At 67.5% G+C, this 113,189-nt stretch carries 101 protein-coding genes, 2 pseudogenes and 1 riboswitch; of the genes and pseudogenes, 63 read left to right on the forward strand and 40 right to left on the reverse strand.

Annotated features, from left to right (window positions below):
* A pseudogene (locus VG561_RS05105) lies at positions 1-110 on the forward strand (IS110 family transposase); the annotation flags it as partial.
* A gap of 51 nt (positions 111-161) precedes the next feature.
* Here the strand turns inward: VG561_RS05105 and VG561_RS05110 are convergent.
* On the reverse strand, positions 162-578 hold the full coding sequence (locus VG561_RS05110; RefSeq protein ID WP_075076834.1) for a hypothetical protein: 417 nt from the start codon (positions 576-578) through the stop codon (positions 162-164).
* A gap of 90 nt (positions 579-668) precedes the next feature.
* Here VG561_RS05110 and VG561_RS05115 point away from each other — a divergent pair, with 90 nt between their 5' ends.
* Positions 669-953, forward strand: coding sequence for a hypothetical protein (locus VG561_RS05115; protein ID WP_032961769.1), 285 nt, complete (start codon positions 669-671; stop codon positions 951-953).
* Positions 954-1,041: 88 nt separating this feature from the next.
* Here the strand turns inward: VG561_RS05115 and dmeF are convergent, their stop codons facing one another.
* A complete protein-coding gene (gene dmeF / locus VG561_RS05120; RefSeq protein WP_046428557.1) occupies positions 1,042-2,004 on the reverse strand; it encodes a CDF family Co(II)/Ni(II) efflux transporter DmeF in 963 nt (320 codons plus the stop codon).
* 48 nt (positions 2,005-2,052) lie between these two features.
* On the opposite strand from dmeF, the gene VG561_RS05125 reads away from it, so the two are divergent.
* The gene (locus tag VG561_RS05125; protein WP_041863029.1) at positions 2,053-2,337 is read left to right on the forward strand and encodes a metal-sensing transcriptional repressor; all 285 of its coding nucleotides are present in this window, start codon (positions 2,053-2,055) and stop codon (positions 2,335-2,337) included.
* 76 nt (positions 2,338-2,413) lie between these two features.
* Here the strand turns inward: VG561_RS05125 and VG561_RS05130 are convergent, their stop codons facing one another.
* Positions 2,414-2,785: a MerC domain-containing protein gene (locus VG561_RS05130; protein WP_423179426.1), complete on the reverse strand. Its 372-nt coding sequence runs from the start codon at positions 2,783-2,785 to the stop codon at positions 2,414-2,416.
* Positions 2,786-2,854: 69 nt separating this feature from the next.
* Here VG561_RS05130 and VG561_RS05135 point away from each other — a divergent pair, with 69 nt between their 5' ends.
* A complete protein-coding gene (locus VG561_RS05135) occupies positions 2,855-4,180 on the forward strand; it encodes a GTP-binding protein (RefSeq protein WP_423179427.1) in 1,326 nt (441 codons plus the stop codon).
* Positions 4,181-4,366: 186 nt separating this feature from the next.
* On the opposite strand, the gene VG561_RS05140 is transcribed toward VG561_RS05135, so the two are convergent.
* Together VG561_RS05140 and VG561_RS05145 are read right to left on the reverse strand one after the other, a co-directional pair.
* Entirely contained in the window at positions 4,367-5,974 is a 1,608-nt protein-coding gene (locus VG561_RS05140) for an ATP-binding cassette domain-containing protein (protein ID WP_423179428.1), read from the reverse strand.
* A gap of 211 nt (positions 5,975-6,185) precedes the next feature.
* On the reverse strand, positions 6,186-7,085 hold the full coding sequence (locus tag VG561_RS05145; protein WP_049406919.1) for a LysR family transcriptional regulator: 900 nt from the start codon (positions 7,083-7,085) through the stop codon (positions 6,186-6,188).
* 230 nt (positions 7,086-7,315) lie between these two features.
* Here VG561_RS05145 and VG561_RS05150 point away from each other — a divergent pair, with 230 nt between their 5' ends.
* On the forward strand, positions 7,316-8,494 hold the full coding sequence (locus VG561_RS05150; RefSeq protein WP_423179429.1) for a serine hydrolase domain-containing protein: 1,179 nt from the start codon (positions 7,316-7,318) through the stop codon (positions 8,492-8,494).
* On the forward strand, positions 8,491-9,675 hold the full coding sequence (locus VG561_RS05155) for an MFS transporter (RefSeq protein WP_014645765.1): 1,185 nt from the start codon (positions 8,491-8,493) through the stop codon (positions 9,673-9,675). The genes VG561_RS05150 and VG561_RS05155 overlap by 4 nt, the downstream gene beginning before the upstream one ends.
* A 218-nt stretch (positions 9,676-9,893) precedes the next feature.
* On the opposite strand, the gene VG561_RS05160 is transcribed toward VG561_RS05155, so the two are convergent.
* Complete coding sequence (locus VG561_RS05160) at positions 9,894-11,510, reverse strand: EAL domain-containing protein (RefSeq protein ID WP_049441460.1); 1,617 nt, start codon at positions 11,508-11,510, stop codon at positions 9,894-9,896.
* Positions 11,511-11,740: 230 nt separating this feature from the next.
* Between VG561_RS05160 and cycA the strand changes: the two genes are divergently transcribed.
* Together cycA and VG561_RS05170 are read left to right on the forward strand one after the other, a co-directional pair.
* A complete protein-coding gene (gene cycA, locus VG561_RS05165; protein WP_142235382.1) occupies positions 11,741-13,114 on the forward strand; it encodes a D-serine/D-alanine/glycine transporter in 1,374 nt (457 codons plus the stop codon).
* 162 nt (positions 13,115-13,276) lie between these two features.
* Entirely contained in the window at positions 13,277-14,053 is a 777-nt protein-coding gene (locus VG561_RS05170) for a lytic transglycosylase domain-containing protein (RefSeq protein WP_032962246.1), read from the forward strand.
* Positions 14,054-14,150: 97 nt separating this feature from the next.
* On the opposite strand, the gene VG561_RS05175 is transcribed toward VG561_RS05170, so the two are convergent.
* A complete protein-coding gene (locus VG561_RS05175; RefSeq protein ID WP_423179430.1) occupies positions 14,151-15,671 on the reverse strand; it encodes a hypothetical protein in 1,521 nt (506 codons plus the stop codon).
* Positions 15,672-15,836: 165 nt separating this feature from the next.
* On the opposite strand from VG561_RS05175, the gene VG561_RS05180 reads away from it, so the two are divergent.
* Positions 15,837-17,918 carry an NHL repeat-containing protein gene (locus tag VG561_RS05180; RefSeq protein ID WP_049441465.1) on the forward strand — a complete coding sequence of 694 codons (2,082 nt, stop codon included), beginning with the start codon at positions 15,837-15,839 and terminating at the stop codon, positions 17,916-17,918.
* Here VG561_RS05180 and VG561_RS05185 read toward each other — a convergent pair.
* Complete coding sequence (locus tag VG561_RS05185) at positions 17,896-18,303, reverse strand: YciI family protein (RefSeq protein ID WP_012479004.1); 408 nt, start codon at positions 18,301-18,303, stop codon at positions 17,896-17,898. The two genes, VG561_RS05180 and VG561_RS05185, sit on opposite strands and share 23 nt — an antisense overlap.
* 208 nt (positions 18,304-18,511) lie before the next feature.
* Between VG561_RS05185 and VG561_RS05190 the strand changes: the two genes are divergently transcribed.
* The 13 genes from VG561_RS05190 (at position 18,512) to VG561_RS05250 (ending at position 30,847) form a co-directional block, all read left to right on the forward strand.
* On the forward strand, positions 18,512-18,925 hold the full coding sequence (locus tag VG561_RS05190; protein ID WP_014645771.1) for a YciI family protein: 414 nt from the start codon (positions 18,512-18,514) through the stop codon (positions 18,923-18,925).
* A 67-nt stretch (positions 18,926-18,992) separates the two neighbouring features.
* On the forward strand, positions 18,993-19,415 hold the full coding sequence (locus VG561_RS05195; protein ID WP_014645772.1) for a VOC family protein: 423 nt from the start codon (positions 18,993-18,995) through the stop codon (positions 19,413-19,415).
* A gap of 36 nt (positions 19,416-19,451) precedes the next feature.
* On the forward strand, positions 19,452-19,862 hold the full coding sequence (locus tag VG561_RS05200) for a VOC family protein (RefSeq protein ID WP_014645773.1): 411 nt from the start codon (positions 19,452-19,454) through the stop codon (positions 19,860-19,862).
* A gap of 23 nt (positions 19,863-19,885) precedes the next feature.
* Positions 19,886-20,242 carry a DUF1428 domain-containing protein gene (locus tag VG561_RS05205; RefSeq protein WP_014645774.1) on the forward strand — a complete coding sequence of 119 codons (357 nt, stop codon included), beginning with the start codon at positions 19,886-19,888 and terminating at the stop codon, positions 20,240-20,242.
* Between the two features lie 45 nt (positions 20,243-20,287).
* On the forward strand, positions 20,288-21,550 hold the full coding sequence (locus tag VG561_RS05210) for an RNA polymerase sigma factor (RefSeq protein ID WP_414612185.1): 1,263 nt from the start codon (positions 20,288-20,290) through the stop codon (positions 21,548-21,550).
* A gap of 106 nt (positions 21,551-21,656) precedes the next feature.
* Complete coding sequence (locus VG561_RS05215) at positions 21,657-22,853, forward strand: hypothetical protein (protein ID WP_414612184.1); 1,197 nt, start codon at positions 21,657-21,659, stop codon at positions 22,851-22,853.
* On the forward strand, positions 22,844-23,944 hold the full coding sequence (locus VG561_RS05220) for a hypothetical protein (RefSeq protein ID WP_014645777.1): 1,101 nt from the start codon (positions 22,844-22,846) through the stop codon (positions 23,942-23,944). The genes VG561_RS05215 and VG561_RS05220 overlap by 10 nt, the downstream gene beginning before the upstream one ends.
* 98 nt (positions 23,945-24,042) lie before the next feature.
* On the forward strand, positions 24,043-24,729 hold the full coding sequence (locus VG561_RS05225) for a hypothetical protein (protein ID WP_014645778.1): 687 nt from the start codon (positions 24,043-24,045) through the stop codon (positions 24,727-24,729).
* Positions 24,730-24,745: 16 nt separating this feature from the next.
* Positions 24,746-26,395: a CsgG/HfaB family protein gene (locus VG561_RS05230; protein WP_423179431.1), complete on the forward strand. Its 1,650-nt coding sequence runs from the start codon at positions 24,746-24,748 to the stop codon at positions 26,393-26,395.
* A 230-nt stretch (positions 26,396-26,625) separates the two neighbouring features.
* Entirely contained in the window at positions 26,626-28,275 is a 1,650-nt protein-coding gene (locus VG561_RS05235; RefSeq protein WP_032959265.1) for a M28 family metallopeptidase, read from the forward strand.
* Between the two features lie 174 nt (positions 28,276-28,449).
* Positions 28,450-29,709 (forward strand): sensor histidine kinase, encoded by a 1,260-nt coding sequence (locus tag VG561_RS05240; protein WP_049441365.1) that lies wholly within the window; start codon positions 28,450-28,452, stop codon positions 29,707-29,709.
* Positions 29,699-30,469, forward strand: a complete 771-nt coding sequence (locus VG561_RS05245; protein ID WP_049441363.1) for a LytR/AlgR family response regulator transcription factor — start codon at positions 29,699-29,701, stop codon at positions 30,467-30,469. The genes VG561_RS05240 and VG561_RS05245 overlap by 11 nt, the downstream gene beginning before the upstream one ends.
* A 33-nt stretch (positions 30,470-30,502) precedes the next feature.
* On the forward strand, positions 30,503-30,847 hold the full coding sequence (locus VG561_RS05250) for a hypothetical protein (RefSeq protein ID WP_014645783.1): 345 nt from the start codon (positions 30,503-30,505) through the stop codon (positions 30,845-30,847).
* Between the two features lie 39 nt (positions 30,848-30,886).
* Here VG561_RS05250 and VG561_RS05255 read toward each other — a convergent pair whose 3' ends face one another.
* Complete coding sequence (locus VG561_RS05255; RefSeq protein WP_014645784.1) at positions 30,887-31,501, reverse strand: hypothetical protein; 615 nt, start codon at positions 31,499-31,501, stop codon at positions 30,887-30,889.
* A 309-nt stretch (positions 31,502-31,810) separates the two neighbouring features.
* Between VG561_RS05255 and VG561_RS05260 the strand changes: the two genes are divergently transcribed.
* Positions 31,811-32,740, forward strand: coding sequence for an oxygenase MpaB family protein (locus VG561_RS05260; RefSeq protein WP_046428605.1), 930 nt, complete (start codon positions 31,811-31,813; stop codon positions 32,738-32,740).
* A 77-nt stretch (positions 32,741-32,817) separates the two neighbouring features.
* On the opposite strand, the gene VG561_RS05265 is transcribed toward VG561_RS05260, so the two are convergent.
* Complete coding sequence (locus VG561_RS05265; protein ID WP_111205902.1) at positions 32,818-33,405, reverse strand: TetR/AcrR family transcriptional regulator; 588 nt, start codon at positions 33,403-33,405, stop codon at positions 32,818-32,820.
* 133 nt (positions 33,406-33,538) lie between these two features.
* Between VG561_RS05265 and VG561_RS05270 the strand changes: the two genes are divergently transcribed.
* Positions 33,539-34,753, forward strand: coding sequence for an MFS transporter (locus tag VG561_RS05270; protein ID WP_134808466.1), 1,215 nt, complete (start codon positions 33,539-33,541; stop codon positions 34,751-34,753).
* Positions 34,750-35,922, forward strand: a complete 1,173-nt coding sequence (locus VG561_RS05275; RefSeq protein ID WP_423179432.1) for an MFS transporter — start codon at positions 34,750-34,752, stop codon at positions 35,920-35,922. The genes VG561_RS05270 and VG561_RS05275 overlap by 4 nt, the downstream gene beginning before the upstream one ends.
* Before the next feature lie 169 nt (positions 35,923-36,091).
* Here the strand turns inward: VG561_RS05275 and VG561_RS05280 are convergent, their stop codons facing one another.
* Complete coding sequence (locus VG561_RS05280; RefSeq protein ID WP_032959257.1) at positions 36,092-38,203, reverse strand: M13 family metallopeptidase; 2,112 nt, start codon at positions 38,201-38,203, stop codon at positions 36,092-36,094.
* A 176-nt stretch (positions 38,204-38,379) separates the two neighbouring features.
* On the opposite strand from VG561_RS05280, the gene VG561_RS05285 reads away from it, so the two are divergent.
* On the forward strand, positions 38,380-41,442 hold the full coding sequence (locus VG561_RS05285) for a bifunctional diguanylate cyclase/phosphodiesterase (protein WP_423179433.1): 3,063 nt from the start codon (positions 38,380-38,382) through the stop codon (positions 41,440-41,442).
* A 509-nt stretch (positions 41,443-41,951) separates the two neighbouring features.
* Here VG561_RS05285 and VG561_RS05290 read toward each other — a convergent pair.
* Complete coding sequence (locus VG561_RS05290) at positions 41,952-42,833, reverse strand: LysR family transcriptional regulator (RefSeq protein WP_049408296.1); 882 nt, start codon at positions 42,831-42,833, stop codon at positions 41,952-41,954.
* A gap of 96 nt (positions 42,834-42,929) precedes the next feature.
* On the opposite strand from VG561_RS05290, the gene VG561_RS05295 reads away from it, so the two are divergent.
* From VG561_RS05295 to VG561_RS05305, 3 genes are all read left to right on the forward strand, one after another.
* Complete coding sequence (locus tag VG561_RS05295; RefSeq protein WP_423179434.1) at positions 42,930-43,340, forward strand: DoxX family protein; 411 nt, start codon at positions 42,930-42,932, stop codon at positions 43,338-43,340.
* 31 nt (positions 43,341-43,371) lie between these two features.
* Entirely contained in the window at positions 43,372-44,160 is a 789-nt protein-coding gene (locus VG561_RS05300; RefSeq protein ID WP_197603019.1) for a class III extradiol ring-cleavage dioxygenase, read from the forward strand.
* A gap of 117 nt (positions 44,161-44,277) precedes the next feature.
* Complete coding sequence (locus VG561_RS05305) at positions 44,278-45,927, forward strand: Na+/H+ antiporter (protein ID WP_014645794.1); 1,650 nt, start codon at positions 44,278-44,280, stop codon at positions 45,925-45,927.
* 79 nt (positions 45,928-46,006) lie between these two features.
* On the opposite strand, the gene VG561_RS05310 is transcribed toward VG561_RS05305, so the two are convergent.
* Positions 46,007-46,255 (reverse strand): DUF3297 family protein, encoded by a 249-nt coding sequence (locus VG561_RS05310; RefSeq protein ID WP_005415112.1) that lies wholly within the window; start codon positions 46,253-46,255, stop codon positions 46,007-46,009.
* Positions 46,256-46,345: 90 nt separating this feature from the next.
* Between VG561_RS05310 and VG561_RS05315 the strand changes: the two genes are divergently transcribed.
* On the forward strand, positions 46,346-46,888 hold the full coding sequence (locus tag VG561_RS05315; RefSeq protein ID WP_262224555.1) for a DUF6630 family protein: 543 nt from the start codon (positions 46,346-46,348) through the stop codon (positions 46,886-46,888).
* A 55-nt stretch (positions 46,889-46,943) separates the two neighbouring features.
* Here the strand turns inward: VG561_RS05315 and VG561_RS05320 are convergent, their stop codons facing one another.
* From VG561_RS05320 to msrB (VG561_RS05340), 5 genes are all read right to left on the reverse strand, one after another.
* Positions 46,944-47,219: a DUF4031 domain-containing protein gene (locus VG561_RS05320; protein WP_032959248.1), complete on the reverse strand. Its 276-nt coding sequence runs from the start codon at positions 47,217-47,219 to the stop codon at positions 46,944-46,946.
* A 13-nt stretch (positions 47,220-47,232) separates the two neighbouring features.
* Positions 47,233-47,748 carry a hypothetical protein gene (locus tag VG561_RS05325; RefSeq protein WP_075076151.1) on the reverse strand — a complete coding sequence of 172 codons (516 nt, stop codon included), beginning with the start codon at positions 47,746-47,748 and terminating at the stop codon, positions 47,233-47,235.
* A gap of 97 nt (positions 47,749-47,845) precedes the next feature.
* Positions 47,846-48,796, reverse strand: coding sequence for a flagellar motor protein MotB (gene motB, locus VG561_RS05330; RefSeq protein WP_014645798.1), 951 nt, complete (start codon positions 48,794-48,796; stop codon positions 47,846-47,848).
* A 3-nt stretch (positions 48,797-48,799) separates the two neighbouring features.
* Positions 48,800-49,654: a flagellar motor stator protein MotA gene (gene motA, locus VG561_RS05335; protein WP_014645799.1), complete on the reverse strand. Its 855-nt coding sequence runs from the start codon at positions 49,652-49,654 to the stop codon at positions 48,800-48,802.
* A 91-nt stretch (positions 49,655-49,745) separates the two neighbouring features.
* On the reverse strand, positions 49,746-50,213 hold the full coding sequence (gene msrB / locus VG561_RS05340) for a peptide-methionine (R)-S-oxide reductase MsrB (protein ID WP_005415117.1): 468 nt from the start codon (positions 50,211-50,213) through the stop codon (positions 49,746-49,748).
* Positions 50,214-50,353: 140 nt separating this feature from the next.
* Between msrB (VG561_RS05340) and VG561_RS05345 the strand changes: the two genes are divergently transcribed.
* On the forward strand, positions 50,354-50,728 hold the full coding sequence (locus VG561_RS05345; protein ID WP_014645801.1) for a hypothetical protein: 375 nt from the start codon (positions 50,354-50,356) through the stop codon (positions 50,726-50,728).
* Between the two features lie 144 nt (positions 50,729-50,872).
* Positions 50,873-51,052 (forward strand): hypothetical protein, encoded by a 180-nt coding sequence (locus tag VG561_RS05350; protein ID WP_014645802.1) that lies wholly within the window; start codon positions 50,873-50,875, stop codon positions 51,050-51,052.
* Positions 51,053-51,162: 110 nt separating this feature from the next.
* Here VG561_RS05350 and VG561_RS05355 read toward each other — a convergent pair whose 3' ends face one another.
* Positions 51,163-51,642: an Lrp/AsnC ligand binding domain-containing protein gene (locus VG561_RS05355; RefSeq protein WP_004140558.1), complete on the reverse strand. Its 480-nt coding sequence runs from the start codon at positions 51,640-51,642 to the stop codon at positions 51,163-51,165.
* 149 nt (positions 51,643-51,791) lie between these two features.
* Between VG561_RS05355 and VG561_RS05360 the strand changes: the two genes are divergently transcribed.
* Complete coding sequence (locus tag VG561_RS05360) at positions 51,792-53,096, forward strand: D-amino acid dehydrogenase (RefSeq protein ID WP_014645803.1); 1,305 nt, start codon at positions 51,792-51,794, stop codon at positions 53,094-53,096.
* Entirely contained in the window at positions 53,075-54,142 is a 1,068-nt protein-coding gene (alr, locus tag VG561_RS05365) for an alanine racemase (RefSeq protein ID WP_046428645.1), read from the forward strand. The genes VG561_RS05360 and alr overlap by 22 nt, the downstream gene beginning before the upstream one ends.
* Before the next feature lie 103 nt (positions 54,143-54,245).
* On the opposite strand, the gene VG561_RS05370 is transcribed toward alr, so the two are convergent.
* Complete coding sequence (locus VG561_RS05370; RefSeq protein ID WP_197575060.1) at positions 54,246-54,812, reverse strand: DUF3016 domain-containing protein; 567 nt, start codon at positions 54,810-54,812, stop codon at positions 54,246-54,248.
* Between the two features lie 244 nt (positions 54,813-55,056).
* On the opposite strand from VG561_RS05370, the gene VG561_RS05375 reads away from it, so the two are divergent.
* Both VG561_RS05375 and VG561_RS05380 read left to right on the forward strand, forming a co-directional pair.
* On the forward strand, positions 55,057-57,045 hold the full coding sequence (locus VG561_RS05375; protein ID WP_423179435.1) for a PAS domain-containing hybrid sensor histidine kinase/response regulator: 1,989 nt from the start codon (positions 55,057-55,059) through the stop codon (positions 57,043-57,045).
* Between the two features lie 43 nt (positions 57,046-57,088).
* On the forward strand, positions 57,089-57,382 hold the full coding sequence (locus VG561_RS05380; protein ID WP_032959238.1) for a DUF3247 family protein: 294 nt from the start codon (positions 57,089-57,091) through the stop codon (positions 57,380-57,382).
* Positions 57,383-57,452: 70 nt separating this feature from the next.
* Here VG561_RS05380 and VG561_RS05385 read toward each other — a convergent pair whose 3' ends face one another.
* Positions 57,453-57,716, reverse strand: a complete 264-nt coding sequence (locus VG561_RS05385) for a hypothetical protein (protein WP_005407925.1) — start codon at positions 57,714-57,716, stop codon at positions 57,453-57,455.
* A gap of 157 nt (positions 57,717-57,873) precedes the next feature.
* On the opposite strand from VG561_RS05385, the gene VG561_RS05390 reads away from it, so the two are divergent.
* The 3 genes from VG561_RS05390 to VG561_RS05400 are packed head-to-tail and all read left to right on the forward strand — an operon-like array spanning position 57,874 to position 60,316.
* On the forward strand, positions 57,874-58,938 hold the full coding sequence (locus VG561_RS05390; RefSeq protein ID WP_423179436.1) for a class I SAM-dependent methyltransferase: 1,065 nt from the start codon (positions 57,874-57,876) through the stop codon (positions 58,936-58,938).
* Positions 58,935-59,636: a pseudouridine synthase gene (locus VG561_RS05395; RefSeq protein WP_014645809.1), complete on the forward strand. Its 702-nt coding sequence runs from the start codon at positions 58,935-58,937 to the stop codon at positions 59,634-59,636. Before VG561_RS05390 ends, VG561_RS05395 begins: the two co-directional genes overlap by 4 nt.
* Positions 59,633-60,316 carry an HAD family hydrolase gene (locus VG561_RS05400; protein WP_046428651.1) on the forward strand — a complete coding sequence of 228 codons (684 nt, stop codon included), beginning with the start codon at positions 59,633-59,635 and terminating at the stop codon, positions 60,314-60,316. Before VG561_RS05395 ends, VG561_RS05400 begins: the two co-directional genes overlap by 4 nt.
* A 95-nt stretch (positions 60,317-60,411) precedes the next feature.
* On the opposite strand, the gene fabB is transcribed toward VG561_RS05400, so the two are convergent.
* Positions 60,412-61,620, reverse strand: coding sequence for a beta-ketoacyl-ACP synthase I (fabB, locus tag VG561_RS05405; RefSeq protein ID WP_014645811.1), 1,209 nt, complete (start codon positions 61,618-61,620; stop codon positions 60,412-60,414).
* A complete protein-coding gene (fabA, locus tag VG561_RS05410) occupies positions 61,620-62,135 on the reverse strand; it encodes a 3-hydroxyacyl-[acyl-carrier-protein] dehydratase FabA (protein WP_014035851.1) in 516 nt (171 codons plus the stop codon). Before fabA ends, fabB begins: the two co-directional genes overlap by 1 nt.
* Positions 62,136-62,326: 191 nt before the next feature.
* Here fabA and dinB point away from each other — a divergent pair, with 191 nt between their 5' ends.
* Positions 62,327-63,421 (forward strand): DNA polymerase IV, encoded by a 1,095-nt coding sequence (dinB, locus tag VG561_RS05415; RefSeq protein ID WP_197575056.1) that lies wholly within the window; start codon positions 62,327-62,329, stop codon positions 63,419-63,421.
* A 250-nt stretch (positions 63,422-63,671) separates the two neighbouring features.
* On the opposite strand, the gene VG561_RS05420 is transcribed toward dinB, so the two are convergent.
* Together VG561_RS05420 and VG561_RS05425 are read right to left on the reverse strand one after the other, a co-directional pair.
* Complete coding sequence (locus tag VG561_RS05420; protein ID WP_423179437.1) at positions 63,672-64,583, reverse strand: MBL fold metallo-hydrolase; 912 nt, start codon at positions 64,581-64,583, stop codon at positions 63,672-63,674.
* Positions 64,584-64,674: 91 nt separating this feature from the next.
* Positions 64,675-65,313 carry an NAD(P)-dependent oxidoreductase gene (locus VG561_RS05425; protein WP_032959230.1) on the reverse strand — a complete coding sequence of 213 codons (639 nt, stop codon included), beginning with the start codon at positions 65,311-65,313 and terminating at the stop codon, positions 64,675-64,677.
* Between the two features lie 108 nt (positions 65,314-65,421).
* On the opposite strand from VG561_RS05425, the gene VG561_RS05430 reads away from it, so the two are divergent.
* The 3 genes from VG561_RS05430 to gph all read left to right on the forward strand — a co-directional run bounded on the left by VG561_RS05430 (position 65,422) and on the right by gph (position 67,872).
* Entirely contained in the window at positions 65,422-66,351 is a 930-nt protein-coding gene (locus VG561_RS05430) for a LysR family transcriptional regulator (RefSeq protein ID WP_014645815.1), read from the forward strand.
* Positions 66,348-67,139, forward strand: coding sequence for a class I SAM-dependent methyltransferase (locus VG561_RS05435; protein ID WP_014645816.1), 792 nt, complete (start codon positions 66,348-66,350; stop codon positions 67,137-67,139). Before VG561_RS05430 ends, VG561_RS05435 begins: the two co-directional genes overlap by 4 nt.
* 64 nt (positions 67,140-67,203) lie before the next feature.
* Positions 67,204-67,872, forward strand: coding sequence for a phosphoglycolate phosphatase (gene gph / locus VG561_RS05440; protein WP_049441337.1), 669 nt, complete (start codon positions 67,204-67,206; stop codon positions 67,870-67,872).
* A gap of 93 nt (positions 67,873-67,965) precedes the next feature.
* Here the strand turns inward: gph and btuB are convergent, their stop codons facing one another.
* Positions 67,966-69,807: a TonB-dependent vitamin B12 receptor gene (gene btuB / locus VG561_RS05445; protein WP_046428665.1), complete on the reverse strand. Its 1,842-nt coding sequence runs from the start codon at positions 69,805-69,807 to the stop codon at positions 67,966-67,968.
* A 115-nt stretch (positions 69,808-69,922) separates the two neighbouring features.
* Positions 69,923-70,145: riboswitch (cobalamin riboswitch) on the reverse strand.
* A 142-nt stretch (positions 70,146-70,287) separates the two neighbouring features.
* Between btuB and VG561_RS05450 the strand changes: the two genes are divergently transcribed.
* Positions 70,288-70,866: a histidine phosphatase family protein gene (locus tag VG561_RS05450; protein ID WP_049408270.1), complete on the forward strand. Its 579-nt coding sequence runs from the start codon at positions 70,288-70,290 to the stop codon at positions 70,864-70,866.
* Positions 70,867-70,957: 91 nt separating this feature from the next.
* Here VG561_RS05450 and VG561_RS05455 read toward each other — a convergent pair whose 3' ends face one another.
* Together VG561_RS05455 and VG561_RS05460 are read right to left on the reverse strand one after the other, a co-directional pair.
* Complete coding sequence (locus VG561_RS05455) at positions 70,958-71,320, reverse strand: TfoX/Sxy family protein (RefSeq protein ID WP_014645820.1); 363 nt, start codon at positions 71,318-71,320, stop codon at positions 70,958-70,960.
* Positions 71,317-71,799 (reverse strand): GAF domain-containing protein, encoded by a 483-nt coding sequence (locus VG561_RS05460; RefSeq protein ID WP_014645821.1) that lies wholly within the window; start codon positions 71,797-71,799, stop codon positions 71,317-71,319. The genes VG561_RS05455 and VG561_RS05460 overlap by 4 nt, the downstream gene beginning before the upstream one ends.
* Before the next feature lie 68 nt (positions 71,800-71,867).
* On the opposite strand from VG561_RS05460, the gene bioD reads away from it, so the two are divergent.
* A complete protein-coding gene (bioD, locus tag VG561_RS05465) occupies positions 71,868-72,551 on the forward strand; it encodes a dethiobiotin synthase (RefSeq protein WP_041864050.1) in 684 nt (227 codons plus the stop codon).
* 14 nt (positions 72,552-72,565) lie between these two features.
* Here the strand turns inward: bioD and VG561_RS05470 are convergent.
* From VG561_RS05470 to msrB (VG561_RS05485), 4 genes and pseudogenes are all read right to left on the reverse strand, one after another.
* A pseudogene (locus tag VG561_RS05470) lies at positions 72,566-74,002 on the reverse strand (PLP-dependent aminotransferase family protein); the annotation flags it as partial.
* A gap of 242 nt (positions 74,003-74,244) precedes the next feature.
* A complete protein-coding gene (msrA, locus tag VG561_RS05475; RefSeq protein ID WP_032959274.1) occupies positions 74,245-74,982 on the reverse strand; it encodes a peptide-methionine (S)-S-oxide reductase MsrA in 738 nt (245 codons plus the stop codon).
* A 14-nt stretch (positions 74,983-74,996) separates the two neighbouring features.
* The gene (locus tag VG561_RS05480) at positions 74,997-76,763 is read right to left on the reverse strand and encodes a cytochrome c biogenesis protein CcdA (protein WP_197603059.1); all 1,767 of its coding nucleotides are present in this window, start codon (positions 76,761-76,763) and stop codon (positions 74,997-74,999) included.
* Between the two features lie 2 nt (positions 76,764-76,765).
* A complete protein-coding gene (gene msrB / locus VG561_RS05485; protein WP_032959218.1) occupies positions 76,766-77,338 on the reverse strand; it encodes a peptide-methionine (R)-S-oxide reductase MsrB in 573 nt (190 codons plus the stop codon).
* Between the two features lie 144 nt (positions 77,339-77,482).
* Here msrB (VG561_RS05485) and VG561_RS05490 point away from each other — a divergent pair, with 144 nt between their 5' ends.
* Together VG561_RS05490 and VG561_RS05495 are read left to right on the forward strand one after the other, a co-directional pair.
* On the forward strand, positions 77,483-78,202 hold the full coding sequence (locus VG561_RS05490; protein WP_014645826.1) for a response regulator transcription factor: 720 nt from the start codon (positions 77,483-77,485) through the stop codon (positions 78,200-78,202).
* A complete protein-coding gene (locus VG561_RS05495) occupies positions 78,199-79,668 on the forward strand; it encodes a sensor histidine kinase (RefSeq protein WP_032959213.1) in 1,470 nt (489 codons plus the stop codon). The genes VG561_RS05490 and VG561_RS05495 overlap by 4 nt, the downstream gene beginning before the upstream one ends.
* On the opposite strand, the gene VG561_RS05500 is transcribed toward VG561_RS05495, so the two are convergent.
* Positions 79,665-81,011 carry an ATP-binding protein gene (locus tag VG561_RS05500; RefSeq protein WP_197575085.1) on the reverse strand — a complete coding sequence of 449 codons (1,347 nt, stop codon included), beginning with the start codon at positions 81,009-81,011 and terminating at the stop codon, positions 79,665-79,667. The genes VG561_RS05495 and VG561_RS05500 overlap by 4 nt on opposite strands.
* Entirely contained in the window at positions 81,008-81,697 is a 690-nt protein-coding gene (locus VG561_RS05505) for a winged helix-turn-helix domain-containing protein (protein WP_014645829.1), read from the reverse strand. Before VG561_RS05505 ends, VG561_RS05500 begins: the two co-directional genes overlap by 4 nt.
* 349 nt (positions 81,698-82,046) lie before the next feature.
* On the opposite strand from VG561_RS05505, the gene asnB reads away from it, so the two are divergent.
* Positions 82,047-83,948: an asparagine synthase (glutamine-hydrolyzing) gene (asnB, locus tag VG561_RS05510; RefSeq protein ID WP_423179438.1), complete on the forward strand. Its 1,902-nt coding sequence runs from the start codon at positions 82,047-82,049 to the stop codon at positions 83,946-83,948.
* A gap of 692 nt (positions 83,949-84,640) precedes the next feature.
* On the opposite strand, the gene VG561_RS05515 is transcribed toward asnB, so the two are convergent.
* Both VG561_RS05515 and queD read right to left on the reverse strand, forming a co-directional pair.
* Complete coding sequence (locus VG561_RS05515) at positions 84,641-84,988, reverse strand: phasin family protein (RefSeq protein ID WP_014035870.1); 348 nt, start codon at positions 84,986-84,988, stop codon at positions 84,641-84,643.
* 118 nt (positions 84,989-85,106) lie between these two features.
* Positions 85,107-85,469, reverse strand: a complete 363-nt coding sequence (gene queD, locus VG561_RS05520) for a 6-carboxytetrahydropterin synthase QueD (RefSeq protein WP_014645831.1) — start codon at positions 85,467-85,469, stop codon at positions 85,107-85,109.
* A 192-nt stretch (positions 85,470-85,661) separates the two neighbouring features.
* Between queD and VG561_RS05525 the strand changes: the two genes are divergently transcribed.
* Positions 85,662-88,301 (forward strand): TonB-dependent receptor, encoded by a 2,640-nt coding sequence (locus VG561_RS05525; protein WP_423179439.1) that lies wholly within the window; start codon positions 85,662-85,664, stop codon positions 88,299-88,301.
* A 74-nt stretch (positions 88,302-88,375) separates the two neighbouring features.
* Positions 88,376-90,970, forward strand: a complete 2,595-nt coding sequence (locus VG561_RS05530) for a M14 family zinc carboxypeptidase (protein WP_423179440.1) — start codon at positions 88,376-88,378, stop codon at positions 90,968-90,970.
* A 557-nt stretch (positions 90,971-91,527) separates the two neighbouring features.
* Here the strand turns inward: VG561_RS05530 and VG561_RS05535 are convergent.
* A complete protein-coding gene (locus VG561_RS05535) occupies positions 91,528-92,943 on the reverse strand; it encodes a DEAD/DEAH box helicase (protein WP_046428694.1) in 1,416 nt (471 codons plus the stop codon).
* Between the two features lie 865 nt (positions 92,944-93,808).
* Here VG561_RS05535 and VG561_RS05540 point away from each other — a divergent pair.
* Positions 93,809-94,798, forward strand: a complete 990-nt coding sequence (locus tag VG561_RS05540) for a fumarylacetoacetate hydrolase family protein (RefSeq protein ID WP_014645836.1) — start codon at positions 93,809-93,811, stop codon at positions 94,796-94,798.
* A 14-nt stretch (positions 94,799-94,812) separates the two neighbouring features.
* On the forward strand, positions 94,813-95,481 hold the full coding sequence (maiA, locus tag VG561_RS05545; protein ID WP_423179441.1) for a maleylacetoacetate isomerase: 669 nt from the start codon (positions 94,813-94,815) through the stop codon (positions 95,479-95,481).
* 44 nt (positions 95,482-95,525) lie between these two features.
* Here the strand turns inward: maiA and VG561_RS05550 are convergent, their stop codons facing one another.
* The 3 genes from VG561_RS05550 to VG561_RS05560 all read right to left on the reverse strand — a co-directional run bounded on the left by VG561_RS05550 (position 95,526) and on the right by VG561_RS05560 (position 99,509).
* Positions 95,526-96,986, reverse strand: coding sequence for a UdgX family uracil-DNA binding protein (locus VG561_RS05550; RefSeq protein ID WP_262092970.1), 1,461 nt, complete (start codon positions 96,984-96,986; stop codon positions 95,526-95,528).
* The gene (locus VG561_RS05555; RefSeq protein WP_423179442.1) at positions 96,967-98,250 is read right to left on the reverse strand and encodes a putative DNA modification/repair radical SAM protein; all 1,284 of its coding nucleotides are present in this window, start codon (positions 98,248-98,250) and stop codon (positions 96,967-96,969) included. The genes VG561_RS05550 and VG561_RS05555 overlap by 20 nt, the downstream gene beginning before the upstream one ends.
* A gap of 131 nt (positions 98,251-98,381) precedes the next feature.
* Positions 98,382-99,509, reverse strand: a complete 1,128-nt coding sequence (locus VG561_RS05560) for a PilT/PilU family type 4a pilus ATPase (protein ID WP_014645840.1) — start codon at positions 99,507-99,509, stop codon at positions 98,382-98,384.
* 121 nt (positions 99,510-99,630) lie between these two features.
* Here VG561_RS05560 and VG561_RS05565 point away from each other — a divergent pair, with 121 nt between their 5' ends.
* The 11 genes from VG561_RS05565 (at position 99,631) to VG561_RS05615 (ending at position 113,177) form a co-directional block, all read left to right on the forward strand.
* Positions 99,631-99,996 carry a DUF4398 domain-containing protein gene (locus tag VG561_RS05565; RefSeq protein ID WP_019660954.1) on the forward strand — a complete coding sequence of 122 codons (366 nt, stop codon included), beginning with the start codon at positions 99,631-99,633 and terminating at the stop codon, positions 99,994-99,996.
* On the forward strand, positions 99,993-100,877 hold the full coding sequence (locus tag VG561_RS05570) for an OmpA family protein (RefSeq protein ID WP_049466189.1): 885 nt from the start codon (positions 99,993-99,995) through the stop codon (positions 100,875-100,877). Before VG561_RS05565 ends, VG561_RS05570 begins: the two co-directional genes overlap by 4 nt.
* A 324-nt stretch (positions 100,878-101,201) precedes the next feature.
* Positions 101,202-101,438, forward strand: a complete 237-nt coding sequence (locus tag VG561_RS05575; protein ID WP_005407964.1) for a YdcH family protein — start codon at positions 101,202-101,204, stop codon at positions 101,436-101,438.
* A gap of 301 nt (positions 101,439-101,739) precedes the next feature.
* Positions 101,740-103,110, forward strand: a complete 1,371-nt coding sequence (locus VG561_RS05580; RefSeq protein WP_014645842.1) for a pyridoxal-phosphate dependent enzyme — start codon at positions 101,740-101,742, stop codon at positions 103,108-103,110.
* A gap of 123 nt (positions 103,111-103,233) precedes the next feature.
* Positions 103,234-104,406 carry a cystathionine gamma-synthase gene (locus VG561_RS05585; RefSeq protein WP_053494788.1) on the forward strand — a complete coding sequence of 391 codons (1,173 nt, stop codon included), beginning with the start codon at positions 103,234-103,236 and terminating at the stop codon, positions 104,404-104,406.
* Positions 104,407-104,434: 28 nt separating this feature from the next.
* Positions 104,435-105,217: an ABC transporter permease gene (locus tag VG561_RS05590; protein ID WP_053494789.1), complete on the forward strand. Its 783-nt coding sequence runs from the start codon at positions 104,435-104,437 to the stop codon at positions 105,215-105,217.
* A 15-nt stretch (positions 105,218-105,232) separates the two neighbouring features.
* Entirely contained in the window at positions 105,233-105,838 is a 606-nt protein-coding gene (locus VG561_RS05595) for an acyltransferase (RefSeq protein WP_069118025.1), read from the forward strand.
* Positions 105,822-107,069, forward strand: coding sequence for a glycosyltransferase (locus VG561_RS05600; protein WP_142235406.1), 1,248 nt, complete (start codon positions 105,822-105,824; stop codon positions 107,067-107,069). Before VG561_RS05595 ends, VG561_RS05600 begins: the two co-directional genes overlap by 17 nt.
* Positions 107,069-108,361 carry an ABC transporter ATP-binding protein gene (locus tag VG561_RS05605; RefSeq protein ID WP_142235407.1) on the forward strand — a complete coding sequence of 431 codons (1,293 nt, stop codon included), beginning with the start codon at positions 107,069-107,071 and terminating at the stop codon, positions 108,359-108,361. Before VG561_RS05600 ends, VG561_RS05605 begins: the two co-directional genes overlap by 1 nt.
* Positions 108,361-111,915 carry a polysaccharide pyruvyl transferase family protein gene (locus VG561_RS05610; protein ID WP_423179443.1) on the forward strand — a complete coding sequence of 1,185 codons (3,555 nt, stop codon included), beginning with the start codon at positions 108,361-108,363 and terminating at the stop codon, positions 111,913-111,915. Before VG561_RS05605 ends, VG561_RS05610 begins: the two co-directional genes overlap by 1 nt.
* The gene (locus tag VG561_RS05615) at positions 111,912-113,177 is read left to right on the forward strand and encodes a glycosyltransferase (protein WP_126411698.1); all 1,266 of its coding nucleotides are present in this window, start codon (positions 111,912-111,914) and stop codon (positions 113,175-113,177) included. Before VG561_RS05610 ends, VG561_RS05615 begins: the two co-directional genes overlap by 4 nt.
* Positions 113,178-113,189: the final 12 nt, after the last annotated feature.

Below are 113,189 nucleotides of genomic sequence, written 5' to 3' on the forward strand. Positions count from 1 at the left end.
AGGCCAAGGGCAAAGCGAGCAAGGTGGCGCTCGTGGCGGTCATGCGCAAAATGCTGGTGATCCTCAACGCCCGTAAGCGGGACGCCGAGGTGGCCCTCGGCTGCCCCTGACAAGACAGTTGCTACTGCAAACGTAGCCGAGCGTGGGCTCGGCTCTACAGTTCAATCGCACTTCACCGCATACACCGGCCCAGCCCCGATCAGCATCAGCGCCATGTAGTCGCTGTCGCTGGCCTTGCCCTTCAGCGTCGCGCCCTTGTTGAAGTGGAAGATGCCGAAGCCGCCGGACATGCGGATCAGGGCATTGTCGATCTGGTCGGCGTCGTCGCGGAAGTAGCGGCTGATCTCGCTGGACGTGGCCTTGTGCAGGGCGTTCGGTTCGCGCTGCCACTGCTCGCCACGGCTGAAGGAAACGAAGTACTGGCCGCCTTCCTTGTCGATGCGGAAGTCGGCGGGCTTGCGCGCGCCGGTGGCGAAGCAGCCCTGCAATGGGTCGGCGGAGAAGGGAAGCCGCGCATCGTCGCCGCAGGCAGTGAGCAGCAGGAGGGCACCGGGCAGCAGCAGGCGGAGCGTGCGCATGGGATGTCCCTACAGGGCAGGTGCGGCTAGTGTAGGCAGCACGCGGGCGCGGCCCGTACAGAAATTCGGCAAGGACACAGGGGTTTTCGGATGGCGCAGGGCAAGGCACCGTGGTGCGGCGTGGCCAGTTGGCTGGGGATTGCTGTGGGGTGGGGGGCAGGCACCGTGGCGGCGCAGGCGGCAGTCGCTGCCGGTGGCAATGGCATGGCCGCTGGGCTGGGCGTGGGCGTGCTGGGCGCGGCCTTGGTGGGCGGCGGCCTGGCAGTGGCCGCGCGCGTGCGTGGCGAGCGCTGGCCATGGATCGGCATCAGCGGTGCGGTGCTGAGCGCGCTGCCGCTGCTGATGTACCTGCTGCGGATGATGCTGAAGCTCTAGCGGTAGTGCCGGCCGCTGGCCGGCAACTGCAGGTGGCGTGCGGTGTTCATGGGGTTGCCGGCCAGCGGCCGGCACTACCTGGCGTGCATCACTCGCTGCGGTGGATCTCCACCGTTACATGCACCAGTTCTTCGTGGATGGCCAGGGCGTTGCGCACGGTATCGGCATCCAGCGTGGCGTCACTGGTGACCACGCTGGCGCTGACCGCGTACTTGCCGCGACCGACCTGCCAGACGTGCAGGTCGGCCAGGCGTGCCGGCCACGGGCCCTGTTCGATCACCTCGCGTACTTCGGCCACCACCGGCGCGTCCATCTGCGCGTCGAGCAGGATGCGGCCGCTGTCGCGCAGCAGGCCGACCGCCCACACCGTGACCAGTACGGCGCCGACCAGGCCCATCACCGGGTCCAGCCAGGTGAGGCCGAGCAGCTTGCCGCCGAGCAGGGCGACGATGGCCAGCACCGAGGTGGCGGCGTCGGCCAGCACGTGCACGTAGGCCGAGCGCAGGTTGAGGTCGTGACCGTGCGCATGGCCGTGGTCGTGGTGTTCGTGGCCATGCCCGTGGTCATGGCCATGGTGATGATGCGCGTGGCCCGGGCTGTCGTGCAGCCACCAGGCACACAGCAGGTTCACGCCCAGCCCGACCGCCGCGATGGCGATGGCTTCGTTGTAGTGGATCGGTGCTGGTACCCACAGCCGCTCCAGCGACTGCACGGCCATCAGCGCGGCCACGCCGAGCAGGGCGATGGCGCTGGTATAGCCGGCCAGGATCTCGATCTTCCAGGTGCCGAAGGCGAAGCGCGGGTCGTGCGCGTAGCGGCGTGCGCAGCGGTACGCAAACACCGAGAGCCCGAGCGCCAGCGCATGCGAACTCATGTGCCAGCCGTCGGCGAGCACGGCCATGGAGTTGAACCACCAGCCGCCGACGATCTCCACGACCATCATGCTGACGGTGAGCCACAGGGCGCGGCGGGTATTGCGTTCGGCCAGCGGGTTGCCGTCGTCGAAGCGGTGTTCGTGGCGACGGGCGGCGGCAAGGGCGTCCAGGTGCATGGGGGCCAGCGGTGGAGTGGATACCCCCATAGGGTATATGATTCCGGCATGGCTCATGTACACAAGCATCGAAAGCAGTTGCTGACCCGGGTGCGCCGCATCGGCGGACAGGTGGCGGCGTTGGAGCAGGCGCTGGACAGGCCGGAGGGTGAGGCCGGCGACTGTGCGGACGTGCTGGTGCAGGTTGCCGCCGTGCGCGGTGCCGCCCACAGCCTGCTGATGGAGCTGCTGCACGAGCACCTGCAGGAACACGTGGTGGGCGCCGAAGACCCGCAGCAGCGGGCGGCCGAGGCCCAGGTGCTGGTCGAGCTGCTGCGCCGCTACGGCAAATGACCAGGTAGTGCCGGCCGCTGGCCGGCGACTGCAGGTTGTCTTCCCCGTTCATGAGGTTGCCGGCCAGCGGCCGGCACTACCCGTGGCGGTGTCGCGCGTTCCAGATATGCGTGGCGGCCAGCAGCAGGCTGCCGGTGACCGTCATCGGTGTTTCCCAGTCGTGCGAGGGCAGCGTCAACGCGCCGGCCAGCAGCAGGCCGAGCCCGGCGCCGGCGGTGGCCCAGGCCAGCACGGGCAGCGGGTGACGGCGTTCTGCCCGCCACAGCGCGTAGCCGGTCAGCGGCAAGGCGATGGCCACGAACAGCAGATGCACCCATTCCGCTTCGGCCCACGTGCCGAACAGCGGCAGCGCGGCGGCAAGCAGGGGCAGCGCCAGGCAGTGCAGCAGGCACAGGCTGGACAGGGCGACCGCGCTGGCATCAAGCAGGGCGGCAGAAGGCGACTTCATGGGGGGAGGTTCCTTGCGCAGCAATTGTTATAGAGTAACATTTCCGTTCCGCAGCCAACCCGCTCCGACATGAACACTGTTTCCCGCGCCGACCGTCGCCTTCCGGTCACCGTGCTGTCCGGCTTCCTCGGGGCCGGCAAGACCACCCTGCTCAACCAGATCCTGCGCAACCGCGAGGGCCTGCGTGTGGCGGTCATCGTCAACGACATGAGCGAGGTCAACATCGATGCGCAGCTGGTACGCGAGGGCGGCGCCGAACTGCGCCGCACCGAAGAGACGCTGTTGGAGTTCAGCAATGGCTGCATCTGCTGCACGCTGCGCGATGACCTGCTGCAGGAAGTGCGGCGCCTGGCCGATGCGGGGCGCTATGACTATCTGCTGATCGAGTCGACGGGCATCGGTGAGCCGATGCCGGTGGCGGCCACCTTCGCGGTACGCGACGAGCAGGGCTTCAGCCTGAGTGACATCGCGCGCCTGGACACGATGGTGACGGTGGTGGATGGCAGCGCGTTCCTCGCCGACTTCGGCTCGACGCTGCGCCTGGCCGAGCGTGGCCAGCAGGCTGGGCCGGATGACGATCGCGGCGTGGTCGACCTGCTGTGCGAACAGGTCGAGTTCGCCGACGTGATCGTGGTCAGCAAGGTCGATCAGACCGATGACGAAGTGCTGCAGGACACGCTGGCCGTGCTGCGTGGCCTGAACCGCGACGCGAAACTGCTGCTGTCCAGCTTCGGTGACGTGCCGCTGGCCGAGCTGCTGGACACCGGTCGCTTCGACTTCGAGCGTGCGCAACGTGCGCCGGGCTGGGTAAAGGAGCTGCGTGGCGAGCACACGCCGGAAACCGAGGAGTACGGCATCGCCAGTTTCGTCTACCGCTCGCGGCGACCGTTCCATCCCGCGCGTTTCGCCCGCGCGTTGCAGTCGGGCATGCCGGGCGTGATCCGCAGCAAGGGCTGGTTCTGGCTGGCCAACCGCATGGACTGGGTGGGCGAGCTGAACACCGTAGGTGCCGCGACGCGGACGCAGGCGGCGGGGTTCTGGTACGCCGCTCGCGATCGCGTGCGTGCCGGGCTGGAGGACACGCCGCCGTTGCTGCCGCCCACGCCGCTGCCGTACAGCGACCTGGGCTGGGCGCGGCAGCAGGCCGATTGCTGGAGCGCACCGTTGCCGGGGCCGGAAGACTTCCCGGATGCGGCCGCGCACTCGGCGATGCAACGCCTGTGGCACCCGTTGTGGGGGGATCGCCGCCAGGAGCTGGTGGTGATCGGCGTGCACATGGATGAGCGTGCGGTACGTGCGGAACTGGATGCCTGCCTGCTCAACGACCAGGAGCTGCGTGCGGGCCCGCTGCTGTGGCATCAGTTGCCGCAGGCGTTCCCGGTGTGGAAGCGGTGACGGTGCACTGAGGATCGATGGGTTGCCGGCCAGCGGCCGGCACTACCCCTGGTCGATATGCCATGCGTGGATGGATGCATGGCGGAGTCGAGCATGGCTCGACTCTACAATGTGATCCGTCGCGGCCAATCCTGTAGAGCCGAGCCCATGCTCGGCTGCTGCAGTAGATCCAGGCATGGCGTGGATCTACAAGGCGTCACACCACTGCCAACCCTCGGCGCTCACCTGCAACACCTGCGTCGGCTGCAACGCCTGCAGCAGGTGCCGGTCGTGGCTGACCATCACCAGCGCTCCCGGCCATGCCACCAGCAGTTCTTCAAGTGCCTGCAACGCGCTCAGGTCCAGTGCGTTGCCGGGCTCGTCCAGCAGCAGCATCTGCGGTGCGGGATCGGCATACAGCACGCTGGCCAGCGCGCCTTTCACCCGTTCGCCATCGCTGAGGTGATGGGCTGCACGCTGGATGCGCTGCGCGTCCAGCCCGAGCAGGGCCAGCCGTGTGCGCAGTTCACCGGTATCGGCCGCCGGGTTGGCAGCCTGCACGGTGTCGAGAATGCTGCGTTCGCCGGAGAGCCCCAGCAGCTGCTGGTCGAGCAGCGCCAGTGGTGCATGCCGTTGTACGTTGCCACTGCGTGCAGGCAACTGGCCGGCCAACACGCGCAACAGCGTGGACTTGCCACTGCCGTTGTCACCAACCACTGCGATGCGCTGGCCGCGGCGGATGTCCAGCTGCAACGGCGCGCGGCAGCCATGCGGCAGCACCAGCGACTCGGCCTGCAGCAGGCGTGCGCTGCCGCGTTCCCCCTCGCCGGCAAACAGTGCGAGCTCCGGTGTGGCGTGAACCGCCGAGGCCGCAGCGCGCAGCTGGTCTGCGCTGGCCTGCAGGCGCTCGGCCTGTACCTGCTGTGCGCGGCCGTGGCTGCCCTCTGCACGTTGTTTCTGTCGGCCGAGCAGGATCGGCGCCTGGTTGGCCTGCTTTGCATCGCGATTGCCACGTGCCTGGCGTTGCTGCTGGCGTTCGTGCTGTTCGCGCGCACTGCGCTGCTGCTGCCGGTGCTGGGCGCGGGCGTGGTCGAGCTGTGCCGCGGCCGCTTCGCGTTCGGCGGCACGCGCGTCGGCGTAGTGCTGCCACGGCCCGCCATAGCGATGCAGCCCGCGCGCGTCGAGCTCGACGATCTGCTGCATGTGCGCCAGCAGTTCGCGATCATGGCTGATCACCAGCAGGCCGCCGCGCCACTGCTGCAACCGTTCGTGCAACTGCTGGCGATGGCGGGCATCGAGGTGGTTGCTGGGTTCGTCCAGGATCAGCCAATCAGCGCCGCTGGCCCAGGCGCCGGACAGCGCCACCTGCATGGCCTGGCCACCGCTGAGGCGCGCGGCGGGTTGGGCGGGATCGAGGTCGTCGGGCAGCCGTAGCGCCTGCCATTGCTGCTGCAGGCGCTCGCGCAGGTCCCAACGGTCGCCGACGCAGGCGAAGTCGGCCTCGTCCACGCTGCCGGCTTCGATGCGTTGCAGTGCGGCCAGTTCAGCGCCAACGCCGGCCAGTTCACCGACCGTGCCAGCGGGTGGATAGCCGGGCGTCGGCAACAGGAACACGCGGCCGCTGCCGCGTACCTGCCCGTTCTCTGGCTGCACCCGGCCGGCGAGCAGGCGTGCGAGCACGCTCTTGCCAGCGCCATTCGCACCGACCAGGCCGGTGGCGACCGGATCGAAGGAAAACGTCAGATCGGAAAACAGCGGGCGGCCGTCGGCCAGTCGATACGACACGCGATCGAGCGTGAGGGAATGCGGGGTCATGCGACCTCCATGGATGCCGGGTTCTCCCCTGCGCGCAGGGGCGGGAAGAGTCAGGCCGTCTGATGGGAAGACGGCGGCATCAATGGCGCATTGGTCGCGAGCCTCTTGGAGGAATGAGGGGCCAGTATAGCGGGACTGGCTGAATGGCTGCGTGCAGCGGTAGAGCCGAGCCATGCTCGGCTGACCTTAAGCATCCACGCATGGCGTGGATCTACGGCACGGTGTCCAGGCGGGCGCCGACGAAGTCGATGAACACCCGCAGCTTCGGCAGCACGTGTCGGCCCGAAGGCCACAGTAGGTGGAAGGTGCCGCAGGAGTGCACATGATCCTCCAGCACGGTGACCAGGCGGCCGTCGGCCAGCGCATCGCGCACCGAGTGCACCGGCACGAAGGCAAGGCCGACATCACGCAGTGCCAGCGCCACCCGCGCTTCGATGGTGTTGGCCACCATGTGCACCGGAAGTTCCTGCGGTGCTTCGTCATCGGGCCAGTGGATCGGCCACGGCTCCAGCTTGCCGGTGCTGGGGAAGCGATAGTGCAGCAGCGTGTGCTGCATCAGTTCCGCCGGCGTGCGCGGAACCCCGCGGCGCTGCAGGTAGCCCGGCGAGGCGATTACACGGCGCGGGAACACCCCCAGCCGGCGTGCGTTCATCCGCGAGTCGCTGGGTTCACCGACGCGCAGCACCGCATCGAAGCCTTCCTCGATGACATCGACCAGGCGGTCGCTGAAATCCAGGTCGAGGCGGATGTCCGGATACGCCGCCATGAACTCGGCCATCAACGGCAGGGTGAGATCGCCGACCAGCGGCAGGCTGATGCGCAGCGTGCCGCTGGGCGTGGCGTGCGGTTGTGCCAGCTCGGTGCGTGCGGCATCGCGCTCGTCGAGGATGCGCCGGCAGCGCGCCAGGAACAGCTGGCCCTCGGCGGTGAGCGTGATGCTGCGCGTGCTGCGGTGGAACAGGCGCACGCCCAGTGCATGCTCCAGCCGGGCAACGCACTTGCCGGCGGCCGATGCGGAGATGCCCTGCAGGCGCCCGGTCTCGACGAAGCTGCGCGTGTCGGCGGCGTGCACGAAGGTCTGCAGGTTGGCGAGATTGTCCAGGACTGACATCGGCGTAGGGGCAATGAAAGCGGCAGGGTAGGGGCGGCGTGATCACGGCGGGCGGCGCCGCCACCGCAACACTGTGGTGCAGGGTGGGGGCGCCTGCTGTTGCGGCCTTGCAGTTCCGGCCATCATGCCGATTGCGGACTCCACGGTCCATGATGCCCGGAGCGGCGACCGGCTTTTTGCGCTGCGCCGTGCTGCCTAACGTGGCGGGCCTCTCCCCACGGATCACCGCGATGAATGCCGCTCTTTCCCTCGAACCTGCACCGATGCTGCCTTCGGTGCAGCGGCTGCTGCAGCAGGTCCACCCGACGCGCCTGGTCGGTGCGGTGGTGCTGGTGTGCGAGCACGGCGTGCTGCGCCATGCCAGCGCGACCGGGCAGGCCGATCGCGAGTCGGCCCTGCCGATGCAGCGCGATCAGCTGTTCCGGCTGGCATCGGTCAGCAAGCCGCTGTTGAGCACGGTGATCCTGCGCCTGGTGGCCGAGGGCGTGCTCGACCTCGATGCGCCGGTGCAGCGCTGGCTGCCGGACTTCCGGCCGGCGCTGGCCGATGGCCGCAGGCCGCCGATCAGCCTGCGCCAGCTGCTCAGCCACAGCAGCGGGCTGGGCTACCGTTTCCTGGAAGCCGATGCGCACGGACCGTACGCCCGGGTCGGCGTCAGCGATGGCATGGACGCCAACCCGGTGTCCCTGGCCGAGAACGTGCGCCGTATCGCACAGGCGCCGCTGCTGTTCGAACCGGGCAGCCAATGGCTGTACTCGTTGGGCGTGGACGTGGCCGGTGCAGTGGCCGAAGCGGCGACCGGTGAAACGCTGCAGGTGCTGTTCAAGCGTTTGCTGGCTGCCCCCCTGGGCCTGCGCGATACCGCGTTCGCCACGCGCGCTGCCGCACGGCTGGCCACGCCGTATGTGAGCGACACGCCCCAGCCGCATCGCCTGCAGGAAGGGGAGGTGGTCGCGCCGTTCGAGGGAACGGTGGGCATCGAGTACAGCCTTGCGCGTGCCCTCGATGCCCGCCGTTTCGCTTCGGCCGGCGCCGGCCTGGTGGGTACTGCCGATGACGTGATGTCGGTGCTGGAGGCGCTGCGTGACGTGCAGCGCTCCGGCCTGCTGCCGCCCGCGCTGGCGGCAGAGATGGCCAGCCCGCAGGTGGGCGAATTTGGGCCGCCGGAACCGGCCGGCTGGGGCTTCGGGCTGGGCTTTGCAGTACTGCGCGAGGCCGCTGCCAGCGGCACGCCGCAGCGCGAAGGCACCTGGCGCTGGGGCGGTGCTTATGGGCACAGCTGGTTTGTTGATCCGGCGCGTGGGCTGAGCGTGGTGGCGCTGACCAACACCCTGTACGAAGGCATGGATGGTGCCTTCGTCGATGACCTGCGCGATGCGGTCTATGCAGACCTGGAGGCTGCGCGATGAGCGGCCACGCCATCGATGCGGCCAGCCCGGCCGGTGAGGCCACACGCTTGCCGTGGGCGGGCCTGCTGGCGCTGGCCGGCGGCGGCTTCATCACCCTGTTGACCGAGACCCTGCCGGCCGGCGTGCTGCGACCGATGGGCGACAGCCTGGGCGTGAGTGATGCGGCGGTGGGCCAGCTGGTGAGCGTGTATGCGCTGGGCTCGGTGATGGCGGCACTGCCGATGACAGCGTTGACCCAGCGCCTGCCGCGGCGTCCGCTGTTGCTGGCGGCCATCGCCGGCTTCGTGGTGGTCAACACGTTGACGGCGCTGAGCAGCAGCTATGCGCTGATCCTTGCTGCGCGTTTCCTGGCCGGCGTGAGCGGTGGCCTGCTGTGGTCACTGGTGGCTGGCTATGCCGCACGCATGGTGGTGCCGTCGCTGCAGGGGCGCGCGATCGCGGTGGCGATGGTGGGGTCGCCGTTGGCGCTGTCACTGGGCGTGCCGGCCGGTACGTTGCTGGGCCAGCAGGTCGGCTGGCGCTGGGCGTTCGCGCTGATGAGCGTGCTGGGCGTGGGCCTGCTGGCGTACGCGCGCTGGGCACTGCCGGCGCTGCCTGCGGCCGGTGCCGGTCAACGTGCGTCGCTGGCCAAGGTCTGGCGCATGCCGGGCGTGCGCAGCGCGCTGCTGGTGATGGTGCTGTACGTGCTGGCGCACAACGTGCTCTACACCTACATCGAACCGTTGGCGGTGGAGGCGGGTGCCGGCCCGTGGCTGGACCGGCTGCTGCTCGCCTTCGGCGTGGCGGCGATTGCCGGCATCGGGATTGCTGGTTGGGGCGTGGATCGCCACCTGCGTGCGCTGGTGTGGGCGGCGGTGATCGGCTTCATCGTACCGGTGCTGGCCTTGCTGGTATGGCCCGGCGTGGCCAGCGCGCTGCTGCTGGCGACGATCCTGTGGGGCGTGGCGTTCGGTGCGGTGCCGACCCTGTTCCAGACCGCCTTGGCACGACGCGCCGGCGCCGCTGCGGACCTGGCGCAGTCGATGCTGGTGACCGGCTGGAACCTGGCCATTGCGGCCGGCGGCGTGGCGGGCGGCGTGCTGCTGCAGGCCAGCGGCCCGAGCCAGCTGGGATGGTTGCCGCTGCTGTTGCTGGCGGTGACCGTCGCGTGGTTGCTGGCACGGCCGAAGGCGTGGGCGTAGGCGGCGCTCAACGATGATGCGGTGCCGGCCAGCGGCCGGCACTACCGTGGGCCGCGCCATCCACGCATGGCGTGGATCTACCGAGTGCAGCGACCCGCGTTTGCTTTCTTCTGTTGATTCCGTGGTAGGGCCGCCGCCAGAACCTGTCAGAGACCGTCCCGGCCAACGCCGGGATAGCTGTACGCGACCCACCACCAGGGGCTCTGCCGTTGGCCGTCCTACTCGATCCCTTCACGCTCGATCGGCACGCTGCGCGGGTTTTGCATGTGCTCGCGTGCAGCGCCGTACTGCTGCTGCCGCTTGTGGTGGAAGGCGACGAACTCATCACGCGGCAGCGGCCGCGAGAACAGCCAGCCCTGGCCGAATTCCACATGCCGGCTGTGCAGGTAGGCCAGCTGCGCTTCGGTTTCCACGCCCTCGGCCACCACCCACAGGCCCAGCTCCTTGGCCATGTCGATGATGTGCGGCGTGACCGGGCTGGTGGCGCTTTCGGTGCCGATCGCATCGATGAACGACTTGTCGATCTTCAGCGCATCCAGTGGCAGCTGCTGCAGGTACTGCAGGCTGGAGAAGCCGACGCCGAAATCGTCGATCGCCACGCTGTGGCCGGCGCGGCGGGCGGCGGCAAGCATGGTGCGCGCGCGGTCCAGGTCGAGGAAGCCACGTTCGGTGGCCTCCATCCAGATCTGCTGCGGCAGGATGCCGCTGCCGGCCATGTGCCGGGAAATCATCTTCAGGGCGCGGCCGCTGCTGATGTCTTCGGCGGCGAGGTTGATCGCGATGTGCGCGCTGCGGTCGGCCACCAGCAGCTCGCGCATGTCGCGCACCACGTTCTCGATCACCAGGTCGGTGACGTCGGCGATCATGCCGGCCTCTTCGGCCAGCGGAATGAACAGGTCCGGCCGCACCTGGGTGCCATCCGGGCGTTGCCAGCGCACCAGCGCCTCGGCGCCGACGCAGATGCCGGTGTCCAGTTCGATGATCGGCTGGTAATGCAGGTACAGCTCGCGGCGGCGGATGGCGGTGGCCAGCTCACCGCGCAGCGACAGGCGGCGCCGCGACAGCCAGATCACCAGGCCGGCCCCGGCGGCGGCCAGCAGCAGGCCGACCGGCACGTACAGCCATGCCTGCTGGCGGAAGGCGGCGGCCAGCGCGGTGCGCGGCGTGGTGGCGATGGCCAGCCATTCCTCGTTGCGCGCGCTGGCGAACAGCGTGGCGTGATCCAGGCCTTCGCCGGGGTCGCGCAGCAGTGCCTGCAGCAGGTCCGGATCCAGGCCGGGCTGTTTGGCCAGCAGGCGTCCATCGGGGCTGGCCAGCGCCAGCCGCACGTTCGGGTCGGCAATGACATCGACGAAGCGGCGCGGGTCCACCAGTGCGTCGTAGGACCCATACAGGACCGCCAGCACCTGGCGGCGGCCGCTGATTTCCGGGCGCACATCCACTGCAATGCCTGCGCCATCGCTGGTGACGTGGTCCGGCGTGGGTTGATCCACATCGGACAGGAACGGACCCCACGAGGTGCAGCGCAGCTTGCCACCTTCGAAGTAGCCCATCTGGTCGATCGATGGGGTGGTCATCACCAGGGTCTGCATGCGCCGGATGTGTTCGGGGCTGCAGGGTACATAGGCGCCGGCCTCGGCCGATTTCAGTGCCGCCAGCGCTTCCTGGTAGGACAGGTCGGAGCGGCGCAGGGTGCGATCGGCGATGTCGCGCAGGCGCTGCTGTTCGACGCTGATCGCGCGGTCCCAGGTGGCGTAGGCCATGACCGCGATCGGCAGCGCAGCGGCCAGCAGGGCCAGTGCGGTGCCGCCGATGATGACGCGCAGCCGGCTCATGGCCGGGGCTCCAGCGGGGCGGGCGGGGCAGGGCGCATGGTGGGCCGGTCCTTGGGCAGGTGCGGCTATCTGAGCATGGCGCCGGGCCGGGCGGAATGGGATCAATACGGTATTCGGTCACATTGTGGTGAAAGCGGCCCGCTTTGACGCAATGGGTCCGTCTGGCGCTGGCGCTCGGCGCCGCGGAGGACTACCGTCGAATGCTTCGCCCGCCCCTTTTGCCCGCGCCCATGACCGAGCCCGCAACGCCCCCCGAGCACCTGCGCCGCAGCCTGTCCAACCGCCACCTGCAACTGATCGCCATCGGCGGTGCCATCGGCACCGGCCTGTTCATGGGATCGGGCAAGACCATCAGCTTGGCCGGCCCCTCCATCGTCTTCGTCTACCTGATCATCGGCGCGATGCTGTTCTTCGTGATGCGCGCGATGGGCGAACTGCTGCTGTCCAACCTGCAGTACAAATCCTTCATCGATTTCTCCACCGACCTGCTCGGCCCGTGGGCCGGGTTCTTCTGTGGATGGACCTACTGGTTCTGCTGGATCGTCACCGCCATCGCCGATGTGATCGCCATTGCCGCCTACGCGCAGTTCTGGTTCCCCGGGCTTGAAGCCTGGAAACCGGCGCTGGCCTGCGTGATGCTGCTGCTGGCATTGAACCTGGTGACGGTGAAGCTGTTCGGCGAAATGGAATTCTGGTTCGCGCTGATCAAGATCGTGGCGATCTGCGCGCTGATCATCACTGGCGCCGGGCTGGTGGCGTGGGGCTTCACCTCACCCAGCGGCCACACCGCGTCGCTGTCGAACCTGTGGAATGACGGTGGCATGTTCCCGATGGGGCTGGTCGGCTTCTTCGCCGGCTTCCAGATTGCGGTGTTCGCCTTCGTCGGCATCGAGCTGGTCGGCACCACCGCCGCCGAAGCCGCCGACCCCGAGCGCAACCTGCCCAAGGCGATCAACTCGATCCCGGTGCGCATCATCATCTTCTACGTGCTGGCGCTGATCGCGATCATGGCGGTCACCCCGTGGCGCCAGGTGGTGCCGGACAAGAGCCCGTTCGTGCAGCTGTTCGTGCTGGCCGGCATTCCCGCCGCCGCCAGCCTGATCAACTTCGTGGTGCTGACTTCGGCCACGTCCTCGGCCAACAGCGGCATCTTCTCCACCAGCCGCATGCTGTACGGCCTGGCCGAAGAGGGCCACGCCCCGCGCGGGCTGTCGAAACTGTCGCGCGCCGCAGTGCCGGCCCGTGGCCTGCTGTTCTCGTGCCTGTGCCTGCTGGGCGGCACGCTGCTGATCTACCTGATTCCCAACCTGGTGACCGCCTTCACCCTGGTGACGACGCTGGCGACGGTGCTGTTCATCTTCGTCTGGTCGCTGATCCTGGTGGCCTACATGGCCTATCGCCGTCGCTATCCGGAGCGCCATGCTGCATCGATCTTCAAGATGCCCGGCGGCGTCGCGATGTGCTGGGCGTGCCTGGTGTTCTTCGCCGCCGTGCTGGTGCTGCTGAGCCTGCAGGGCGACACCCGCCAGGCGCTGATCGCCAGCCCGGCGTGGTTCGTGCTGCTGGGCGTGGGCTATTGGGTGCGTCGGAGGACCGCGAAGTGATCCGAAGTGGGGTCAGATCCCCTTGCTCAGCAACGGGATCTTACCCCGGCAGGTCGCGGGAGGTTGCCGGCCAGCGGCCGGCACTACCACGGGTGCAGGACGCCGCCCTGCCGGCCCCCATTCACCCAACATTAGCGGGCACGGCCGGATCATCCGGCCGCCATGTCCCCTCGCCCCGTCCTGCTCGCGCTGTTGCTGCTGCCCAGCCTGTGGCCCGGGCTGGCCGCCGCGCGCACCGTCTACCGCTGCGTGCAGGGCAACACCGTCAGCCTGGCCACCGCGCCGGAGCCGGGATCGCGGTGCACGCCGAAGGAGATCGACGACAACGCCGTCCAGACCCCGAACCTGTGGGGCAACATGGGCGTGTTCAGCGGCGTGCTGTACGAGCGCGAACAGGACGGGGCGCTGGTCTACTCCACGCGCAACCTGCCCGGCTCACGGGTGTTCCTGAAGTTCACCGTGGCCACGCCGCCAGGCGAGCCGGCGCACGAAGGCCTGGGCAAGGTCGGCACGCCGCAGCTGGCGCAGCACGCCAGGCAGTTCAAGGCCGCGTCCAAGGCCACCGGCGTCGATGATGCCTGGCTGCGTGCCATCGCCCACGCCGAAAGCAATTTCGACGCGCTGGCGGTATCCAGCAAGGGCGCACAGGGCGTGATGCAGCTGATGCCCGAAACCGCGCAGGAATACGGGGTGAGCGATCCGTTCTCGCCGCAGCAGTCGATCGAGGGTGGCGCGCGCTACATGCGCGCGCTGCTGCGCCGCTACAACGGCGACCGCCCGTTGGCGGCGGCTGCCTACAACGCGGGCATCGGTGCGGTCACCCGCTACAAGGGCGTGCCGCCCTACGCCGAAACCTTGGCCTACGTGGACAAGGTGATGGCGCTGTACGCACGCTACCGCGAAGCGATGGGCATCCGCACCGAGGTGCCGGCGCGCTAGCGGACGGTGCCGCCTGCACGTGGCGTTGTAGAGCCGAGCCGATGCTCGGCTGCGCCAGTTGCAGCCGAGCATCGGCTCGGCTCTACACAAAAGCTGCTCAGCGCGAGGTGGAGCTGCTGACCAGGTCGTAGCGTTCAATGCGGCCGACGCGGGCGACCTCGGCCTGCACGTCGGCACGCTGCTTGAGTGCACGCCACGCGGCATCGATGCGCACATCACCCGGCAATGACGGATACGTGCGCATGTCCTGCAGGCTGGCCAGGGTTTCACCGCGTTCGATGGGCGAGCGCAGCTGTTCGATCAGCACGGCGGCGGCACCGTCCAGGTTGCCTTCCTCCAGCAGCATTTCGCGATGGAACAGGCGGGCATCCTCGCGCTGGGCCAGGATCACCGCGCGTGCCGCTTCGCGCGCCTTGGCATCACCACGCTCGCGGGCGGCGGCGAACTGCAGCAGCGCCTGCGCGGCCTTGCCGTAGCCGGCGAGGCCCGGCATGTCATTCACTGCCTGCGCAGCGTCCTGCATGCGCCCCAGCGAACTGAAGACGAAGCCGACATTCATCTGGTGCTCGACACCATCCGGGCCGAGTGCGCCGATGCGTTGGGCCTGTTGCGCCGTGGCCAGTGCCTCATCGGTGCGGCCCAGCCGGCGCAGTGCGGTGAGCCGGCTGTTGAGCAGCCAGGCCACCCATTCCGCTTCGGCGGCGGCAGGTGATTCGCCGTTGCTCGCGGCACCGGCCATGCCCTCGGTCAACGACAGCACTTCCTCGTTGCGGTCCAGCATGAGCAGGGTGGTGCTGAACTCGGCCATGCGCGCGTCCAGTGCACGGTCGAGCAGGCCGGAGACGCGCAGTTCATCGAGGTGGCGCTGCGCCGCCTGCACCGGATCGAAACGCGCATCGCCGCGATCGACATAACGGTCGAAGCGCTTGTCGCTGCGCAGGCGGATGATCTCGGCCGGGCTGTCGATGCGGGCCAGCGTGGCTGGAATGCCGTCGCCACGGCCATTGTCGGCCTGCAGCGTGGCCAGCGTCAGCCACAGCCCGGTGGGTTCCAGGCCGGCACTTTTCCAGCCGTTGTCAAACAGCGCCTGCAGCAGGTCCATGCGCTTCATCGGCTGGTCACGCAGGCGGTACTGCAGGCAGTTGATGGCGTGGTGATCGACCGGCAGCGGCGCGTCGGCATGCTGCAGTGCCTTCACCAGGAAGGTGGTGGCTGCGGCCGGCTGGTTGTCCGACAGTTCCACCGACACCTGGGTAAGCAGGATCTGTGCATCCTCCGGCAGGGCCTCCTGCGCCCGCTGCAGGTAGCGGCGGGCCAGGGCCGGCTTCTTCTGCATCAGTGCGGTCCAGCCAGCGACCTGCGAGGCGCGGCCACGATGCTCGGCATCGAAGTCGTCCAGCAGGGGATCCTCCATCAGCCGTTCCATGCTGATCAGCGCGCCCAGCGTGTTGCCACTGCGTGACTGCTGGATGGCCTCATCCCAGCGCGTGGCATAGGCCTGGTGCATCGCATCGGCGGTGATTGACGGCTTCTGCGGCGCCACCGTGATCGAAGCAGTGGCGGATGTGCTGGCCAATGCGGCCAGCAGCAGGGCGGTGAGCGGGAGAACGCGGGGCATGGAGAATCTCCATCCGTGGGAACCGCATTGAACCTGCTGCAGCCAGCGAGGACAAGCACGACGAAGCGAATTCTGGCGTTCAGCCGCACAATCGGCCGTGGCGGATCGCACGCGCAGCGTCTATTGTCGGTGCCTCTTCAGACAGCAGGCAGGCAGCGCAGCACGATGGCACGGTGGCAATGGATGGCGGCAGGCGTGGCGTTGGCGACGGTAGTGGCATTGGCTGCGACCTGGTGGGAGACACCGCTGCATACGCTGGCTGAACCGGCGGGTCCGGCTCCGACGCCGTTGGCGTGGACCGCGCAGATCGAACCGCTGGCCGGCGATGGCCACCCGGGTGACCGTGATGGCGCGTCCGCGCAGGCACGCTTCGCCGATCCGTACGCGTTGCTGCGCAGTGCCGATGGCAGCGTCTATTTCACCGATGCCGGCGACAACAACCGGATCCGTCGCCGCCTTCCCGATGGCCGCGTTGAAACGGTGGCCGGGCAGGGCGAGGGACGTGTCGATGGCCCTGCACTGCAGGCCAGTTTCAACACGCCTTCGGGCATTGCCGCCGACGCGCAGGGCAACCTGTATGTGGCCGACACCGGCAACCATGCGATCCGCCGCATCAGCACCGATGGCCAGGTGACCACGCTGGCCGGTGGCGAACAGGGCCACGCCGACGGCCCTGCCGCGCAGGCCCGCTTCGATGCGCCGATGGGCATCGCCGTGGATGCGCAGGGCCAGGTTTACGTGGCCGATACGTTCAACGATCGCATCCGGGTGATCGGTACGGATGGCAGCGTGCGCACCCTGGCCGGTGGTGATCGGCCGGGCCTTGCCGATGGCGTGGGCGCCGCTGCGCGCTTCGATACGCCGGTGGCGCTGGCCTTCGACGCGCAGGGCGCGTTGCTGGTGGCCGACCTGTTCAACAACGCCGTGCGCCGGGTGGGTGCCGATGGTACGGTCAGCACCGTGGTCGCCGCCGGTGGCGTGATCAATGGGCCGCTGTCGTTGGCCACCACCCATGACGGCGTGCTGTACGTGGGTGATCTCGATGGCCGCATCGTGCAGGTGACGCCGCAGGGCCATCAGATCGCGCTGGTCGGCAATGGCCGCCTGCCGCGCCTGGCCCGCCCCAGCGGATTGGCGCTGGATGCCGATGGCAGCGTGCTGGTGGCCGACGCCGCCAGCTACCGCCTGCATCGCCTGCGCCCGCTGCCGGTGGGCGACCTGCCGGCACCGGCACTGGTCGGCCCGGCTGCCGATGCCGCGCTGCCGAAGACCGGGGGCCGTTGGCCGCTGGCACCGCAGGACGGCTGGCACGAAGTGGTCGGCACCCTGGGCGAGGTGCGCGGCAACTTCACCGGTGAGAGCCGCCACCACCTGCATGGCGGCTTCGACGTGCGCGGTGATGTGGGCCAGACCGTGCTGGCGATCGCCGAAGGCAAGATCAGCAGCCCGGTGGCCGCCTGGAACCTGGGTGAGCAGGCCGAGGGCCTGGTCGTGGATCGCCTCAAGTACATCCACATGCGGGTCGGCCGCACCCCGCGCGACGAACCCTACGATGCGCGCTGGCAGGCGCTGTACGACGAGCAGGGCAGGCTGGAGCGGATGCGCGTGCGCCGCGGCATGCGCATCCACGTCGGTGACCGCCTGGGTAGCATCAACAACCAGGCGCACGTGCACCTGGCGGTGGGTACCGGCGGCTTCGAGACCAACGCGGTGGCGCTGGGCTTCCAGGGCTACGCCGACCACTTCGCGCCGCGCATCACCGATGTGGCCCTGCTGGACGACAACGACCAGCCGATGGCGCCGGGCGGCGATGGCGTGGTGATGGTGGCGCGCCAGGGCCGCGGCGTGCAGATCGTGGTCGAGGCCTGGGACCAGGTCGACAACAACCTGCCGCGCCGCCGCCTGGGCATGTACCAGGTGGGCTACCAGATCCTCGACGCCGATGGCCGAGCGCTGCAGGGTTACGAGCAGCCGCGCTGGAACATCGTGTTCAACCGCATGCCGCCGCAGAAGGAAGCTGTGCGCGTGGCCTACGCACCGGACAGCGGCATCACCGTGCATGGCAGCGCGGTCACCCGTTTCCGCTACCTGGCCACCAACACCGTGCGCGATGGCCTGATGGAAACCGGGCGCTGGCAGCCGGCGGCGCTGCCGCCGGGCGAGTACATCGTGCGCGCCAGCGTGCGCGACTACAGCGGCAACGAAGGCGTCGGCCCGCGCGAGATCAGGGTACGGCTGCTGCCATAGCCGCAGCCGGGGCGCCGCAGCGTTCGCGCTCGGCGTCCATGTCTTCCAGCGGCCGCACTTCAATGCTGCCGAAGCGCGCCCACGGGAAGTCGCGGGCGATGCGCATGGCTTCGTCGCGGTCGCGGGCGACGATCAGGTTGAAGCCGGCCAGCAGTTCGCGGGTTTCGGCGAACGGGCCATCGAGAACACGGCTGTTGCCATCACGCACGCGCAGGGTCTGTGCAGTGTCGACCGGCTGCAGTTTCTGCGCGGCCAGCAGCGTGCCTTCGGCCTGCAGCTTGTCGGCGTGGGCCAGGCAGTCGCGCATCAGCGCGTTGAATTCTTCGATGGGCAGGGCCTGCAGCAGGGCAGGCTCGATATAGATCAGAAGCAGGTACTGCTGCATGGGACGGTCCTGGCGGGGGCGGGGTGTCCATGATGGCGCAGGATGTCGCGTGGGCATGTTGCAGCGCAGAAGCTCGCCTTCGCCGACCTCCGCCGAAGGCGCGCTTTCCACGGAAGAAATAATTTTCAGAGGACGTGTCGATTCCCAGCCCCCTGGTTCGTTGTACCCAATGAAGGGCACGCACCACGCGTCCCCACGGGAGACCGCAATGAAAGTGATGGTGATCGTGAAGGCCAACGCCGACTCCGAAGCCGGCCGCATGCCCAGCGAACAGGAACTGTCCGAAATGGGCGCCTTCAACGAACAACTGGTGGCCGCCGGCATCATGCTGGCCGGTGAAGGCCTGCACGCCACCCAGCGCGGCCGTCGCATTCACTTCGGCGGCGGGGCACCCCAGGTCGAGGCCGGTCCGTTCGGTCCTGCCAGTGAACAGATCGCCGGCTTCTGGCTGTGGGAGGTGCGGTCGCTGGACGAAGCGGTTGAATGGGCCAGCCGCGCGCCGTTCGGCAGTGGCGGCACGCTCGAACTGCGTCCCTTGATCTCCGCTGAAGACTTCGGTGAAGCCTTCACCCCCGAATTACAGCAGCAGGAACAGCGTCTGCGTGCACAGCTGGAAGGTTGACCCGATTCATCTCCACGCCGGGCACGACCCGGCGCTACCGCCCTGAACCACATCACGGAGTATTGCCATGAGACTGATTCCCTTCCTCGGCTTCAGCGGCCAGGCCCACGAGGCGATGGCGTTCTACGCCAAGGCACTCGGTGGCCAGGTCACTTCGGAAATGAAATACCGCGACATGCCGCCCTCCGATGGCTCGCCGGGCTGCAACGAGATGCCGCCGGAAACCCTGGACCACGTCGCCCACAGCCAGCTGGAGATCGGCAACGCCATCGTGATGGCGGCCGACGGCCCCGGCGGCGGCGAGGGTGGCTCGACCACCATCAATGTTGATGTCGACAGCATCGAAGAAGCCGAACGCGTGTTTGCCGCGCTGGCCGAGGGGGGCCAGGTGCAGATGCCGATCGCCGAAACGTTCTGGGCGCACCGCTGGGGCATGCTGGTCGACCGCTATGGCAAGCCGTGGATGGTCAACTGCATGAAGCAGCCCTGATTCCTCTCTTTCTTTCATCCACAAGGAGCTTCACCGATGAGTGCACCGCAACCGCAGATGATCTTCGTCAACCTGCCCGTGCAGGATCTGAACGCGTCCAAGACCTTTTTCGCAGCGCTGGGCTACAGCTTCAACCCGACCTTCACCAATGACGATGCCGCCTGCATGGTGATCAGCGAGAGCATCTTCGTGATGCTGCTGACCCAGCCGTTCTTCAAGCAGTTCACCACCAAGCCGATCGCCGACGCACGCAGCCAGACCGAGGTGATCACCTGCCTGTCGGCGGACAGCCGCAAGGCGGTGGACGTGATGGTGGACAAGGCTCTGGCGGCCGGCGCCAGTGAACCGCAGCCCGCGCGCGACTACGGTTTCATGTACCAGCGTGGCTTCCAGGACCTGGACGGCCATCTCTGGGAAATCGCACACATGGACGGCGAGCCGGGCTGACGGCCGCCGCAGGGAGAACCCGCATGGCTTACGTGGACGCTTACGTGCTGCCGTGCCCGCAGGACAAGGTGGCGGCCTACCGCCGCCTTGCCCGCAAGGCCGGCGCGGTGTGGAAGGACCATGGCGCGCTGCAGTACATGGAATGCGTGGCCGACGATGTGGAACCGGGCAAGAGCACCTCGTTCCCGCGCGCCGTCAAGGCGAAACCGGGCGAGACGGTGATCGTCGCCTTCGTGGTGTTCCGCTCGCGCGCGGCACGCGACCGCATCAACGCAAAGGTGATGGCCGATCCGCGGCTGGCGTCGCTGGGCCCGAAGGACATGCCATTCGATACCCGGCGCATGTTCTGGGGCGGTTTCAAGCCGATTGTTGAAGCGTGAGCTGCGGCGCTTGTGCGGGCCGGGCGTGCGTGCTGTGATCGGCGCATGCTCGAGCCCGCACTGACGCAGCGTCTGGAAACCCTCTGGCGGATGGAGTCGCCAGCGCTGATTGCGCGCCTGGCGCGGCTGCTCGGTGGCGATGTCGGCCGTGCCGAGGAGCTGGCCCAGGACACCTGGCTGGCCGCGCTGGAGCGTTGGCCGGAGCAGGGTATCCCGGACAACCCCGGAGCCTGGCTGATGACCACCGCGCGCAACCGTGCCATCGATGTGCTGCGCCAGCACCAGCGGGTGGCGCAGCAGCATGCGCAGTGGGGCGAGGAACTGCATCCGGCGGCACTGCCGGCGCCGGATGACAGCCAGGCACTGGAGGACGACCTGGGCGATGACCTGCTGCGGCTGATGTTCGTGGCCTGCCATCCCGTGCTGCCGGCCGATGCGCGGGTGGCACTGACCCTGCGCCTGCTCGGTGGCCTGACCACCGTCGAGATTGCACGTGCGTTCCTGCAGCCGGAGCCGACCATCGCCCAGCGCATCGTGCGCGCCAAGCGCACGCTGGCGCAGAAGCAGGTGCCCTATGAAGTGCCACGCGCCGACGCGATGCCGGAGCGCCTGGCCTCGGTGCTGGAAGCGATCTATCTGGTGTTCAACGAAGGCTACGCCGCCAGCGCCGGTGATGACTGGATGCGCCCGGCGCTGTGCGAGGAAGCGCTGCGGCTGGCCCGCATCCTGGCGCATCGGTTGCCGGTGCCGCCGGTACTGGGCCTGCTGGCGCTGATGGAACTGCAGGCCTCGCGCGCAGCGGCACGGGTGGACGCGCAGGGCGCGCCGGTGCTGCTGGACCAGCAGAACCGCGCGCGCTGGGACTGGCTGCAGATCGACCGCGGGCAGCAGGTGCTGGCGCGCGCGTTGGCCATCGGTGGCGACCAGGATCCTTATGTGCTGCAGGCGCGCATCGCGGCCTGCCATGCGGTTGCGCGGCGCGCCGACGCGACCGACTGGCCGCGTATCGCCGCGCTCTATGCACAGCTGCTGCAGGTGCAACCTTCGCCGGTGGTGGCATTGAACCGGGTGGTGGCGATCCTGCGCAGCGAAGGCCCGTTCGCCGCGTGGGCGCAGCTGCAGCCCCTGCTGGTCGACGCGCGCCTGCGCGACTATGCGCCGCTGCAGGCGGTGCGCGGCGAGCTGCTGCAGGCACTGGGGCGTGAGCAGGATGCGCGTGACGCTTTTGGCCAAGCCGCTCGGCTCAGCCAGAACCAGGCCGAGCGCGGACTGCTGCGGCAACGGGCGGGCCTGCCCCCCACGGACTGAGCCGACAAAGGCAGCACTTGTCGCCGGCCGCCTGAGCGGCTATGTTTCGCGCCCAGCGGACGCATCAGCGTCCGCGATCCGTGCGTATTGACCGAGGAGCGGTTGGATGTATTCAAGGACGAAGAGCGCATCGCGCGCTTTTGCGCGCCTGCTTGCCTGTGCCCTGTGCGTGGCCGTATGGCCGATGGCGGTGCAGGCTGCGGACAAATCACAGCAGGCCTATTGGGCCGGTTTTGCCTATACCGCTGACGCCGCCGCCGTGCAGGCGACCACCCCGCATGCGCACGCGGTGCTGGAACGGCGTGGGCTGGTCCCGCTGAACCAGACGCTGGCACAGTCGCTCAAGCGCCGCGCACCGGCCCACCTGGAGCTGATCGACCAGCCGGTGGCGATGCTCGACGGCACCACCAGTGCCACCGTGCTGGCCGCTGCGCTGGATCGCGAGCTGGTCTCGGTCGAACCGATCGGCGACCAGTACAAGGTGCTGGTGGAAGTGGCGCTGCAGGCGTTGTTCTTCGACTTCCGCGAGCGCCAGGTGATCGCCTCCTATCCGCTCACCCTGCAGCGCATCGACGTGCAGGACTACCGTCCGGACAACGACGATATCGACGCGATCGTCGCCGATCTGCTGTACGGCGGTGCCGATACCAGCCTGTCGCAGGTACTGGCGGCCAGCCTGGCGCAGGCCCGGTTGCCCGATGCCGCCGTGCGTCGCCTGCAGGTGGGCGGGGTGACCCTGTCCGACGCTGCACGCGCCAAGCTGCCCGATGCGAAGTGGGAAGCACCGCTGCGTGCCACGCTTGCGCACGAACTGTCCAAGACGCTGTCGTCCAACACCGGCGTTGGCCTGCTGCCGCCGGCCTCGGGCCAGGCGATCGGCGGTGCGATGGCCGCCCGCTTTGCCGACGGCAAGGTCTACCAGTTGAAGATTCCCGAACCCGACTACGTCATCCAGCTGCAGGTCGATGCACTGAAGAACGGCGTGATCGAGGAAACCCCGGCGATGAAGACGATGCTGTTCGGCGCCTTCTTCACCGCCAAGGTGAGCGAGCCGTTCTCGGGCAAGGTCTATTTCGAACAGCCGCTGCGCAAGGGGGCCACCAAGGTGGTGCCGGTCACGCAGTGGCAGGTCGACCAGTGGTCGGCCAGCTACGAAACCCTGCTGGCCGGCTTCGACGCCTTCGCCGGCGCCGCCGCCAAGCGTGCCGATTCGCGCGCCTGGCTGGACGAACAGAAGCCGGGCGGCCGCCCGTTGCAGCAGCAGACCCAAGCCCTCCAGGAGTTGATCAAGTCATGTCGTTGATGCGTACCATCCTGCTCATCCTCATCGCGCTGGCGGTGGCCTCGCCGGTCGCTGCGCAGACCGCGAGTTCGCGCGGTACCGGCTCGGCCAGCTACGGCCTGCGCCTGAGCGCCGATACCCGTGCCCAGGCCCTGAACAAGGCCAAGGTCAATGCCCTGGAGGCGTACATCGCCGAAACCGGTGCGGCCAAGCTGCGCCTGTTCGAGGCGCGCCGCGCCGAGTTCATCGGCGAGATCGACCGCTACGTGCTCAGCGCCGTGCAGCTGTCGGACACCGAAGACAAGAAGGCCAAGACCTACAGCGTCACCGTCCGCGCCGAGATCAACACCACCCTGCTGCAGACCAAGCTGGATGCGGGTTCGGCCGTGGCCGGCGCCACCGCTGCGCAGCGCTCGCTGCTGACGTTCCTGTTCATGGCGCGCTCGCAGGACACCGTGCAGTCGTTCCAGGACAAGGAATACCGCCGCGTCGACGCCAGCAGCAGCTACAGCGAGAACACCCGTGAAGGCGACAGCTTCCGCGGCAATTCGGTCAGCACCAACGGCAGCATCAACCAGAACGGTTCGGTGTCGGTCACCAGCGGCGGCAGCACCACCGCGCGCGCCGACAACATCACCTGGAAGGTGGCCAACGCCGCCGAAGTCAACACCGCGATGACCGGTGCCTTCAGCGCCGCCGGCTACGAGGTGGTTGAAGCCGAGTACGTGGAAGGCGAGTCGCGCGGCCTGCTCAGCATCGAGCGCATCCGCAAGGACTTCAGCACCGGCAACGACCTGGCCCCGGCCACCCTGCGCGACACCGCCAATGGCATCCGTGCGGCCAACATCCCGTACATCGCCGTCGGCACCCTCGACGTCGGCATGCGTGACCGCGATCCGGCCAGCGGCAACACCCGCGTGTTCGTCACTGTCACCGGCAAGGTGCTGGACGTGACCGGTCGTTTCCCGCGCACCGTGTCGTCGGTCGGCCCGGTGCAGTTCTCCGGCACCGGCCCGAATGAAACCGTGGCCCGTACCAATGCCCTGCAGCTGGCTGCCGAAAAGGCCGCCCAGCAGATGATCAACGAACTGAACGTCAAGGCGGTCCGCTGATCCGCCGGCCCGTTGGGTGCCGAGCTCGCTCGGCATCGCCCCTGGGTTACCGATTCCCCACGTGCCGCACGCGGCCGTTTCTTCCAAAGGACTCTCACATGATCCGCAATACCGCTCTTGCGCTGGCCATCGCGGCCGCCACCCTGTCGATGCCGGCCCATGCCGGCCTGGGCAAGCTGAAGGACCTGGCCGGTGGCTCCACCGGCTCCTCCAGCAGCACCTCCAGCGCCGCTGCCCCGGACGAAGCCGCGCAGGAAGCGCTGGTGCGTCGTTTCGTCAGCTCGCAGTCGCACTCGCTGCAGGCCCAGACCTCGTTTGCCCGTGCCTTCGGCCTGGCCGAGCAGGTGCAGCTGCTGGAAGCCGAGCGCCAGGCCCTGTCGTCGGGTTCGGTCAGCGTCGATGCGATGAAGAAGTCGGTGTCGGTCAGCGAAGCCGCCCAGGCCGCGATCGACGAGCGCCAGGCCGCGCAGCCGGAGCTGAACGCTGAATCCAAGCAGCACTACGCCGAAGGCCTGGTCTCGCTGCTGGCGTCGGCCGCCGAAGCGCAGAAGCTGGGTGGCGAAGCCAGCAACTTCACCGCCGGCATGAAGAACCTGGGCGCCACCCAGATGGCTACCGTCGGCCGCAAGCTGGCCGCTGGTGCATGGGTGGCCAAGGAATCGCCGGGCTTCATCCAGGGCCTGTACGGTTCGACCAAGTCGGCTGTGACCTTCGCCAAGAAGAGCAAGGTCAAGGTGCCGTCCAACGCCGACTCGATGCTGGGCCAGCTGGACAAGATGAACTGATCCGAGGCGAATCCCCATGCGTACGACCTCCCGTTTGATCGGCCTGGGCCTGGCTGCCGCGCTGCTTGCAGCCTGTGGCAAGCAGGACACCCCGGCCGAAGCGCCCGCACCTGCCAAGGACAAGGCAACCAGTGCACTGGCCAGCAATGCGCCAGTGGAAGCAGCGCCCCTGCGTGGCACGCCGGATTTCGGCGGCACCACCCAGGTCGCGCGCGAGGCCGACGGCATCGGCAGCACCCCGGAACTGGCGGTGCTGGCGGCGTTGCAGTCGGCGGTGGCGCAGGTCAACGGCGTACGCGTGGCCAGCCAGATGCAGAGCCTGCGTGCAGGCCTGCATGTGGATGTGGATGACGAACACGTCGGCGATATCCGCGCCGACGCGTTCACCCAGCAGATGATCGCCGGCTCGCAGGGCGCGGTGCCGGGCTATGAAATCCTGTCGCAGGACGAAGTGCGGCAGCTGGATGAAGAAACCATCGCGCGCGTGCGCGCCAGCGACGAAGGCTGGAGCTTCAAGGGTTCGGCCTCTGCCAGCGCGTCCGGTGAGGCCACGGCAAAGGGCGGCGGAGCCTCGGCCAGCGTCAAGGAGAGCTACGACGAGAAGGTCAGCGTCGATGCCAAGCGTGGCGCAAGCTCGTTCGATTCGGACGTGACCCACCGCAGCATGCGCAGCTACTGGAAGGTGCGCGTGCGTGCACAGATTGCCCAGTACCGTGCACCGGACGAGCAGGGCAAGCCGAAGATCGTGGTCGCGCTGCCGCGCACCAAGGCCGGCAGCTATGCCGTGGGCGATGGCCGCGTGAGTGCCGATGAAGTGGCCGACGCGATCCGCGCGCGCCTGTCCGACACGCTGACCCAGACCCAGCGCTTCATCGTGCTGGACCGCGAGTTCGGCGACGAACTGCAGGCCGAGATCGACCATATCAACAGCGGCAACGTACGCCTGCAGGACACCGCACGCGTCGGCCAGCAGCTGGCGACCGACCTGATCCTGATCCCGACCATCGAACGCTTCGAGTACCCGCGCAGCGTGCGCAACCTGCGCATGTCCGACCGCCAGGTGACCTCGTACTCCGGTGGCGGCCGCATCACCCTGCGCCTGATCAACGCCACCACCGGCCAGGTGGTGATGTCCGACAGCTTCGACCACCAGCTGGCCTCGACCGGCCCGAGCACCCTGCCCCGCGTGGTCAACGGCCGCAACATGGCCGCGGCGATGATGGAATCGCTGTCGGGCCAGATCGGTACCACCATCGTCACCACGCTGTTCCCGGTGTCGGTGGTTTCTGTGGACGGTGACCAGGTGGTGCTGAGCCAGGGTGGCGAAACCCTGCAGGCCGGCCAGCGCTGGCAGGCCGTGCGCCTGGGCGAGGAACTGAAGGACCCGCAGACCGGCCGCTCACTGGGCCGCAGTGAACACCCGTGCTGCACCATCCGCATCGACCGCGTGGCCGCACAGACCTCGTACGGCACCATCGAAGACGGCGTCGACGCGATGCGCGGCGGTTTCCGCCCGGGCCAGATCGAACTGCGCCAGAAGCTGGGCAGCAAGCCGGCCGCCGCCGCAGGTGCGACTGCCTCGGCCGCTCCCGCCGCCGCCGCACGCCCGGCGGCCAAGCCGAAGCCCAAGCCCGCTGCCGCCCCGGCCGAAGACCCGAACTGGTAACACCCTGAGGGGGTCAGATCCCTTTCCCGGCGGGAAAGGGATCTGACCCTTTCGTGTTTCCGTGCGTGTCGACCCAGGTCGACACCCACCAACAGCAGTGGGACCCCGCCTACCCTCAGGAAACCAGCTTTTGCTGTTGCTTCGGCTGTTGCCGTTGTTTCGGCAGGTGCAGGGCGCAGCCCTGGCGAATCCCATTACACTCCAGAAGGATTTCCCTGCTGGAGAGAGCAATGAAACGAGTGGTACTGGGCGTGCTGGCCCTGTCGGTGTCGAGCGCACTGATGGCGGCCACCCCGAAATTCGATGGCGCGCGGATCTCCGCCGACGTCAAGGAACTGGCCTCCGACGCCTACGAAGGCCGCTCGCCGGCCACCGCCGGCGAAGAAAAGACCATCGCCTACCTCAGCAGGCAGTTTGCCGACGCCGGCCTGCAGCCGGGCGGCGACCTCAAGGACGGCAAGCGCCTGTGGACCCAGGCCGTGCCGCTGCGCAAGGGCGACATCGTCGGCGCACCGCAGCTGGCGCTGCACCAGGGCGGCAAGACCCTGCCGCTGGAGCAGGGCAAGCAGATCGCCGTGCGCGCCGCCATGAACGGCGCCAGCAGCGTCGACATCAGCAAGGCCCCGCTGGTGTTTCTCGGCTACGGCGTGAAGGCACCGGAGCGCAACTGGGACGACTTCAAGGGCGTGGACCTGAAGGGCAAGATCGCCGTGGTGCTGATCAACGACCCGGACTTCGAAACCGGCCAGGGTGATTTCGACGGCAAGGGCATGACCTATTACGGCCGTTGGACCTACAAGTACGAGGAAGGCGCCCGTCAGGGTGCGCTGGGCGTGCTGATCGTGCACGAGACCGCACCGGCGTCGTATGGCTGGGCCACCGTGGCCGGCTCCAACACCAACACCATGTTCGACGTGGTGCGTGACAACCCGGCAGAAAGCCACCCGCTGCTGGAAGGCTGGATCCAGCGCGACCTTGCCGTGGAGCTGTTCCGCTCGGCCGGGCAGGATTTCGAGGCACTGAAGAAGAAGGCGCAGCAGCGCGACTTCACCCCGGTGCCGCTGACCGGCGCCAGCCTGGACGCGAAGTACGCGGTGAAGACCGAAGTGATCACCTCTCACAACGTGGCCGCGCGCCTGGAAGGCAGCCGCCATCCGGACGAGACCATCATCTACAGCGCGCACTGGGACCACATCGGCGTGGGCGAGCCGGACGCGCGCGGTGACCGCATCTTCAACGGCGCGCTGGACAACGCCAGCGGCACCGCCTCGCTGGTCGAGCTGGCCCGTGGCTTCGCCAAGGAGAAGCGCCCGCAGCGCTCGCTGCTGTTCCTGGCGGTCACCGCCGAGGAAAAGGGCCTGCTGGGTTCTGAGTACTACGCCACCCATCCGCTGTATCCGCTGGAAAAGACCGTGGCCGTGATCAACATGGACGGCATGGCGCCGTTCGGCCCGTCGCGTGACTTCGGTATCTACGGTGCCGCGCGCTTCGAGCTGCTGGACCAGCTGAAGGACGTGGCCAAGGGCTGGGATATCCGCTACACGCCGGACCCGAAGCCGGAAGCGGGCCTGTTCTTCCGCTCCGACCACTTCCCGTTCGCCAAGCGTGGCGTGCCGGCGCTGTCCTGGTCGGCCGGCCAGGACTGGGTGGACGGTGGCGTGGCCGCAGGCAGGAAGGCCTCCGAGGACTACACCGCCAAGCGCTATCACCAGCAGGGCGACGAGTGGCAGCCGGACTGGGTGTTTGCCGGTGCCGCGCGCGACCTGGAAGTGCTGTACACGCTGGGCAACCAGCTGGCCAATTCCCGCGATTGGCCGAACTGGAGCAAGGACGAGGCGTTCCGCGCCGTGCGTGACGCCAGCGCCGACCAGCGCAAATAACGGCGTCCGGTAGTGCCGGCCGCTGGCCGGCATTGCCGCCCCCGGAAACGCCGGGCCGTGCCCGGCGTTTCCATAACGGCTTCCATCCCAACTTTCCCGGCCTTCGTCGCAGCCTGCTTGCTTGCCCGGCGGGCCGCCCTATGCTCGGCTCACCCCCTTCCTCAAGGCGCCGCCGTGTTCGCCAGCCTCTCTCTCCTGATCCGCCACCTGCTGGCCTGGGCTGCCGCGCTGGTTGTCGCCGGCATGGTCTGGAGCGGCATCTTCAGTGGCATGAACGATGGCCCGGGCTGGATCTTCGGGCTGCTGGCGATGTTCCTGATCATTTCCGCGCTGGGCAGTGCCATCACCCACATCCGCCGGGTCTGGCTGGTGGCCGGTCGCCTGGATGCCACCACCCTGTCCGGCCGCCAGCGCCGCCAGATCGAACTGCCGATGGACGCGGGCCACGCCTTCTCGGTGGTGGAGGCGGCGATTTCCGAACTACCGCGCGTCGAAGACGTGGAAAGCTCGGCCGGCAGCCTGCAGGTGCGCGCCTATGTGCGCCGGGTCGACCTCTGGAACGGCCGCCAGCCCTCGCGCTGGAACCTGCCGGCGCGGCTGGCGATCAAGCGCAACAGCGTGCTGGCCACGGTCACGCCGGGGCAGGGCACCAGCACCGTCACCCTGCTGTTCGAACCCGATGCCGGCTGGTGGGCCGACCTGCTGGCGCTGGACGAAGGCAGCAACTACGAGAACGCCGAAGCAGTCACCCGTGCGATCAGCCGCCGCGTCGCCGACCAGCGCCGCGACGAACAGGCTGCGGCCGAACAGACCCAGGTGGAAAAGGAACTGTCGGTGGCACGCTTGAACCTGTTGCATGCGCAGGTGGAACCGCACTTCCTCTACAACACGCTGGCCAACGCGCAGGTACTGACCCGCACCGATCCGGCGCGTGCCGAACAGATGCTCGGCCACCTCATTCAATACCTGCGCAGCTCGTTGCCGCAGGTGGACGAATCGGTATCCACGCTGGGCGTGGAGCTGGACCGCACCCGCGCGTACCTGGAAATCCTGCGCATCCGCATGGGCGCACGGCTGGCGGTGGAAATGCAGGTACCCAACGAACTGCACGGCGTGCACCTGCCGGCGATGGCACTGCAGACGCTGGTGGAGAACGCGATCAAGCACGGCCTGGAACCCAAGCCCGGCGGTGGCACGATCTGGATACTGGCGCGCGGCTTCGATGACCACGTGACCGTGACCGTGGCCGACGATGGGCTTGGCTTCGGCCAGGGCACCAGCGGTACCGGCATCGGCCTGAAGAATCTGCGCGAGCGCCTGCGCCTGACCTGCGGCGAGCAGGCCGGCGTGGCGATCGTTGCCAACTTCCCCAGCGGCGTGGCCGCGACCATGACCCTGCCGCAGTCGCACAAGGAGCGCAGCCATGCCGCTTGAAGCCCTGATCGCCGAAGACGAAGAACTGCTGCGGCAGTCACTGGTGGAACAGCTGGGCCGGCTGTGGCCGGAGCTGAAGCTGGTGGCCGAGTGCGAGGACGGTGCCAGCGCGCTGGAGCAGCTGGCCGAGACGCGGCCGGACATCGCGTTCCTCGACATCCGCATGCCCGGCATCAGCGGCATCGAGGTCGCGCGCTCGCTGTCCGAGCTGAGCCCGCGCACCCAGGTGGTATTCGTCACCGCCTACGACCAGTACGCCATCGATGCGTTCGAGCAGGGCGCGATGGACTACCTGTTGAAGCCGGTCAGCGACGAGCGCCTGCTGGCCACCCGCGAGCGCATCCTGTCGCGGCTGCCATCAACGCGACAGGACGATGCCGTGCTGGAGCGCCTGCTGCAGCGGCTGGGCCCGTCGCAGGGCGCAGCGGAGCGCCCGCCACTGGCCTGGATCACCGCCAGCAACGGCCGCGAGACGCAACTGATCATGCTGGAAGATGTGGCCTACTTCCGCGCCGACAACAAGTACACCACCGTGGTCACCGCTGCCGGCGAAAGCCTGCTGCGCACACCGTTACGTGAACTGCTTGAAGTGCTCGACCCGCAGCACTTCCGCCAGATCCACCGCTCCACCATCGTCAACATGAAGGCGGTGGCAGCGGTGAGCCGCGACGACACCGGGCGCGGCGTGCTGCGCCTGCGCGGGCGCACGGAGACGCTGGTGGTCAGCCAACCGTTCATGAGCCTGTTCCGCGGCATGTAGCCGCGACGCAGTCTCCGCCGCCAGGAGCATTGCATGCGTTTTTTCCTGCTTGTCGGCCTCGCCGCATTGGCGCTTGCCGGTTGCCGGAAGTCCACTGAAACCGCGATCACCCGCACCACTGCCAATGGCGTGGACACGCTGTACAGCAAGCGCACGGTAGTGGACGGCGTGGCGCGTTTCGAGTGCATGGCCAGCCGCAGCGGCCAGTGCCATTACCTGGTGCTGGACCCGGCCTGTCGTCCTGATGCCGCCTGTGCGAAAGCGCCGATACGGTCGTTCGCGTTGGCGGCCGGCACGACCCGGGAGTTCAGGGGCCTGCCGAAGGGCTTCGCCCAGTGCGTCAGCGAGGATCGGAAAGAACAATGCCACCGTGAGTGATCACGGTGGCATTGTGGCTCCCCCCGCTTCCCTGAAGGGTCAGTAGGCAGGCTGTAGTGTCAGGTCGTGGTGGTGCTCGTTCTCGCCCACGTGGTTGAGGCGGCCGACCAGTTCGGAGTGCTGCTTCATGCGCCCGATCTCGGTCATGATGCGGATGTCCTCGTGGCGCAGCTCGCGCTTGGCGGTGACCGCCTGCTTGTAATCGAGCACTTCCGGGTAATGCTCGGCCAGGTCCAGTGCCTCGGCCACGTGCTCGACGCTGTCGGCCTTGGAGCTGATGCGTGCGCGACTGTTGAACGCCTTCATCCAGCGCTCGAAACCGGCCTGCTGATCGAACATGTTGGCCATGAACCAGATCACGAACAGGATCGACACCCACGAGCCGAACACGACTACCACGCGGGTGAACGTGATATGGAAGTCGTCGCGCCAGAGGTAGTTGGCGATCAGGCCAAGAATCAGCAGCGAGGCTGCCTGCCAGCCGACGATCGAGGCGATCAGCCATTGGCACTTGGCCTGGGCCAGCACCGCGACTTCATCGCGGATCTGCTGCTCGCTGAGATTGCGCCAATGCGCGACCTGTTTGTCGAACGGGCTGCTGTAGAGCTCGTTGTCGCGAAGCAGAATTCCCAAACCCTTGAACAAAGCAATCATGGCTGGCTCCTTGTGGAACGTGCGTCGATCAGCATTGGACGGTGTGGCGGTTCCAGTTCTAGCACTTCCAGCGAGCCGTGCAATGGGCGCAATGCCAAGCTGCGCAAGGGCTTTGCCTGAATCGGTGAATGTTGTTGCATCGCAGCATCGAGGGCGCTGCCTGCGACAGGATGTCGCAGGGTGAAATGTGCTGCGGCCGCACATGAAACCGTGGCTGAGTACGAAGACTCGCCGCCGCGGTCGTGATCGCCGAGAATCGGAGCCAACCGCGCAAGATGCGACTGTTCTTCCGTCTTTCTTGGACCTGTGATGCCGGCTCTGCTGCAGCGACTCTCCCGCCCCGTCACCGCGCCGATCCGGCGCTGGGTGCTGGAGGCCTTCCCCCGTGGCCAGAGCGGCATCGATTACGACCAGCCGCTGGGTGACCCGGGTTGGTTTGGACCCGACAGCGTGACCTGGCGCCTGCACGCCGAGTTCCCCTCGATGCTGGCCGGTGGCCTGTGCGCGCTGATGCTGCAGACCCTGCATCCGCGCGCGCTGGCCGGGGTCTACGATCACTCCAATTTCCGCCAGGACCTGGTGGGTCGCCTGCGTCGCACCACCGCGTTCGTTGCCGGTACCAGCTATGCGCCCACCGGCGAGGTGGAGGCGCTGGTGGCCAAGGTGCGCCGCATCCATGCACGGATCCGCGGCCAGACCGCACAGGGCGAACCCTACGCCGCCGATGATCCGCAGCTGCTGACCTGGGTGCATGTGACCGAGGCGTTCGGGTTCCTTCAGGGCTTCCGCCGGTACGGACGGGAGGTGCCGGCACACATCGCCGACCGTTACTACGATGAGTACCGCTGCGTGGCCGAGGCACTGGGTGCGGTGGACGTGCCGCGCAGCGAAGCGGAAGTGGCGGCGTACTTCTGTGCGCGGCAGCCGGAGCTGCGCGTCGACGAGCGCTCGCGCGAGGTGCTGGAGGTGCTGTCCGGCGTGCGCCTGCCGGTACCGGTGCCGGGGCTGTCGCGCGAAGTGTTCCTGGGTGCAGGCGCGGCACTGCTGCCGGACTGGGCCGAAGGCATGCTTGAACGCAGTGGCCGTCAGCGCGCGCAGGCCGCCGCGTCGGCGACACTGGTGCAGGGCATGGCGCCGCTGTTTCGCCGTGCGTTGCCCGATGGCCTGGCCAGCCGCGCCTGTGCGCGCATGGGCGTGCCGGTGTCGGTGCTGCGCGAGTGGCCCACCGTTCCCCGGTAGGTGCCAACCTTGGTTGGCACGCGTTGCGCGCGGTGCCGCAGGAGCCGCAGTAGATCCACACCATGCGTGGATGGGCCTTACCCCGCCGACTTCAACCCGCGCAACAGCATCTCCAGCGCCGCCGTCGCCTGCCGCAGGCGCACGTCGCCATCCTCGCCCTCGGCGATCCAGAACGCGGCCTCGGCCAGGCTGCCATAGATCAGCGACGCCAGCGCCTGCGCATTCACCGGCGCCACCACGCCCTGGGCAACCAGATGTTCGATCAGGTGCTGCATCGAATGCACGCAGTGGCGCTGCGATTCCGGTGAGGCGCCACCGAGCACCGCGCGCGCGTCGCGCAGCACGATGCGCTGGATCTCCGGTTCCAGCGCCATCTCCAGGTACGCGCGGCAACGCTGCGCGAAGCCCTCCCAGGCATCGTCGGCGGCATCACTGATCGCCTGCAGGCGCTGGTCGGTCTCGGCATCGAGCTGGGCGACGACAGCCGCCAGCAGACCCTTCTTGTCGCCGAAGTGGTGGTACAGCGCGCCGCGGGTCAGCCCGGCCTGGGCGGTCAGGTCGTCCATCGAGGTGGCGGCATAGCCATGCTCGCTGAACACCCGGCGGGCGGTGGCCAGGAGGGTGGCGCGGGTTTCTTCCATCTCGGCGCGGGTGCGGCGAACCATTCAGAGCTCCTTACATACGCAGTGCATGATTATTTACATACGGCGCGTATGAATGTAGCCTCTTATTCATACGCCCCGTATGTATTGTCATGGCGCCCCGTGCGCCAAGCAAGTCGCTGCCTTGGAGAACCTGATGGCCACCCCCTATCGCGACCTGTTCGCGACCCCCGGCACCGCCGGCCTCGCCCTGGCCGGGCTGCTGGCACGCCTGCCGCTGCCGATGACCGGTATCGGCATCATTACCTTGCTGTCCCAGCTGCGCGGCAGCTATGCACTGGCCGGTGCGGTGTCGGCCACCTTCGTGCTGACCTATGCGTTGCTGTCGCCGCAGGTGTCGCGCTGGGTCGACCGGCGCGGGCAGGGCAGGGTATTGCCATGGGCCACTGCGGCCAGTGCGTCCGGTCTGCTGTTGCTGCTCGCGTGCACGCTGCTGGCCGCGCCGGACTGGACGCTGTTCGTTGCGGCGATGCTGGCCGGCTGCATGCCCAGCGTGTCGGCGATGGTGCGAGCGCGCTGGACCGCGACCCATCGCGGACGACCACAGCTGCAGACCGCGTATTCGCTGGAGACCGTGTTCGACGAGGTGACCTTCATCGCCGGGCCACCGTTGTCCGTCGGATTGTCGGTGGCGGTATGGCCACAGGCTGGCGTACTGGCGGCCGCCCTGCTGCTGGTGGCCGGCGTCGCCGCACTGGTGCTGCAGCGGGGCACCGAGCCGCCGATACAGCACTACGAAGGTGCAACATCCTCGCACTCGCTGCTGCGGCAACCGGAGATCCGCCTGCTGGCGTTGCTGATGCTGGCGATGGGCGTGATCGTCGGCACCGTCGACATCACCAGCGTGGCATTGGCCGAGCTGCGCGGACAGCCACTAGCTGCCAGCTGGGTGCTGTCGGCCTACGCGCTGGGCAGCTGCGCGGCGGGGCTGCTGTTTGGTGCCCTGAAGCTGCCGATGCCGCTGCCGCGCCTGTTGCTGGCCGGAGCAGCGGCCACCGCATTGACCACGTTGCCGCTGCTGTGGGTCGGCAGTCTGCCGGCACTGGCCGCTGCGGTACTGCTGGCCGGGGTGTTCTTCGCGCCGACGATGATCGTGGCGATGTCGCTGGTTGAACAACGCGTGCCCGAAGCACGCCTGACCGAAGGCATGACGTGGCTGCTGGCCGGCCTCAACATCGGCGTGGCGCTGGGCGCGGCGCTGTCTGGACAGAGCGTCGATGCGGCGGGCGTGCGCAGCGGTTTTGTGGTTGCGCTGGCGGCAGGCGGTGGCGTGCTGCTGTTCGCCTTGCTCGTGCAACGTGCGCTGCGCCCGTCTGCCGCGTCCACATCTCCTGAAGGAATCATCCCGTGAGCGCTTCATCGCCTGCGCATGCCGCGTCTGTGCCCCGCCATCCGTGGTGGGCGGTCTCCGCCGTCGGCCTCGCCACGTTCTCGGTGGTCACCACCGAAATGCTGCCGGTCGGCCTGCTGACTCCCATCGCCGAAGATCTCGGCGCGTCCACCGGCACCGCCGGCCTGATGATCTCACTGCCCGCCCTGATGGCGGCAGTGTTCGCCCCGCTTGCGGTGATCGCAGCCGGTGGCATCGATCGTCGCCGCATCCTGTGTGCGCTGTTGGGCCTGCTGCTGGTCGCCAACCTTGCGTCGGCGCTGGCACCTGGCATCGGCTGGCTGTTGGCCGCGCGTGTGCTGGTGGGGTTCTGCATGGGCGGCATCTGGACCATTGCCGGTGGGCTGGCAGCGCGCCTGGTACCTGCGCAGCGCATCGGTCTGGCCACCTCGATCATCTTCGGGGGCGTGGCCGCAGCTTCGGTGCTCGGCGTTCCGTTGGGCGCGCTGATCGGGGATGCATTGGGCTGGCGCAGCGCGTTCGTGGCGATGACGTTGTTCAGTGCGGCGGTGATGCTGCTGCATCTGCGGGTGGTTCCCGCGTTGCCGGTCAGCACATCGGTGCGGCCGCGACAGTTCGTGCAGCAGCTTGGCCAGCGCAACCTGCGGCGTGGCCTGTGGCTGACCGGGCTGCTGGTGTCCGGGCACTTCATCGCCTTCACGTACGTGCGGCCGCTGCTGACGTCCGTATCGGGCGTGGATGCATCGTGGATAGGTGCACTGCTGTTTGGGTACGGCCTGGCTGGCATCGCCGGCAACTTCATCGCCGGGCCGCTGGCTGCGCGCCATCCATGGGGCACGCTGCTGGCGATAGCCTCGGGCCTGCTGCTGACGCCTCTGCTGTTCCTGTGGGTGGGAAATGCGCCCTCCGCAGGTATTGCAGTGCTGCTGCTGTGGGGTCTGGCCTATGGCGGTGTATCGGTGGGCCTGATGAGCTGGATGATGAAGGCGGTGCCGCAGGCCGTGGAGATCGCCACCGCGTTGTATGTGGCGGTATTCAACATCGGCATCGCAATGGGTGCGTGGGGTGGTGGCCGCCTGCTGGATGGCGTGGGCCTGCATGCGAATCTGTGGGCTGCGGCGGTGTTGGCTGGGAGTGCCCTGCTGATGGCTGCCATCACCCGCAGGTAGATCCACGCCATGCGTGGATTCCTAGCCCGTGCCGACCAAGGTCGGCACCCACCAGAGCAAAGTATGTGCCGACCAAGGTCGGCACCCACCAGAGCGGAGTATGCGCCGACGAAGGTTGGCCGCTACCCGGAAATGAAACGGGCGCCTTGCGGCGCCCGTTCCGGTTACATCACCACACCTTGACCCGCTTGTCCGGGGCCAGGTACAGCTTCTGGCCTTCCTTCACTTCGAACGCCGGGTACCAGGCGTCGATGTTGCGCACGGTCAATGCGCGGAACTGGCCCGGGGCATGCACATCGGTCAGCAGCGAATTGCGCAGCGCCTGCTCGCGGCTCTTGCTGCGCCACGCCTGGGCGAAGCCGAGGAAGAAGCGCTGGTCCGGGCTGAAGCCTTCCAGGGTCTGGCCCGGCTTGCCCTGCAGCGACAGCTGGTAGGCATCGTAGGCGGTACCCAGGCCAGCCACGTCGGCGATGTTCTCGCCCAGGGTCAGCTTGCCGTTCACGTGCACGCCGGGGAACGGCTCGTAGCTGCTGAACTGCGCGGCCAGCGCATCACCGGCGGCGTTGAACTGCTTCAGGTCCTCGGCGGTCCACCAGTTGTGCAGCTTGCCGGTCTCGTCGAACAGCGCGCCGGCGTTGTCGAAGCCGTGGCTGATCTCGTGGCCGATCACCGCACCGATCGCACCGTAGTTCACCGCGTCATCGGCAGCGCCGTCGAAGAACGGCGGCTGCAGGATCGCGGCCGGGAACACCAGGCGGTTCTCCAGCGGCACGTTCATCGCATTGATGGTCTGCGGCAGCATCGCCCACTCGCTGTGGTCGACCGGCTTGCCCAGCTTGGCGATGTTGCGCTGGTACTCGAACAGCTCGGCGCGCTGTGCATTGCCCAGCGGGTCATCACGGCGGATCTCCAGGCCGGTGTAGTCGCGCCACTTCTCCGGATAGCCCATGCCCACGGTCAGGCCCGTGACCTTGGCCTTGGCATGCGCCTTGGTCTGCGGCGACATCCACGACAGCGCGTCGATGCGCTTGGCAAAAGCGGCGATGATGTTCTTCGCCATCTCGTCCGCACGCTCCTTGGTCCTGGCGTCGAAGTGCTTTTCGACGTAGCGCTTGCCGATCGCTTCGCCGACGGCATGGTTGGCATCGTCCACCGCGCGCTTCCAGCGGTCGCTCTGCTGCGGCGTGCCGCTCAGCGCGGTGCCATGGAAGGCGAAGCGGGCATCGGCGAACTTCTTCGGCAGGTAGGCGGCGGCACGGTCCAGCGCGTGGAACGCCAGGTAGTCCTTCCAGGCGTCCAGCGGCTCGGTGGCGACCAGCCTGGACAGGCCGGCCACGGCCTTGGGCTGCCACACGATGAAGTCCTGCTGGTTGCCCAGCGCCGCCGCATCGAGGAAGGCGTTCCAGTCCAGGCCCGGCGCCTTCGCATTGAAGTCGGCCTGGGTCCAGGGGTTGGCGCCCTTGGTCACGTCGTTGGTTTCTTCCTGGGTGGCATGTGCTTGCGCGATCTTCGTTTCCAGCGCGAGGATGCGCTGCGCCTTGCCGGCCGGGTCGGCGACGCCGGCCAGCTGCAGCATCTGTGCGATGTAGGCCTGGTACTGCTTGCGCAGTTCGGCCATGCGGCCATCGCCCAGGTAGAAATCGCGGTCGGGCATGCCCAGGCCGCCCTGCACCAGGTACGGCGCGGTGCGATCCGGCTGCAGCATGTCCACCGACACCCACAGGCCGAACAGGCGGTCGGTGTAGAAGTTGGTGGCGTTGAGCAGGTCGACGTCGGCGCGCAGGTCGCCGCCGAGTGCGCGGGCCAGCCCGGCCTTGTCGGCGATCGCATCGATGGCCTTCAGCTGCGGCTGCACCGGCGCCAGACCGTGCTGCTCGATGCCGGCTTCGTCCATGTAGGCGGCGTAGTAGTCGCCGATCAGCTTGTCGTCGCCGCTGGCTTGGGTGTTGCCGGCGGCCCCTTCCAGGATGGCGCGGGTGTCGGCCAGGGTCTTCTCGGCAATGACATTGAAGCTGCCGAAGCGCGAGCGGTCGGCCGGAATCTCGGTGTTCTTCACCCAGGTGCCGTTGGCGAAGCCGAAGAAGTCGTCGCCGGCGGCGATGCTGCGGTCCATGCCGCTGGCATCGAAGCCGAAACTGCCCAGCATCGGCTTGGCCGCAGCGGGGGCGGCATCGGCCGGCGCGGTGGCACCGACGGCCGGGTCGGCCGGGCGGTCACAGGCGGCCAGGGACAGGCTGGCAACAATGGCCAGCGCCAGGGTGGGACGGCGCAGCTTGGACATGGACTTCTCTTGCAGCGGAAAACCCCAAGTCTAATCCGCTCCGGCGCCACTGGCCGCCCCCCTGCGGGGCCCGCCCTGTGCAGGATCTGGCTGAACGTGCGGATGCGATCTTCACGCCGTCACCGGGGTGGTGCATGCTGGACCCTCGAGCCCTGCGCGGACACGGGGAGGTGGCCATGCAGGACGGGGTCAGGCGTCAAGAATGGCGTCCGCCGGCCGTTGAGGTCGGGGACGTGGAGGATTCGTTCGCGCATGAAGCCAGCCGACTGCACAAGGAACATCAACCGATGCCCGCGCTGAAACGGGCGTTGGCCCGGCCGCTGCGCGCCATCACCTGGGGCGGTGTGCTGCTGGGCGTACTGCTGGTGACCGGTCTGGCCCTCATGCTGGTCAACGACCACCACCGCCGCCTGGAAGCGGCGCAGCGGCAGAGCCGCGCGCTGGCGGTGGGCAGCGAGCGCCTGCTGGCGCTGGAGCTGCGCAACCTGGAGCGGGCCATGACCGGCATCGCCGCCGACGCCGCGGAACTGTTCCGCAGCGTGCCGGCACAGGCGCCGGCCTTGCTGGATGCCTCCATCGGCGGCGTGCTGGGCCGGCACGCCGAACTGCACAGCATCGTGGTGCTCGACAGCTATGGCCGCGCATTGACGGCCGGCAGGGGCGACCTGCAGTTGCCGTTGTGGACCGATCCGCAACGGCGCGGCTCGGGCAGCGCGCTGTACATCGGCCCGCCGCAGCGTGCCAGCGACGGGGGCTGGGTGGTCCCGCTGGCGCTGCCGATGGCCGATGGGCGCTGGCTGCTGGCACGGCTGCGCTGTGGCGAACTGCAGCGCATCGTCGGCGGCCTGGATGTCGGTCCCAACGGATTGGTCTCGATCAGCGATGCCCAGGGCTACATGCTGGCCCGCGTACCCGATCCGCATGGCACGGTGGGCCGCCGCTACGACCTGCCGCGCCGGGACCTGCTCGGCACGCAGGCAGTGGTCGAGCTGGGCAGCATGCCCGGCGTCGTCGACGGCGTGCCGCGCATCCTCACCATCAGCACGCTCGAACGCAGCCCGCTGGCGGTGCAGGTCGGCCTGGCCGACGAAGATGTACTCGCACCGTGGTGGCCGTACCTGAAGGCGTCGGTGGCGATCGTACTGGCCTACATCGCGGTGTTGCTGGTACTGCTGTACGCCGTGCGCCGCAGCACCCGCAGCCAGCAGGCGATGGCCGAGGAACTGAAGACGGGCCACGCCGAGCTGCGCCTGGCGCACCAGGTCGGGCGTGTCTGCACCTGGTACGTGGATGAGGACGCCGCGCTGCTGCGCTGGTCGCCGCTGGCCCGCGAGATCTTTGGGGTACAGACCGACGCCTTGCCGGTCGCGGATTTCTTCGCGCGCGTGCATCGCGATGATGCCGCGCGCCTGCAGCAGGCCTTTGACCAGGCCTTCGCCGGCAGCGCTGTGCTCGACCAGGTGTTCCGCCTGGTGCTGCCCGGGGGCGAGGTGCGCTGGGTCGGCGCGCGCGGGCAGCGGGTGGAAGTGGCCGACAGCGAACGGCGCATGATCGGTGCGCTGACCGACCTGAGCGAACGCTATCAGGCGCGCGAGCAGATGAGCGAAGTGGAACGCCGCTTCCGCCTGCTGTTCGACCGCAATCCTGCACCGTTCTGGGTGTTCGACCCGGATACGCTGCGCTTCATCGAGGTCAACGACGCTGCAGTGCGCCAGTATGGCTACAGCCGCGACGAGTTCCTGGCGATGAGCATCCTCGACATCCGCCCGCGCGAAGGCTGGGACGAAGTGCGTGGTGCCATCCAGCGGGCGCAGGTGGGCGATCCCCCCGACGCGACCGTGCGCCTGCACCGGCGCAAGGACGGCAGTGTGTTCGAGGTGCGCGCACACCTGTCCAAGCTCGACTTCGACGGACAGCCCGCGTGCCTGGTGCTGGCCGAGGATGTCAGCGAGCGGCTGGCCTACGAGCGCGACCTGGCCTATCAGGCACGGCACAACCCGGCCACCGGCCTGCTCAATGTGCGCGCCCTGACCGAACAGCTGGACGAGCAGGAGGAGGGCTACACCATCGCCTTCGTGCAGCTGCGCGGGCTGCAGCTGGTGGCCGATACGCTGGGCCGCGAGATCGGCGATGCGGTGCTGCAGTCGATGGCGACCCGGCTCGGGGGCCTGGGCGCACGCTGTGGCACGCTGGCGTTCCAGCCGGCCGAGGATTTCGTCTTCGCCATCGGTGCCGAGCACGATACCCAGCGCGTGCTGGACGACCTGCTGCAGATCGTGTCGGCGCCGATGCGCGGCAAGGACTCGCTGCACCAGTTCGAGCCGCGCATCGGCGTGGCCGTGCACATCGCTGGTGACGGGCACACGGCCGAGCAGGTGATCGGCATGGCCGCGCAGGCCGCGCATGCGGCGCGCGCCGAGGGCAACGTGGTGGTCTGGTTCGACGCGGCCGTGACCACGCGCCTGGCCGACCGCCTGCGCCTGGCCGGGCGCATCCATGCCGCCATCGACAACGAATTCCAGCTGTATTTCCAGCCGATCCGGCATGCCGGCGATGGCAGCCCGGCAGCGCTGGAGGCACTGCTGCGCTGGCCGCAGGCCGATGGCAGCTTCATCCCGCCCAACGAGTTCATCCAGCTGTGCGAGGACACCGGGTTGATCCTGGCACTGGGCCGCTGGGTGATCCGCGCGGCGGCGAAGGCGCAGCGCCGTCTGGTCGAGGCCGGGTGGGGTGAGTTGCCGATCGCGGTCAACGTGTCGGCGGTTCAGTTCTTCAACAGCGACCTGGTGGCCGAATTCACCCGTGCCCAGCAGGATTTCGGCCTGGCCCGTGGCGCGCTGCACGTGGAGCTGACCGAGAGCAGCCTGATGCGCAAGCCGGCACAGGCGATGCAGACCATGCAGCGCCTGCACGAGCAGGGCATCCGCGTGTCGCTGGATGATTTCGGCACCGGCTATTCCAGCATGTCCTACCTGCAGCACCTGCCGCTGGACATCCTGAAGATCGACCGCAGCTTCGTCGCCGACGTGGAAACCAATCCACGCAATGCCTCGATCTGCCGCGCGCTGCTGTCGCTGGGCCACAGCATGGGCCTGACCATCATCGCTGAAGGCGTGGAGACGCCGGGGCAGCTGGACTGGCTGGCTGCGCATGGCTGTGACCAGGTGCAGGGCTACCTGTTGGGGCGGCCGGCGCCGCTGGAACAGATCATCGACGCGCTGGATGAGGTTCCCGCCTGATCGGGTTTCGTATGTGCCGGCCAGCGGCCGGCACTACCCGACCGAAGCACGACGGGGCTTCGTATGTGCCGGCCAGCGGCCGGCACTACCCGACCGAAGCATGACGGGGTTTCGTATGTGCCGGCCGGCGGCCGGCACTACCCGACCGAAACATGACGGGGTTTCGTATGTGCCGGCCAGCGGCCGGCACTACCCGACCGAAACATGACGGGGTTTCGTATGTGCCGGCCAGCGGCCGGCACACCCGACCGAAGCACGACGGGGCTTCGTATGTGCCGGCCAGCGGCCGGCACTACCCGACCGAAACATGACGGGGTTTCGTATGTGCCGGCCAGCGGCCGGCACTACCCGATCGAAGCATGACGGGGCTTCGTATGTGCCGGCCAGCGGCCGGCACTACCCGACCGAAGCATGACGGTAGTGCCGGCCACTGGCCGGCATTCGCCCAGGACCGGGATGTGTCTGATTGCCGGCCAGCGGCCGGCACTACCGGCAAGCGCCAGACTCGGCTACACCCCGGTGTCCACCAGATGGTCGATGAAACTGCGCACCTTCGGTGCCAGATGGCTGCGGCTGGTATAGACCGCGAAGATGCCGATCGGCGAGGCCTCCCATTCCGGCAGTACGCGCACCAGGCGGCCATCGGCCAGCGCGTCTTCCAGCAGGAAGTCGGGCTGCAGGATGACGCCCATGCCGGCGATCGCCGCTTCACGCAGCACGTCGCCGTTGTTGGCGTGCAGCAGGCTGTTCACCGCTACTTTCACTTCGCCGCCCGGCCCCTGCAGCGGCCAGTGGTCACCGGCGGCCCAGTAGCTGTAGCCCAGGCACGCGTGCGCCTGCAGGTCCTGCGGGGTCTGCGGGGCGCCGCGTGCGGCCAGGTAGGCCGGCGCGGCGCACAGGCTCACCCGCGATTCGCCCAGGCGGCGGGCGATCAGGGTGGGGCCCGGCTCGCGGGTGATGCGGATGGCCACGTCGTAGCCTTCCTCGACCATGTCCACCAGGCGGTCGGACAGGGCCAGGTCCAGTTCCACCTGCGGAAAGCGTTCGCGGTAACTGGCCAGCAGTGGACCGAGGCGGGCGATGCCCCAACTGACCGGTGCATTGATGCGCAGCATGCCGGAGGGCTCCAGCGCCTGCGCGCCGATGCTGGCCTCCAGCGCGTCGAACTCGGCCAGCAGGCGCACGCATTGGGCGTAGTAGGCGGCGCCGGTGCTGGTGGGGCTGACCCGCCGCGTGGTGCGATGGAGCAGGCGGGTGGACAGGCGCTTTTCCAGTGCGGCGACCTGGCGGGTAACGCCGGCGGTGGACATGTCCAGGGCCTGGGCGGCGGCGCTGAAGCCGTTGCGCTCGACCACCGCCACGAACACGCGCATCGCCTCAAGGGTGTCCATTGTTGCGCCTTCTGAAATAAATACGGTCAATCGATCGTATTTATCGGCCTGTGAAGGCGCAATAACCTGAGCCCACTCCCTTCAAGGTGCTTTCCGATGCACGCCACGACCGCTCCTGTTTCGCCGCTGGCCCCGTATGGCGCCACCCTGCTGCGCCTGGCACTGGGCGTGCTGTTCCTGGTTCATGCGCTGACCAAGCTGCTGGTATTCACCCCGGCCGGCACGGCAGCATTCTTCGAGTCGCTGGGCCTGCCCGGCGTGCTCGGCTACCTCACCCTCGGCGTCGAGCTGGTGATCACTGTCGCGCTCCTGCTGGGCATCTATGCGCGCAGGGTGGGCCTGGTCGGCGTGCCGCTGCTGCTGGGCACCATCGTCACCGTGCACGGCGCCAACGGCTTCGGTTTCGCCAATGCCGGCGGCGGCTGGGAATACCCGGCGTTCTGGGCGCTGGCGCTGGTGGTGCTGTTCCTGGTCGGCGATGGCAAGTGGACCCTGCGTTCGCGCTGATCGCCGCCTGATCCTGCAACTGGAGAATTCCATGTCCCGCCTGCCTTCGCTGTACATCTCCCATGGTTCGCCGATGACCGCCCTGCATCCTGGCCAGGTCGGTGTGCGCCTGGCCGAGCTGGCGCGCGACCTGCCGCCGCCGCGCGCCATCGTGACGGCCTCGGCGCACTGGCTGGGCCGGCAGCCGCTGGTCGGCGCACATCCGCAGCCGCCGACGATCCACGACTTTGGTGGCTTCCCGCGCGCGCTGTTCGAACTGCAATACCCGGCGCCGGGTGATCCGGCACTGGCCGAAGAAGTGGCCGGCCGCATCGCCGCCGCAGGCCTGACAGTGGCCATCGACCCGCAGCGTGGCCTCGACCACGGCGCGTGGGTACCGCTGCGGCTGTTGTTCCCGCAGGCCGACATCCCGGTGGTGCCGGTGTCGATCCAGCCGCTGCTCGGCCCCGAGCATCAGTTCGCGCTGGGCCGCGCGCTGGCACCACTGCGCGAACAAGGCGTGCTGCTGGTCGGCTCGGGCAGCATCACCCACAACCTGCACGACTGGGGCGACTACCAGGACGGCAAGGAAGCGCCATACGTGCGGCCCTTCATCGAGTGGGTGGAGCAGCGGCTGGCCGCTGATGACCGCCAGGCGCTGTTCGATTACCGCCGGCAGGCCCCGTTCGCCGAGCGTGCGCACCCGACCGACGAGCACCTGCTGCCGCTGTTCTTCGCGATGGGAGCGGCCGGCGAGGGCGGTTTCGGCGCACGCCGCATCGACGCCGGCATCGATGCCGGCTTCCTGGCCATGGATCTGTACCGGTTCGACGGGGCATGAGCCGGGGCTGACGCGCGGCGGCCCCGGCCGTCGCGGTCAGGGCCGCATGTGGTAGTTTTTTCCGGGTTTCCGGCGCTGGCCCTCGTGCCTCCCCACGCGCCGCTTCCTGGAAGAAGCATGCATACCATTGAAGTCGTCCTGGCGATGCTGGTGGCCGTTGTCGCCAGCGGCTACCTGGTTCGCGTCCTCCCGTTCTCGCTGCCGTTGCCGCTGGTGCAGATCGGCCTGGGCGCGGTGATCGCCGGCGTGTTCAACCGCGGCCATGCGCTGGAGCCGGAAGTGTTCTTCCTGCTGTTCCTGCCGCCGCTGCTGTTCCTGGATGGCTGGCGCATTCCCAAGCAGGGCCTGTTCCGCGACAAGGGCGCGATCCTCGAACTGGCGTTCGGCCTGGTGGTGTTCACTGTGATCGGCGCCGGCCTGCTGATCCACTGGATGATTCCGGTGATGCCGCTGGCAGTGTGCTTCGCGCTGGCGGCCATCGTCTCGCCGACCGACCCGGTGGCGGTCGGGGCGATCGCCTCCAAGGCACCGATCCCGAAGCGCCTGATGCACATCCTGGAAGGCGAGTCGCTGCTCAACGATGCGTCCGGCCTGGTCTGCTTCCGTTTCGCGGTGGCCGCGGTGATGACCGGCTCCTTCTCGCTGGCCACGGCCTCGCTGACCTTCCTGTGGGTGGCGGTGGCCGGCCTTGCCGTGGGCGTGGCGGTCACCCTCGGCGTGTCCACCTTCCAGCGCTGGTTGTGGCGCCGCTTCGGCGAAGAGCCGGGTGCGGCGATGCTGGTCAACCTGCTGATTCCGTTCGCGGCCTACCTGCTCGCCGAAGAAATCCATGCCTCGGGCATCCTCGCTGCGGTCGCCGCCGGTATCGCGATGAGCTACGTCGAGCTGACCGGCCGTGTCTCCGGCAGCATGCGCGTGCAGCGCGCGGGCGTCTGGAACATGCTGCAGTTCAGCTTCAACGGCATCATGTTCGTGTTGCTGGGCGAGCAGCTGCCGGGCATCGTCGAGCGCGCCACCACCACCATGAACGAGTCCGGCCACCAGAGTGCATGGTGGCTGCTGGTATACGTGGTGGTGATCAACCTGGCGCTGATCCTGCTGCGCCTGCTGTGGGTATGGCTGTCGCTGCGCTGGAACCTGCTGCGCGCGCGCCGCCGTGGCCTGGAGCGGGGCGAGGCGCCGAACTGGCGCATCGTGGTGGCGACCTCGGTGGCTGGTGTGCGCGGCGCGATCACCCTGGCCGGTGTGTTGACCCTGCCGCTGTTCCTGCCCGATGGCAGTGCGTTCCCGGCGCGCGACCTGGTGATCTTTCTGGCCGCGGCGGTGATCCTGTTCTCGCTGATCGGCGCCAGCGTGGCGCTGCCGCAGCTGCTGAAGGGCCTGCAGCTGCCAGCCGATTCGGGCGAGCGCAAGGAAGAGGACCTGGCACGCAAGCTGTCCTCCAAGGCCGCGCTGGCCGGGGTCGAACGCATGCGCCAGCAGCTGGTGATGAACCAGAACACCGAGAACGTGCAGCTGTACAACGATGCTGCCTCGCGGGTGAGCCTGCTGTACCAGCGGCACCTGGAGAAAGACAACGATGGCCCCGACGTGGACCCGGAGAAGGTGCGGCGCATGGAGCTGGGCTACCGCCAGCTGCGCAGCGCGGGCCTGAATGCCGAGCGCGAGGAACTGTTCCGGTTGACCCGGCGCGGGGTGATCTCCGATGAGATCTCGCGGCGCCTGATCCGCAACCTGGACCTGCTGGAATCGCGCAAGCGCGAATGACGCGGCGGTCGTGCGCCGTCGAGCGGGGTCAGGTCCCTTTCCGCAGGAAAGGGACCTGACCCCAGGTCGGAACAGCGGGTTATTCCGGCTTCTGGTCCAGGAAATACACCTCGACCTTGCCCTTGACCTTGATGGTCATCGGGTTGCCGCGGCGGTCGCGGGCCTTGCCGGCCTGCACGCGGATCCAGCCTTCGCTGACCGAGTATTCCTCGACGTTGTCGCGCTCGACGTCGTTGAAACGCACGCCAACGCCGCGCTCCAGCGCCTGCGCATCATGGAAGGGGCTGGCCGGGTTGATCGCCAGGTGGTCGGGAGGGGTATCGCTCATCGCTTCATTCACAGTGACGGCCACCAAGGCCGGCTTCAGCGGCACAGGATAAACCGTAGAATGCGGGCCTGCCCCAGAGGACGTTCCGCCATGCCCGACAACAGCGACTATTTCGACTTCGAGGAAGACATCCACGACTTCGACGAGGAGGGCTTCGAGGCACGGGTCTGGAACCTGCTGGTGCTGATCAACCCGGGCGACGAGGAACTGGCCCTGCAGCAGTTCAACCGCTGGCGCGAACACCTGGCCGAGGACGGGCAGCCGCTGGAAGCGGACAGCGACTGGCTGCCGGCCCTGTTCACCGCCATCGCCTGGCAGTCCGGTTTCGATGTGGAGCGCGATGACCTGGAATCGCTGCAGTCGGCGGTGAACGAGCTGTCGGCGCGCTTCAACCTGCAGCTGGACTGGGGCGGCGACCTGGACGACGAGGACTTCGCCGAGGGCCTGGACGGCGTGCAGCTGATGTCCACCGCCTTCGACCGCCTGCGCGAGCACAACTACACGCTGTGGAGCGTGGATGCCGGCAGCGACGGCTTCACCGGCGTGATGGCGCTGACCCGCGACGACGACGCGATGCTGGCGCTGTGCTCGCTGCTGAACGTGGAAATCCGGCTGGGCAGCGACCCGTTCTGAGCGATGGGCCGATCCGCCGGGCACGACCCGGCGGGGACGGTCTGCTGGGCGCGGCCTACGGCCGGTACTGCGCCCTGGCGTTGGCAATCACCGCTTTGACCAGGTCACGGTCGGTGTGCCGGGAAATCGCCCGCGCACCGAGCGCTATTGCCTGTGCGCGCAGCTCGGCAGTGACGTCGTAGTGAGCACCGCTGGCCTTGTTCTGGAAGGCCCGCGGGGGAATGCCGAGCTGCGCCGCCATCGCGTGCAGCTCGGCCAGGGTGTCGGCCATCAGGTGCGCCCAGCGCTGTCCGCGCCAGGGATGCACCGCGTCATCGACGTAGACCGTCACCGCCGCGGCCGGTTCAGGCCTGCGGCTTGCTGTCGCTGTCAGCGGCCGGGGCGGCCTCGGCAGCGGCTTCTTCGGCCGCGTCGCCTTCGACGGCTTCGCCTTCTTCGCCTTCTTCGCCTTCTTCGCCTTCTTCGCCCTCAGCGGCGTCGACGCCTTCGAATTCGGCAACCAGCTTGTCCAGGTATTCGTCAGCGGTCTGCTCGGATTCGGTAGCCAGGGTGTCCAGCAGCTTCTGCAGCAGTTCGGAGTACTCCAGGTTGACCTTGCGGCCTTCCTTCTCCTGCACGTTGGCCAGGTGCTTGAGCATGGCCAGCATCGGCACCGGGTTTTCGGCGTTGCCCATGGTCTGGCCGCCGATGGCCAGCAGCCACTCACGGCCCTGCAGGCCGATGGCCGCTACCACCTGGCCGTCTTCGTTGGTCAGCACGGCATGGTTCTGCACCTGCTGCTGGGCATTCAGGCGGAGGAACGGGCGCTTGGCCTGCTGCTTCTTGCGCTTGTCGCGCTTGGCCTTGGAGTTCTGGGACATGGGGTGGGGTCACCTGGAAACGGAAAGACCGCCATTGTACCGGCCGCACACAGGCGGGGTCAGATCCCTTTCCATGGGAAAGGGATCTGACCCCGGTTCAATGTGCCACGGGCGCGGCCTCACCTTGCGCGGCCTGCACGTCCGGGTCGGCGGTCGGCGCCGACAGTCCCACCTGCGGGCCGGCACCGGCCAGGGCGGCCGCTTCGGCGGCCTGGGTCATCACCACGATGCTGATGCGGCGGTTGATCGGGTTCTGCGGGTCGGCCTTGTCGAACAGCACCGACGAAGACAGGCCGACCACGCGGGTGATCTTGCTGTCCTCCAGGCCACCGTCCACCAGCGCACGCCGTGCGGCGTTGGCACGATCGGCGCTCAGCTCCCAGTTGCCGTAGCCGCGCGCGGCCGAATAGGCGGTGATGTCGGTGTGGCCGGTCAGGCTGATCCGGTTCGGCACATGGTTCAGGTAGTTGGCCAGCTCGTGCAGGATCTGTTGCGTGTACGGCTTCAGCGTAGCGCTGCCGAGGTCGAACATCGGCCGGTTCTGCTTGTCCACGATCTGGATGCGCAGGCCTTCCGGGGTCAGGTCCAGCAGCAGCTGGTCCTTGAACGGCTCCAGTGCCTGGCTCCTGCTGATCGCTTCCTGCAGTTCCTTCATCAACGCTTCCAGCTGCTGCTTGTCGCGCTGCTGCTGGTCCACCGGCTGCGGCACCGCTTCCTTCTGGTTCTGGAAGGGATCGTTGCTGCTGCCGCGCGAGATGTCGGTGGCACCACCCAGCTTGATCATCGAGGTGCTGGCGCCGCCCGGGCCGGCCATGCCGGGCGCCGGCGTGGCGTTCTGCCCGCTCAGCGGGCTGGGGTTGCGGAAGTACTCGGAAATGGCCGCACGGTCGTTCTTGTTGGTGGTGGCCATCAGCCACAGCACCAGGAAGAACGCCATCATCGCGGTCACGAAGTCAGCATAGGCCACCTTCCACGAACCGCCATGATGGGCGGCGTGGCCGGCCTTCTTGACCCGGCGGACGATGACAGTGGGCTTGGTCTCGGCCATGGTTTACTTGACCGTCTTCAGGTGCTGCTCGAAATCGGAGAAGGCCGGGCGCACGTTCGACGGCAGCGTCTTGCGGGCGAATTCCAGCGCGATCTTCGGGTTGTAGCCGCGCAGGCAGGCCAGCAGGGCGGTCTTGACCGATTCATAGATGCGGCTGTCCTGCTCGGCGCGTGCCTCCATTGCTGCCGCCATCGGGCCGACGAAGCCGTAGCCCAGCAGGATGCCGAGGAAGGTACCGACCAGCGCGCCGGCCACGTGGCCACCGACCTCGACGATGTCACCGCCGATCGAGCCCATGGTGATGACGATGCCGAGCACCGCCGCGACGATGCCGAAACCGGGCAGTCCGTCGGCGACCTTGGTCAGCACCTGCGACGGCGCCATGGCCTCGGCGTGGTGCTTTTCCAGTTCCAGCTCCAGCAGCGGCTCCAGCTCGTGCGGCTCGATGTTGCTGCCGATCATCAGGCGCAGGCAGTCGGTGATGAAGTCGATCAGGTGGTGGTCGGCCTGCACCTTGGGGTAGTTGGCGAACAGGGCGCTCTCGGCCGGCCGCTCGACATGGTCTTCCAGGGCCATGAAGCCTTCGCGGCGGGCCTTGTTGAGCAGTTCATAGAGCAGGCTGAGGACATCGATGTAGTCCTGCTGCTTGTAGCGCGGGCCCTTGAACACGCCGACCATGGCCTGCAGGGTCTGCTTGACCGTCTTGGCCGGGGTGCCGACCAGGAACGCACCTAGTGCGGCACCGCCGATGATGACCAGCTCGTAGGGCTGCCAGAGGGCACCCAGGCGGCCGTGGGCACCGAGGTAGCCCCCGATCACGCTGATGATGACGACCAGGAATCCAACGATGATGAGCATGGGGCGACGCAAGGAGAGGGGATATCTCCTTGTCGGCCCGTCACCCGGTTTTCTGAAGAGGGAATTCTGTGAAATCGGTCAGCGGGGTGTTTCAGCCCGCCACACCGCTTTCCGCGCCGCCACGCTGCAACGGGTCGGGCCAGGGCTCGCCATTGCCGGTGAACGAAAGTGAGACGGAGTTCAGGCAGTGGCGCTCGTAGGTGGGCGGCGGACCATCCGGGAACACGTGGCCGAGGTGGCTGCCGCAGCGCGCGCAGGTGATCTCGGTGCGCACCATGCCATGGCTGGTATCGCGGATCTCGCGCACGTGCGCCGGGTCGAACGGGGCGAAGAAGCTGGGCCAGCCGGTGCCGGAATCGAACTTGGTGCTGGAGCGGAACAGCGGCAGCGCGCACAGCCGGCAGCAGTAGACGCCCTCGCGCTTGTTGTCCAGGAACACGCCGCAGAACGGCGCTTCGGTACCGTGCTGCAGCAGCACGCGGCGCTCTTCGCTGCTGAGGCCGGCGATCAGCGCCTCGGTCTGGGTGGCAGTGGGGGGCGTCAGGTCGAAGGCAGTCATGCCGGCTCTCCGTGGGGTCGATGGCCTGGGGATGCCGGAAAACGTGGGGGTGCCGGCGCGCGCTTGCAAGTGTGACGGCCGTTCATGGGCGGCACACAGGCGCAGGCGCAAGGTAAATGCGATCCACGCCGGAGCGTGCCATGAAACCGACCCTTCCCCTGCTGCTGATGGCCCTGTTGCCCACGTTGGCGCTGGCCCAGGTGCCTGCTGCCGACCCGACGGTCACCCGCAGCGCGACCACCGTGGCTCCGGCGCCGGTGGTACCGCCGCCGCAGGCCGCACGCCCGCAGCCGCAGGTGCTGCCGTCGCCGCAGCCGGCGCAGCCGATCAGGTCCACGGGTCCTGCCCGGATTGCGCCCACCCCGGCGCCGAGGCCGGCCGACAAGGTCTATGACCGCAATGGCCGCATCGTGCCTGGCGTGCGCCCGGCTGGCCCGAACCGGGTGTTCGATTCGCGTACCGGCCGCTATTACGACAGCGTGCCGGCCGGCGATGGGCAGCAGATCAAGCGCTGACCTCGGATGCCAGGCAAGGGTGGCAGCTTCCACACACTGCACGGCCTGAACGCACGAAAACAACATCCTGCCGATCACTGCTTTTTCGCCTGCGATTAACCGTGCCGGGACCACCGTGGCCCTGCGCCGGCATCCCGCCGCCGCATGTCCTTTGTCCACTGGATCGCGATCATGAAAAACCAGCAGAACCGTCATCCCGGCAAGGAACCGCAGGGCCGCAACCCGCAGCATCAGCAGCAACAGCAACAGATGGAACCGCAGCAGCCGCACAAGGGTGGCAAGCAGCAGGAACAGCGCTCGCAGAAGCATCCGCAGCAGCGCTGACTGTCGACATGACCGGGGTCAGAGCCCGCTGCGCGGGATCTGACCCCTTGCCTGACCCCGGCCGGGGCCGGATCCCGCAACGCGGGCTCTGACCCCAACCTGCGACCGCCTCAATCCGGAATCGGCAGGCTCAGCGTTTCCTTCACTTCTTCCATCACGATGTAGCTTTTGGATTCACGCACATGCGGCAGTGTCAGCAAGGTGCTGCCGAGCAGCTTGCGGTAGGAGGCCATCTCACTGATCCGCGCCTTCAGCAGGTAATCGAAGTCGCCCGAGACCAGATGGCACTCGAGCACATTGGGCAGCTTCAGGGCGGCGCGCCGGAACTCTTCGAAGATGTCACCGGACTTGTAGGCCAGGCTGATCTCCACGAATACCAGCAGGCTGGCCTTCACCGCCGCCGGGTCCAGGTGGGCGTGGTAGCCGGTGATCACCGCTTCGCGCTCGAGCCGGCGCACGCGCTCGGTGCACGGGGTGGTCGACAGGCCGACCCGCTCACCCAGTTCGGTGAAGGAAATACGGCCCTCCGCCTGCAGGATGCGCAGGATCTTGCGGTCGATCTTGTCCAGTTCGCGGGTACGGGTGGCCATGGCCGTCAACCTTGGGGAATGAATTGCAGGGGAACATCCTGCCGGTTGATTTCAAATCAGGCAAATCAACTGGGATTGGCTGTCTATACTTCCCCAATTATGGTCCCGGCACGCTCCAGTGCAGGGAATGATCGGGTTGGAGAAGTCCCATGCGAGTCCTAGTTCTCGGCAGCGGCGTGATCGGCACCACCAGTGCCTGGTACCTGCGACAGGCCGGGTTTGAAGTCACGGTCATCGACCGCCAACCCGGCCCGGCGCTGGAGACCAGCTTCGCCAATGCTGGCCAGCTGTCGTTCGGCTACACCTCGCCGTGGGCCGCCCCGGGCGTGCCGAAGAAGGCCATCGGCTGGCTGTTCGAGAAGCACGCGCCGCTGGCGATCAAGCCGGGCATGGACCTGGCCCAGTACCGCTGGCTGTGGCAGATGCTGCGCAACTGCACCCACGAGCGCTACGCGATCAACAAGGCGCGCATGGTGCGCATGTCCGAGTACAGCCGCGACTGCCTGAACGAGCTGCGCGCGCAGATCGGCATCGAGTTCGAAGGCCGCGACCTGGGCACCACGCAGCTGTTCCGCACCCAGCAGCAGCTGGATGCCTCCGCGCAGGACATCGAGATCCTGGCCCAGTACGGCGTGCCGTACGAGGTGCTGGATCGCGCCGGCATCATCCAGGCCGAACCGGCCCTGGCCCATGTCGACGGCCTGGTCGGCGCGCTGCGCCTGCCGCGTGACCAGACCGGCGACTGCCAGCTGTTCACCCGCCGCCTGGCGCAGATGTGCGTGGACGCCGGCGTCGAGTTCCGCTTCGACCAGGACATCACCGGCCTGGAGTTCGAGGGCGACCGCATCACCGGCGTGCGCATCGACGGCAAGCGGGAAACCGCCGACCGCTTCGTGGTCGCGCTGGGCAGCTATTCGCCGGCGCTGGTCGCACCGCTGGGCATGCACCTGCCGGTGTACCCGCTGAAGGGCTATTCGTTGACCCTGCCGATCACCGACCCGGCGATGGCGCCGACCTCGACCATCCTCGACGAGAGCTACAAGGTGGCGGTCACCCGCTTCGACGACCGCATCCGCGTCGGTGGCATGGCCGAAGTGGCCGGTTTCGACCTGTCGCTGTCGCAGCGTCGTCGCGAGACGCTGGAGCTGGTGGTCAGCGACCTCTACCCAAAGGGCGGCGACCTGTCGCGCGCACAGTTCTGGACAGGCCTGCGCCCGGCCACGCCGGACGGCACGCCGGTGATCGGCGCCACGCCGTTCCGCAACCTGTACCTCAACACCGGCCACGGCACCCTGGGCTGGACCATGGCCTGCGGCTCGGGCCGTTACCTGGCCGACCTGATGAGCGCGCGCCAGCCGCAGATCAGCACCGAAGGCCTGGATATTTTCCGCTACGGCCAGTACGGTCACGCCCCGCAACATGAGAACCGCACATGCGTCCTGCCCGCGCGCTGATCGATCTGGGCGCCCTGCGCAGCAATTACCGGCTTGCCCGTGAACTGGGCGGTGGCAAGGCCCTGGCGATCATCAAGGCCGATGCCTATGGCCATGGCGCGGTGCGCTGTGCACAGGCGCTGGAAGGCGAGGCTGATGGTTTCGGCGTGGCCACCATCGAAGAGGCGCTGGAACTGCGCCAGGCCGGGATCCGTGCGCCGATCCTGCTGCTGGAAGGCATCTTCGAACCCAGTGACATGGCGCTGGTGGCCGAGCACGATTTCTGGTTCGCGGTGGGCTCGCCGTGGCAGCTGGAAGCGCTGGTCGCATTCGACAGCCCGCGCCCGCTGACCGTGTGGCTGAAGCTGGACAGCGGCATGCATCGCCTCGGCCTGGACGTGGACAGCTTCCGCGCCGCGCATGCACGCCTGTCGGCGCTGCCGCAGGTCGAGCGCATCGTGCTGATGACCCACCTGGCGCGTGCCGACGAGCTGGACAGCGAACGCACCCATGAACAGGCGGCGACCTTCGCGCGCGCCATCGACGGCCTGGACGGCGAGACCAGCGTGTGCAATTCGCCGGCACTGCTGGGCTGGCCGGATGTACGCAGCGACTGGGTGCGCCCGGGCCTGATGCTGTACGGCGCCAATCCGCTGCCGGACAACACCGCGCTGACCCAGCGCCTGCGCCCGGTGATGACGATGCAGTCGAAGGTGATTGCCGAGCGCTGGATCGAGGCCGGTGAGCCGGTGGGCTATGGCGCACGCTTCGTGGCCAAGGCACGCACCCGCGTGGGCGTGGTCGCGCTTGGCTATGCCGACGGTTATCCGCAGTTCGCCCCCAACGGCACGCCGGTACTGATCGATGGCCAGCCCGGCGTACTGATCGGGCGCGTGTCGATGGACATGCTGACGGTGGACCTGACCGCGCATGCGCAGGCCGGCATCGGCAGTGTGGTGGAACTGTGGGGTTCTGCGCCGACGCTGTCGGAACTGGCGCCGCGCTGCGGCGTGAGTGCCTACCAGCTGCCGTGCGCGGTCAAGCGCGTGGCGAAAGTCTACGTGTAGAGCCGAGCCCGCGCTCGGCTCTGGTAGCAGCCGACCTTGGTCGGCACCGTGCAATGCGTGTCGACCAAGGTCGACACCTGCCGGCAGGTAGAGCTGCCCGGAATCATCGTGCAGCAGTAGCCCGCGTGCTCAGCTCGCGCTTCACCCAGTCGTCGATCAGGCGCTTCTCGTAGCGCAGCGGATCGCTGTCGCTCTTCAGCCCCAGGTTGTGCAGGTAGCCGGTGTCGCTGAGCTTGGCTTCTCCCTCATCGACGATGCGACCACTGGCGTCCTTCAGCGTGTACTGCAGGGTGATCCGCGGCGGATAGATGTCGCGCATGATCCGGATGTCGCTGCCGCGCGGGCCGTGCCAGGGCTCGTAGTCGCCGGCGCGCTTGATGTCGATCAGAGTCACGTCCAGGGTCTGCCCGGGCTGCAGCGGCTTGGCCGCCGTGGTCTGCACGTAGCTGGCCAGCTGCTGCACCCAGTTGCCGCGTTCGGCCTCGAAGCGGTTGGTGCTCTGGCGGATTTCGGTGAATCCGGCTGGATCGTCCCACTTCACGCTGACCGGGCCATTGGCCTGCAGCGCGCGGGGCGCATCCGGATCGGTGACGGCGCGCGGCGCGGCGTTCGCGCTGCCCGCCATGAGGGCGCCTGCCAGCAGCAGGGCAGTGGCCAACGAGCGGTTCATGACGGTCTCCTGCGCCCCATCGACGGGGACGATGCGATTTATAGATCGAGTGTGATCCCGCTTTCCAGCCACCGCAACGGCCGATTGCGACACCGACAAGCGCGGTTGCCGCCAATTCATCGTCGTCAACCATGACTGACGGCGCTTGACGCTGTGAATACGCGCTTTGGAAGATGCTGTGCTTCCAATCCGGCCCGTCCAGACGCCCTTGTCCACACTGCCGCCCCTCGTGGAGCGCCCACCGATGATGGTGCAGGCGCCCGAACCCGACCTGCATCATGGCGTGCTTGAGCGCATCAACGCTGGTTTCTGCGTGATCCAGGTGCTGTTCGAGGGCGATCGTGCGGTCGACTATCGTTTCCTCGAGGTCAACGATGCCTTCGAGCGCCACACCGGGCTGAAGGATGCGCGTGGACAGCGCATGACCGAGCTGGAACCCAACCATGAGCAGGACTGGTTCCGCATCTACGGCGAGGTCGCACGCAGCGGCCGTCCTGCCCAGTTCGAGATGGAAGCGCGTGCGCTGGGTCGTTCGTTCGCGGTCGATGCGGTGCGCGTGGGCCGGCCGGGCGAGGACAAGGTCGGCATCCTGTTCTTCGACATCACTGCACGCAAGCAGATGGAAGTGGAGCTGGGCGAGAGCGAAGCGCGCTTCAGCGCGCTGGCCGACGGCCTGCCGATGCCGGTGTGGGTGCTCGACGAGCGCGGCCATGCCCGTTTCGTCAACAGCGCCTTCAGCGAGTTCTTCGGTGGCGACGAGACGCGTGTGCCGGAAGATGTCTGGCGCGGCCTGGTGCATCCGGACGATGCGTCGGTATTCGAATACGAACTGCAGGAAGCGCTGAAGGCGCAGCGTTCGATGCACGCGCTGGTGCGTGCGCGGCGCGCCGATGGCCAGTGGCGTTGGCTGGAGATGAACGCACGCCCGCGTTTCTCGCGGATGGGCCGCTTCATCGGCCTGGCCGGCAGCAGCCCGGACGTGACCGAACGCCGCGAGATCGAACTGGCCCGCGAGGAACTGCTGCAGTCCGAGCGTGCCGCGCGCAGCGCTGCGGAGAACATGGCGCGGCTGAAGGACGAGTTCCTGGCCACGCTGTCGCATGAACTGCGTACGCCGCTGACCACCATCCTCGGGTGGAGTGAGCTGCTGCTGCAGCGTGTGGACAACACCAGCCCTCTGTACAAGGGCCTGAACGTGATCGCCAACAGCGCCGGCGCGCAGAAGCGGCTGATCTCGGACATGCTGGACCTCAGCAGCATGCTGCTGGGCAAGGTGCAGCTGGAGGTGGAAGTGCTGGACCTGCGCACGGTGCTGGGCGAGGCCATCGGCGCGCAGGAACTGGTGGCCGAAGGCAAGGCACTGGACGTGCACCTGCAGCTGCCCGAACAGCCGAGCCTGGTGCTGGGCGATGCCACGCGCCTGCAGCAGGTGTTCTGGAACCTGCTCTCGAACGCGATCAAGTTCACCCCGGCTGAAGGCCGCATCGACCTGCAGCTGCGGGCCGACGGCAACCACTGGGAGATCACCGTGCGCGACACCGGTGATGGCATCGCACCCGAATTCCTCAATCACCTGTTCAGCCGCTTCCGCCAGGCCGATGGCACCACCACCCGGCGCCATGGTGGACTGGGACTGGGCCTGGCGATCGTGCAGCAGCTGGTCGAGCTGCATGGCGGCACGGTCGCCGCGGCCAGCGAGGGGCACGGCCATGGCGCTACGTTCACCGTGCGCCTGCCGCAGCACCTTCCCGATGCCGAGCGGCGCCCGCTGCGCGAAGTGATCAGCGGGCCGATCCTGGAACCGGTGATCGTCGAGCCGTATCCGCTGCGCGGCATGCACGTGCTGGCGGTGGAAGACCAGCCGGAAGTGCTGGAGTACCTGCGGCGCATGCTGGAAGAGCAGGGCGCCAGCGTATCGGCGGCCAGTTCGGCCGGTGAGGCGCTGGCGTTGCTGGCCGACACCGGCCATCTGCAGTACCACGTGATGCTGACCGACATCGGCATGCCGGGCATGGATGGTTATGGCCTGGTGCGCACGCTGCGCGAGGACATGGGCGTGGATGCCACGACCCTGCCCGCCGTCGCCGTCACCGCGCTGGCGCGTGCCGATGACCGCCGCCGTGCGCTGGCGTCGGGTTTCCAGGAACACGTGGCCAAGCCGTACTCGGTGGCGCAGCTGGTGGCTGCGGTACGCAAGGTGCAGGTACCCCGCGCCGAAAGCGCGCTGCACTGAGCATTCACGGCCGATCGGCGACCCTGCATGCAGGAGGTCGCCGATGTCCCGCATAGCTCCCCGTATCCATACCGATCCGGCGCAGATCGCGCGCCTGGAAGCCCTGCTGCCGCAGCTGGAAGGCGAAACGCAGGTGGAACTGATTCTGCACGATGGCCGCCGCCTGCTCGGCACGGTGGCCGTGAGGCCAACCGTGCAGCAGTACCGCAACGTCGCTGGTGATGAAGGCAGCAACGGCCAGCTGCGCCTGGATGACTACGACACGCCGGTGCAGCAGCACCATGTGTGGCTGGACGAGATTGCCAGCATCAACCGCCTGCCACCCAAGGCGCCTTGATCGGATGTAGAGCCGAGCCCACGCTCGGCTGCGCCGTCGCCCGAGCGTGGGCTCGGGCGCTACCGGTGTGTCAATGCTCGAACAGGGTCGGCGTCGCCTCGAATCGGCGTGCGTACGCCCGCTCCTCTGCAACCCTCGCCACCTCGTCATCGGCCAGGTCCGGTGCGCCATATACCGCATAGGCCACGCTGCCATCGGCGCCATGGCCGACCTGGTGCAGCCGGTAACGCGAGTGCCCGCCGCCGGTGTCCTCGGGGTAGTGCACGGGCGGATGGCTGCCTTCCAGGTCCATTTCACTGTTGTCGACGACGCCACCGACGAACAAGGCTCGCATGCAGGTTCTCCTGGGTTTCCGGGGGAGCCTCTACCCTGAACGTTTCAATGTTTCTGGCAGATCAAGGCCCCGTTCGGGTTTCGCAAAGCGGCCTGCCGGGGCCGGCCCGGCCAAGCCGGTACAATGGACGGCCCTCACGCTTGAAGTACCCGCGCCGATGGCCTCCAGCGACGACGCCCCCCTGCAGACCCTGCTCCTGCCGTTCTCCCAAGGCGCCCTGCGCTGGCCGGAGGGCCCGGTGGCTTTCCTGCGTGCCCGCGATGGCTGGCCGCTGCGCGAAGCGGCCGGCAACCGCGAGCTGCACTGCGAACAGAGCTTTGCCCCGTTCGCGCAGCCGCTGCAGCAGGCCACCGGCTGGACCGTCAGCGGCCAGCTGGACGATGTGGCCGGCAAGGGCCGTTACCCGCTGGTGCTGGTGCTGCCACCGCGCCAGCGTGAAGAAGCCCGTGCGCTGTTCGCCCGCGCGTTGGCGCTGGTCGCCGAGGGCGGCCGCATCGTTGCCTGCCAGGCCAACAACGAAGGCGCGCGCTCCGGTGAAGGCGACCTCAAGCAGCTGGCCGGTCTCGGCGGCTGCCTGACCAAGAACCACTGCCGCGTGTACTGGACCGCCCCGCTGCAGGGCCAGCACGACCCCGACCTGGCCAAGCGCTGGTCGGCGCTGGATGCGGTGCGCCCGATCATGGGCGGACGCTTCCTCAGCCGCCCGGGCGTGTTCGCCTGGGACCGCATCGATCCGGCATCGGCGCTGCTGGCCGAGCACCTGCCGGCCGACCTGGCCGGCCGCGCCGCCGACCTTGGCGCAGGCTACGGCTATCTCTCGCGCGAGCTGCTGGAACGCTGCCCGAAGATCACCGCGCTGGACCTGTACGAGGCCGAGCAGCGTGCGCTGGCCCTGGCCGAACTGAACCTGGCGCCGCCGCCGCGCGCGCTGCCGCTGCGCTTCCTGTGGCGCGACGTCACCGCCGGCATCGAGCCGGGCTACGACGTCATCATCAGCAACCCGCCGTTCCACACGCCGTCGCGTGCCGACCGCCCGGACATCGGCCAGCGCTTCATCGCCGTGGCCGCGCAGGCGCTGCGCCCGGGCGGGCGCCTGTACGTGGTGGCCAACCGCCATCTGCCGTACGAGCACACCCTCAACGACAGCTTCGGTGCGGTGCGCGTGGTCGCCGAGCGCGACGGTTTCAAGCTGGTTGAAGCAGTGAAGGGGAAGGGCAAGTGAAGCTGGTCAAGCTCATCGCCAACCTGGGCTATGGCAGCCGCAAGCAGGTGCAGTGGATGTTCCGCGAAGGCCGCGTCACCGACGCCGACGGTGAGGTGCTGTACGCCGATGACCAGGTGCCGCACGAGGCGATCCGCGTCGATGGCGAGCCGCTGGACCCGCCGGTGGGGCTGTCGATCGCGCTGCACAAGCCCGCCGGCTACACCTGTTCGACCAAGGACACCGGCCGCCTGATCTACGACCTGCTGCCGCCGCGCTTCCGCGACCGTGATCCGGTGCTGTCCACGGTGGGCCGCCTCGACCGCGAGACCAGTGGCCTGCTGCTGCTGACCGACGATGGCGGCCTGCTGCACCGGATCATCTCGCCGAAGTCGAAGCTGCCGAAGGTCTACGAAGTCGAGTTGAGCGAGGACCTGCGCGGCGACGAAGTGGCGTTGTTCGCCAGCGGCACGCTGATGCTGGAGTCCGAGAAGACGCCCCTGCTGCCGGCTGAACTCGAAGTGCTGGAGGCGCGTCGCGCACGCCTGGTGCTGCATGAAGGCCGCTACCATCAGGTGCGCCGCATGTTCGCCGCCACCGGCAACCACGTGCAGGCCCTGCACCGCAGCCGTGTCGGCGGGCTGGACCTGCAGGGGCTGGACGAAGGGCAATGGCGGCAGCTCACTTCCACCGACCTGGATACGTTGTTCGCTCCATGACCCCCTTCGCTGCGCTGCCGTTCCTGCCCGACGCCGTCATCTTCGACATGGACGGTTTGATGATCGACAGCGAGCGGGTCTCGCTGGCCTGCTGGAGCGAGGCCGCCGACGAATTCGGGCTGGGCCTGGAGGAAGCGGTGTTCCTGCGCATGGTCGGCCTCGGCGACCACGATACGCATGCGTTGCTGCGCGCGCAGGGCATCGAAGACAGCCTGATCGACGCGGTGGCGGCACGTTGCCATGAGCTGTACGAAGCACGCACGCAGACCGGGCTGCCGCTGCGGCCGGGCATCCTGGAGCTGCTGGAGCTGCTGAAGGCGCACGCGGTACCGCGTGCGGTGGCGACCACCACGCGGCAGCCGCGCGCCAACCGCAAGTTGGCGGCCGCAGGCCTGCTGCCGTACTTCGATGCCGTGATCACCAGTGGTGATGTGGCGCGGCCGAAGCCGGCGCCGGATATCTACCTGCTGGCCGCGCAGCGGCTGGGCCAGGCGCCCGAACGTTGCCTGGCGCTGGAAGATTCACCGGCCGGCACGCGGGCCGCACTGGCCGCCGGCATGACCGTGATCCAGGTGCCGGACCTGGTGCATCCGGATGAAGAGCTGCGCGCACTGGGCCACCGCATCGTCGGCTCGCTGGTGGACGCGCACGCCCTGCTGCTGCCGCTGCTGCCGAAGTAGCGGTGGCTGCCGACCTTGGTTGGCACTGAGCCGGGCATGGGCTCGGCTTCACATCTTCTGGTGGGTGCCGACCGTTGGTCGGCACACCTGTTCAATCACACCCGCCCGAACACCAGCGCAGCGTTGGTGCCACCGAAGCCGAAGCTGTTGGACATCACCGTGTCCAGCTTCTGCTCGCGGCTTTCGCGCAGGATCGGGAAGCTCTCCACCTTCGGGTCCAGCTCGCCGATGTTGGCCGAACCGGCGACGAAGCCATCGCGCATCATCAGCAGGCAGTAGATCGCCTCGTGCACGCTGGCCGCGCCCAGTGAATGGCCGGACAGCGCCTTGGTCGAGGACAGCGGTGGTACCGCATCGCCGAACACTTCACGGATCGCGTTGAGCTCGGTGACATCGCCCAGCGGGGTCGAGGTGCCGTGGGTGTTGAGGTAGTCCAGCGGGCGATCGACGCCCTGCAGTGCCATCTTCATGCAGCGCACCGCGCCCTCGCCGGACGGCGCGACCATGTCGGCGCCATCGGAGGTCACGCCGTAGCCGATCAGCTCGGCATGGATGTGCGCGCCACGCGCAACGGCGTGGTCGTAGTCCTCCAGCACCAGCATGCCGCCGCCACCGGCGATGACGAAGCCGTCGCGGTCCTTGTCGTACGGACGCGAGGCGCTGGCCGGGGTCTCGTTGAAGCTGGTCGACAGCGCGCCCATCGCATCGAACATCACGCTCATCGACCAGTGCAGGTCTTCACCGCCACCAGCGAACATGATGTCCTGCGCACCGTGGCGGATCATGTCCGCGGCCGCGCCGATGCAGTGCGCCGAGGTCGCGCAGGCGGCCGACAGCGAGTAGCTGACGCCCTTGATCTGGTAGGCCGTGGCCAGGCAGGCCGAGACCGTCGAGCACATCGTGCGCGGCACCATGTACGGGCCGACCTTGCGCACGCCACGTTCGCGCAGCAGGTCGACCGCGCCGATCTGCCATTCGCTGGAGCCGCCGCCGGAACCGGCGATCAGGCCGGTGCGCAGGTTGCTGACCTGCTCGGGGCTGAGCCCGGCATCGGCGATGGCATCGCGCATGGACAGGTAAGCGAAGGCCGCCGCGTCGCTCATGAAGCGCTTCTGCTTGCGGTCGATCAGCGCCTCCAGATCGAGGTCGACGCGACCGCCGACCTGGCTGCGCAGGCCCGCTTCGGCATGGTCGGCCAAGGCGGTGATGCCCGAGCGCCCTTCGCGCAGCGCGGCCGAAACGGTATCCAGATCATTGCCGAGGCAGGACGTGATGCCCATGCCGGTGATGACGACGCGACGCATCAGAAGCTCCCGGTTTCAGTGAACAGGCCGACGCGCAGGTCGCGCGCGCTGTAGATTTCGCGGTCATCCACGTACATGCGGGCGTCCGACTGGGCCATCACCAGCTTGCGGTTGATGACACGGCTAATGTCGATCTCGTAGCGCACGAGCTTGGCGTCCGGCAGTACCTGGCCGGTGAACTTCACCTCGCCGCAGCCGAGTGCGCGGCCCTTGCCGGGGGCACCCAGCCATGTCAGGAAGAAGCCGGTCAGCTGCCACATGGCGTCCAGGCCCAGGCAGCCGGGCATCACCGGGTCGCCGATGAAGTGGCAGCCGAAGAACCACAGGTCCGGGCGGATATCCAGCTCGGCGCGTACCATGCCCTTGCCGTGCGGTCCGCCGTCCTCGTGGATGTCGGTGATGCGGTCGAACATCAGCATCGGATCGTTGGGCAAACGGCCGGCAGCGGTGCCGAACAGTTCACCGCGTGCGCTGGCCAGCAGCTGTTCGCGGTTGAACGCGTGGAGACGGGTCATGAAGCACAATCCTGGAAGCGGGGAAACAGGGAAACAAGCGTTCGAGGATGCCCGTGGAAACTGCGCCGATCAAACATTTCAACCGTACGCAACCGTAGTGTTTTCAATGGAATACGCGCATCCTGTTGATGTGCAACGACCATACTTCGGCGTGTGGCCCGTTCGGCACGCCCCCGCCCTTTCCGCCTGACATGACCCGACTGCGCAAGATCATCCACGTCGACATGGACGCGTTCTACGCGTCGGTGGAGCAGCGCGACGATCCGTCACTGCGCGGCAAGCCGGTGGTTGTGGCATGGCGCGGCGCGCGCTCGGTTGTGTGTGCGGCGTCCTACGAGGCACGCGTGTTCGGCGTGCGTTCGGCGATGCCGGCGCTGCGCGCCGAACGCCTGTGTCCGGACGCGATCTTCGTGCCGCCGGACTTTGCACGTTACAAGGCGGTGTCACGCCAGGTACGCGAGATCTTCCTGCGCCACACCGACCTGGTCGAGCCGTTGTCGCTGGACGAGGCCTACCTGGACGTGACCGAGCCGAAGAGCGGCATCGAACTGGCCACCGACATCGCTCGCACCATCCGTGCGCAGATCCGCGAGGAGACGAACCTGACCGCTTCAGCCGGGATCGCGCCGAACAAGTTCCTGGCCAAGATCGCTTCGGACTGGCGCAAGCCCGATGGCCAGTTCGTGATTCCACCGCAGCGGGTGGACGCGTTCCTGCTGCCGCTGCCGGTGAATCGGGTACCCGGCGTCGGCAAGGTGATGGAAGGCAAACTTGCTGCGCGTGGCATCGTCACCTGCGGCGACCTGCGGCGGTGGTCCCTGGTCGACCTGGAAGAGGCGTTCGGCAGTTTCGGCCGCAGCCTGTACAACCGTGCACGCGGCATCGACGAGCGGCCGGTGGAACCGGACCAGCAGGTGCAGTCGATCTCCTCGGAGGACACCTTTGCCGAGGACCTGTTGCTGGAAGACCTGGGCGAGGCGATCGTGCAGCTGGCGGAGAAGACCTGGAATGCCACGCGCAAGACCGAACGCGTCGGCCACACCGTGGTGCTGAAGCTGAAGACCGCGCAGTTCCGCATCCTCACCCGCAGTTTCACCCCGGAGCGCCCGCCGGAATCGATGGAAGAACTGCGCGACATCGCACTGGCCCTGCGCGCCCGCGTCGACCTGCCGGCGGAGACGCGTTACCGCCTGGTCGGCGTCGGGCTGGGTGGGTTCCGCGAAAAGGAGGCCGTGGTGCAGGGGGAATTGTTCGAGCACGGACCGAACGATTCCACATCCCTCTGATCGGCAAAGGCGGGGTCAGAGCCCGTTGCGCAGCAACGGGATCCGACCCCAGCAGATTGCCGAGATCTGTCGAAGGCGAGGTGGGTCCGGTTGCGGGGGCGTGAGCGGCATGGATGCCGCGACCAAGCCTCCATGGACGGGTTCACGGCGTCCCCTGCCATCGGATCCACCCCGCCAACCCACAGATATCCAGCTGTTGCCGTTGCATTGAGCAGGTGCAGGGCGCAGCCCTGCAAAACAACCCTTTACCTTAAGGCCACTGCATTTCGCCCTTGGCCACCTTCGCACTCAGCTCCAGCGATGCCACGCCGTCCAGCTTCGGGTAGCGCGCCTGCATCGCTTTTACCAGCGCCGTACTGTCCCTGGCCTTTGCCGTCTCGACATCGAACGCGCGGATGTAGTCCGCAGTGAAGCGCAACGCACTGGCATCCAGCGCCGCACCCGGCGCGTAATGCCCTGGCACCACCACCTTCGGCTTCAGTGCCTGCAACCGCTGCAGGGTCTGCAGCCAGTCGGTGTGCGACTTCGGCGTCTGCGTGTCGGCCATCCACACGTGCTCGCCGGCCACCACCGGAATGCCACCGACGATCGCGCGCAGCGACGGCACCCACAGCACCGTGCGGTCCGGGGTCGGGCCATCCAGGCCGATCAGCGGCAGGCGCTGGCCTTCCAGCTGCAGTGCATCGCCATCCAGCACCTGCGGCAGCACTATGCGCGCGGGCACGTCGGCACCCATCTTCGGTCCCCAGTAGGCCAGCTTGCCGGCCTGGGTCTGCTGGATGTGGGCGACGGTCTGCGCGGTGGCGACGATGCGTGCCTGCGGGAAGGCGTCCTGCAGGGTGGCCAGGCCGAAGTAGTAGTCCGGATCGCCGTGGCTGATGTAGATCGTGGTCAGCTGCTTGCCGCTGGCGCGGATCAGGTCGACCAGCTTGCGCGCATCGCTGGCACCAAACTGCGCATTGACCAGGATCGCGTCGTGGCGGCCTTCGATCAGCACCGAGGACACCGAGAACATTGCCTGCGGGCCGGGATGGAAGGTCTGCAGGTGCAACTGGGATTTCGTCGCCGCCGCCGGCGCCGTGGTGGCCGGTGCGGCCAGCAGCGGCGCACTGGTGAAGCTGGCGGCCAGGGCAAGGGGAAGCAGCAGGGCAGCGGTACGCATGGGAATTCCTTGTGTAGAGCCGGGCCAATGCCCGGCTGCATGTTCGCGTAGAGCCGAGCGCGGGCTTGGCTCTACATGGGACGTGCGTGGATCAATACGCTGCGGTGATGATCTGCTTCGGATACGCGTGCGCTTCCAGCTCGGCGACGAACGCCGCGCCATAGTCGGCGTAGCTGATGCGGCTGTGGCCGCTGGTATCGGCCAGGAACGCCTTGGGCTGCACGCGGTACTGGCCGCGCTCTTCACCCGGGCCGATTTCGGCGGCCGGCGAGAAGAAGGTCCAGTCCAGGTCGTCCACTGCCTGCAGGCGGTTGAACGCCTCGCGGTGGGCCAGCGCGTACGGCTTGTAGGCCTCCGGGAAGGTGGGGGTGTCGACCAGCTGCACGCCGGGTGCGACTTCCAGGCTGCCGGCACCGCCAACCACCACCAGGCGCGGCACGCCGGCCTTGCGCGCGGCAGCCGCCAGCTGCGCGGCGACCTCGCCGACGCGGCCGATGTCATCGCCCGGGCGCGGGCCGTAGGCACTGGCGAGCACGTCGTGGCCGGCGATGGCGGCAACCAGCGCGTCCTGGTCATCCAGCGAGGCGATCACCGGATGGGCACCGGCCAGCTCGGCCGGGAGGTCCTGCGCGCTGCGCACGATGACAGTGAGTTCGTGGCCGCGGGCCAGCGCGTGGCGGGCGATCTGGCGGCCGATGTTGCCGGTGGAACCAACGAGGGCGATCTTCATGGCAGGACTCCGTGGGGCGCTGTGGGGTGGGAATGGCGCCACTCTAGGCCGCTGCAGTCGCTCGAAAAACAGCGTATAACGTGCTTGTTTGTTGCATGGATCGAGCATATGGACCGATTGACCGCCATGACCGTGTTCGTCGAGGTGGCCGAGCGCGGCAGCCTGACCGCGGCGGCAGAGGTGCTGGACATGTCGCGGGCGATGGTCAGCCGCTACCTGGCTGAGGTCGAGGGCTGGCTGGGCGCACGCCTGCTGCACCGGACCACGCGCCGGGTCAGTCTGACCGGGCCCGGCGAGGCGGCGCTGGCGCGCTTCCGGCAGATGCTGGCGATCGGCGAGGAACTGCAGGGCGAGCTGGCCAGCGATGATCCCGAGCCGCATGGCACGCTGCGGGTGACTGCCAGCGTGTCGTTCGGGCAGAGCCACCTGGCGCGGGCGGTGGCCGGCTTTGTTGCGCGCCATCCGGCGGCACGCATCGAGCTGCTGCTGGTCGACCGCACGGTCAACCTGGTGGAGGAGCGGGTGGACCTGGCCGTGCGCATCGCGCGCCAGATCGATCCCAGCCTGATCGCGCGGCGGCTGGCCACCTGCCGCTCGGTGCTGTGCGCGACGCCGTCCTACCTGCAGGCACGCGGCACGCCGACTGCTCCCGAGCATCTGGCCGCGCACAACTGCCTGACCCACCACTACGTCGGCAAGAGCCTGTGGCAGCTGCACCGGGACGGCCGTTCGCTGTCGGTGGCGGTGGGCGGCAACATCAGCGCCAACGAGGCCTCGCTGCTGCTGGAGGCGGTGCGGGCCGGTGCCGGTATCGCCATGCTGCCGACCTACCAGGTGGCGCCGCTGCTGCGTACCGGCGAGCTGATCGAACTGCTGCCCGAATTCAGCCTGGACGAACTCGGCATTCATGCCGTGTACGCGTCACGGCGACAGCAGCCCGCTATCATGCGGCGATTCCTGGACTACCTGGCCGAGTGTTTCGCCAGCCCGGCCTTCCAGGATCTGGATTGGCGCCCACCGGGCAAGGAGAACACATGAACCATGGACAGGCCTTGATCGACCACAACCGTGCTGCCTGGGACCGCCAGGCCAGCGAAGTGCGCGAATGGTCGCGCCCGGTGGAAAGTTCAACCATTGCCGCCGCGCGCGAAGGCCGCTGGCAGGTGCATCTGACCCCACGCGCGCTGCCATTGGACTGGCTGGGCGATGTGCGTGGCCGCCGCATCCTGTGCCTGGCCTCGGGCGGGGGCCAGCAGGCACCGGTGCTGGCCGCTGCGGGCGCCGACGTCACCGTGTTCGATCTCTCCGACGGGCAGCTGGAACAGGACCGCAGCGTGGCGGCGCGCGATGGCCTGCAGCTGCGCACGGTGCAGGGCGACATGCGCGACCTGCACGTATTCGCCAACGACAGCTTCGACGTGGTGTTCCATCCGATCTCCAACCTGTACGTACCCGACGTGCGCCCGGTGTGGACCGAATGCCGCCGCGTGCTGGCGCGCGACGGCATGTTGATGGCCAGCTTCTACAACCCGGTGCTGTTCGTCGGCGCGCGCGATCCGCAGCTCGATGCGCAGGGCCTGATCCGGCCGCAGTACGCCATTCCCTATTCGGACCTGGAAGACCTGCCCGCCGCAGAACGTGAGGCGAAACTCGGCCGCGGCGATGCGCTGACCTTTGGCCACAGCCTGACCGAACTGATCGGCGGGCAGCTGGATGCGGGGTTCGTCATCGATCGCTTCATGGAAGACTGGCAGCCGCAGCCGCGCTTCCTGATCGACCGCTACCTGCCCACGTTCCTGGCCACCCGCGCACGCCGGATCGGTTGAGGCGGATCGGCGCAGAAACCAGCGGCGTACAATGGGCGGCCCCACGTCGTGCAGGTGCCGTCCCTTGTCGTATCCCTATCCGCTGGTCGTGTTCGACCTAGATGGCACGCTGGTCGACAGCGCAGCTGATATCGCCGAAGCACTGAACCGCACGCTGGAAGACATCGGCATGGCACGCGTGCCGGAAGCCACGGTTCTGGGCTGGATCGGCGACGGTGTGCGCCGCCTGGTCGAGCAGGCCGTGCACGCCGCGGGTCGTGAGGTCGACCTGGCCGAAGTGATGCCGGTGTTCATGGTGCACTACCGTGAGTGCCTGCTGCGCAGCCCGCGCCTGTTCGATGGCGTGGCCGAAGCGCTGATGCAGCTGCGTGCACGCGGTGTTCCGCTGGCGATCTGCACCAACAAGCCCGAAGCGCTGGTGCCGCCACTGCTGCAGCACCTGGGCATTGGTGATGCGTTCGCGCTGGTACTGGGCGGCGATTCGCTGCCGCAGCGCAAGCCCAGCGGTGAGCCGCTGCGGCACATCGCTGCGCACTTCGGGCTGGCGGTGGATGCCTGCCTGATGGTGGGTGATTCGTTGACCGACTACCGCGCCGCCGAAGAGGCGGGCATGCCGATCGCACTGGTGCGTTACGGTTATCCGCGTGGCCTGGACCTGGCCACCGCACAGGCGGTGGCGGTGATTGACGACCTGCGTGAGTTGCCGGGGTTGGCCGCGGGCGTTCGGGTGTAGAGCGGAGCCCACGCTCGGCTGCTTCATTGCGTGAGCCGAGCATGGGCTCGGCTCTACAGTAGATCGGCGCCGGGCGATGCCCGGCGCGCGCCTTCATTTCGGCTGGTAACGCACGCTCAGCTGGTATTCGCGGCCGGGCTGGTTGAACCACGCCACCGTCTCGTAGCGGCGGTCGAACACGTTGGCGGCACGTGCCAGCAGCGACCACGCCGGCGTCAGCGCGTACTCGGCGCGCAGGTCCAGCGTGCCGTAGCCACCGACCTTCACCGCGTTGGCGGCATCGTCATAGCGCTTGCCCGCACCCTGCACGGTCAGGCCGGCGCGGAAATCGCCGAAGCGGCGGTCGACGTCCAGGCGCGCGGTCTGCTGTGCACGGCGCGGCAGCCAGTTGTCGAACTGGGTGCTGCCATGGGTGCGGTTGCGCGGGTCGGTGTAGCTCAGCTGCGCGTTGAGGTCGAAGCCGGCCAGCAGCACGCCACCGGTCAGTTCGGCGCCACGGATGCGCGCCTTCTCCACCTGCTGCATTTTCATCGTGGACGCATCGTAGGTGATCAGGTCATCGATGCGGGTCTCGTACACGTCCAGGCCCCAATGCCAGCCCTGGCCCTGCTGCGAAACACCGAGGTTGGCGCTCTTGGACTTCTCCGGCTTCAACGTCGGCACGCCACTCCACGGGTCGTACAGGTCGCTGAAGGTCGGTGCCTTGAAGGCGGTGCCGTAGCTGGCATTGACGCGCAGGCCGTGGTCCAGCTGCATTGCCCAGCCGAGACTGCCGGTGGCGTGGTTGCCGAACTGCTGGTTGTCGTCGTTGCGTGCGCTGGCCTGCAGCTGATGGCGGCCGAAGCGGCCCTGGTACTGCACGAACACGCCGGTGTTGCGACGGCTGTCGACGAGGTAGCCCGCGCTGCTGCCATCCAGGTTGTCTTCGCTCCAGTCCACGCCGGTGCTCAGCAGCTGGCTTCCGGTCAAGGTGAAGTCACCCTGCAGCGAGGCGCTGTCGCGGTGGGTCTGCGCGCTGCCGCGTGCGCCGAAGTCGCCGAAGTTGTCCGATTCGTTGTCGCTGCGGCCGACGTTGGCGGTGAACGCCAGGCGCCCGGACGGGGTGTAGCGCACCTTGCCGGCCAGCACCTGCTGGCGGGTTTCCGAGTAGTTGTAATAGCCGTCGTAGTGGTTCTTGCCGTCGGCGCGCAGCGCACTGCCTTCCACATTCCACTGGTCGTTGAAGGTGTAGCCGCCACGCAGGCTCTTGGACAGGTTGCGGTAGCCGTCGCGGTCGGGTTCGTCAGCGAAGCAGCCGGTGAACAGCGTCGCCGAGCCACGGCAGGCATCGACGCCATCGGAATGCTGGTAGGCGATGTCGGCGCCGAACCAGCCGCGTTCGGTGCCACCTCCGATGCCGCCGCTGGCTTCGCGCAGGCCGTTGCTGCCACCACCGAGCTGGAAGTGCGGAGCAAAATCGCCCTGGTTGCGGCGGGTGAAGATCTGGATCACGCCACCGATGGCGTCGGCGCCGTACAGGCTGGACTGCGGGCCGCGCACGATTTCCACGCGTTCGATCTGCGCCAGCGGCAGGTCCTGGTACATGGCCAGGCCGAGGTCGGCACTGTTGATGCGCACGCCATCGACCAGCACCACGGTGTGGCCCGAGTTGGTGCCGCGCAGGAACAGCGAGCTCTGCTTGCCGAGCCCGCCGGCATTGGTCAGGTTGATGCCGGCGCGGCCGCGCAGCAGTTCCTGCAACGAGGTGGCCTGACTGGATTCGATCTGCGCGCGGTCGATCACCTGGGCTGGTGCGATGCTGTCCTGCAGGGCGATCGGGGTGCGGGTGGCGGTGACCAGGATCTGGTCGAGCGCGGTGGTGTCATCGGCGGCCTGGGCCAGCGCGGGCAGGGCGGCCAGCACGGCCAGGGACAGCATTCGGGACTGCAGCTTCATGGGGGACTCCAGGTGCCACGCACGCCCGCGTGGCGAAGGGGAGGAGCCGCGAAGGCAGGCATGCGCCGACGCCGCAGCGCAGGCTGCGGTCATCCAGCGCCATGCCCACCGCACCGCGACCTGAGGCTTCCGGGCCGGTCTCCGGGCTTGCCGCCGGGTGGCGCGAGGCCACCGTCCAGGCGCCTTCCCATGCCTGCGGCACAGTGGCGTTGTTGCCTGGAACTGACGTGCTTACCGTTGCGGGGGCAGCGCCGGCCTGGCGTGGATTCACGCGTCACCGGCTTCCCGTTTCAACCTGCCGGCCGTGGCCGCAGGTCACCTGGAAGTGCGCGCAGTCTACGGCATCGCAGGCGGCCCGTAGCGTCGAGCGTACCCGACTGCCTTTGCTGTGCCCTTAGAATGGTCCCTCGATCCCGTGGTGCCGTTGCCGATGTCCGCCCGTTTTCCGCTGTTCCCGCGTTGCCTGTACAGGACGCACGCATGATCCTCGACCTGGTCCGCCATGCCGGCAACGGTCGCGATGAGTTCCTCGATGGCCGCAGCGATCCACCGCAGCTGGCCCGCCTGCCGCAGGAACTGGTCGACGCCTACGCTGCGCAGCCCTGGGAACGGGTGATCAGTTCGCCGCGGCTGCGCTCGCTGCACACGGCGATGGCCCTGGCCACCCCGCGCGGGCTGGACGTGGAAGCGGAGGAGGAATGGGAAGAGCTGGATTTCGGCGATTGGGACGGGCAGTCGCTGTTCGACCTGCCGGAGGATGCACTGGCGGCCTTCCATGCCGATCCGCATGCATTCCCACCGCCCAACGGTGAAAGCTGGGGCCACTTCGAGCGGCGTATCGCGCGCGCGCTGGATCGACTGCTCGATGATGACGACCCGGTGCCAACGCTGGTGGTCAGCCATGGCGGCCCGCTGCGCATGGTGCTGTCGCAGGTCTGCGGCCTGCCGATGTCGCTGTGCTGGGCACTGCGCATCGACCACGGCACGCGCCTGCGGGTACGGCTGGAACGTGGCGAAGCCGGGCTGGCAGGCGAGCTGCTGGAACTGCAGCAGCCGTAACCCATCGGTAGTGCCGGCCGCTGGCCGGCAGTCTCAGGAACGTTGAAAAGACCACGCAATTGCCGGCCAGCGGCCGGCACTACCGGTGCAGTCAATCCTCGTCCGCATCCTCGGTCACGCTGTCTTCCGCGTCATCGTCGGCATCGAAGCGCTGCTCATGCACCGGACCCGACGCCGGGCCGGCCGCCTTCAGCGGATGCGCGGCGATGCGTGCTTCGTAATCCTGCACCAGCGCCTCACGCTGCGGCTCGCTCAGTTCCTGCCAGTGGCAGTCCAGCAGCGCGCCTTCCAGCGAGTACAGCAGGTTCAGGCTGGGCTTGAAGCCGGCGCGCTTGACCTTGACGAAGGCGCCGACTGCGCCGGTCGCAACCAGGTCCTCGCGGCTGCGCAGGCCGACCTGGCGCAGCCACGCTGCACTCTTGGGGCCGATGTTGCGCAGCTTCGGTGCGCTCATCCCAGCGCCTCGACGAACACGCGGGCGATGGCTTCCAGGCCGGCCTGGTCATCGGCATCGAAGCGGCCGATCTTCGGGCTGTCGATGTCGAACACGCCGATCAGTTCATCGCCGCGCAGCAGCGGCACCACCAGTTCCGAACGCGAGGCCGAATCGCAGGCGATATGGCCGGGGAAGGCATCGACGTCGTCCACGCGCTGGGTCACGCGCTGGCTGGCGGCGGCACCGCACACGCCCTTGTCCAGCGGGATGCGCACGCAGGCCGGCAGGCCCTGGAACGGGCCGACCACCAGCTCCGTGCCGTCGTACAGGTAGAAACCCACCCAGTTCAGGTCGGGCAGGGCGTGGTAGACCAGTGCGGAGAGGTTGGCCGCGTTGGCGATGCGGTCGGACTCGGCGTAGACCAGGCCACGGGCCTGTTCCAGCAGCTGGGCATATTGTTCCGGCTTGCTGCCGGTAAGCGAGGCATTGGCGAACATGCCCGCAGTCTAGCAAGCGCGCCGGGCCGGCGATAATGCACGCTCTGTTGCCCTGTTGGAGCCCATCGATGCCGTTGCCCGCTACGCTGCCGCCCGCCCTGTTCATTACCGGCACCGATACGGAGATCGGCAAGACCGCGGCCAGCACCGCGCTGCTGCAGGCGCTGCGCCGGCGCGGCCTGCGCGCGGTGGGCATGAAACCGGTGGCCAGCGGCAGCGAAGACCTGGGGCAGGGCCTGCGCAACGAAGACGCGCTGGCGCTGCAGGCGGCCAGCTGGCCGGTGCCGGACTATGCCGATCTGAACCCGTATGCGCTGCGGCAGCCGCTGGCACCGGAGCTGGCCGCTGCCGAGGACGGCGTGCGGGTGGAACTGGCGCCGATCGTGGCTGCGTTCGCGCGACTGCGCGCACAGGCCGACATCGTGGTGGTGGAAGGCGTCGGTGGGTGGCTGGCGCCGGTCTCGGCCACGCTGGACCAGCTGGACCTGGTGCGAGCACTGCAGTTGCCGGTGCTGCTGGTGGTGGGCATGCGGCTGGGCTGCGTCAACCATGCGCGGCTGACTGCGCAGTCGCTGCAGGCCAGCGGCGTGCAGTGCCTGGGCTGGATCGGCAACCACATCGACCCGGCGATGCAGCGCCAGGATGAGAACATCGCCACGTTGCAGCAGCGCCTGCCGATGCCGTGCTGGGGACGGCTGCCGCATCTGCCGGGTGCGGATGGCGAAGCGCTGAGCGCGCACCTGCTCGAGTGATCCTGGGTAGTGCCGGCCGCCAGCTCCCGCGCGATCGCGCCCAGTCTTTCCACCGCGCCAATGAAGCGCGCATCCAGGGTCTGGCAGCACGACAGCCGCAGGCAGTGGCGGTATCGCGCGCCACGTGAATAGACCTGGCCGGGCATGAACACGATGTCCTCCTGCAGCGCTCGCTCGAACAGCTCGCGCGTATCCACGCCCGGCAGTTCCAGCCACAGCAGGAATCCGCCCTGCGGTTCGGTGGCGCGGGTGCCGGCCGGGAAGTGCTCGGCCACCAGCTGGCGCAGCCGTCCCACCTGTTCGCGGTATAGCCGGCGCATGCGATGCAGGTGGTGCTCGTAGCTGCCCGCTTCCAGATACGCCGCGACCGCGTCACCGAGCAGCTGCGGCTCGCCGCCGGTGGACTGGAATTTCAGCAGCGCGATGCGCTCGGCGAAGCGGCCGCCATCCAGCCAGCCGATGCGGTAATCCGGCGCCAGTGTCTTGGAGAAACCTCCGACTACCATCACCCAGCCGTCGCGATCGAAGGCCTTCAGCAGGGGCGCCGGCGGTTCGCAGAACTGCAGCTCGGCGTACACCGCGTCCTCGATCAGCGGCAGCTGCCGTGCGTTGACCAGCTCGGCCAGGCGCTGCTTGGTGGCGGTCGGCATGGTGCAGCCGAGCGGGTTGTGCACGGTCGGCATCACCACCAGTGCGGCCAGCGGTGTGTGCTGCAGCAGCGCGTCCAGCGCATCCACATCCAGTCCGTGCTGCGGATGGGTGGGCAGCTCGATGGCCTGCAGGCCGAGGTTGGCCAGCAACGGATACAGGTTGAAGTAGGACGGCGCCTCGATGCCGACCGCATCACCGGGCTGGGTGACCGCGCGCAGCGCCAGCTGCAGGCCCTCCATCGCACCATGGGTCAGCAGCAGGCGTTCGCTGTGGGTGTGCAGCCCCATGCGCGGGCCACGCCGCACGATCTGCGCCAGCAGCCGTGGCGAGCCGTTGGGGCGCGCGTAGGTCTCCACCGTCTGCTGGCCGTGGCGCAGCACCTGTGCGGTATGCCGGGCCAGCTGCGCGCCCGGATAGAACTGGCGCCCGCGCGGACCGGCAAAGGCCAGGTCGATCACACCGGGGCGGCGCTGTGCTTCCAGCACGCGGGCCATCAGCACCTGCTGCAGTGGTGCGGTGGGTGCGGACGGGGTATCACGCAGCGAACGCTCTGGCACCGACAAGCGCGGCGCCACCTCGAAGCCGGCTTTGGGCCGCGGAATGACCAGGCCGGCGTCCTCCAGCTGGCGATAGGCGGCAATCACCGTGTTCAGGCTGAGCCTGCGCTGCAGGGCCATCTGCCGCAGCGAAGGCAGGCGGCTGCCAACCGGAAGGCGTCCGCCGTGGATGGCCTCGGCCAGCTCGTCGGACAGCCGTTGGTAGCGGGGTGGGATCATCGCGCTCTGGTCATCTGTATCCATCGAATTTCCCACCATCTGGTGCTGTACCCATGATGATGGCGAGCCTAGCATGTCGTTGTCGGCCGGGCCTGATCGGGGCACGGCCGATACTTCCCAAACGCACGGCTGGATGGCCGTGCGTCTTTTTCTGTGTGTAGAGCCGAGCCCATGCTCGGCTGCACTTCCGCCAACAGCAGCCGAGCGTGGGCTCGGCTCTACAGAGAGCACCGCCGAGCGTCGGTCAGCCCAAAGGGGAATGCCGGCTACCGCATCGGCACCAGCACCGCCTCGCGCCGGTACAGCGCCGGGAACTGCCTGCCCAGCGCGGCCAGCTTCGGTGCGTCGTAGTAGCGGATGTAGGCCGCCTGCGGGTAGTTGGTCATGTAGTTCTGGTGGTAGCTCTCGGCCGGGTAGAAGCGCTGGCCGCTGACCAGCTGGGTGACGATCGGCGCGCGGTAGCTGCCGGCCTGGCCGAGCTGGGCGATGTAGGCGCGGCTGGCAGCCTGCTGGCGTGCGTCGTCGCTGAAGATCGCCGAGCGGTACTGGCTGCCGTGGTCCGGCCCCTGCCGATTGAGCTGGGTCGGGTCGTGCACCACCGAGAAGAACACCTGCATCAGCTGCCCGTAGCTGACCTGGCGCGGGTCGTAGTCGATCTTCACTGCTTCGGCATGCCCGGTCTGGCCACCGCTGACGCGCTCATAACGCGCATTGGCCGCACTGCCACCGATGTAGCCGGACACGGCATTGCTCACGCCCTTGACGTGCTGGAACACGCCCTGCACACCCCAGAAGCAACCACCGGCGAACACCACGCTGGCGTGGCTGGCGTCATCGCGGAACGCCGCATCGCCGGTGGGGGCCGGCAGTGCCTGGATCTGCGCGCTGGCCTCGACCGGCGCCGCAATCGCGCCGTGGTCAACCAGCAGCACACCGGCAATCAAGGCCGTGGCCACCAAGCCGGCCACACCGGCGGCGATGCCCTGTTCAAAGGAGAGTTTCATCATGTCCTCCCGGTTCAACCGAAGGTGAAGGCATAGGCCTGCACGCCCGCATCGAGGAACTCGATCTCGAAGCGATGCGGACCGACTGCGCCGCGCTGGCGCACCAGCTGGTACAGGCGGTGCTCGTCGACCACGCCACTGCCATCGGCACCAACATCACTGCCGGCATCGGCGGCGGGCAGCGCTTTGCCGTCCAGCCAGACGCGGAAGCGCACCGGCCTGCCGTCCTCGCTCGGTGCCAGCACCAGGTGCAGGTCGCGCGCATGGAACTGGAAGGCGATGCGGCCGCCGGCCTGCTGCAGCTGTGCGGCCTCATCGGTGACGGTCCAGCGCCCGGACAGCCCCCACTGGTTCAACGCCAGGGTGGCCGGCAGCGTGTAGTCGAACGCGGCGTCGCTGCGCTGCCCGCCGGGCGAGGCGAACTGCTCGGCGCGGGCGTGTCCCAGGTAGGTTTCCGGCGAACGCAGGTTGCCCATGTCGGCCTGCACGGCCACGCCCTTCAGGCCGGCGGCAGCGGGATCGGCCGGTGGCGGCAGATTGGTCTGCCCGGCTTCGGTCAGCAGGCGACGGATCATCTGTTCCGAGCGCGCATAGTTGCCCTCGCCGAACTGGTGGCCGCGGATGTTGCCCTGCGCGTCGACGAAGTACTGCGCGGGCCAGTAGCGGTTGTTGAAGGCGCGCCAGATCGTGTACTGGTTGTCGAGCGCCACCGGGTACTCGACCTTCAGCTGCTGCACCGCTTTCATCACGTTGCGTGGGTCACGCTCGAAGGCGAACTCCGGCGTGTGCACGCCGACCACCACCAGGCCGTGGTCGCGGTAGCGTCGCTCCCATTCGTGCACGAACGGCATCGCGCGCAGGCAGTTGATGCAGGAATAGGTCCAGAAATCGACCAGAACCACCTTGCCGCGCAGCTGCTGTGCACTCAGCGGCGGGCTGTTGAGCCAGCCAGTGGCACCGTCCAGCGCGGGCAGCGTGCCCTCCACCGGCAGCGCTGCATCGGCACCGGCATTGGCGCCGGCCATCATCATCGGCGGTGCCGCCGGCTGCGCGCCGGGCACTGCATCCAGCAGGCGTTGCTCGATACGGGCGGTGCTGACCGTGGACAAGCGGGTCAGCAGGCCGGTATCCCAGCCGAGGCCGATCGCCACGACGGCCAGCAGCGCGGCCACACCCAGCACCTTGCGAAGTACATCGCCGAGGCCGAGCCGCGCCTGCATCGCGCGGAACACCCGGCCGCCGATCCACACCGCCAGCGCCAATGCGGTGATCGCACCCAGTGCGTAGGCCAGCAGCAGCGCAGTGGTACCGACGCTGGCGCCATGCAGGGCGGCGCCGGTCAGCACCAGACCGAGGATCGGCCCGGCACACGGTGCCCACAGCAGGCCAGTGGCGATGCCGATCAGCAGCGAGGTCCACGCGCCGCCGTGCCCCGCGGCATCCGCCGCATCGGCGCGCGCACTCAGGCGGGCACCCATGCGCTGGAACGGCGCCAGCAGGTGGTCGGCCAGTCGTGGCCAGAGCAGGGCGACCGCGAACAACGCCATCAGCAGCAGGGCGACCCAGCGTCCGACCTGGTTGGCCTGTGCCACCCATTGGCTGCCCACCGCGGCCAGGCTGGCGACCACGGTGAAGGTGAGCGCCATGCCCAGCAGCAGCGGCAGCGTGCTGCGCAGGAACGGGCGATCGGCACGCGCGAACACGAACGGCAGCACCGGCAGGATGCAGGGGCTGAGCAGGGTCAGCGCGCCCCCCAGATAGGCAAGCAGCAACAGCAGCATCATCAGGCTCCGGAAGCAGGGGAAGAACCGACCGGCACCCGCCAGCCGTCGGCAGTGCCATCCGTGGCGCCGGGAGCGAACACCATCGCCGCACCGTTCATGCAGTAGCGCAGCCCGGTGGGGCGTGGCCCATCGTTGAACACATGGCCGAGATGGCCGCCGCAGCGGCGGCAATGCACCTCCACCCGCAGCATCCCGAAGGTGACGTCGCGGTCTTCGCCGATGGCGTTGTGCAGCGGCGCCCAGAAGCTGGGCCAGCCGGTACCGCTCTCGAACTTGGTGGACGAGGAGAACAGCGGCAGCGCACAGCCGGCGCAGGCGAAGGTGCCCTGCCGGTGTTCCTTGTTGAGCGGGCTGCTCCAGGGGCGCTCGGTGGCCTGCTGGCGCAGCACCGCGTACTGCGCCGGCGTCAGTCGCTGGCGCCACTCGGCATCGCTGTGCATGACCTCGAACTGTCGCGACGGGCGCGCTTCGGCGGCGGCCGGGGCGGCGCGGCTGCAGGCCCCCAGGCCGAACAGGCCGGCGGCGGTGGCGACACCGCCCAGGCCCAGCAGATGGCGGCGGGAGAGGGACATGGCGGACTCCGGGAAGGGGCGACGGGGCCATGCTGCGCCCGCCCGGGTCAACGAATCCTCACGCAGGATTCAATTTTTCGTGAGGTATCGGCGGCCGTCCCGCGCCACAATGCAGCCAGCCTCCCCACTGGCCCTGAGCTGCCGATGTCGACCAAACGCGTGCTGATCGTTGAAGACGATGCCCACATCGCCGACCTGCTGCGCATGCACCTGGGTGATGAGGGCTACGACGTCGCCCATGCCGCCAGCGGCGATGCCGGCCTGCGCCTGCTCGAGCAGGACGGCCCGTGGGATGCGCTGGTGCTGGACGTGATGCTGCCCGGCGTGGACGGGCTGCAGGTGTGCCAGCGCGCACGCGCGATGGCGCGGTATGTCCCGATCATCATCATCAGCGCGCGCGGCAGTGAAACGCAGCGCATCGTCGGCCTGGAACTGGGCGCGGACGATTACCTGGCAAAACCCTTTTCGATGCCGGAACTGGTGGCACGGGTACGTGCGCTGCTGCGCCGCGCCGAGGCGATGGCGCAGAGCGCGCGCATCGATGCCGGCGCGATCGAGCTGGGTGGGCTGCAGCTCGATCCGGTCGCGCGCACCGCTTCGGTGGATGGCAACACGCTGGAACTGACCCCGCGCGAGTTCGACCTGCTGCTGTTCTTCGCCCGTCATCCGGACCAGGTGTTCGCGCGCATGGAACTGCTCAACCAGGTCTGGGGCTACCAGCACGATGGCTATGAGCACACGGTCAACACCCACATCAACCGCCTGCGCAGCAAGATCGAACCCGACCCGGCCAACCCACGGCGGTTGCTGACGGTGTGGGGCCGCGGTTACAAGCTGGTCGACCCGGCCGGGGCGGCGGCATGATCAAGCCGAACCTGTGGCAGAAGCTGGCGGTGGTGACCGCCGCGCTGATGCTGATGTGCTGCATGGCGCTGCTGGCACTGCAGATGCGTGCCAACACCCGCCACGAGCAGGAAGTCGTGCAGCGGCTGTCGCTGGGCCTGGCCGAACACATCGCCCAGCGCAGCGAGCTGATGGACACCAGCGGCATGCGCGATGCCGCGGTGCGCGCGCTGTTCGGCCAGCTGATGGCGGTCAACCCCAGCGTCGAGGTCTACCTGCTGGACGACCAGGGCCGCATCCTCGGTCACGATGCACCCAGTGGACATCTGGTGCGCAACCGGGTGGACGTGGCGCCGTTGCGTCGCCTGCTGGCCGGTGCACCGTTGCCGATCCTCGGCGATGACCCGCGCAGCGCCGATGGCCGCAAGGTGTTCAGCGCCGCACCATTGATCGTGCAGGGCCGGCCGGCCGGCTATGTGTACGTGGTGCTGGTCGGCGAGCACCGGCAGATGCTCGCCGACGATCTTGCCGCCGGCAGCCAGTGGAACACCACGCTGTGGTCGGTGGTGCTGGTCGGCAGCCTCGGCCTGTTGGCCGGGCTGGTCGCGTTCTACTGGGTGACGCGTCCGTTGCGGCGGCTGACCCGGCGGATCCAGGCCTTTGACATCGATGCGCCGACGCCGCTGCCGCCGCCGGAGCCGCTGCGCGCTGGTGAGCGCGACGAACTGGTGATCCTGGAACATGCGCACGCGCAGATGGCGCAGCGGCTGGGCGAGCAGTGGCAGCAGCTGCGCCAGCAGGATCTGCAGCGCCGTGAACTGGTCGCCAACATCTCGCACGACCTGCGCACGCCGTTGTCGTCGCTGCACGGCTACCTGGAAACGCTGGCGTTGAAGGACGCCACGCTGTCACCGGATGAGCGCCGCCGCTATCTCGGCATTGCGCTGGCACAGAGCGCCAAGGTCGGCCGGCTGGCGCGCGCGCTGTTCGAACTGGCGCGGCTGGAGCACGGCGAAGTGCGGCTGGAGTGGGAAGTGTTCGCGCTGCCGGAGCTGCTGCAGGACGTGCTGCAGAAGTTCGAACTGGCGGCACAGGCACGTGGCCAGCAGCTGCACGCGGCGTTTCCGCCCGGCCTGCCGCTGGTCCGTGCGGACCTGGGCCTGGTCGAGCGGGTGCTGACCAACCTGCTCGACAACGCGCTGCGCCATGCACCCGAGGGTGGCCAGATCGAGGTGCGCCTGCGCGCGACCGCCGACAGCGTGGAGGTCTGCGTCGCCGATGATGGCCCCGGGGTAGCCCCGGCGCTGCGTACCCAGCTGTTCCAGGCACCGGCCGCGCTCGGCGCGCGGCGTGGCGACAACGGCGGATTGGGCCTGTTGATCGTGCAGCGCATCGTGCAGTTGCATGGCCGCCGCATCGAACTGCGCGACAGCGAACGGGGCGCGCTGTTCGTGTTTGCCTTGCCGCGCGCGGAAACGGCGGTCTAGCAGGCTGCCTCGGCCTCCACGACACCGCCGGTTTCCAGCGGCAGGTGCAGGCGGATGCAGGCGCCGCCCAGCGCCGAATCGGTCACCTCGACCTGGCCGCCATGCTTGTCGGCCACCACCTGCACCAGCGCCAGCCCGAGGCCGAAGCCGGGGCTGCCCGGGTCCAGCCGCACATAGGGTTGCAGCACCTGGCCGCGCAGTTCCGGTGCAATGCCGGGGCCGTCGTCCTCCACCTGCAGGCACAGCCAGCCGTCATTGACCGTGCTGGCGATGCGGATCTGCCGACGCGCGTAACGCAGCGCATTGCCGAGCAGGTTGCGCAGCGCCAGTTCCAGCATGTGCCGGTTGACGTTGACCAGGCCCACCGGCGACAACGCCTGCTGCACCGGCATCGGCAACGGTGCGAACTGGGCCACCACGCCGCGCACCAGCGCCGCCAGCTGCAGGCGCTGGCGGGTCAGCTGATGGCAGCGGCCCAGTGCGGCGTATTCGACGCCGGCATCGGTGAGGTGCTGCAGCCGATCGACGTCGGTGCGCAGCCCGCCCAGCGCATCGCGCTGCACATCGTCGAGCGCAGTGTCTTCCAGGTCGGCCAGGCCGAAACGCATCCGTGCCAACGGCGTGCGCACCTCGTGCGCGACCGCCTGGGCCAGCACGCGCTGGCTTTCCAGCAGCTGCTGCAGCTGCTCGGCCATGTGGTTGAAGGCGTTGGCCAACGGCCGCACCAGCGCGGTGCCGGCGCGCGGCGCGCGGGTATCCAGCTGGCCGTCGCGCATCTGCCGCGCCGCCTGGGCCAACTGCGAGACGTCGCGCCACAGCCGGTACACCATCACGTACATCGGCAGTGCCACCGCCACCATCAGGATCAGCAGCAGGATCGCCACACCGGATACTTCGCTGTCCTGCCAGCCTTCGTCCGGCAGCGCCTCGTCCAACGGGCCCAGCATCACGGCGTAGTCGCTGTCGCCGATCCGCTGCAGGCTGCGCATGTGCTCCAGATCGATCTGTACGCGGCCGTTGTTGAACGGCGGGCGCTGGCTGGCCGGCAGCGCCTTCACCGCCTCGGCCAGCGGCACCATGCGCAGCGCGTAGGCGAAATCGGCGTCGAGTTCGCGCGCCAGTGCCGGCCACTGCTCGCGCGGGGTTTCGGCGAAGCGATGCTGCAGCAGCGCGTGCGTGCCGCGCATCTCGGCCTGCAGGCCGGCTTCGGTGCGGTCTTCCAGCAGGGCGTCCCAGGCCCACAGGCCCAGCACGATCAACAACAGGTGGGCGACCAGGAAACCGATGCCGTAGCGCAGGAAGTGGAAGGCGTGGCCGCGCATCGCCGACGGTGTGCGTTTCATCCCCATGCCGAGCGGCTGAACAGGTAGCCGCGGCCACGGACGGTCTTGATCCGTTCCGGCTGCTCCGGGTTGTCGCCCAGCTTGCGGCGCAGGCGCGAGATGCGGGCATCGATTGAGCGGTCCAGGCCATCGAAGGCGATGCCACGCAGGCCGCGCAGCAGCGCGTCGCGGTCCAGGATCTGGCCGGCATTGCTGGCCAGCAGGAACAGCAGGTCGAACTCGGCGGTGGTCAGCTCCAGCAGGCTGCCCTGCAGGTGCACGTTGCGGGTGGACGGGTCGATGCTCAGCTCGCCGAAGCGCAGGCTGCCGTCACGCGGTTCGACCCGGCGGTGGCGGCGCAGGTGGGCGCGCAGGCGGGCCAGCAGCACCCGCGGTTCGATGGGTTTGCCGATGTAATCGTCGGCCCCCAGTTCCAGGCCCAGCACCTGGTCGATGTTGTCGGTACGGGCGGTCAGCACGCAGATGATGCCGTCATAGTGGGGCCGGATCTGCCGACACACTTCGAAACCATCCTGGTCGGGCAGGCCCACATCAAGCAGCACCAGGGCCGGCTTCTCCGCCAGGATCCGGGCCACGGCGCGCTCGCCGCTGCGCTCGTGGGCCACCTGGTAGCCATGCCGTTGCAGGTAGTCGCTGACCATCGTTCCCAGGCGGGCATCGTCTTCGACCAGTACGATATCCAGCATTTCCAAGGCCTCCGTGGGCGCAAACGTACCGCCACGGCACGAGCGCGGCGATGCTATCCCAGCCTTCGGGCCGCCCGGGTCCCGGGGGCGGGCGCCATTCAGCCGGGGTTGCTGGCGCGCGGGCCGGGTCTCAGTCCCGGCAACAACTTGGCGGCCAGCATAGCCTGTTGCTGTTACAAAACGTTACCTTCGTGATACGGCTGGTGACGATCGCTGACAGCAAAGCGACTGACGCCGCGCGCCCCCGCGCCGAGCATGGAGTCTCCTCCGCTCCGCGTGCCGTCCCCATGTCGCCCGCCGCCCCCTGCCTGCCGAACCTGTCCCGCCGCTGCCAGTGCGGAGGCTTCCGATGAGCGGCGTGGTCGGGGCCTGGCTGCCGCCCGCCGAGGATGAGCAGCTGCTGCAGCAGCTGGCCCCGATGCTGCGCGCGCTGCAGCAGCGTGGGCGTGGCCGCATCGGCTACTGGACCGACGCCGAGGCCGGCCTCGCGCTGGGCCATTGCCGGGCGCCGACCGATACGCCGTTGCAGCCGCTGAGCTCGGACTGCGGTCGCTACGTGCTGTGCCTGGACGGCCGCCTGTACAACCGCGGCGACCTGCAGGCGCAGCTGCGCGATCTGCCCCGCAGTTGCAGCGATGCGCGGCTGCTGCTGCAGGCGATCGTCGAATGGGGCGTGCAGCGGGCGCTGTCGCGCATCGAAGGCGCCTTCGGTTTCAGCGTCTGGGACCGGGAGTCGCGCGTGCTGTGGCTGGCCCGTGATCCGGTGGGCGAGCGGCCGCTGTATTACGGCTGGTACCAGGGCCAGTTCCTGTTCGCCTCGGAGTTGAAGGCGCTGCAGGCCTTCGCCGGCTTCGCGCCGAGCATCGACCAGGATGCCCTGAGCCTGCTGCTGCGCCACGACTATGTGCCGGCGCCGCACACCATCTACCGTGGCATCCACAAACTGGTGGCGGGCGCGATGCTGCGTATCGATCTCAGCGACCATGCCGCGGGTTGCTCCAGCCAGGCCGCGCAGGGCGGCGCGCGTTACTGGTGCGCACGCGACGCGATGCAGAGTGCACTGCAGGAGCCGCTGCAGCCGGCGCCGAGCCTGGAACAGGCCACCGACCAGCTTGAAGCGGTACTGCAGAAGGCCATCGCCTCACGCATGCACTCGCCCCTGGCGTGCGGCGCGTTCCTGTCCGGCGGTACCGACTCCTCGCTGGTGACGGCGATGATGCAGGCACAATCGACCCTGCCGATCGAAGCGTGGACGGTCGGCTTCGACGATCCGGGGCATGACGAAAGCGACTGGGCGTCACAGGTCGCGCGCCATCTGGGCGTGCAACACCACCTGCATCGCATGGACGCGCGCCAGGGCCTGGACCTGCTGCAGCGCCTGCCGCAGGTCTGGTGCGAGCCCTTCGCCGACGCCTCGCAGCTGCCGACGCTGCTGGCCAGTGAACTGCTGGGGGCGCGCAAGCCGGTGGCACTGACCGGTGACGGTGGCGATGAACTGTTCTTCGGGCATCCCAGCTATGGCCGCGCGCTGCGCAATGCGCGCCTGTGTGGTGGCCTGCCGGACTGGGTACGCGACCTGGCGCGGCGCAGCGGCAACCGCATGAACGTCGAGCGCGGCCGCCTCGGTGGTTGGCGCGCCCTGGTGGCCGAGGTGGCTGCCAATGATGTGGAAGGCCACTACCTGCAGCGCGTGACCCGCTGGCGGCAGCCGGCGCAGGTGGTGCTGGGTGCGCGCGAACCGGTGACGATCTTCCAGCAGCAGGACACGGCGCTGCCGGCCGAGGCGCGCATCCAGCTGCTGGATTTCCGCATGGACCTGGCCGAGGGCATCCTGGCCAAGGTTGATCGTGCGGGCATGGCGGCGGGCGTTGAAACCCGTGCGCCGCTGCTGGACATGGAGGTGGTGCGCCTGGCCTGGCGGCTGCCGCAGCACCTGAAGTATCACGATGGGGAGCACAAGCGGATCCTCAAGCATCTGCTGGCACGCTATCTGCCGGAGCCGCTGGTGTATCGCCCCAAGCGCGGCTTTGGCCCGCCGATGGCGCGCTGGTTGGCGGGCCCGCTGCGCGACTGGGCGGAGGCGCTGCTGGATCCGCAGCTGCTGCGCAATCAGGGCTGCTTCGATGTGGCGCGCGTGCGTGGTGTCTGGGAGGCGTTCCTGCGGGGCGAGCGCAAGTGGCACACACACCTGTGGAACGTGTTGATGTTCCAGGCGTGGCACCAGCACTGGCACGGTGGTCGCGGGCGCTGAGCCGTTCCTGCATCGCGTGCGGCGGGTTCAATCTGCGCGGCGCCGGGCGGAGGCCCTTGCGTACGAATGTCCTCCGGCGCCGGCCGTTGGCCGTCACCTCCCCCTTTACTTCGTACGCAAGGGCCTCCGCCCGGCGTTCGGAGTTCGTCGGCGCCTCCTTGAAAGGCGGCCGCGAGCGCTGTGATCTCCTCGCCGGAAGCCGAGCCTCGTCGGGGCGGGCAGGGCCCATCGGTTCGCGGCGGATCAGGACGAAGACATGCGTGTGGCGGATGCATTCTGCGCGGCGCAGGGCGGAGACCCTTGCGTACGAATGTCCCCCGGCGCCGGCCGTTGGCCGTCACCTCCTCCTTTACTTCGTACGCAAGGGCCTCCGCCCTGCGTTCGGAGTTTGTCGGCGCTTCCTTGAAAGGCGGCCGCGCGTGCTGCGCTCTCCTCACCGCACGCCGAGCCTCGTCGGGGCGGGCAGGGGTCTGGGCAAAGTAAAGGAGGAGGTGACGGCCAACGGCCGGCGCCGGGGGACATTTGCCCAGACCCCTGCCCGCCCCGGCGGGGCCCTTCAGCCTGCAGAGACGTCGCACGAAGACGCGCTTCGGTATCCAAACGACAGGCAAAAAAAGACCCGGCAGAGGGAGGGATCTGCCGGGTCCGGATTGCGTGGGGGGAGGGACCCACGCAATGAGTGTTGCGTCGCGTCAGTGGTTGTTCGCGTCCGCCGTTGATTCGTTGTAGCCCTGCACCAGCTCGGACCAAGCCTTGCTGGCCTGCAGGCCGAGACCGACCACGTCCTGCTGGGCCTGGCCCAGCCGCTGCAGGTTGTCCTGCCACAGCTGCGCGCCCTTGGAGAGCGTCCCGGCCGCATCCTCGCCGCGGGCCAGTTCACCCAGCCAGCCGCCGGTCGCAGTCAGGTTGCGCTCCATCACCTTCAGCTGCACGCCGAACATGCTTTCCGCGTTCTCCAACGCCAACCGGTTCGCACGCGTTGCCGCGGCGGCGAGCTGGCGGGTGGCATCACTGAAGCGATCGCTGAAGGCGGCGGCCATGGGGGGCGTCAGGGAGTGGCTTGATGCATTGCAGCATACGCCCTTGATGCGGCAATGCAACAAAAATAACAAAGGCGCCCAAGGCGCCTTTGAAACACCTTTCAGATCAATGGGTTGATCAGGCAGTGGGGCCGCGGTAACGGCACCCCGACGTGCAGGTTTCGTGCACGGTGATCTCGCTCAGCGCCGGCAGGCCGGGCTTGAGCTCGTTCCAGATCCACACCGCCAGGTTCTCGCTGGTCGGGTTCTCCAGGCCGGGGATGTCGTTGAGGTAGTGATGGTCCAGGCGATCGTAGATCGGCTGGAAGGCCGCCTTCACGTCACCGAAATCCATGATCCAGCCGGTCTGCGCACCCGGCTCGCCCTCGACCTTCAGTTCCACCCGGAACGAGTGGCCGTGCAGGCGCGCGCACTTGTGCCCCGGCGGTACGTTGGGGAGGCGGTGCGCCGCCTCGAGCATGAAGACTTTGAAGATTTCCATGGCGCAATTGTACGCCGCAGGTGGCCGGCCATCCTGAGCGGATGCCGGGCTCTCGTGAAGTAACTCTTTCCATCCGGATGAAGAGATGATAGTTTCTCTTATATCCGTATGAAGAGATGTTATTGGCCGGACCCGGGCCAGGCATGGACTACTGCGGAACTTCATCGCCCTTACCACCTCCCCCACATCGTCATGCCCAAGCACACCCTGCTCGTGGCGGCCCTGGCCGTCGCTCTGGCCGCGCCTTTGTCCGCCGCCGCCGAAACCTCCGCCGACGCCAGTGGCGAAGCCAGCACCCTGGCCGCCGTGCGTGTCACCGGTTCCAACATCAAGCGCACCGATACCGAGGCCTCCAACCCGGTGCAGGTGATCGGCCGCCAGCAGCTGGAACAGACCGGCAAGGCCACCGTGGCCGATGTGCTGCGTTCGATCTCGGCCAACACCGGCAACGCCAGCAACGAAACCACCAACAACGGCTGGGCCTCCGGCTCGGCCGGCATCGGCCTGCGCGGCCTGTCGCAGAAGAACACGCTGGTGCTGCTCAACGGCCGCCGCCTGGCCAACTACGGCTTCCCGGCCGGTGGCCTGTCCGATACGTTCGTTGATCTCAACGCGCTGCCGCTGGTCGCGGTCGAGCGCATCGAAGTGCTCAAGGACGGCGCCTCGGCGGTGTACGGTTCCGACGCCGTGGCCGGCGTGGTCAACATCATCACCCGGCAGAACTTCGAAGGCGCCGAGATCGGCGGCAGCTTCGGCGGTGCCGACCAGGGCGGCCTGCACGAGCAGAACATGAAGTTCGTCGGCGGCCTTGGTGATCTCGACACCGATGGCTACAACATCCTCTTCAGCCTGCAGGGTTACAACCGCGAACGTCTGGACCAGGACGAACGCAACCTGACCAGGAGCGGCATCTACACCGACAAGCCCGGCGGCCGCTGGAACGGCTGGTCGGCCAAGGGCGCGCGCTACCTGGTCAACGGCGTGTCGGTGCCGATGCTCGACGCCAACGGCAACTGCCCGGTCGGTACCACCCGCGTCGCCAGCGCGCCGATCGACGGCCTGGCCGGCGACACCTGCGGCTTCAACCAGGCCCCGTTCACCACGCTGATCCCCTCGACCAAGCGCTACCAGGCCTATGCCAACGGTACCTTCCGCCTGAACGACAACGTCGAAGCCTTCGGCGAAGTGCTGTACAGCCAGATCAAGAGTGCCGCGTGGTTCGGCAGCAGCCCGTTCTTCACCCTGGAGAGCGGCCGCTTCGCATTGAACGCCAACAGTGGCCTGGCCGAACCGGTGTCGTCGCTGCTGCCGGCCAACAATCCGTACAACCCGTACGGCCGTGCGATCCCAATCGAATACACCTTCTTCGACCTCGGCGGCACGATCAAGACCAACCGTTCCACCGCCTATCGCGGCGTGTTCGGCCTGCGTGGCACCACTGCGAACTGGGACTGGGAAGTGGCTGCATTCGGCGCACGCAGCAGCGAGCGTGAGAGCGTGTCCGGCGGCTTCGCCAATCGCTGGGCGCTGGCCGATGCGCTGGCCACCGGCAGCTACAACCTGCTGAATCCGGCGGCCACGCCGCAGTCGGTACGTGATTCGATCAACATCGCCACGCTGCGCCCGGCCGAGTCCAAGCTGCAGGGCGTCGACGCGAAGATTTCCGGCAGCCTGGGCCACACCTGGGCCGGCGAGATCGGCTTCGCCGCCGGTGCCGAGTGGCGCCGCGAGAAGCTCGATTCCAACAACCCGTGGCAGATCGATGCCGGCCTGCAGGTGCGCCCGGCCATCGCCGAAGTACATGGCCAGCGCCAGGTCAGTGCCGCCTACGCCGAAGTGAACGTGCCGCTGGCCTCGACCCTGGAACTGTCCGCCGCCGCGCGTGCCGATCACTACGATGATTTCGGCGATGCGTTCTCGCCGAAGATCGGCCTGCGCTGGCAGCCGCTCGATTTCCTGCTGGTGCGTGCCTCGGCGTCGAAGGGCTTCCGTGCACCGTCGCTGTCGGAGAACTCCAACAGCACCAGCATCGCCTACGGCAGCGTGGCCGACCCGCGTGATCCGGACGTGCCGGGCTCGCGCCAGAACCCGACCTTCTTCACCGTTGGCAACAACGCACTGAAGCCCGAGCGCACCAAGAGCGTGAACTTCGGCGTGGTGCTGTCGCCATGGGCCAACACCAACCTGAGCGTGGACTACTACCGCATCCAGCTGGACAACCTGGTAGGCACCAACAACACCCAGACCCTGGTCAACGACAACGTGGCCGGCGCCGTGCAGCGCGACGAGCGCGGCAAGCTGCAGGCCGTCTACAACCGCTACCAGAACCTGAGCGAGCTGAAGACATCGGGCATCGACGTCGAGCTGCGCCAGCGCATCCCGACCGCTGCGCTCGGCGACTTCACCGTGTCCTCCGCCTACACCCACGTGCGCGACTACCGTCGCCCGACCGTGGTCGGCGGCCCGCTGGTCGACTACGCCGGCAGCAACCTCGGCGCGACCCTGCCCAAGGACAAGGCCACCACCACCCTGGACTGGAAATACGGCGACTTCAACGCCGCGGTGACCTGGTACTACACCAGCAGCTACCGCCAGGAGGCCAGCACCGCCGCCAAGGCCGTGCAGCAGCGCGTCGGCAGCTACAGCCAGTACGACCTGTACCTGGCCTACACCGGCATCGACAAGCTGACGGTGTACGCCAAGGTGCAGAACCTGGCCGACAGGACGCCGCCGTACGATGCCTCGTTCCCGGGCATCCGCGCGCCGTACGACTTCAGCCAGTACGACCTGCGCGGCCGCTACTTCACGCTGGGCTTCGACTACCGCTTCTGATCCACCCGCTGCGACCGGTCTCCCCAGGGGACCGGTCGCGCGACCGCCTGCCGTTGTGTTCCAGGGGAGTCACCGTGTCCTTGCATCGTCGTGCCGTTCTTCCGTTGCTGCTTGCCGCCGCCACCGCACTGTTCCAGCCGCAGCCGGTACAGGCACAGAGCACCTACTTCTTTCCGCAGGCTGCCGATGCAGCGGCGTTCGATACCGCCGTGCCCACGCCGGAGCAGTTCCTCGGCTATCCGATCGGCAGCCGTTACACCCGGCACGACCAGCTGGTGGCGTACTTCCAGGAACTGGCCCGGCGCTCGGACAGGATCAGCGTGCGCGAGATCGGCCGCAGCTATGAGGGCCGCCCGCTGTTGATCGCCACTGTCACTGCCGCAGGCAACCACGCGCGGTTGGAACAGATCCGCCAGCAGCACGCGACCCTGGCCGATCCGGCGCAGCCGCGCAGTGCGGCGGGCGACAGCCCGGTGGTGGTGTGGCTGGGATACAGCGTGCATGGCAACGAGACCTCCAGTGCCGAGGCGGCGATGCTGACGGCTTACTACCTGGTGGCCAACCGCAGCGCCGAAACCCAGCAGTGGCTGCAGCAGGCGGTGGTGCTGTTCGACCCGGCGCAGAATCCGGACGGTCGCGATCGTGCCGCCAACTGGCACAACGCGTGGGCCTCCGATCCGGCCTCGGCCGACCCGGCCGACAAGGAGCACGTCGAACCGTTCCCGCAAGGGCGCACCAACCACTACTTCACCGATCTCAACCGCGACTGGCTGGCCCTGACCCAGCAGGACTCGCGGCCGAAGGTGGAGGTGTTCCACCAGTGGTACCCGAACGTGCAGATCGACTTCCACGAAATGGGCAAGGACAGCACCTACTACTTCGAGCCCTCGCCGAAGAGCATGCACAGTCCGCTGATTCCCGCGGCGTCGTACGAATTCAACAAGACCCTGGCCAGGTACCACGCGCAGGCGCTGGATGCGCTGGGCTCGCTGTACTACACCGGCGAGAACTTCGACAACTTCTCGCCGGTATACGGCTCGACCTACCCGGACTTCCATGGTGCCGTCGGCGTGACCGTCGAACAGGCCAGCTCGCGCGGCCGCGTGCAGGAATCGGTGAATGGCCTGCTGACGTTCCCGTTCACCATCCGCAACCAGGTCGCCACCGGGCTGGGCACCGTGCGCGGCGCAGTGACCGAGCGCAGCGGCCTGTTCGACCTGCAGAAGCAGTTCTTCCAGAGCGCGCTGAAGCAGGCCGCACAGCAGCCGGTGAAGAGCTTCGTGTTCGGTGATGCGCATGATCCGGCACTGACCCGCCGCCTGCTGGAACTGTTGGTGCTGCATCGCATCGACGTGCGCGCGCTGGATCGTGCCGTCACTGTCGATGGCCAGCGCTTCGATGCCGGCAGCGCCTACGTTGTGCCGGTCCAACAGGCGCAGTTCCGCCTGGTGCATTCGATCTTTGCCGAGACGCCGCCGATCAAGGGTGATGTGTTCTACGGCAGCACCAGCTATGCAATCGCACCGGCCTACGGCGTGGCCTTCGCCGGTAGCCGCAGCCGTATCGAAGGCGGTGCACGCGTGACCGCGCTGCCGGCGGCGCAGGGCGCGGTGCTGGGCAGCCAGGCCGGGTTCGCCTACGCGATCGACTGGCGCGACTACAACGCCGGGCGCGCGCTGGCCGCACTGCAGGGCAAGGGCGTGAGCGCACGTGCGGCATTCCAGCCGTTCACCACCGCGACCGCGCAGGGCGAGGTCAGCTTCGCCGCCGGCAGCCTGGTGATTCCGGTGGCCGGGCAATCGCTGCAGGGCGCAGCGCTGCTTGAGGCAGTGAGGTCGGCCGCGCGCGAGGCGGGTGTGCAGGTGCACGCACTGCCCAGCGGCCGCAGCCGCGAAGGCATCGACCTCGGCAGTGACGGCGTCAAGGCGCTGCGCAAGCCCACGGTCGCGCTGGTGATGGGCGAGGGCGTGGCCGCCACCGAGATCGGTTCGGCGTGGTTCCTGCTCGACCAGCAGCTGCACCTGCCTGCCAGCAAGCTGGACCCGCAGCAGCTGGGCAAGGTGCCGCTGGACCGCTACACCACGATCGTGCTGTCCGGCGGCACCTACACCGGCATCGATGCCACGGCGGTGGCCGCACTGAAGCGCTGGGTGCAGGCCGGAGGTTCACTGGTGACCTACGGCAGCGCCTCGAAGTGGGCGATCGAACAGAAGCTGGCCGACGGCGAGAAGCTCGGCAAGGAAGAAGAGACTGCCGACGAGAGCCGCCGTGCGTTCGGCGACCAGCGCGACATCGCTGCGATCGAGCGGGTCAGCGGCAACATCCTCAGTGCCGACGTGGATACCAGCCATCCGTTGGCGTTCGGCGTGCCGCGCCGGCAACTGGCGATCAACAAGGAAAACACGGTGACGCTGCAGCCGAGTGCGAACCCGTTCTCGACGGTGGTACGCATCGACGCGCCGCCGCGGGTGAACGGTTACTTGTCCGAGCGCAACCGCACGCGGGTGGCGGGCAGCGCGTGGCTGCTGGTGTCGGCGCAGGGGCAGGGTAACGTGGTGCTGTTCGCCGATGATCCGGCGCATCGCAAGTACTGGCATGGCACGGACCGGCTGCTGATCAACGCGATCTTCTTCGGGAATCTGGTAAATCCGGCGAAAGCGCGGGGTTGAGGTGTTTGGCGCCGAGTTTCTGTTGTGCTTGGGAGGCAGGGGGCCTCAGCCAGGACACGCCGTAAACCCATCCATGGGGGCTCGATGGCGCCATCCTTGGCGCCAACGGTCCTGGCTGAGGCCCCCTGCCTCCCATGAAAGTTTCCTGCGGGCGCGGACGCATCAGACCCCAAGGCGGGAGCAAGGGCAAATACAAAAGCAAAAGCAAAAGCAAAGCCAGGAATTGCGACTTCGGCTTTTGCCTTTGAATTTGAATTTGAATTTGAATTTGATCTTTCTTCTCCCGGCTACCCGGCGGGACAAGAAGGCGCAGGCAATGCTTGAAGCGGATGGGCATGGGGGCAGCGCAGAACCGTTGGCGCCATGGATGGCGCCATCGAGCTTACATGGACGTATTTACAGCGTGTTCTGCGCTGCCCCCATGTCCATCCGCCCTCGGTACTGCCACCGCGTGCTTTGTCACCCGGTAGCCAGCAACAAAAAAGGACGGCGCGTCAGCGCCGTCCCTCGGTAAGAAGCCCCCGCGCAGCGGGAAGCACCCTCCCTGTCAGCTGGGATCAGCCGGCGCGACCGCCGCCGTTGCCACCCTGGCCGCGACCACGGCCGCCACCATTGCCGCCACCGCCACGGCGCTGGCCCTGACCCGCGCCCGCACGCTGCTGGCCGTTGCCGCCGCCCTCGCGACGGCCACCACCGGCCTTCTTCGGGCCGGCATGCGCATGGCGCGGCGCATCGCCGTGCGGACGGCGTGCGTGGCTCTTGCGCGGCGCGCGCTCACCGGTATCGTGCTCGGCCTTGCCCGGCGCACTGTTGCCCCAGCGGATCGGCGTCTGCAGCTCGAAGCCCGGCACATCGCGGATGTCCATGTCGCGGCCCAGCAGGCGCACGATCGCGCGCAGCAGCTTCACTTCATCCTGCGCCACCAGCGAAATCGCCTGGCCGGTCGCGCCGTTGCGGCCGGTGCGGCCGATGCGGTGCACGTAGTCCTCGGCCACCATCGGCAGGTCGAAGTTGATCACCTTCGGCAGCTCGTTGATGTCGATGCCGCGCGCGGCGATGTCGGTGGCCACCAGCACGGTCACGCGGCCGGCCTTGAAGTCACCCAGCGCACGCAGGCGCTGGCCCTGGCTCTTGTTGCCGTGGATCGCCGCGGTCTTGATGCCCGACTTTTCCAGGAACGTGGCCAGCTTGTCGCTGCCATGCTTGGTGCGGGCGAACACCAGGGTCTGCTCGCGGCTGTCCTGCGCCAGCAGGTGCAGCAGCAGGTCGCGCTTGCGGCCGGCGTCGACCGGATGCACGCGGTGGGTGATGGTTTCGGCCACGGTGTTCTTCGGCGTTACCTGGATCTGTTCCGGGTTGCGCATGAACTCCAGCGCCAGCTGGCGGATGTTGTCCTCGAAGGTGGCCGAGAACAGCAGGGTCTGGCGGTTCTGCTTCGGCAGCTTGGCCAGGATGCGCTTGATCGACGGCAGGAAGCCCATGTCGAGCATGCGGTCGGCTTCGTCCAGGATCAGCACTTCAATGCCGGACAGGTCGACGCTGCGACGCTCAAGGTGGTCGATCAGGCGGCCCGGGCAGGCCACCAGCAGGTCCACGCCACGGCGCAGGATGTCCAGCTGGTTGCCCATGCCGACGCCGCCGTAGATGCAGGCGCTGGGGATGCGCAGGTACTTGCTGTAGCCACGCAGGCTGTCATGCACCTGGGTGGCCAGCTCGCGGGTCGGGGCCAGGATCAGCGCGCGCGGCTTGCGCGGGCCGGCACGTACCTCCTGCGAGGCGGTGCCCAGGTGCTGCAGCAGCGGCAGGCCGAACGCGGCGGTCTTGCCGGTGCCGGTCTGTGCGCCGGCCAGCAGGTCGCGACCGGCCAGCGCCAGCGGGATCGCCTGCTGCTGGATCGGGGTCGGGTTTTCGTAGCCCTGCTCGGCGAGCGCGCGCAGCAGGAAGGGCGCCAGGCCCAGCGATTCAAAAGACATTGAGTTTGCTCCAAGTACAAGAAACGCCTGTCCGAGCGGACAGACGGGGGCAGATCAAACTGATCGGCTGACTCGGAGCGTTCCCGTGAACCGCGCTGCGAGAATTGGGTGCAGCCGGCACGAAGCGCAGGCTGGAATGCGTGACGAACGGCGTCGGAGTGGGGGCGGGCGAAGAGGGCGGACCCTGGTCGCCGGCGATCCCGGAGGGAAACGGACGGCCGCTGCAGACCCTGCAAGTCTAAACGATGTTCGAGACTTCGCGCAAAAAGGCCTGTTCAGGTAGGGCGTCTCTGCAGGGCTTGCAGCCCTGCACCCGCGGAGGCCAGAGCCACGTCAACGTCAAAAGCTGGCTTCCTGAGGGTTGGCGGGGTGGGTCCGGTTGAGGGGGGCGCCGTAAACCCATCCATGGGGGCTTGGTCGCGGCATCCATGCCGCTCACACCCCCTCAACCGGACCCACCCCGCCTTCGACAGTTTTTCGCGATCTGTCGAATCTCATTCGATTTATTTCGATATCTGACGGATTTCGACGATGAATGATGGGGATGTTAGATCCGTCATCGGGAAACTGTCGGGGGTAGGGCGGTGTGGGTGGGCAGGACCGTTGGCGCCATGGATGGCGCCATCGAGCCCCCATGGACGGGTTTACGGCGTGTCCTGCCGGCCCACACCGCCCCGCCCAACCAGCAGAAAGCCAGAGCCGCTTTTGACGTTGCCGTTGCTGTTGCATTGAGCAGGTGCAGGGCTGCAAGCCCTGCCGAACCCCCCACTACGGTAGGGTGGGCCGATGCCGCGCTGCAGCTTGGCGTCGCCGCAGATTTGATTACACTTGAAACTTGTTTGCCCACGACTCCGGACACCCACCCATGAAGCTTGGTTCTTTGAAGGAAGGCGGCCGCGACGGCACCCTGATCGTCGTCTCGCGTGACCTGCGCCACGGCGTGCGCGCCACCGGCATTGCCGCCACCCTGCAGCAGGCCCTGGAGGACTGGAGCCACATCGCACCGCGCCTGAACGCCCTGTACGAATCGCTCAATGCCGGCGATGCCGATGGCGTGTTCGACCTCGACCCGCAGGCACTGGCCGCGCCGATGCCGCGCGCCTATGAGTTCGTCGATGGCAGCGCCTACCTGCCGCACGTCGAGCGCGTGCGCCGTGCCCGTGGCGCCGAGGTGCCGGAGAGCTTCTACACCGACCCGCTGATGTACCAGGCCACCAGCGCCGGCTTCTACGGCCCGCGCGATGCGGTCAAGGTGGTCAGCGAGGACTACGGCATCGACCTGGAAGCGGAGATCGTGGTGATCACCGACGACGTGCCGATGGCGGCGACCCCGGAACAGGCAGCCGGTCATATCCAGTTGGTCGGCCTGGTCAACGATGTCTCGCTGCGCAACCTGATCCCGGGCGAGCTGGCCAAGGGTTTCGGCTTCCTGCAGTCCAAGCCGCGCTCGGCGCTGTCGCCGGTGTTCGTCACCCCTGACGAGCTGGGTGCCGCGTGGCAGGACAGCAAGGTGCACCTGCCGCTGCTGACCCACATCAACGGCCAGTGGTTCGGTGCGCCGGAAGCGGGCGTGGACATGCAGTTCAATTTCGCCCAGCTGGTTTCGCATGCGGCCAAGACCCGTCCGCTGGTCGCCGGCACCATCGTCGGCTCGGGCACCATCGCCAACGAGGACACCAGCAAGGGTGCGTCGTGCTTCGCCGAGCAGCGCGTGGTCGAAACCCTGCGCGACGGCAAGCCGAGCACGCCGTTCATGTCGTTCGGCGACGTGGTCCGCATCGAGATGCTCGATGCCGCCGGTAACAGCATCTTCGGTGCGATCGAGCAGCGCATCGAACAGGCGGCCAGGCCCTGAGCATGGAGGCGGCCATGGAGATCCCGGTCGACGACGGCATCGAGCTGTACACCTACTGGCGATCCAGCGCCGCCTACCGCGTGCGCATCGGCCTGGAGCTGAAGGGCCTGGCCTGGGAGGCCCGGCCGGTGCATCTGGTGCGCGACGGTGGCGAGCAGCACCGGGATGCCTATCGGGCGCTCAACCCGCAGCAGCAGGTGCCGACCCTGCTGCATGAGGGGCATGTGCTGACCCAGTCGCTGGCGATCCTCGAATACCTGGACGAGCGCTTTCCGCAGGTACCGCTGCTGCCGGCCGACGCCGCCGGCCGCGCGCGGGTGCGGGCGCTGGCCCAGCTGGTGGCCTGCGACATCCACCCGATCAACAACCTGCGGGTGATGCAGTACCTGGAGCGCGATCTGCAGGTGCCGGCCGATGCGCGCACGCAGTGGACCCTGCACTGGATCGCCGAGGGCTTCGCGGCGATGGAAGCCCTGCTGGTCAACAGCCGTGACACCGGCGCCTTCTGCCATGGTGACCGTCCCGGCCTGGCCGATATCTGCCTGCTGCCGCAGCTGTACAACGCCCACCGCTTCGGCCTGGACCTGGCACCGTACCCGACCCTGCGCCGCATCGAAGCGGCCTGCCAGGCAGTGGATGCCTTCGACCGCGCACGCCCGGAAAACCAGCCCGACGCCGCCTGAAAAAAAGGGGACGGAGGGGATTAAGTCGCATATGCACTTACGACTTAATCCCCTCCGTCCCCTTTCTGCCGCAAACGGGCCAGGTCATCGCGGAACACCCGGTAGGCTTCCTCGCGGCGCGCATCGTCGGCCTGCCGCAACACCCATGCCGGGTGCACCGTGGCGTAGCCGCGCGTGCCGTCCTCGAGGGTGTGCCAGCGTCCGCGGTCGCGTGCGAGGTCGAAATCACGACCGAATACCGAGGCTGCGGCTGTCGCGCCGAGGCACACGATCACCTGGGGCCGCACGCGTGCGATCTCACCCATCAGCCAGGGGCGGCAGGCCTGGATGTGGCGGCTTTCCGGCCGCTTGTGCAGCCGCACCTTGCCGCGCCGCTCATGGTGGAAGTGCTTCACCGCGTTGGTGAGGTACAGCTGGGCGCGATCGATTCCCAGTTCCGCCAGTGCGCGGTCCAGCACCTGGCCGGCAGGTCCTGCGAACGGCTGCCCGCGCAGATCCTCGGTATCACCGGGCTGCTCGCCGATCACCATCACCCGCGCATCGGCAGGCCCCTGCCCGAACACGGTCTGCGTGGCCTGCTCCCATAGCGGGCACTGGCGGCAGGCACTGGCCTGTCCGCGCAGATTGTCCAGGCTGCTGGCATCGGCTGCCGGCGCCGCAGCGTTCGCACGCGGGGGAATCCTGCGTTGCGGTGCCTGTGCCGGCCGGTCATGCATTTCCTGCACGCGGTCGGCCGCGTCGCGCACCAGGCGTGGCAGCAACTGTGCTTCAGGCAGGTGGCGCCAGTACTTGGCCGGCATCTCCTGCATCATCATCCGTGTGTTGAGTCGCGCCGGATTGAAGATGCTGGCGTAGTAGGTCTGCCACAGCGACTCCCGTGCATCCTCGGCCGGGGCATCTTCGCGCCGTGCACCGGGGCCGAAGGCAAGCGCCTGCCCATCCCAGGCGACGCTGCGCGAAGGGGTCAGGATCGCCCAGCGCATGCCGGTGAAGCGGCGCGCGAAGAACGGCGCGACCCGGTCGACGATGTGGTGTTGCGGCTCGAACCAGGCGATGAACGCATCGGGCTGGCCAGGTACCTCGCGGAAGCGCACGAATGCCTTCATCTTGTGCGTGTCACGGCGGACGGCCTGGGCGAGGGCTGTCGCGCGCAGGACATCGGCGTCGGCGGGGTTGCCCAGCACTGATCGCTCGCCATGGGCGATGCGCCACAGCAGGCGATACAGCACGGCCAGGCGCTGGGGATCGCGATGGCACAGGCAGGTGGCCGCCAGCTCCAGGAAGTCACGTGGAACGTTGGGTGCACCGGCATCGGCAAGCATCGGGGCCTGCTGCACGGCCGGCGCATCCAGCAGCGACGTGTCACTCCCTTCCAGCCAGTCCAGCTGCGGCGGGGCAACGCCGCGCAGCAACGCTTCGCGCGCAGCATCGCGCCAGGCCTGCAGCGACCACGGCGGATCCACCCGCAGCGACCAACGCTGCGCGTCAGGACGCAGACGGGGCATCGAAAAGCGAACCCTGGCGCGGCGGCGGGGCCAGCTGCGCGCGCAGCGCCGCCGGATCATCCAGTGCTTTGCGCGGGTGATGGTCGGCCAGCAGCACGAACGGCAGCAGCTTGCTCATCGGTGCCTTCAGGCGCGCGATGTCGGCCACGCGCAGCCGCCCGTGGCGGCGTGCCATCAGCACGCGCTTGACGTTGCGCACGCCAAGGCCGGGCACGCGCAGCAGCATTTCCTTCGGTGCCCGGTTCAGATCGACCGGAAAGCGCTCGGGATGGCGGATCGCCCAGGCCATCTTGGGGTCGATATCCAGGTCGAGCATGCCGTCCTGGGTGGTGTCGGTAATCTCCTCCACACCGTAACCGTAGAAGCGCAGCAGCCAGTCTGCCTGGTAAAGGCGATGTTCGCGCTGCAGCGGTGGCGGCTGCAGTGGCAGCTGCCGGCTGGCGTCCGGAATCGGGCTGAACGCGGAGTAGTAGACCCGGCGCATGCGGTAGTTGCCGTACAGACTGTCGGCGCTGGCCAGGATCTGCTGGTCGTTTGCCCCGTCCGCGCCGACGATCATCTGGGTGCTCTGCCCGGCCGGTGCGAAACGGGGAGGGCGCGGGCGAGCGCTGCGGCTGGCCGTCGGCGCCACCGCTGCGGGGGACTTGCGAGCCTCCTTGGCTTCCTCGATGCGCCAGCGCAGTTCGCCCATCGCGCCACGGATCGAGTGCACCGTCTTCTCCGGTGCCAAGGCGCTCAGGCCGGCTTCGGTCGGCAGTTCCACGTTGATGGACAGGCGGTCCGCATAGCGCCCGGCACTGGCCAGCAGTTCCGGCGAGGCCTCGGGAATGGTCTTGAGGTGGATGTAGCCGGCGTAGCGGTGTTCTTCGCGCAGCTGCCGGGCCACTTCCACCATCTGCTCCATGGTGTAGTCCGCATTGCGGATGATGCCGCTGGACAGGAACAGGCCCTCGATGTAGTTGCGCTTGTAGAAGTCCAGGGTGAGCGTGACCACCTCGTCCACGCTGAAACGCGCGCGTGCCACGTTGCTGGAGACCCGGTTCACGCAATAGGCGCAGTCGTAAATGCAGAAGTTGGTCAGCAGGATCTTCAGCAACGAAACGCAGCGGCCGTCGGGCGTGTAGCTGTGGCAGATGCCCATGCCCTCGGTACTGCCGATACGGCCACTGGCGCGCGAATCGCGTTTGCCCGAGCCGCTGGAGGCGCAGGACGCGTCGTATTTGGCGGCGTCGGCCAGAATGGCCAGCTTGCGGATGGTTTCCATTGAGGAAACCTACGGATGAGGGGTCTCATTGGATGAGACCGCCCATGAACGCTTCAGAAAAAAGGGGACGGAGGGGATTAAGTCGCAAATGCACTTACGACTTAATCCCCTCCGTCCCCTTTTTCGTGGGGTCAGAAGCCGTGGGTGATGCTGGGTGCGCCGGCCGAGAAATCGGCGTACGGGTCGTGCTCGCCGCTGCTGCCTTCGGACAAACGGAACTTCAGGGCCAGGCCATCGCGCGAGTCGGCCGCGCGCAGCGCTTCCTCCTGCTCGATGATGCCCGCCTTGGCCAGCCGGAACAGGCACTGGTCGAAGCTCTCCATGCCTTCTTCCAGCGAGCCTTCCATCGCCGCCTTGATCTCGTGCACCTGGCCGCGACGCAACAGGTCGCGGATCATCGGCGTATTGATCAGCACCTCGGTGGCCGGCAGGCGACGGCCCTCCTTGTTCTTCACCAGGCGCTGGCTGATCACCGCACGCAGGTTCAGCGCCAGGTTCATCAGCACGTTCTTGTGCGCGCTTTCCGGGAAGAAGTTGAGGATGCGCTCGATGGTCTGGTCGGCGTTGTTGGAGTGCAGGGTGGCCAGGCACAGGTGCCCGGTCTCGGCGAAGGCGATCGCCGCCTCCATCGTTTCCGCATCCAGGATTTCGCCGATCAGGATCACGTCCGGCGCTTCACGCATCGCGTTCTTCAGCGCGTTGTGGAAGGCGTGGGTGTCCAGGCCGACCTCGCGCTGGTTGACGATCGACATCTTGTGCTTGTGCAGGTACTCGATCGGATCCTCGATGGTGAGGATGTGACCGGTGGTGGTGCTGTTGCGGTGGTCGATCATCGACGCCAGCGAGGTGGACTTGCCGGAACCGGTGGACCCCACCACCAGCACCAGCCCGCGCGGGGTCATGATGACGTCCTTCAGCACCTGCGGCAGGTTCAGCTCCTCGATGCTCGGGATACGGCTGCGGATGGCGCGGATGACCATGCCGACCTCGCCCCGCTGCTTGAACACGTTGACGCGGAAGCGCCCGGCATCGGGCAGGGCGATGGCCATGTTGAGCTCCAGCTCGCGCTCGAACTGCGGCACCTGGCCTTCGTCCATCAGCGAGTAGGCGATTTTCTTGACCATGCCCGGCGGCAGGCCGGTGTTGCCCAGCGGATAGAGCTTCCCCTCGATCTTGATGTAGACCGGTGCCCCGGTGGTCAGAAACATGTCCGAAGCGTTCTTTTCGGTCATCAGCTTCAGGAAGTAGCCGATATCCATTGCGAATTTTCCCCAACGAAACGGCCGACGCCCGTTGCCAGCACGGTGTCGGCTTGACGACAATGGCCGTGAACCGACAACCGGTACGGCCTCCCCAATGAAACGACTTAGCTTCGCACGAATGCGCCATGGCCTGTATGTGATGGCGTTTGCATTCGCACTGTCTGCCCCCGCCTGGGCGCAGGACGCCGCCCTGGAACTGGCGCAGGCCCGGCAGGCGGTCGACAAGGCCACCCAGGCCGACGCCGACCAGTACGCCCCGGACCTGATCGGTCTGGCCCGGCAGGGGCTGGAGCAGGCCCAGCGCGCCGCCGGCGACCGCCGCGAACGGAAGAACGCCCCGGCGATGGCCCTGCGCGCCGCCGCCGATGCCGACCTGGCACGCGTCCGCAGCGAGGAAGCCACCGTCAGCGCGCAGCTGCAGCTGCGCCGCAACGAGGTCAACCAGCTGCAACGCCAGCTGTCGACCGGGGAGGACCGCCGGTGAAGCCGATGACCGCCGCAACCCTGGCCGCGCTGCTGGCGCTGCCGACCCTGGCCGTGGCCGCCGACAACCCGATGGTGGCGCAGCTGAGCCAGCGCCTGATGGCCATCCAGGCCAACCCGGATACCGCTGAGCTGGGCGCCTTCGAGCGCATGCAGGCGCAGCAGGCCATCGCGACCCTGGACAAGGCCAAGCGCCGTGACCAGGAGCTGGCCACCTACCTGGCCGAGCGCCGGGTGGAGATTGCCGAGACCGCGGTGCGCACTGCGCTGGCCGCCCGCGAGGTCGACCGCCTGGAGCGCACCCGCAGCGACCTGCTGATCGAGGCCAGCCGCCGCGATGCCGCCCGTGCCCGCCAGGAAGCCGAACAGCTGCGCATGCAGGCGCAGATGCAGGCCGAGGAAGCCGAACGCCTGCGCCAGGCCGCCGAGGCCGAAACCCTGGCCCGCCAGGACGCCGAAAACGCCCTGACCAGCGTGGCCGGCAAGCAGCAGCAGCGCCTCAGCGCCGCCCAGCAGAACGCCGCCAAGCTGGCCCGCGAGGAGGCCGAGCTGGTGTCGGGCCAGAAGCTGCCGGGTTCGAAGTTCGATGCGCGCGGTGAGGTCTTCACCTTCGGGGGCGACGCGTTCGCTGCAGGTGCGTCCAGCCTGTCTGGCGGCGCCCGCAACCAGGCCAAGGCGCTCGCCGAGTACCTGAACATCGGCAAGAAGGGCCGCCTGCGCATCGAGGCCTACGACAGTGCCAACGGCGTGGGCCAGAAGCGTGCCGAAGCGCTGCGCGACGCCCTGGTCGCGGGTGGTGTCGCCAGCAACCGGATCCAGGTCAGCGGCAAGAAGGCAGCCTCCACCCGGGCCCGTTCGGCCGAGGTCATCATCGCGCCGTAATGCATTGATATTGTTTGTTTTTCGTTGCAATGAGCATTCAGCCTGAACCCCGCCCCGGCGGGGTTCGGTCTTTTTGTCGCAGGGGTCTTGTACCCCGCCCTGAGCAGGCGTAGGGTCAATCGTCCGGGACGCAATGCCGCGGACCGGACGATGGGAGGGCCGGGCCGATGCAAGCAGGGCGCGAACCGCAGCAGATCGACGTGCGCAGGCCAGTGCCGCAGGTCGTTGCAGGCGTCCAGGTGGCCATCGACCGGCACTCCTCCATGAACAACGCCCCGTGCCTTGCGGCCGGGGCGTTCGTGTATCTGTCGAAGGAGGTCCATCATGTTTGAAGATCAGCCCCAGAGCGAGATCGACGCCCGTCGCGCGCGTGATCCGGAGTTCAGGGCACTCCATGACCAGCACCGCAAGTTGAACAAGAAGTGCATGGACGCGGAGTTGGGTGTACTCCCGATCGATGATGTCACCCTGGGTCGCATGAAGCGTGAGAAGCTGCTGGCCAAGCAACGCCTTCTGCGAATGTACGAAACACCGCTCCCAACGACGTCCCCCACGCTTTGACGCACCCCGTCGCGCCCGGAACGGCGTGACCCGGCCATCGATGGCCCCGCCGGGCGCTTCTGCCCCGGCATCGCGGCACCGCCGATGAGGCGGCCGCGCCAAGGCACCACAGGCGGTGGTGCCTTGGTCTCCAGGCACCACTCACCGATGCGGGCGGTACCGGTCTCCTCGTCGATCCGGGGCCGCCCGCATCCCTTTACGGGGCCGGCGGGCGGCATCTCCGCGCCGACCTGACATTCAGCGCCATCCGTCGGATAATCATCGGTCCGGCCCTGCGTGGCGCGAATCGAAAGTCCTCCGAATGCCCATCCATTCTTCCGTCCTCGAACTCATCGGCCAGACCCCGATCGTCAAGGCCCAGCGCCTGGACACCGGCGTCTGCGAGCTCTACCTGAAGCTGGAGAGCGCCAACCCGGGCGGATCGATCAAGGATCGCATCGGCCTGTCGATGATCGAGGCGGCGGAGCAGCGTGGTGACCTGAAGCCGGGCGCGACCCTGGTTGAAGGTACCGCCGGCAACACCGGCCTGGGCCTGGCGCTGGTGGCACAGCAGAAGGGCTACAAGCTGATCCTCGTCGTTCCCGACAAGATGAGCCGCGAGAAGATCTTCAACCTGAAGGCGATGGGCGCTGAAGTGCGCCTGACCCGTTCAGACGTCGCCAAGGGCCATCCGGAGTACTACCAGGACCTGGCCAAGACCATCGCCGAGCAGACCCCGGGCGCCTACTTCATCAACCAGTTCGGCAACCCGGACAACCCGGCCGCGCATGAGTTCGGCACCGGCCCGGAAATCCTCGAGCAGATGGGCGGTGACCTCGACGCCATCGTGTTCGGCTGCGGCAGCTCCGGCACCATGACCGGCCTGTCGCGCGCGTTCGCCAAGCTGTCGCCGAAGACCGAGCTGGTGCTGGCCGATCCGGTCGGCTCGATCCTGGCCGAATACATCAACGACGGCGTGCTCAACGACAAGTCGGGCAGCTGGCTGGTGGAAGGCATCGGCGAGGACTTCCTGCCCTCGATCTCCGACTTCAGCCGCGTCAAGAAGGCTTATGCGATCAGCGATGCCGAGAGCTTCCACACCGCGCGCGAACTGCTGGGCAAGGAAGGCATCCTGGGCGGTTCGTCCACCGGCACCCTGCTGGCGGCGGCGCTGAAGTACTGCAAGGAGCAGACCACGCCGAAGAGGGTGCTGGTGCTGGTCTGCGATACCGGCAACAAGTACCTGTCGAAGATGTACAACGACTACTGGATGCTGGACAACGGCTTCCTGCAGCGCCCGCAGCACGGCGACCTGCGCGACCTGATCCTGCGCCCGTACGGCCAGCGCGACACCGTGGTGATCGGCCCGAACGACCTGCTGACCACCGCCTACCAGCGCATGAAGCTGTACGACGTCTCGCAGCTGCCGGTGATGGACGGCGAGAAGCTGGTCGGCATCGTCGACGAAAGCGACGTGCTGCTGCATGTCTATGGCGACGAGGCGCGCTTCCGCGACACCGTGGCCACCGCGATGGTCAGCAAGCTGGACCGGCTGGACGTGAAGTCGCCGATCGAGGCCCTGCTGCCGGTGTTCGACCGCGGCCAGGTGGCGATCGTGATGGACGGCGACGCCTTCCTCGGCCTGATCACCCGCATCGACCTGCTGAATTATCTGCGTCGGCGCGTTCAGTAAGGCGTTTATCGCCGCAGATCGCTGCTGAATCCCGGTTTATCCGCGTCAAAGCTCGTTAAGGCCGCGCTGATAGACTCCCGCTCCTTCGACGGCGCCGGTCATCGGCGCCAATCAGGAAACGACATGTCCAACGCTTCTTCCCCGGACCGCGCGCTGGCCCTGGCCACGCTGGCCATCCACGGCGGCCAGTCGCCCGACCCCAGCACCGGCGCGGTGATGCCGCCGATCTACGCCACTTCGACCTATGCCCAGTCCAGCCCGGGCGAGCATCAGGGCTTCGAGTACTCGCGTACCCACAACCCGACCCGGTTCGCCTATGAGCGTTGCGTGGCCTCGCTGGAAGGCGGTACCCGCGGCTTTGCCTTCGCTTCGGGCATGGCGGCCAGCTCGACCGTGATCGAGCTGCTCGACGCTGGCAGCCACGTGGTGGCGATGGACGACATCTACGGCGGCAGCTTCCGCCTGTTCGAGCGCGTGCGTCGCCGCACCGCCGGGCTGGACTTCAGCTTCGTCGACCTCACCGATCTGGCGGCATTCGAAGCCTCCATCACGTCGAAGACGAAGATGGTCTGGATCGAGACCCCGACCAACCCGATGCTGAAGATCGTCGACATCGCCGCGGTCGCCGCCATCGCCAAGCGCCATGGCCTGATCGTAGTGGTCGACAACACCTTCGCCTCGCCGATGCTGCAGCGTCCGCTGGAACTGGGTGCGGACCTGGTCCTGCATTCGGCCACCAAGTATCTCAATGGCCACTCGGACATGGTCGGTGGCATGGTCGTGGTCGGCGACAACGCCGAACTGGCCGAGCAGATGGCCTTCCTGCAGAACTCGGTGGGGGGCGTGCAGGGCCCCTTCGACAGCTTCCTGGCCCTGCGCGGCCTGAAGACCCTGCCGCTGCGCATGAAGGCACACTGCGCCAACGCGCTGGCGCTGGCCCAATGGCTGGAAAAGCACCCGGCGGTGGAGAAGGTGATCTACCCGGGCCTGGCCTCGCACCCGCAGCATGAACTGGCCGGCAAGCAGATGGCCGGCTACGGCGGCATCGTCTCGATCGTGCTCAAGGGCGGGTTCGAGGCGGCCAAGCGCTTCTGCGAGAAGACCGAACTGTTCACCCTGGCCGAGTCGCTGGGCGGTGTTGAAAGCCTGGTCAACCATCCGGCGGTGATGACCCATGCCTCGATTCCGGTCGCGCGCCGCGAACAGCTGGGCATCAGCGATGCGCTGGTGCGGCTGAGCGTGGGCGTGGAGGAGCTGGGGGATCTGCAGGTGGATCTGGAGAGGGCACTTCAGTGACCGTCGGATTGTCCATGGTGTCTGACGCATGAGTGCCTCGAATCTGGCTGGTCTCATCTTCCAGCTCACCCGGCGTGAAGTCAGTGGCCGCTACAAGGGCTCAGTGCTCGGCTTGTTCTGGTCCTTCGTCAATCCGCTGTTGATGCTCAGCGTATACACGTTGTTCTTCTCGGTGATCCTGAAAGTTCGCTGGGGCGATCAGCCACAGCGTCAGGCGGATTTTGCGATCCTGTTGTTCGTCGGCCTGATCCTCCATGGATTCATCGCCGAATGCATCAACCGCGCGCCGGGATTGATCACGGGAAACGTCAACTACGTCAAGAAGGTCGTGTTCCCGATCGGCATTCTGCCGATCGTTTCCTGTTCATCGGCGCTGTTCCATTGGTTCATCAGTCTGAGCGTTCTGGCGCTTGCACTGGTGTTCGTCGGGAACGGTGTTCCGGTCACTTTTCCGTTGATTCTGGTAGTGATGGTCCCCCTGGTGCTGTATGCGCTGGGCATCAGCTGGATACTGGCGTCTGTGGGCGTTTACCTGAGGGACGTCAACCAGGTGGTGGGTGTTTTCTCGCAGATCCTGCTGTTCATTTCGCCAGTGTTCTTCCCGGTCACCAAGATTCCCGAGTACATCCGCCCGCTCTTCCTGGCCAATCCGCTTACGACGATCATCGAGCAGGCCCGTGCCGTCGCGGTGTTCGGTCAGCTGCCGGACTGGTGGCAGCTGGCGGGGCAGTTTGCTGCCGCGTCTGTGGTCTGCCTGCTGGGAATGGTCTGGTTCCGTCGCACCAAGTGTGGATTCGCTGATGTCCTTTAAGAAGGAGCTTGCACGATGAGTCGCCTGAAGCAATGGCTTCTTCGCCAGCGTTTCTTCTATGTGCTTATGGGGCTGAAGTACTACCTCGGCAACAATGTCGTTGCCCGCTTTCCGATCGAATGTGTTCGCCGGTTCTATCTGACCCGCGTGCTCAAGGTGGCGATCGGCAAGGACACGCACGTCAGCATGCGCTGGTTCGTCACTGGTTATCCGGTGCGCGCGCACGTCAGCATCGGTGACAACTGCGTGATCAACCGGGAGGTGTATCTGGATGGCCGGGTAGGCGTGGTTGTTGGAAACAACGTCAATGTTTCCTTCCAGACCTGCATCCTCAGCCTGCACCATGACCACAACGCACCGACCTTTCCCGCGATTGGCGGCGTGGTCACCATCCAGGACCATGCCTGGATCGGTGCCCGCGCCACCTTGTTGCCGGGCGTGACCATCGGCGAAGGTGCCGTGGTTGCGGCGGGTGCGGTCGTGGCACGCGACGTGGCACCGTATGAGGTGGTGGGTGGCGTACCCGCCCGAAAGATCGGTGAACGCAACCGGGATATCCAGTACCTCACCAGGTTCTCACCGTATTTTGATTCGGATATCTTCGATGAAACCGCAGGTTAAGAAACAAGTCCTCGTGTTCATGCTGGCGCCTTCGCTGCCGGCGGTGACGGGGGGCGACATCTATGCGGTGAACGCAGTTCTGCCGTTCGCCGAGGAGATCGACTACCACCTGTTCTGCTACGTCGGCGGCGACGCCGACCGACGCAAAGTCGAGCAGCATCGCGCGCTCTACGACAAAGTGTTCCGGTCGGTCCATCTCGAGCCTCGTCCGAAGATGCCGTTCGAGCTGCCCAAGGTGCAGCGAGCCCTGTCGATGGCGCGGCAGGCACTGCAGGGTCTGCCTTTCATCGATGCCAGCTACTACAGCCGCAGTGCCGTTGCGGCTGCACGTCGCATCGTCCGGGAACAGGGCATCGATGCGATCGAGGTCAACTCGACCCATCTGGCGTTCTTCCGTCGATTCTTGCCACAGGTGCCGGGCATCCTGCTGAGCCACAACATCGAAGCTGACATTTTTCCGTTCTGGATGCCGGCAGGCCTGACCGGATGGAAGCTGCGTTTCATGGAATGGGTTGCCAACCGAAGCCGGCGAGCCGCGAAGGCTGTCGAGATCGACAATGCCTTCGGGTTCTCGGCGATGACCTTCATCTCTCGCCATGACATGTCGCGGGTTACCGACAAGGTCCCGCGCTACCTCATGCCGCTGCACTTTCCGTTGGGTACCACGCGTTTTGAAGACAAGCCGGATGATGTCTTCCACGTACTGTGGATGGGAGGCTTTGGCTGGTACCCGAATGCGGAGGCGGTGACCTGGTTTGCTGAGAAGATCCATCCGCTGCTGGCAGGCCAGTTGCAGGAGCGGAAGATTGTTCTGCACTTCTGCGGCGGCAATCCTCCGGAGGCGCTGCAGGCATTGCATGACGGCCGCAACGTTCTCGTGCATGGCTTCGTCGACGACCTGCAATCGCTGCTGGACAAAGCGCATCTGCTGATGGTGCCACTGCTGTCCGGCGGCGGCATCCGCGTCAAGATCGTCGAGGCGATGTCTGCCGGTATCCCGGTACTCAGCACCAGCAAGGGGTGCGAGGGCATCGGCGCGACCGACGGCGTGGACATCCTGGTGCGTGATGACGCAGAAGGGTTTGCCCGTACATTGCTGGAATGCGCGCAGGACCGAGCGCGACTGGCAGCTCTGTCGGCGGCAGGGCAGGATCTCATGGCGCGCGAGTATTCACAGCAGGCAAGCCTGGACGCCAAGCGAGCCGCCTATCGGCATGCGGGGGTGATGTGATGCAGGCAGTAGATACGCCGTTGACGGCTGCGCCGGTGGTTTCGGTACGTGGTGTCGGCAAGGTCTTCCGCATTTTCGACCGTCCGGCGCAGCGCCTGTTGCAGCCGGCAGCAAACCGGCTCCGGCGCCTGGTGGGCATGCAGCCGCAGCCGGCGCGCGTGTTCCATGCGTTGGACGACATCAACTTCGACATCGCGCCGGGCGAAACTGTTGGAATCATCGGCCGCAATGGCAGCGGCAAGTCGACGCTGCTGCAGATCCTGGTCGGTACGTTGCAGGCCAATACCGGCAGCGTGACCGTCAACGGGCGGGTATCGGCGCTGCTGGAACTGGGCGCTGGTTTCAACCCGGAATTCAGCGGGCGCGACAACGTCTACCTGGCAGGTGCCATCATCGGCCTGGGTTCGGCGGACATGACCCGCCTCATGCCTGAAATTGAAAAATTCGCCGATATCGGTGAATTCATCGACCAGCCTGTCAAGACCTACTCTTCGGGCATGTTCGTACGGCTCGCGTTCGCCGTGGCGATCCACGTGTCACCCGATATCCTGGTTGTGGATGAAGCGTTGGCAGTGGGCGACACCGCCTTCCAGACCAAGTGCCTTACCCGCATTCGCAAGATGCAGTCTGAAGGCGTCAGCATCATCCTGGTTACCCACTCCACCAATACCCTGCTGGAATACTGCGACCGGGGCATCTACCTGCGTCGCGGACGGGTCGTGCTGGACGGACCGTGCCGCGAGGTTGTCAAGAAGTATGCCGACGACCTGGTGGACGAAGAAGGCGGAGCCGTGATCTATGCGGACGAGGCCCTTGCCAGCTTGCAGGACGATGGCCTGCCTGCAGACGCTGCGGCATTGCCGGCAAGCGAAATCACCGGCGTGGAGATTCTCGACCTGCAGGGGCAGCCAAGGACGACGTTCGGCCATGGCGAACAAGTACTGGTGAAGGTCGCCATCCATGTACGCCGGCGTATCGAGCAGCCCTGCTATGGAATTCAGTTGAAGAGCGTGGATGACATCGCCCTGTGGGCTGGCACCACCCAGAACATGAGCCTTTCGCCGCTGCCGACGGAACCGGGCGATTATGTTTTCGACTGGCAGTTGACGTTGAATGTCACCGGCAACCGCTATGTGCTGGCACTGGGCATCGGTGACCTCGACACGGGCGAGTACCACCGTCACTCACGCGTGCCCTACGCGGGCCATGTGGATGTATTGCCTCAGCCCCATTCCGGTCATGGCTGGCTTGCTCCCGCCCCTCGCTTCACCGCACCAGTGAGAACTGCATGATGACGCACTCCAAGCCAGTATTCAGGGCCCTGGTCGTGGGTTTCTATGGGGCACCCAACGTGGGCGACGAGGTGCTGCTGGACCTGCTGGTCCGTCGCATCCGCGAACTGGGCGGCGAGCCGGTGGTTGCCAGCATCGATCCCTCGTTGACCCGCCGCATGCATGGTGTGGATGCCGTGCAGTTTGCCAATGTCGGGGACATCGCTCGTGCATTGATGCATTGCGACGTACTGGTGATGGGGGGCGGCGGCATCTTCCAGGACCATCATCCCTTCAACCTCGATGCGGTGTACCTCCCTTATGCGAACGACATTTCCGGCTATGCACGGCCGATGCTGCTCGCGCGGCAACTGGGAGTGCCGACAATCGTATGGGGGCAGGGGGTTGGGCCGCTGAGTTCAGAGGGCGCACGCACCCTGGTGCGCGAGTTGTTCCAGCATGCGGCCGCCGTATCCGTGCGGGATGAATCATCCAAGGCACTGCTGCGCCAGATCGGCGTGGATCGGGATATCCTCGTTGCCGCCGATCCGGGATGGTTGTTCCGCCGCTATCACCCATTGCCGGCGCAACAGGCCGCGCACGATGCAGGCCAGCCGCAGAACAAGGTACTGGCGGTGGTGGTGCGTGAATGGGACAAGGGGCAGTGGAAAACGTCCCTGGTGGAGGCGTTGCGCACCGCAGTTCCTGCAGGATGGCGGATCCAATGGGTGGCGTTCCAGGCCCATACCGAAGGCAGTGGCGCGACGTCCGACCTGCCCTTGATCGAATCGCTGCGCCAGCAGCTACCCGGGCGCAGCAATGATGAACTGATCGCACCGGCAACAACGGATGCGACCTGGCAGACAATCGCCAGCGCTGACGCGGTGCTGTCCATGCGCCTGCATGCCAGTATCCTTGCCCTGCTGGCGGGGAAGCCCACCGCAGGCCTTGAGTACGACGACAAGCTGTCGCATGCCCATGCGATGGCCGGAATGCCGTCGATTCTGAGGCTGTCGACCGACGATGGCCCGGAGCGCTTCGTGCAGGCGATCGAATCGCTGGTCACCGAAGCCTGGCGGCCGGATCCGCAGGTGGTGGACAGCCTGGAAGTGTCCGCCAGCGCGCACCTGCAGCTGCTCGACGGCTGCTCCTCCCTGCCGCCGGTGCCCCTTCGCTTCGACGCAACCTCCACAGACTGGTTGTCACTGTGGTTGCAACAGGCACTGGTCGAGCTTGAACAGACCCGGCAGCAGAGCCAACGCGCCCACGATCTACTGCTGTTCCGGGACCATCAGCTTGCCGAGCAGACGACGCAGAACACAAACCTGACGCAGCAACTTGTCGAGAAGCAAAAGAAGATGAATGAAGACATGGTCCGCCTGGATGCGGCTCAAGGCCAGCTGCAGGAGAATGCGCAGGCATTGCAGCAGATCAGGCAGGAAAGTGCGCAGGCACTGGAGCAGATCAAGGAGGAAAGTGCGCAGGCACTGCAGCAGGTCAAGGAGGAAAGTGCGCAGATGCTGCAGCAGATCCAGCAGCAGTTGGCAGGCAAGCAGGCCTATATTGATGACAAGGAGGTCTACATTGCGATCCTGCAGCAGCAAATCGAACAGGTGCAGGCCGAGCTGGCGCGCAGCCGTCAGGAGACCGCAGATGCGCTGAATCTCTGGCGTCGCCTGCGTAGGTTCCTGCAGTTGCTTCGCCGCGACCTGGTGCGCCTGCTGGCCGCCCCCTTCAAGTTGGCTTCGGTCTGGAGGCGGCACGGGTTGAAGGTCGCACTGCAACAGATCCCGCGACGCATGAAGACGCTGGGTGTTCCTCAGACCGCTGCCACGCAACAGATGGCGGAACCGCCACCGCCGATGGTGCGACCGGTTCGCCGCGAACGCCTGCTGGTGATAGCCAACACGTTGACCACCGACGGCTGGCCCAACCGGGCGATGCACTTCGCGAAGGCGGGCGATCGTGCCGGCTTCTTCGTGCGCATCACTGCGGTGGATGGAAGTGCCTGGCCGGACGATGGCAGCGGCCTGCCGGCGCGTCTCGCTGTCGATGCGCACGCCTGGCTGCAGGAAGTGCGTGCCGAGGGTACTCGCGTTCTGCTTGCCGATGCATCGCCGGAGGCGCTGGGCCTGGCCCGGTCGGCACGTGAACGCGGTGCCGAAGTGATCGTCGACCTCGCTGCACTCGGTGCGGATTCTCTCTCCGCGGAACTGCGCGTCCTTACTGATCGCGTTGTCACCGGAACCCCGGAGCAGAAGGTCGATGGCCTGCCGTCGCGCTTCCTGGGCGCGGCTGGAGACAATGAAATCTTCGACTCCTACCGCAGTCATGGGCTGCCGCAGGCATATGAGGACGGGCGACAACATGTCCTGTTCGTTGTCCTCGGCGGAGACGGCGACGCCTGGCTTGATGCCGCGCTGAAGGCGTCCCCCGATCTCGTTTTCCATGTCACGGGAATGAACGTGGATGGCCGCGACAGCCGCCAGGTACGTGCCCTCGATTGGTCGTGGCAGCCGCAGCAGATGGCTCCGCTGATCGCCGGCGCGCATGCGGTTGTCATCGTCGGCGGGGCCGGGGACCGCACGCGCCTTGCCGACCTGTCAATGGCGGCGCTGCTGCTGGAGAAGCCGGTGTTTGTCGATGCGCTGCCGTCATTCGCACCGTCGCCCAACCTGCATCGGGTGGATGCCGTGCAGCTTTCCGCACAGCTGGCCGGCGCCACTGCGTCGGAAGACTACGCATTCATCGCCCGCCACGCCTGGCTGGGCCATGTCGAGCAGTTGATGCAACCGGAGTATCCGCTGTCGGTAAGCGTGGTTGTGCTGATCCACAACAACCGCCGCATCATTGAGCGCTGCGTGAGCACGTTGCTGGAGCACGCCGGGGAATGGCTGCAGGAAATCGTGGTTGTCGATAACCAGTCCAGCGATGGCGGCGCCGAACTGGTTGAATCGCTGTACGCAGGGCATGCCAAGGTGAAGCTTGTGCGCAACAGTGAGAATGGATGCTCCTCGGGTCGCAACCTGGGCGTCAAGCATTCCACCGGCCGTTATATTGCGTTCTTCGACTCCGACCAGTGGTTGACCTCTCCGTCCTGCTTCAGTGAAGCCGTGAACATCCTGGCGGCCAACCCCGGTGTCGGCACCATCGGCTGGAATGCAGGATGGTTCGACGCCACGCGTGATGACCTGGGTGGACCCATCTCCGACTACCTTCCCAATCGCGGCATGAACAACGAGGCCCGCATCAAGGGATACCGCGATGACGTGGGTTTCCTGGGGACCAGCTGCATGTTCATTGCCCGTGACCTGTTCGAGCGTCTGGAAGGCTTCGATGTGTTCTACGACCCTACGTGCTTCGAAGACACGGACATCTGCTTCCAGGTGAAGAAGGCTGGTTATTCGGTGGCGTTCCGTGACCTGGCCGGTGTCCGTCACCAGCCGCACCAGACTACCGGCGCCAGCGAGGGCAGCGAGCGCTACAAGCAGCTGTTCAACCGCAACGCAGCCTACTTCCGCGACAAGTGGAAGGGGTATCCGGAGTTCTTCGTGGACCTCAAGTCCTGGCATTGAGCGAGGCAGAGACGGCAATGGGGTGGGGCAAGGTCAAGCGACGGCTGCTGGAAGCCATGCTGATGTTCGGCCCTGGGTTGTACAGTCGCTGGTCGATGTCACGGTCCACAGGAACACCCGCGGAGGTTCCGTCGACGGAACGCCCGCGGGTGCTCCTCGTGGACCATGATTTTCCCGAGATTGACCGTGATGCGGGATCGCGCGCGATCTCATGCTTCGCTGACCTGTTGGTCGATGCCGGCATGGAGGTCGTCTTCTGGTCGGCAACGATTGAGCCCTCCGCAGCTGGGAGAGCTGCCCTTGAAGGGAGAGGCATCACCCCATTGAGTCGACGGGAAACGGGGGCACTGGACGGATGGTTGGCGACGTTCGGAGGAAGTTTCATCGGGTCGGTGTCAAGCCGCCCACTGATCGCGGCTATGTATCTACCGGTCCTGCGCGCGGCGATTGCCGGTACTCATCTCTATTACGGGCACGACATCCACTATCTGCGGTTGCAGTTGATGCGTGCTACGTCCAAGGCCACCCTTGCCGATCATTGGCAGTGTCTGTTGATGAGAGTGGTGGAACAGCGAGCGTGGAGAAATGCCGACGTAGTTCTGTATCCCTCTAAAGATGAGGCTGAAACAGTGAACCGTTACCTTGCTGATCGCGGCTTGGCCGGGAACGGCGAGATGTTTCCGCTGTGGACCGTGGATGCAGGATCCATGCAGCACACGCCCGGCCCGGGCAAAAGATCGGGATTGCTGTTCGTTGGCAGCATGGCGCATGCACCAAACGCAGATGGTCTGGACTGGTTTCTGCACAAGGTGCTGCCCTTGCTTCAGCGGGGGGGACAGGCGCCGGTCCTCACCGTGGTGGGCTCCGGTATGGAGAACTACCGTGTGCCCCAGCATGCCTCTGACACGGTGCGTATTCTCGGTCGCATCGATGATGCTGCATTGGAGCGCTGTTACGCGTCTACGCGCCTGGTCATCGCGCCGTTGCGTTTCGGCGGCGGGGTCAAGGGGAAGGTGATCGAGGCAATAGGGCAGGGTGTTCCAATCATCTTGACCGGTGCGGCCGCGCAGGGCCTGGCTGGAGTCGAGGATATACTGCCGACTACCGATGACCCGTCGAAGTTTGCTGCTGCCATCCAGGCGCTGGATCAAGACGACCAGGCTTGGTCAGCCGCGTCTACCAAGGCGCGCCTGTTCCTGGCGGAACACTATGACCATCGTCAATTCGTGCAAAGGCTCAGGCACCTGCTGCTGCATTCCTGATCGGGAGTGAAG

Origin of the sequence: Stenotrophomonas sp. CASM110, assembly GCF_049384345.1 — a bacterium.
Taxonomy (GTDB): Bacteria; Pseudomonadota; Gammaproteobacteria; order Xanthomonadales; family Xanthomonadaceae; genus Stenotrophomonas; species Stenotrophomonas muris.

Coding starts and splice junctions, on each gene's coding strand:
- VG561_RS05110 (WP_075076834.1), bottom strand. CDS start 578: ATGCGCACGCTCCGCCTGCTGCTGCCCGGTGCCCTCCTGCTGCTCACT.
- VG561_RS05115 (WP_032961769.1), top strand. CDS start 669: ATGGCGCAGGGCAAGGCACCGTGGTGCGGCGTGGCCAGTTGGCTGGGG.
- dmeF (WP_046428557.1), bottom strand. CDS start 2,004: ATGCACCTGGACGCCCTTGCCGCCGCCCGTCGCCACGAACACCGCTTC.
- VG561_RS05125 (WP_041863029.1), top strand. CDS start 2,053: ATGGCTCATGTACACAAGCATCGAAAGCAGTTGCTGACCCGGGTGCGC.
- VG561_RS05130 (WP_423179426.1), bottom strand. CDS start 2,785: ATGAAGTCGCCTTCTGCCGCCCTGCTTGATGCCAGCGCGGTCGCCCTG.
- VG561_RS05135 (WP_423179427.1), top strand. CDS start 2,855: ATGAACACTGTTTCCCGCGCCGACCGTCGCCTTCCGGTCACCGTGCTG.
- VG561_RS05140 (WP_423179428.1), bottom strand. CDS start 5,974: ATGACCCCGCATTCCCTCACGCTCGATCGCGTGTCGTATCGACTGGCC.
- VG561_RS05145 (WP_049406919.1), bottom strand. CDS start 7,085: ATGTCAGTCCTGGACAATCTCGCCAACCTGCAGACCTTCGTGCACGCC.
- VG561_RS05150 (WP_423179429.1), top strand. CDS start 7,316: ATGAATGCCGCTCTTTCCCTCGAACCTGCACCGATGCTGCCTTCGGTG.
- VG561_RS05155 (WP_014645765.1), top strand. CDS start 8,491: ATGAGCGGCCACGCCATCGATGCGGCCAGCCCGGCCGGTGAGGCCACA.
- VG561_RS05160 (WP_049441460.1), bottom strand. CDS start 11,510: ATGAGCCGGCTGCGCGTCATCATCGGCGGCACCGCACTGGCCCTGCTG.
- cycA (WP_142235382.1), top strand. CDS start 11,741: ATGACCGAGCCCGCAACGCCCCCCGAGCACCTGCGCCGCAGCCTGTCC.
- VG561_RS05170 (WP_032962246.1), top strand. CDS start 13,277: ATGTCCCCTCGCCCCGTCCTGCTCGCGCTGTTGCTGCTGCCCAGCCTG.
- VG561_RS05175 (WP_423179430.1), bottom strand. CDS start 15,671: ATGCCCCGCGTTCTCCCGCTCACCGCCCTGCTGCTGGCCGCATTGGCC.
- VG561_RS05180 (WP_049441465.1), top strand. CDS start 15,837: ATGGCACGGTGGCAATGGATGGCGGCAGGCGTGGCGTTGGCGACGGTA.
- VG561_RS05185 (WP_012479004.1), bottom strand. CDS start 18,303: ATGCAGCAGTACCTGCTTCTGATCTATATCGAGCCTGCCCTGCTGCAG.
- VG561_RS05190 (WP_014645771.1), top strand. CDS start 18,512: ATGAAAGTGATGGTGATCGTGAAGGCCAACGCCGACTCCGAAGCCGGC.
- VG561_RS05195 (WP_014645772.1), top strand. CDS start 18,993: ATGAGACTGATTCCCTTCCTCGGCTTCAGCGGCCAGGCCCACGAGGCG.
- VG561_RS05200 (WP_014645773.1), top strand. CDS start 19,452: ATGAGTGCACCGCAACCGCAGATGATCTTCGTCAACCTGCCCGTGCAG.
- VG561_RS05205 (WP_014645774.1), top strand. CDS start 19,886: ATGGCTTACGTGGACGCTTACGTGCTGCCGTGCCCGCAGGACAAGGTG.
- VG561_RS05210 (WP_414612185.1), top strand. CDS start 20,288: ATGCTCGAGCCCGCACTGACGCAGCGTCTGGAAACCCTCTGGCGGATG.
- VG561_RS05215 (WP_414612184.1), top strand. CDS start 21,657: ATGTATTCAAGGACGAAGAGCGCATCGCGCGCTTTTGCGCGCCTGCTT.
- VG561_RS05220 (WP_014645777.1), top strand. CDS start 22,844: ATGTCGTTGATGCGTACCATCCTGCTCATCCTCATCGCGCTGGCGGTG.
- VG561_RS05225 (WP_014645778.1), top strand. CDS start 24,043: ATGATCCGCAATACCGCTCTTGCGCTGGCCATCGCGGCCGCCACCCTG.
- VG561_RS05230 (WP_423179431.1), top strand. CDS start 24,746: ATGCGTACGACCTCCCGTTTGATCGGCCTGGGCCTGGCTGCCGCGCTG.
- VG561_RS05235 (WP_032959265.1), top strand. CDS start 26,626: ATGAAACGAGTGGTACTGGGCGTGCTGGCCCTGTCGGTGTCGAGCGCA.
- VG561_RS05245 (WP_049441363.1), top strand. CDS start 29,699: ATGCCGCTTGAAGCCCTGATCGCCGAAGACGAAGAACTGCTGCGGCAG.
- VG561_RS05250 (WP_014645783.1), top strand. CDS start 30,503: ATGCGTTTTTTCCTGCTTGTCGGCCTCGCCGCATTGGCGCTTGCCGGT.
- VG561_RS05255 (WP_014645784.1), bottom strand. CDS start 31,501: ATGATTGCTTTGTTCAAGGGTTTGGGAATTCTGCTTCGCGACAACGAG.
- VG561_RS05260 (WP_046428605.1), top strand. CDS start 31,811: ATGCCGGCTCTGCTGCAGCGACTCTCCCGCCCCGTCACCGCGCCGATC.
- VG561_RS05265 (WP_111205902.1), bottom strand. CDS start 33,405: ATGGTTCGCCGCACCCGCGCCGAGATGGAAGAAACCCGCGCCACCCTC.
- VG561_RS05270 (WP_134808466.1), top strand. CDS start 33,539: ATGGCCACCCCCTATCGCGACCTGTTCGCGACCCCCGGCACCGCCGGC.
- VG561_RS05280 (WP_032959257.1), bottom strand. CDS start 38,203: ATGTCCAAGCTGCGCCGTCCCACCCTGGCGCTGGCCATTGTTGCCAGC.
- VG561_RS05285 (WP_423179433.1), top strand. CDS start 38,380: ATGCAGGACGGGGTCAGGCGTCAAGAATGGCGTCCGCCGGCCGTTGAG.
- VG561_RS05290 (WP_049408296.1), bottom strand. CDS start 42,833: ATGGACACCCTTGAGGCGATGCGCGTGTTCGTGGCGGTGGTCGAGCGC.
- VG561_RS05295 (WP_423179434.1), top strand. CDS start 42,930: ATGCACGCCACGACCGCTCCTGTTTCGCCGCTGGCCCCGTATGGCGCC.
- VG561_RS05300 (WP_197603019.1), top strand. CDS start 43,372: ATGTCCCGCCTGCCTTCGCTGTACATCTCCCATGGTTCGCCGATGACC.
- VG561_RS05305 (WP_014645794.1), top strand. CDS start 44,278: ATGCATACCATTGAAGTCGTCCTGGCGATGCTGGTGGCCGTTGTCGCC.
- VG561_RS05310 (WP_005415112.1), bottom strand. CDS start 46,255: ATGAGCGATACCCCTCCCGACCACCTGGCGATCAACCCGGCCAGCCCC.
- VG561_RS05315 (WP_262224555.1), top strand. CDS start 46,346: ATGCCCGACAACAGCGACTATTTCGACTTCGAGGAAGACATCCACGAC.
- VG561_RS05325 (WP_075076151.1), bottom strand. CDS start 47,748: ATGTCCCAGAACTCCAAGGCCAAGCGCGACAAGCGCAAGAAGCAGCAG.
- motB (WP_014645798.1), bottom strand. CDS start 48,796: ATGGCCGAGACCAAGCCCACTGTCATCGTCCGCCGGGTCAAGAAGGCC.
- motA (WP_014645799.1), bottom strand. CDS start 49,654: ATGCTCATCATCGTTGGATTCCTGGTCGTCATCATCAGCGTGATCGGG.
- msrB (WP_005415117.1), bottom strand. CDS start 50,213: ATGACTGCCTTCGACCTGACGCCCCCCACTGCCACCCAGACCGAGGCG.
- VG561_RS05345 (WP_014645801.1), top strand. CDS start 50,354: ATGAAACCGACCCTTCCCCTGCTGCTGATGGCCCTGTTGCCCACGTTG.
- VG561_RS05350 (WP_014645802.1), top strand. CDS start 50,873: ATGTCCTTTGTCCACTGGATCGCGATCATGAAAAACCAGCAGAACCGT.
- VG561_RS05355 (WP_004140558.1), bottom strand. CDS start 51,642: ATGGCCACCCGTACCCGCGAACTGGACAAGATCGACCGCAAGATCCTG.
- VG561_RS05360 (WP_014645803.1), top strand. CDS start 51,792: ATGCGAGTCCTAGTTCTCGGCAGCGGCGTGATCGGCACCACCAGTGCC.
- alr (WP_046428645.1), top strand. CDS start 53,075: ATGCGTCCTGCCCGCGCGCTGATCGATCTGGGCGCCCTGCGCAGCAAT.
- VG561_RS05370 (WP_197575060.1), bottom strand. CDS start 54,812: ATGAACCGCTCGTTGGCCACTGCCCTGCTGCTGGCAGGCGCCCTCATG.
- VG561_RS05375 (WP_423179435.1), top strand. CDS start 55,057: ATGATGGTGCAGGCGCCCGAACCCGACCTGCATCATGGCGTGCTTGAG.
- VG561_RS05380 (WP_032959238.1), top strand. CDS start 57,089: ATGTCCCGCATAGCTCCCCGTATCCATACCGATCCGGCGCAGATCGCG.
- VG561_RS05385 (WP_005407925.1), bottom strand. CDS start 57,716: ATGCGAGCCTTGTTCGTCGGTGGCGTCGTCGACAACAGTGAAATGGAC.
- VG561_RS05390 (WP_423179436.1), top strand. CDS start 57,874: ATGGCCTCCAGCGACGACGCCCCCCTGCAGACCCTGCTCCTGCCGTTC.
- VG561_RS05400 (WP_046428651.1), top strand. CDS start 59,633: ATGACCCCCTTCGCTGCGCTGCCGTTCCTGCCCGACGCCGTCATCTTC.
- fabB (WP_014645811.1), bottom strand. CDS start 61,620: ATGCGTCGCGTCGTCATCACCGGCATGGGCATCACGTCCTGCCTCGGC.
- fabA (WP_014035851.1), bottom strand. CDS start 62,135: ATGACCCGTCTCCACGCGTTCAACCGCGAACAGCTGCTGGCCAGCGCA.
- dinB (WP_197575056.1), top strand. CDS start 62,327: ATGACCCGACTGCGCAAGATCATCCACGTCGACATGGACGCGTTCTAC.
- VG561_RS05420 (WP_423179437.1), bottom strand. CDS start 64,583: ATGCGTACCGCTGCCCTGCTGCTTCCCCTTGCCCTGGCCGCCAGCTTC.
- VG561_RS05425 (WP_032959230.1), bottom strand. CDS start 65,313: ATGAAGATCGCCCTCGTTGGTTCCACCGGCAACATCGGCCGCCAGATC.
- VG561_RS05430 (WP_014645815.1), top strand. CDS start 65,422: ATGGACCGATTGACCGCCATGACCGTGTTCGTCGAGGTGGCCGAGCGC.
- VG561_RS05435 (WP_014645816.1), top strand. CDS start 66,348: ATGAACCATGGACAGGCCTTGATCGACCACAACCGTGCTGCCTGGGAC.
- btuB (WP_046428665.1), bottom strand. CDS start 69,807: ATGAAGCTGCAGTCCCGAATGCTGTCCCTGGCCGTGCTGGCCGCCCTG.
- VG561_RS05450 (WP_049408270.1), top strand. CDS start 70,288: ATGATCCTCGACCTGGTCCGCCATGCCGGCAACGGTCGCGATGAGTTC.
- VG561_RS05455 (WP_014645820.1), bottom strand. CDS start 71,320: ATGAGCGCACCGAAGCTGCGCAACATCGGCCCCAAGAGTGCAGCGTGG.
- VG561_RS05460 (WP_014645821.1), bottom strand. CDS start 71,799: ATGTTCGCCAATGCCTCGCTTACCGGCAGCAAGCCGGAACAATATGCC.
- bioD (WP_041864050.1), top strand. CDS start 71,868: ATGCCGTTGCCCGCTACGCTGCCGCCCGCCCTGTTCATTACCGGCACC.
- msrA (WP_032959274.1), bottom strand. CDS start 74,982: ATGAAACTCTCCTTTGAACAGGGCATCGCCGCCGGTGTGGCCGGCTTG.
- VG561_RS05480 (WP_197603059.1), bottom strand. CDS start 76,763: ATGCTGCTGTTGCTGCTTGCCTATCTGGGGGGCGCGCTGACCCTGCTC.
- msrB (WP_032959218.1), bottom strand. CDS start 77,338: ATGTCCCTCTCCCGCCGCCATCTGCTGGGCCTGGGCGGTGTCGCCACC.
- VG561_RS05490 (WP_014645826.1), top strand. CDS start 77,483: ATGTCGACCAAACGCGTGCTGATCGTTGAAGACGATGCCCACATCGCC.
- VG561_RS05495 (WP_032959213.1), top strand. CDS start 78,199: ATGATCAAGCCGAACCTGTGGCAGAAGCTGGCGGTGGTGACCGCCGCG.
- VG561_RS05500 (WP_197575085.1), bottom strand. CDS start 81,011: ATGAAACGCACACCGTCGGCGATGCGCGGCCACGCCTTCCACTTCCTG.
- VG561_RS05505 (WP_014645829.1), bottom strand. CDS start 81,697: ATGCTGGATATCGTACTGGTCGAAGACGATGCCCGCCTGGGAACGATG.
- asnB (WP_423179438.1), top strand. CDS start 82,047: ATGAGCGGCGTGGTCGGGGCCTGGCTGCCGCCCGCCGAGGATGAGCAG.
- VG561_RS05515 (WP_014035870.1), bottom strand. CDS start 84,988: ATGGCCGCCGCCTTCAGCGATCGCTTCAGTGATGCCACCCGCCAGCTC.
- queD (WP_014645831.1), bottom strand. CDS start 85,469: ATGGAAATCTTCAAAGTCTTCATGCTCGAGGCGGCGCACCGCCTCCCC.
- VG561_RS05525 (WP_423179439.1), top strand. CDS start 85,662: ATGCCCAAGCACACCCTGCTCGTGGCGGCCCTGGCCGTCGCTCTGGCC.
- VG561_RS05535 (WP_046428694.1), bottom strand. CDS start 92,943: ATGTCTTTTGAATCGCTGGGCCTGGCGCCCTTCCTGCTGCGCGCGCTC.
- VG561_RS05540 (WP_014645836.1), top strand. CDS start 93,809: ATGAAGCTTGGTTCTTTGAAGGAAGGCGGCCGCGACGGCACCCTGATC.
- maiA (WP_423179441.1), top strand. CDS start 94,813: ATGGAGATCCCGGTCGACGACGGCATCGAGCTGTACACCTACTGGCGA.
- VG561_RS05550 (WP_262092970.1), bottom strand. CDS start 96,986: ATGCCCCGTCTGCGTCCTGACGCGCAGCGTTGGTCGCTGCGGGTGGAT.
- VG561_RS05555 (WP_423179442.1), bottom strand. CDS start 98,250: ATGGAAACCATCCGCAAGCTGGCCATTCTGGCCGACGCCGCCAAATAC.
- VG561_RS05560 (WP_014645840.1), bottom strand. CDS start 99,509: ATGGATATCGGCTACTTCCTGAAGCTGATGACCGAAAAGAACGCTTCG.
- VG561_RS05565 (WP_019660954.1), top strand. CDS start 99,631: ATGCGCCATGGCCTGTATGTGATGGCGTTTGCATTCGCACTGTCTGCC.
- VG561_RS05575 (WP_005407964.1), top strand. CDS start 101,202: ATGTTTGAAGATCAGCCCCAGAGCGAGATCGACGCCCGTCGCGCGCGT.
- VG561_RS05580 (WP_014645842.1), top strand. CDS start 101,740: ATGCCCATCCATTCTTCCGTCCTCGAACTCATCGGCCAGACCCCGATC.
- VG561_RS05585 (WP_053494788.1), top strand. CDS start 103,234: ATGTCCAACGCTTCTTCCCCGGACCGCGCGCTGGCCCTGGCCACGCTG.
- VG561_RS05590 (WP_053494789.1), top strand. CDS start 104,435: ATGAGTGCCTCGAATCTGGCTGGTCTCATCTTCCAGCTCACCCGGCGT.
- VG561_RS05595 (WP_069118025.1), top strand. CDS start 105,233: ATGAGTCGCCTGAAGCAATGGCTTCTTCGCCAGCGTTTCTTCTATGTG.
- VG561_RS05600 (WP_142235406.1), top strand. CDS start 105,822: ATGAAACCGCAGGTTAAGAAACAAGTCCTCGTGTTCATGCTGGCGCCT.
- VG561_RS05605 (WP_142235407.1), top strand. CDS start 107,069: ATGCAGGCAGTAGATACGCCGTTGACGGCTGCGCCGGTGGTTTCGGTA.
- VG561_RS05610 (WP_423179443.1), top strand. CDS start 108,361: ATGACGCACTCCAAGCCAGTATTCAGGGCCCTGGTCGTGGGTTTCTAT.